Origin of the sequence: Streptomyces hamibioticus (genome assembly GCF_047946815.1) — a bacterium.
GTDB lineage: Bacteria > Actinomycetota > Actinomycetes > Streptomycetales > Streptomycetaceae > Streptomyces.
On the sequence record NZ_JBKKQY010000001.1, the window covers coordinates 1,414,611 to 1,527,720 of the forward strand.

The following is a 113,110-nucleotide window of genomic DNA, read 5'->3' on the forward strand; positions in this document are numbered from 1 at the left end:
GCGGGTGGCGACGGCGACGGCCATGAGCAGGTAGCCGACCTGGCTGATGGTGGAGTAGGCCAGGAGCCGCTTGACGGAACTCTGGAAGAAGGCGGCGAGGTTGCCGAGCGTCATGGCGGCGGCGGCCAGGACGGCCAGCAGCAGGGGCCAGTTGACCGTCTCCGCGGGCAGCGCCCGGTGGACGAGCCGGAAAGCGGCGATGAGCCCGCCGATTTTGGGCAGCGTGGTGACGAAGGCGGCGACCGGGGCCGGGGTCCCGTCGGTGACGTCGGGCACCCAGAAGTGCGCCGGTACCGCGCCGATCTTGAACAGCAGGCCGCCGAGGACGCCGACGAGGCCGAGGGCCACGGCCGCGTACGGGGCGGTGCCCAGGGACAGGTGCAGCCGGCCGTAGACGGTCCCGCCGCCGACGCCGTACAGCACCGCGATCCCGGCCAGCATGGTGGTGCCCAGTACCGCCCCCATCAGGTAGTACTTCAAGGACGCCTCGGTGCCCGGGGCGTCCTTGGCGAATCCGGCGAGTGCGTAGGCGGGGACACTGGCGAGCAGATAGCCGGCGAAGAGCATCAGCAGGTCGCTGGCGCCGATCATGGCGAGGGCGCCCGCGGCGGAGAGCAGGAGCAGCACGTAGTACTCGCTCTCCCGCTTGTGGCCGCGCACGGTCTCGACGGAGGCCGCCAGCACCAGCAGCAGCGCGCCGAGCACGATCAGGCGCCCGGCGCCGGTGGCGGCATCGACGGCGAAGGCGTCGGAGAAGACGGTCTGTTCCCGGTCGGTGGCCATCGTGACGGCGGTGGCCACCAGGCCGGTCAGGCAGGCGACGGCGGCCAGGACGCCTACGGCCCACTGGCGGCGGCGGGGCAGCCAGGACCCGGCGAGGAGACCGGTGACGGCCGCGGCGAGCAGGGCGATCTCGGGCAGCAGGGCGGCGAGGTTCTCGTTCCTCATCGGGTGATCAGTCCCACCAGGGCGCGGCCGGACGGCTCGATCACGTCCAGGAGGAAGCGCGGCAGGACGCCGATGACCAGGCCCAGGGCCAGGAGCGGCACGATGGAGACGGCTTCGACGGGGGCCAGATCACGGAAGCCGCCGGTGCGGACGGACTGCGGCAGCCGTACGGTCCCCAGGAACATCCGCCGCAGGGCCCGCAGGAACAGGGCCGCGGTCAGCAGGATGCCGGTCAGGGCGATGGCGGTGGCCGTGGCCTGGGAGGCCAGGCTGCCGGTGAAGATCTGGAACTCGGCGATGAAGCCGGAGAAACCGGGGATGCCGAGGCTGGCGAACGCGGCGACGGCGGTGGCACCGGCGAACCGGGGCGAGGGGGTGGCGAGTCCCGAGTAGGCGTCCATGTCGTAGGTGCCGCCACGGTCGTGGAGCACTCCGGCCAGCAGGAAGAGAGCGCCGGTGAGCAGACCGTGGCTGACCATCTGGGTGACGGCTCCGGTGACGGCCAGCGCCCGCGCCTGGGCGTCGGTGCCGGCCAGCACGCCCGCGGCGCCGACCGCCAGGACGATGTAGCCCATGTGGTTGACGGACGTGTAGGCGATCATGCGTTTGAAGTTGGCCTGGGCGAGGGCGACCAGCGCTCCGTAGACGACCGAGACGACGCCGACGACGATGAAGACCAGCGCGTAGCGGCGCCAGCTGTCCGGCAGCATCGGCATCGCGATGCGGACGAAGCCGTAGGTGCCCATCTTCAGCAGGACCCCGGCGAGGATGGCGGATCCGGCGGCGGGGGCGTCGGTGTGGGCGGGCGGCAGCCAGGTGTGGAAGGGCACCGTGGGTGTCTTGACGGCGAGGCCGAGGCCGATGGCGAGCAGCACCAGTGCCGCGTAGGTGCCCCGGCCGGCCAGCGGGTTCGCTTCGGTCAGCTCCACCATGTCGAACGTGTGGGGCTCGGCGGCCAGGAACAGGCCGATGAAGCCGAGCAGCAGGGCGAGGGAGCCGATGAAGGTGTAGAGGAAGAACTTCAGCGCCGCCGCGCGGCCTTGTTCGCCGTGTCCCCAGCCGGCGATGACGAAGAACATGCCGACGATGGACAGGTCGAAGAAGACGAAGAACAGGATCAGGTCCAGGGCCACGAACAGGCCCAGGGACACGGATTGCAGGAACAGGAACAGACATGCGTAGGTGCGGACCCGGCGGGTCTCGCGCAGCGAGTAGACGGCGACGGCGAGGAACAGCACGCAGGTGAGGGCGACCAGCGGCAGGGACAGCCCGTCCACGCCGACGTGGTAGCCGACCCCGGCACCGGGGATCCAGGACACCCGCTGCTCGTACTGCATGCCGCCGCGGGTGTCGAACCCGGCCCACAGGGCGACGACCAGGGCGAGATCGGTCACGGCGGTCGCGATCCACACCCCGGTGCACGCGCGGTCGGGCAGGGGGCGCGGCCAGAGCCACAGCACGGCGCACACCAGCAGCGGCAGGAAGGTGACGAGGGTCAGCATGGGTTACCTCACCAACAGCAGGATCAGGACCAGCACCGCGAAGCCGACCGCGGCCTGGGCGTAGTACTGGTGCAGCAGTCCCGTCTGCGGGCGGCGGGCCGCGCGGCCGAGCCGGCGGGCGCCGGCGGCGACCGCGCCGACCAGTGCGTCGATCCCGCCGTCGTCCGTACGGCCGGCGACCCGGGCGGCCGCCAGTCCGCCGCGCGCCACCTGCCGTACCGTCCCGTCGACGATCCGGTCGTCGAACGTGGCCGCAGCCCGGGCGAGCCCCATGACGGGCCGCACGAGCAGTGCGTGCGCGGCCCGCTCCAGCCCCAGCCAGGCGCCGGCCCACCGGCGCACCGCGGGCGGGCCGGGGGCGGGGCGCGGTCCCCGCCACCAGGCGAGCCCCGCCGCGGCGAGCGCGACCGCGGCCGACAGCGCCGGCTCCCAGGCGTGCGGGCGGGGTCCGCCGGGTGTGCCGACCGTCGAGCGCAGGGCCGCGGCGACGTCCGGCAGCGCCAGCACGCCCAGCGTCGCGGCGGCGAACGCGAGCACCATCAGCGGCGGGTGCATCGCCGGGGCGACCCTGCGGGTGCCCTCTTCCTCGGTGTCGTAGCCGTCCGAGGCGTCGTCGGGCACGGGCCGCAGCACGTACCAGAGGGCTTTGACGCTGTAGACGGCGGAGACGGCCGCGGCGGCCAGCCCGACCGCGTACAGGGCGGTGCTGTCCTGGCGGGCGGCGGCCAGGACCTCGTCCTTGGTCGCCCACAGCGACAGCGGCGGCAGGCCGGCCAGCGCGAGCGCGCCGACGGTGAAGGCGGCTCCCACGAGTGGCCAGGAGCGGGCGGCGCCGCGCAGGGCGGGCAGCCGTTTGGTGCCGAGCGCGCTCAGCCAGGCACCGGCGGCCAGGAACAGCAGCGCCTTGGTGGCGGCGTGGGCCACCAGGTGCGCGGTGCCGCCGGCCACGCCGGCCGCACCGGCGGCGAGCACCATGAACCCGACCTGTGCGCAGGTCGAGGCCGCCAGCAGCTGTTTGAGATCGGACTGGGCGACCGCGACGACGCCCAGCAGCAGCGCGGTGGCGGCTCCGGTCCAGGCGACGAGCGGCTCCGCCCACCCGGTGGCGGCCAGCAGCGGGTGCAGCCGCAGCAGCAGGTAGGCGCCGGCGGCCGCCATCGTGGCCGAGTGCAGCAGCGCCGACACCGGGCTGGGGCCTTCCATGGCCCTGGACAGCCAGAAGGAGAACGGCAGTTGTGCGCTCTTGCCGAGCGCCGCCAGCACCACACCGGCGGTCACCACGTCCAGCCACGGCGAGGCGGCACCCGGCAGCGCGTCCAGGTGCAGCGAGCCGGCACCGCCCGCCAGGGCCGCCCCCGCGGCCAGGTACAGGCCCAGGTCGGCGGCCCGGGTGGTGAGGAACGCGGTGTCCGCGGCCCGTACCCGGTGCGGCTCGTGCCACCGGAAACCGATCAGCGCCCAGCTGGTGGCGCCCATCACCTCCCACGCCATGAGCAGCAACGGCAGCGTGGTCGCGGTGACGGTGACCAGCATGGCCCCCGCGAACAGCAGCATCAGACCGAAGAACCGTCCCGGGTGCCGCCCGTGGCCGAGCCGGCCGGCGGAGAAGACGAGCACGGCCGTGGTGACCGCGGCCACGGTGACCACCATCACGGCGGACAGACCGTCCACCCGCAGCCCGGCCTCGATCCCCGCGAACAGCGGCGCGCTCGCCGCGGGGCGGTCCACCGCCGCCACGACGGCCAGGGCGAGCGTCGCCAGTGCGGCGCCCACGCCGATGAGGGGGGCGGCCCGGTCGGCGGCCCGGCCGGCCACGGCCAGCCCGCCGCCGACGACCAGCGGGAGGGCGACCAGCAGCCACAGCAGCGCGCTCATCCCTTGAGGTCCTCGGCCATGTCGGTCATGTCGACCTGGCGGGACCGGAAGATGGCCGTGGTGACGGCGAAGCCCATGGCCATCTCCACGGCCATCGCGACGACCGCGGCCACGATCACCATCTGCCCGCTCGCGGCGGCCGGGGCCAGGAAGTGCCAGAACGCGGCGGCGCCGACGATGATGCCGCCGATCATCAGCTCGATGCCCATCATGATCATGACGATGGACTGCTGGGACAGCGCGCCGTACAGGCCGATCGAGAACAGCCCCGCGGCGAGCAGGAGGAACAGCTCCAGGATCACCGGCCGACACCTCCGCCCGCCGGATCCCGCGGCCGTGGCCGGTCCAGGTCGTCGCCGAACCGGTCGTAGCGGCCGCGGTGGGTGGCCAGCACCGTCGCCGAGACCATCGTGGCCAGCAGCACGAATCCCAGCGTCACCATCGTCAGCATCTGCGGGCCCATCAGGACCTCACCGGCCTGGAAGGTGGTGTCCGACGGCGCCTTCCCCACCCGGTCCGGCCACGGCACCAGAAGGACGCCCGCGGCCAGGGCCAGGAACGTCCCGATACTGATCACCAGCGAGCCGCGTTTGTTGTGGACCATCGCCATCGGCATCAGCCCGGCCGGGTTCATCATGTAGGCGATCATGAACACGGCCATGATGACCATCTCCATGACCATCATCAGGACCACGACGACCCCCAGGTACGGCAGTCCGAGCAGGATCACCAGACCGCCGACGCAGCACAGGGAAGCCAGCAGCGCGAAGGTCACCCGCGCCATGGAGTCGAGGCGGAACACCAGAAAGGCACTGACCAGTGCCAGGACGGCCAGCACCGCGAACAGCGCGGTGGACACGATTGCCCTCCTACCGGTTGAGCACGACAAGCGCCGGAACGAGCGCCTGCACGATGGTGAGCGGAAGCAGTACGAGCCAGGCGAACTCCACGTACCTGTCGGCGCGTACGGTCGGCACCCGCCGCCGCGCCCAGACCAGCAGCCCGAGCACGGCGAGGGTCTTGAGCAGCGACCAGGCCCAGGCCGGCAGTCCCGGCCCGGCGCCGCCGCCCAGGAACAGCGGCACCGCCATGGCAGCGCCCGCGGCCAGCAGCAGCCAGCGGCCCGCCTGCAGCATCAGCCGGTCGGCGCCGCAGACCTCGCCGAGGACGCCGCCCGCGATGTCCCGGCCGGCCGGGTGGCCGAACGGGCCGAGGAAGCTGAACGCCAGCACGCTCGCCAGGTAGACGACGAAGGCGACCGGCATCCACACCGCGAACCACAAGCCGTCCTGCGCGGCGACGATGTCACCGACGCTCAGGGACTCCGCCCCGGTGGCGGCGGAGATCAGGGCGAACATCAGCGGCAGCTCGTAGGCCAGTCCCTGGGCCACGAAGCGATAGCCGCCGATCAGGCCGAAGGCGGCGTTCGGACCCCAGCCGGCCAGCCACAGCCCGCCCCAGGTCAGCACCTCCATGGCGTTGAACCACACCACGCCGACCTCCAGGTCGGCGACCACGTGGTGCCCGAACGGAACCACCAGCACGGCCAGCACCGCCGCCACCGGCACGAGGAGCACGCCCAGGCGCCACAGCAGGACGTCGGAAGCCGGTGTCCGGCGGGGCTGGGCGATCAGCAGCCGGGGCACCTCCAGCAGGGGACGCACGGCCGCGGACGCGCCGACCGGGCGCCCGGCCTCACCGGCGGTCAGCAGGGCGTCGCCCGCGACCGCGAGGACCGCGAGGACCAGCAGCAGCGCGGGGGCGACCAGCAGCGCCCACCAGGGTGCGGCCTCAACCACGGGCCGCCTCCCCCGCACGGGCCGCCAGTTCCTCGGTGTCCGGGTCGAGGCTCGCCACGATGAGCCGCGCGGCCGCCAGCTCCGCGCCCTCCAGCAGCCGCGGCAGCACCTCGACGAGACCGGCCGACGGCGGGCGCGGCCCGTCCAGCCGGCCGCGCGGCCCCTCCTCGCGGCTCGGATCCAGCGTCGAGGTGTCCTCCAGACCGGCCAGGTCGTCCAGCACGCCGTCGAGCCAGAGCCGGTACCGGGCGGGCACGTCCCCGTCTGCGCGTGCCGCGGGTCCGCCCGCACCGGCGGCCGCCGCCTCGGCGGCCGGGAGGCGCCCGATGCCCTGGGTCAGCCAGTACAGGGTGCGCGACCGTCCGACCCGCCGGGCCAGCCGCCGCGCCCGCGGAACAACGGCGTCCGCCGCCGCACCGGCGAGGAGGTCGTCGCGCAGCCGCCGCGCGGCCGTGGCCTGCGCGGGCCATCCGGCCACGGAAAGGAACCGGCCCAGGCTGTCCAGACGGGCCGCCGCGCGCCGCCGGGCCGCCGCGCCGACGGTCACCCGTTCGCCCGCGGCCGCGCGGTCCCACGGCTCCGACCAGAAGGACGTCACAGCCGTCGCGCCGGGGGGCAGCGTCGTCTCGGCGTGTGCCTCCTGGACGACATCGCCCTGCAAGGTGAGGCGGAGCGTCAGGCCGGAGGGCCAGTCGGCGAGGAGCGGTCCGAGCGGGACGTGCAGCTGATCGAGGGTCAGGCCGTCGCGGTCGGGGCCCTGCTCGGCCATCGGCAGCCCGCCCGGCATCTCCATGTCGTCGCCGTGACCGTGACCGCCGTGGTTGCCGTGACCGCCGTGGTCACCGTGGGCGCCGTGACCGTCGTGGTCGGCGTGCTTTTCGTGGTCCTCGGTTTCGTGGCGGTCGCCATCGCCACTGCCACCGCCACCGCCGACGCCGACGGGAGCGGATGCGGCGTCAGCTCGCTGGCGGGCGGGGTCAGCCAGCTCTGCGCACCCCGCCTCGATGGCCCCGGCCACGTCCTCGGCCCGCTGCGCGAGCACTCTGGTCCGCGGCGCCGGCACGTCCCGCCACAGCCGGCCGACCGCCTCATCGAGGCCGGGGCAGGGCGGCCCCACGACGAGCAGGACGTCGGCCTCGGCCGGCGTCAGCGCCGACGGCAGGTCCCGGGCACGCAACTCCCGCTCGACGGCCAGCCGCGCCGCCACACCGCCGGGCATCACCACCGGCAGCACACGCGGGCGGGTGGCCGCCCTGCGCAGCACGGTGGCCGTCAGGTCCATCGGAACGCGCCTTCCCGCCAGGCGTAGACGACCCCGACCAGCAGCACCGCCAGGAAGGTGAACATCTCGATCACGGCACTCGGCCCCATCGCGGAGATGATCCGGGTCCACGGATACATGAAGACCATCTCCATGTCGAAGGCGAGGAAGAGCATCGTCACCGGGTACCAGCGCACATGAAACCGGCTCACGGCGTGCTCGGCCGGTTCGAGTCCGGAGGTGAACGGCCGGGCGTCCAGTGGAGTGGACGTCACCCGGACGAACCAGGCCACGCCGTAGACCGAACCCGCGGCGGCCAGCACGATGCCGAGCAGGGCGAGCGCGGCGGTGAACCCGTTCACGCCACTCCCCCGGCCGAGCGATACGGCAGCGGCAGCATCCCCGGACCTCCGCGCCGCTCAACCATGCCGTGTCCCTTCCTACGACCGCTCCACGGGCCGCCCCGGTACCCCTCTCGGCCCGCCCTCACTCCCCCGCCGGCCGATGAGCAGGCTCACCGCCGCCGACGGCAACACCGGGGAACGCCGTGGCCGCGATCGCTTCGCCGGGCGCCGAGAGCACCGTTGACCTGTATCACCTCGGCCGCACACCGAAACCCCGCAACCGCTCACCGACCCGGAGAGACGTCCGCCGAGCGGTGACGACCGGCGCGGAGTACTGACCGGTCAGACCCCGGCTCCCCTGATGAGGTCGGCCGCCTTCTCCGCGGCCATGATCGTGGGCGCGTTGGTGTTGCCGCGCGGCACCGTCGGGAAGACCGAGGCGTCGACGACCCGCAGGCCCGTCACGTCGAACACGCGCAGCTCGGGGTCGACGACCGACCCGATGGCGCAGGTCGAGGTCGGGTGGTACAGGGTCTGGCCGGACCGCTGCGCCCAGGCGAGCAGGTCCGCGTCGGAGTCGGAGGCCGCCGGCGCGTCGCCGTACGGCCCCGTCACGAGGTCGGCCACCGCCGGCTGCGCCGCGATCTCCAGGGCGATGCGGATGCCGGCGACGATCGCGTCCCGGTCCTCGGGCGCCATCAGGTAGTTGTGCACGATCCGGGGCGCGACGTCCGGGCGTACGGAGCGCAGGGTCACCGCGCCCCGGGCGGCGGGGGCGAGCACGCAGGGGCCGAAGGCGAAGCCGTGCTCGGTGGCGGCGCCGAGGCCCTCCTGGTGGAAGAGCACGGGAGCGGCGTGGAACTGGAGGTCGGGGGCGTCCAGACGGTCGCGGCTGCGGAAGAAGCCGCCCACCTCCCCCAGGTTGGAGGTCAGCGGGCCGCGGCCCTCGCTCTGCAGCAGCGCGGCGTTCTCCGGGCTCGCCGCGCCGATCAGCGACTCGGCGTCGGTACGGAAGTTCAGCAGCGTCATGTAGTGGTCCTGCAGGCCCAGACCGACCGGCAGTTCGCGTACGACGTCGATGCCGAAGGCGGACAGCACGGCGGCGGGCCCGATCCCGGACAGCATCAGCAGCTTCGGTGACTCGTAGGCGCCCGCGGACAGGATCACCTCGCGCTCGGCGCGGACCACCTCGACGGTGCCGCCGTGGTCCACCTCCACTCCCGCCGCCCGGCCCGCCTCGATCACCACACGGTGGGCGCGGGCGGAGGAGAGCACGGTGAGGTTCGGCCGGGCGAGCGCGGGGTGCAGATAGGCGACGGCCGTGCTGCAGCGCATGCCGCCGCGCTGGGTGAGCTGGTAGGGCCCGACGCCGAACTGCGTCTCGCCGTTGAAGTCGTCGTTCGGCTTGTGCCCGGCCTGCACGGCGGCCTGGACGAAGGCCGAGGCGAGCGGGTGGCCGGACCTGCCGTCACTGACCGTCAACGGCCCGCCCGCACCGTGGTGGTCGTCCTCGCCGCGCTCGTTGTCCTCGGAGCGCTTGAAGTACGGCAGCACGTCGGCGTAGCCCCAGCCGGTCGCCCCGGCCGCGGCCCAGCCGTCGTAGTCGGCGCGGTTGCCGCGGATGTAGATCATCGCGTTGATCGAGCTGCAACCGCCGAACACCTTGCCCCGGGGCAGATAGGCCCGCCGCCCGCCGAGCCCCGGCTCCGGGTCGGAGTCGAGGTCCCAGTCGAGGCCGGACTTGAACAACTGGGGGAAGGCGGCCGGAATGTGGATCTCCGGTGCGGTGTCGGGGCCGCCGGCCTCGATCAGCGCCACGCGCGCCGCGGGGTCTTCCGACAGGCGTGCCGCCAGGACGCAGCCTGCGGATCCGGCGCCGACGATGACGGAGTCGTACGTGCTCATTCCCATCCCCTTTGATCGGAGGTGCCTGTAGCGCGGGTTCACCTGACGGACCGACGGACCGATGGATCTGCCTCCGTGCCGCCCCGCACCAGAATCGGGCAGGCCAGGCGTCCGGCCAAGGCGATCGGGCTGGTTCAGGACATGTCCGCAAGATATGTCCGTCGGAGTACCACGCCTCCGCGGCGGGGCGCGGTTGCCGGAGTCGAGTTCGAACTGGTATCCGTTCCAGTCTCGGGCCGAACCTCCGTGCCGGGTGCGAGGGGGCGGGGCCGTGTGGACGGGCGCCGGGCGGAAGGGCGACGGACGGAAGGGCTGGGGAGCCGGGCATATGGGCACCGAGGGGTACACCACAGCACAGTACGGCGGGGTCGGCGTGCTGGTCGGCGCGCGGTCCGGGGCCTACCCGTACAGCAATTCGCTGCTCATCCACGGTTCGGCGGCATCGCTGGTCGTGGATCCGTCGCTGTCTCTCGCCGACGCCGCGCCACCCGCGGACGCGGTCCTCGTGAGTCACGCCCACGAGGACCACATCGCCGGTCTGGGCAGCTACGACGACGTTCCGGTTCACGTCCACGAGGGCGACCTGCACGCGCTGCGGTCCCGCGCGGCGCTGGTCGCCGGGTACGGCCTTCCGCCGGAGACGGTCGGCGAAGTCGACGAGGAGATGCGGGACCACTTCCATGTGCGGGGACGTCCCGACGCGGCGGGCTTCGGGGACGGCGCCGTGTTCGACCTCGGCGGACGCACCGTGACCGTCGTGCACCTCCCCGGCCACACCGCGGGCCACAGCGGCTTCCTGGTGGAGCCGGACGGCTTCCTGTTCGTCGCGGACATCGACCTGACCTCGTTCGGTCCCTACTACGGCGACGTCGGCAGCAGCCTCACGGACTTCGAGGCGTCGATGCGCCGGTGCCGGGACATCGACGCCCGCTGGTACGGCACCGCTCACCAGAAGGGCGTGATCGAGGGCGCCGCGGAGTTCCGGCGGCGACTGGACGCCTTCGCCGGCGTGGTGGAGAAGCGGGAGGCGGCGCTCCTCGAGTTCCTCGGCGAGCCGCACACGGTGGAGGAGATCGTCGAGCACCGGCTGGTCTACCGGCCGCACGTCGAAGGGCCGCACGTCGGACCGGTGGAGCGCAGGACGGCGGTGCAGCACCTCGACCGGTTGAAGAGGGCGGGGCTGGTCGTCGACGAGGAGCGGGGGCGGTTCCGCGCGGCCTAGCAGGCCGGCCGCAGCCGTCCCCCGGCCCCCCGCCGCCCCCGCCCGCCGGTGTGGCGGCCGGTGCCGGACCGTCAGAGGTCGCCCGGTGTGCCGAGGCCGGTGAGGGCGCCGACCGGGTCCAGGTCGGGAGTGCCGCGGGGCCACCAGTCCTCGCGGCCCGGTTCGGACTCGTAGGCGTACCACAGGCCGTCCCGGCCGAGGCGGAGCTGGACGTGGCCCTGGGGGTGGGTGAGGCGGTTGCGCCAGGGGCGGAACGCGGGCAGGTCGGCGGCCAGCAGCAGGGGGCGGGCACGGTCGAACCGGCCGGCCGGCGGGTCCCACGCCTCCTCCAGGACGGCGAGCCCCGCCGGACCTCCCTGGCGCCAGGCGGCCACCGCGCGCGCCAGGTCGGCCGTGCTGCGGCCGGTGGCCGTGGCGAGGGCGGCGTACAGGGCGCGGGAGCCGGCGGTGAGCCCGGAGCCGGGGCGGGCGGCGGCCAGGCGGACGGCGTCCTGCCACAGGGTGAGCCCGCCGACCGGGTCGCGCCCCGTGGTGAGCATCGCGTGGGCGCGGGCGGCGGCGTCGGTGGCCAGCTGGTCCAGCACGAAGGCGTCGGGGCCGCCGGGGGCGCCCGGATGGGCGGGCGGCTGCTCGGGGTGCGGCGGTGCGGGCAACGGCGGCGGCAGGGGCGGGAGCGGGCCGGACTCGGCGGCGGCCAGGGTGTCGCTCGCCCGGACGCCGGGCAACTGCGCCGACGGCCGGTCCTGGGCGGCGGCGCGGGCCGCGCGGGCGGCGCTCAACCGGGAGAGCGCGTCGAGCAGTTCGCGTTCGCCGCGGCCGCGCAGCAGGAGCAGGACGAAGGGGTCGGCGTCGAGCAGGCGTGCCGTCTGGTAGCAGAGGGCGGCGGCGTGCTTGCAGGGGTGACCGGAGTCGGGGCAACTGCACCGGGGAGCGAGGTCACCGGGGCCGGGCAGCAGGGGGACGCCGCAGTGGGCGAGCGAGTGCGGGAGTTCCTTGTCGAGGAGGGCGGCGATGTGTCCGGGCCGCTCGGCGGCGGCGTCCAGGAACCGCTCCCAGTCGGCGTCGTCGAGCGTGCGCAGCCGGACCTGCACGCGGTACGGCCGGGGGCGGCTGCCCTGTACGTAGGCGAGGACCAGGCCGGGGGTCACGGTGATGGCGTCGACGTGTCCCCGCTCGGCGTATCCCCGGCCGCGGGCCAGCCGTTCGGGGTCCAGCGCGCCGTCCTCCAGCGCGGTGACCCAGGCGTTGCCCCACCAGGTCTCGGCGAGTTCCTCGCCGGCCGCCGTCCGGGACGGAAAGGCCGGAAAGGTACGGCGCAGCTCGCCGTCGCGTCCCGGGGCGGCCATGGAACGCGGGGTCCGCGGTGCGGCGGGGGCCCTGCCCTGCTGAGCGGCACCGGCGGTCGCGCCGACGGAGTCCGGTTCATCGCCCCGGCCGGGAGCGGGGTGACTCACGGAGGCCGTGTCCGGGCCATCGCCCCGGTAGGGCGTGCGGTGAGTCGAGGCGGTGTCCGGGGCCCCGTCCCGGTCGGGAGCACGGTGAGTCGTGAAGGCGGTGTCCGGGGCCCCGTCCCGGTCGGGAGCACGGTGAGTCGTGAAGGCGGTGTCCGGGGCCCCGTCCCGGTCAGGAGCACGGTGAGCCGTGGAGGCGGTGTCCGCGCCGTCGCCACGGTCCGCAGCGCGGTGGGGCGGGGCGGTGCGCGGGGCCTCACCCTGGTGCGGAGCGCGATGAGCCGCCGAGCGGGATTCCGGCTCGGCACCTCGGTCCGGAGCACGGTGAGCCGAGGCGGCGTTCGGGGCGTCAGCCCCGTCGGGCGCACGGTGAGTCGTCGGGGCCGCGTCCGGGTCGGGGGGCAGCCGGAACGCGTCCGTGAGCATCTCGCGCAGGGCGCGGGCACGGGCGTCCGGGGTGCGGGGGCCGTCCGTCCGGGGGCGGTGGGCGGGCGCGGGCCGGGAGGCCGGGCCGGTGGAGCGGGCGGCGCGGGCAGGGTGCTCTGTGGCGTCGGTTGCCGGATCCGGGGCGTCCGTGTGCGTCGCGCGCGCCCGGCGGCGAGCCGCCCGCAGCGCCTCCCGCGCCACGTCACCGGGGCGGGCGGCGCGACGGTCGGACTCACCGGGCGGCCCGTCCGCCGAGGGGGTCCGCGTCGTACGGCCGGCGAGGGCGTCGTCCGGCCGGGGTGCGGCGGATCCGGCCGGGGCGCCGCGGTCGCCGGCCGTCGCGGTGCCGGTCGGCGGGGGCGGCACGTCCGTAGTGCCGGAGGCCTCGTTTGTGGTGCCGGAAGCCACGCCCGTCGTGCCGGAAGCCACGCCCGTCGTGCCGGAAGCCACGTCCGCGATGCCGGGGACCTCGTCCGCTGTGCCTCGGCTCTCGTCCTCCCCCGGCTCCCCCGCCGTCCGCCCGGTGGTCAGCCCGCGGCGCAGGGCCGCGCGGACGGCGTCCGCGGGGCGGGGGGCCGGCTGTTCCGTGCGCTCCTCGGCCGGTTCCGTCGGCCGGTCGGCGCCTGCGGGTTCGGCGTCGGCTCGTCCCCGGGCGGCGCGCAGGGCGCGGCGGGCCTCGTCGGCGGGGCGTGGGCTCATGTCGGCCTCCGCAGGGACACCAGGTCGGACAGCTCACGGTCGGTCAGTTCCGTGAGGGCCGACTCGCCGGAGCCGAGGACGGCGTCGGCCAGGGCCCGCTTGGCCTGGAGCATCTCGGCGATGCGGTCCTCGACCGTGCCCTCGGTGATGAGGCGGTGGACCTGCACCGGCTGCGTCTGGCCGATGCGGTAGGCGCGGTCGGTGGCCTGCTCCTCGACGGCCGGGTTCCACCAGCGGTCGAAGTGGACGACATGGCCGGCGCGGGTGAGGTTGAGGCCGGTGCCGGCCGCCTTCAGGGAGAGGATCAGCACCGGCGTCGCACCGCTCTGGAAGCGGTCCACCATGCGCTCGCGCTCCGGCACCGGTGTACCGCCGTGCAGCAGGTCGACCGGGACCGCGCGGGCGGCGAGATGGGCGGCGACGATCCGGGCCATGCCGACGTACTGCGTGAAGACCAGGGCCGAGCCGTCCTCGGCGAGCACCGTGTCCAACAGCTCGTCCAGCAGGGCCAGTTTGCCGGACCGGGCGGTGAGCCGGTCGTCACCGCCCGCACCCCGCGGGAGTCCTGAGTGCTCCTCCTTCAGGAACAGCGCGGGGTGGTCGCAGATCTGCTTCAGGGAGGTCAGGAGCTTGAGGACCAGGCCCCGGCGGGCCATGCCCCCGGACGTCTCGATCGCGAGCATCGACTCGCGCACCACCGCCTCGTACAGCGCGGCCTGTTCCCGGGTGAGCGGCACCGGGTGGTCCGTCTCGGTCTTCGGCGGCAGCTCGGGGACGATGCCCGGGTCGGACTTGCGGCGGCGCAGCAGGAAGGGGCGGACCAGGCGGGACAGCCGCCGCACCGCCTCCTCGTCCTCGCCGTTCTCCACGGCGCGCGCGTGCCGGGCGCGGAAGGACTTCAGGGGGCCGAGGAGGCCCGGGGTCGTCCAGTCCAGCAGCGCCCACAGCTCGGAGAGGTTGTTCTCCACGGGGGTGCCGGTCAGGGCGACGCGTGCGGGGGCGGGGATGGTGCGCAGCGCCTTGGCCGTCGCCGAGTAGGGATTCTTGACGTGCTGGGCCTCGTCGGCGACGACCATGCCCCAGCGCTGCCCGGCCAGTGTCGGCGCCGCCGACCGCATGGTGCCGTATGTGGTGAGGACGAAGCCGCCGGTCAGGTCCTGAAGGGTGCGGTCGGGGCCGTGGAAGCGGCGGACGGGGACGCCGGGCGCGAAGCGGTTGATCTCCCGCTGCCAGTTGCCCAGCAGGGAGGCCGGGCAGACCACGAGGGTGGGTTCGCTGCGCGCCCGCTTCAGGTGCAGCGCGATGACGGTGACGGTCTTGCCGAGGCCCATGTCGTCGGCGAGGCAGCCGCCCAGGCCGAGCGAGGTCATCAGGTCCAGCCAGGCCAGGCCGCGCAGCTGGTAGTCGCGCAGGGTCGCGTGCAGGCCCGGGGGCGGCTCGGCGGTGCCCGGGCCGGCGGTGAGCCGGTCGCGGAGCGCCGCCAGCGCGCCGACCGGCACCGCCTCGACCGTCTCGCCGTCCACCTCGGCGGTGCCGGTGAGGGCGACGCTCAGCGCGTCGACCGGGTCCATGAGGCCGAGGTCCCGTTTGCGGGCCCGGCGCACCAGGGCAGGGTCGACCAGCACCCACCGGTCGCGCAGCCGGACGACGGGGCGGTGGGCCTCGGCGAGCGCGTCCATCTCGGCCTCGGTGAGCGGCTCGCCGCCGAGCGCCAGCTGCCAGTGGAACCGGAGCAGTTCCTCGCCCTCGAAGAAGCCGGTGCCGTCGGTCGCGGAGCCGGGCGCGGGCCGGACCACGGCGCTCGCGGTGAGGTCCTGGGCCAGGTCGCGGGGCCAGTGCACGGCGACGCCGGCGGCGGCGAGCCGGGTTGCCGCCACGCCCAGCAGGTCGGTCAGCTCGTCCTCGGACAGGGCCAGCACATCGGGTGTGTCCTGCGCGGCGAGCCGGTCCAGCGGCGGCCAGACGCGGGCCGCCCGGCGCACCGCGAGGGCGGTGTCGACGCGCGCGCGTGGGCCGAACGCCGGGTCGGCCGCGCCCGACCAGAGGTCCGCGACGTCGGCCACCAGGGTGGGGTCGGCGAGGCTGTGCACCTGGAGGACCGCCGCGCCCGCGCGCCGGCCGCCGCCTTCGGCCTCCGGCCCGCCGTCGAACAGGTCGTGGGCCGCCAGGTCCAGGCGGAGCGAGATCCGCACGCCCGCGTCCATGCCCGCGGCGACCTCGGCGGCCCAGTCGTGTGCCTCCTCGGGCAGGCGCTGGGCCGGGCGGGCGGCGAAGGGGCGGCCGGAGGCGTGGGGCGCCGCCGGGGTGCGGGGCAGGGTGTCCGCGACGGCGTCCAGGAAGGAGCGGATCAGCGCACGTGGTTCGGGGAGCCGGATCGGGCCCGGGCCGTCCAGCGGGACCGCGTGCCCTTCGGGGGGCAGGGCGGCGGCCACCGCCCGCAGGTGGGCCATGTCGTCGGGGTCGAGCGGGCCGGCCCGCCAGGCGTCGTGTCCGCCGGCGGTCACGCCGGGCAGCAGCCGGCCCCGCGCGGCGAGCCGCAGGGCGTGCAGGGCGGCGGCGCCCCAGCAGGCGGTGGCGGGGTGGGCGGCCGGATCATGCCGGGCGCGCACCAGCAGGGGCAGTGCCTCGTCGAGCGGGAGGGTCAGCGCGGGGGCCGTCCGGCGTCGTACGCCCGGACCGTGCCGTCGGACGACGGTGAGGTCGGTGTCGGCGGCGGGCGGCGGGGCGTCCGACTCGGGGTCCCAGAAGGCGAGGCGGCCCTCGCGCGGGAGAGGGGCCGGCAGGAAGACGGCTGCCAGCCGGGCCGGCACCGCCCGCGCGGCCTCCTCCGGCGCCCTGCCGCGCTCCGCCACCGCGGCACCGTCGCTCATACGTCCTGTCACCTCCCGCCCCCTTCGTCGGACCGATCGTCTCCGACTCTACGGGCGGGGTCTGACAACCGGCCCCGGCGGCGGTCCGGGCACCGGTCAGGGAACGGTGCGCGAGACGACGTAGACCATCGGATAGTCGGGGTCGGCCATGTCGACGACGATGTCCCGGCTCGGCGCGGGGTTCTGCTGCTCGTGGGAGACGCCCCACCACACGCCGTCCCCGCCGAAGTGCCAGTCGGTGACGCGCTGGGCCCGGTCGCTGATGGGGATCTCGCCCCGCTTCAGCTCGCCCCGGTCGACGCCGACCCCCGAGAGGAAGGCGTCCAGGCCGACGCGGGAGGTCTCGAACTGGACGTAGAGGCGGCTGGTCTTCCAGTTGTTCGTCTCGTAGTACGCCACGTGCCAGGCGGGGTGCGGGACCGGCACCTCGTACAGGCGGCGTTGCAGCTTCGACGGCCAGCCGGCGGTCATGCCGGTCGCCGAGTACTTCTCCTCCTTGTCCCGGCCGCTGGCGCGGCTCTGCTCGGCGGAGATCACCAGGTAGCCGGCCGGGATGCCGATGAGCAGCACGATGATGAGCAGGGTGAGCGCCCGGCGGCGGACGACGTGGCGGCGGTCCTCGACCGGGCGCCCGGGCTCGTCCGGCGGCTCGGCCTGGTGCGGGAAGGTGGCGGTCACAACGTCTCCCGGGTGGTGCGGAGGACCTCGGCATACCGCTCGTAGCGCTCGTACCGCTCCACCCGGCGGCGCTTGGCGCGGCGGAAGCGGCGGGCGACCAGGCGGGCGAGGTCGGCGGCGCCGACCATGCCGGCCTCGGGGCCCAGCTGAGCGCGGACGACACGGGCCTCGGGGCGGTAGCCGCGGCCGGTGAGATGGCGTCTGAAGGCGTCCCGGGCGGGGCCGATCAGCAGGTCGTCGGCGGCGCTGACGCCGCCGCCGATCACGAAGCAGGACGGGTCGAGGGCAGCGGCGAGGTTGGCGATGCCGACGCCGAGCCACTGGCCGATGTCCTGGAGCAGTTCGACGCACATGGCGTCGCCCTCGCGGGCCAGCTCGGTGATCACCGGGCCGGTGATGTCGGAGATCTGGCCCTTGACGTGCTCGATGAGCCCGTACGCCACCGGCGAGTCCGCGGCGGCCAGTTCGCGCGCCTCCCGGACCAGGGCGTTCCCGGAGCTGTACTGCTCCCAGCAGCCGCGGTTGCCGCACGGGCAGCGGTGGCCGCCGGGCACGACCTGCATGTGGCCGAACTCGCCGGCGACGCCGTACTTGCCCCGCTTGACCTGGCCGTCCTGGAGGATGGCCCCGCCGATGCCGGTGCCGAGGGTGATCATGACGAGGTGGTCCTCGCCGCGGCCGGCGCCGAAGCGCCACTCGGCCCAGGCCGCGGTGTTGGCGTCGTTGTCCACCAGGACGGGCACGGAGAGCCGGCCGGAGATGCGGTCTCTGAGGGGTTCGTTGCGCCAGGACAGGTGGGGGGCGAACAGGACCCGGTTGCGGTCGGCGTCGACCCAGCCGGCGGCGCCGATGCCGACGGCGTGCACGTCGTGCCGGTCGGACAGGTCCAGCACCAGTTCCACGATCGTGTCCTCGACGACCTTGGGGCTCTTGGACTTGTCCGGCGTCTCCGTGCGGACCTTCTCCAGGATGTTGCCGTCGGCGTCGACGACGCCCGCCATCACTTTCGTGCCACCGATGTCGATGCCGACCGTGGGCACGCGGGGTGCCGTCAGGTGGGAGCGGCGTTCCCTCGTGCCGACGGTGCGCAGGACCGTGGCCCGGCGGGAGCCGATGGGGGCGGTGAGGTCGCGGTAGGTGCTCATTGGGTGCGATTCTGCCGCACGGTACCTGCGGGTGCCGAACGGCCGAGCGGCGAGGTGGTGCGGATCATTGCCGGGTGCCGGTCCACCGTGGTTACTCGCGGGGTCCCCCGTGCCCCCGGCGACGCTGCAGTTCGCGGCGTAGATCGTCCAGCTCGTTGCCGCCCGCCATCTGGCGGGTCAGCTCGTCCAGGGTGATCTCGTCCCGTGTGTGGTTCCCCACCATCGTCCCCCTTTTCAGGAGCACGAACTTGTCCCCCACCAGATACGCGTGGTGCGGGTTGTGGGTGATCAAGACAACGCCCAGGCCCTGGTCCCGTGCCGCCGCCACATATTTGAGGACCACGCCGGACTGCTTCACGCCCAGTGCCGCCGTCGGTTCGTCGAGGATCAGCACCTTGGCACCGAAGTACACCGCGCGGGCGATGGCCACGCACTGGCGTTCGCCGCCGGAGAGGGTGCCGATGGGCTGGTCGACGTCGCGCAGGTCGATGCCCATGCGGAGGAGTTCCGCGCGGGTGGTCCGGCGCATGAGGTCGACGTCCATGCGCTGGAAGGGGCCGGTGCCCTTGCGCGGCTCGGAGCCGAGGAAGAAGTTGCGCCAGACCGGCATCAGGGGGACGACGGCCAGGTCCTGGTAGACCGTGGCGATGCCGCGGTCGAGGGCCTCGCGCGGGGAGGCGAGGCGGGTGTCCTCGCCCTCGATGGCCAGGGTGCCGGCGTCGTGCTGGTGCAGGCCCGCGATGATCTTGATGAGGGTGGACTTGCCGGCGCCGTTGTCGCCGAGCACACAGGTGATCTCACCGGCATGGACCTCCAGCGAGACACCGTCGAGGGCGCGGACGTTGCCGTAGCGCTTGCCGACGCCCGACAGTCCGACGAGCGGCGTGCGTGCGGTGGTCCGCGTCCGTGGCTGGATCTGCGTCTGGGTCTGCGTCTGCGTCTGCGCATGCGTCATTTCGTGGCCTCCGCGCGCTTGCGGACCCAGGCGTTGAGCAGGGTCGCCAGGAGCAGCATGGCTCCGAGGAAGAACTTGAACCAGTCGGGGTCCCACTCGGCGAAGACGATGCCCTTGCTGGTCATGCCGAAGATGAGTGCGCCGACCGCCGAGCCGACCGCGCTGCCGTAGCCGCCGGTGATCAGACAGCCGCCGATGACTGCGGCGATGATGTAGATCAGCTCGTTGCCGACGCCCTCGCCGGACTGGACGACCTCGTACGAGAAGAGCAGGTGCTGGCCGGCGATCCAGGCACCGAGGGCCACGCCCATGTACAGGCCGGTCTTGGTCCGGCCGACCGGGACACCGACCGCGCGGGCCGCGTCCTTGTTGCCGCCCACCGCGAAGATCCAGTTGCCGGCACGGGTGCGCAGCAGGATCCAGCTGGCGACGGCGACCAGGGCCAGCCACCACAGGATGGTGACCTTGACGCCGACGCCGCCGACGGTGAGCGTCGAGGCGAAGACGGCGCGGGCGCTCGGGAAGCCCTCCATGTCGGCGATCGTCTTGGTGGAGACGGTGCCGCCGATCAACTTGGTGAAGCCCAGGTTCATGCCGGTCAGCATCAGGAAGGTGCCGAGCGTGATGATGAAGCTCGGCAGCCTGGTGCGGGCCAGCATGAAGCCATTGAACGCGCCGATCGCCAGCGTCACCAGGAGGGAGACGCCCACACCGACCCAGACGTTGGCGGTCATCTGGTAGCTGAACATCGATGACAGCAGGGCCGACGAGGTGACCATGACACCGGCGGACAGGTCGAACTCGCCGCCGATCATCAGCAGCGCCACCGGGACGGCCATGATGCCGATGGTGGAGGCTGCGTACAGGACCGTGCTGAGGCTGGAGGCGCGCAGGAAGCTGTCGGCGGCCAGGGCGAAGAAGAGGAAGACGGCGATCGCGCCGACGACCGAGCCGAGTTCGGGGCGGCCGAGGAGTCTTCGCGGCGTCGACGTCTGCAGAATCCTTTCGTCCGCGGTCTCGGCCTTTGCGTCCGCGTTCTCGGCACGAGGCTCGGCATGCGGCTCGGCGGCCGGGGTGGTGCTCATCGCGTGCCCCGATTCGTGTAGTCCTCGAGCGCGGCGGCGTCGGCCTTCGTGATGATCTGCGGCCCGGTGAGCACCGGGCGGCCGCCGCCGAGGACGTCCGCGTTGTACTTGTAGAGCCACAGCAGGTCGACCGCCTCGTACCCCTGGAGGTAGGGCTGCTGGTCGACGGCGAAGCCGAGGGTGCCGTCCTTGAGGCCGGCGGCCACCTTGGCGTTCAGGTCGAAGGTGTCGATCTCGGCGTCGCTGCCCGCGCTCCGCTTGGCCCTGACGGCGATGTCGGCGTACGGGGCGCCGAGCGTGACCACCGCGTCCACGGACCGGTCGGTCTGCAACTCGGCCTCCAGGGCGGACTGCACGTCCGGCATGCTGGTGCCGTTGACGTAGAGCCGCTCCACCTTGCCGTCGAAGCGGTCCTCGACGCCGTCGCAGCGCTGCTCGTGGCCCACGTTGCCCTGTTCGTGCAGGACGCAGACCGCCTTCTTGCGGCCCCGCTCGTTCAGCTCCTCGCCGACGGCCTGACCGGCGATGGTCTCGTCCTGGCCGATGTGGGTGAGCGCACCGAACTCCTTGGACTCGGCCGAGCCGGAGTTCACCGTGATCACCGGGATGCCGGCCTTCACCGCGCGGGCCACGGCGGACTTCATGGCGTCCGGCTTGGCGAGCGTGACGATGATGCCGTCGACCTTCTTGTCCACGGCCGCGTCCACGAGCTGCGCCTGCTGCTGGGCCTCGTCGTCGTGGGAGTACAGGAAGTTGACGTTGTCCTTGAGGGCGGCCTGCTCGGCGCCGCTCTGGACGATGTCCCAGAAGGTGTCACCGTCGCCCGAGTGGGTGATCATCGCGAAGGTCCAGCGGGGCGTGTCCACCGCCGCCCCGCCTTGGGCCGCCGCCTTGCGGGCGTCCTCGGCGCGTTTGCCGCCGGTGCTGCTGCATGCGGCCAGGGAGAGCGACAACGCCCCTGCCAGCGCGATGCCTACCCAGGTCCGAAACCGTGCCACGAGGCCGTGCCCTTCTTGCCGTGCTCTGTCGTACGCGCGGGCCGGGATGACTCACCGGCCCCAAACGTCACATTCTCCGTCATGACGACGGGACGGCGCACAACCGGTCGGCACATGCCCGTCAGGTTGTCCGGACATGACCGGCCCGGACGCGGGTCCTCGGGGCCGTCCCGCGGGCCGCCGTCAGGACCGGACGAGCAGCTGGAACTCGAAGGAGTAGCGGGACGGCCGGTAGGTGTGCGTGCCGAACTCGACCGCGCGGCCGGTGTCGTCGAAGGTGGTGCGCTGCATGGTCAGCAGCGGGGCGCCCTCCTCCTCGCCGAGCCGCTCGGCCTCCGCCGCGGCGGCGGCGCGGGCACCGATGGACTGACGGGCGCTGTGCAGGGTGATCCCGGCGGTGCGCATCATCCGGTACAGGCCGGTGGCCTGCAGCTGCTCGGTGTCGAGGTCGATCAGACCGGGCGGCAGGAAGTTGCAGAGGTACGCCATCGGCTCCCCGTGCGCGAGCCGCAGCCGCTCCACCCGGTGCACGTCGCTCCCCTCGGCCACGCCCAGTGCGGCGGCGACCTCGGCGCTCGCCGGGACCACGGTGTTGACCAGCACCTTCGTGGCCGGGCGCTGGCCCGCCGCCTCCAGGTCGTCGTAGAGGCTGCTCAGCTCCAGCGGGCGCTTGACCTGGCTGTGCACGACCTGGGTCCCGACACCGCGGCGGCGCACCAGCAGGCCCTTGTCGACCAGCGACTGAATGGCCTGGCGCACGGTGGGACGGGACAGGCCGAGCCGCGCGGCCAGCTCGATCTCGTTGCCCAGCAGGCTGCCGGGGGTCAGCTCGCCGCGCTCGATCGCCGCCTCGAGCTGCTGCGACAGCTGGAAGTACAACGGCACCGGGCTGCTCCGGTCCACACTGAGGTCGAGCGCCACGGTCGGGTCCACGTCTGGTTTCGGCACGGCCCGAGCGTAGCTCCGTGCGCTGTTGACGGGAAGTCGTGTAGTTCGGTTGTCCGGACATACGAATTGACAGGGTGCGGGTGGTGGCTCACCTTGATTCCATGCGCATCGGGGTCATCGGTACGGGCCGGATCGGCGCCGTGCACGCGAACACGCTCAGCCGCCATCGCGACGTCGGGTCCCTGATCCTCACGGACGCCGATGTCGCGCGCGCCCAGGAGCTGGCCCAGCGGCTGGGCGAGACGGCCGCTCCGGGGGTGGACGAGATCTTCCGGTGGGGCGTGGACGCCGTGGTGATCACGACGGCGACGTCGGCGCACGCCGATCTGATCGGCCGGGCCGCCCGCTCGGGGCTGCCGGTGTTCTGCGAGAAGCCCATCGCCCCCGACCTGCCCGGCACGCTCCAGGCGATCGCCGAGGTGGAGGCGGCCGGGACGGTCCTGCAGATGGGTTTCCAGCGCCGCTTCGACCCCGGCTACACGGGGGCGAGGGAGGCGGTACGGTCCGGGCGGCTCGGGCGGCTGCACACCGTGCGGGCGGTGACGAGCGACCAGGAGCCGCCGCCGGCGGAGTACCTCCCCCTGTCCGGCGGGCTGTACCGGGACACGCTGATCCACGACTTCGACGCGCTGCGCTGGGTGACCGGGCACGAGGTCGTCGACGTGTACGCCGCCGGGTCCGATGCCGGGCCGCCGGTGTTCCGGGCGGCGGACGACGTCGACACGGGCGCGGCGCTGCTGACCCTGGACGACTGCACGCTGGCGACGGTGACGGCGACCCGGCTGAACGGGGCGGGGTACGACGTGCGCATGGAACTGGCCGGGGAGCGGGACCAGATCGTCGTCGGCCTGGACGACCGTACGCCGATCGCCTCCACCGAGCCGACCGGGCCGCCGGCCGCGGACAAGCCGTGGACCGGGTTCGTGGAACGCTTCGGCCCCGCCTACGAGGCCGAACTGTCGGCGTTCGTCGAGGTCGTGCGCGGCGAGCGGGCCAACCCGTGCGACGGCCGCGAGGCGCTGCGGGCCCTGCGCATCGCCGAGGCGTGCGAGGTGTCCCGGCGCGAGCGCAGGCCGGTGCGGCTGTCGGAGATCCCGGGGGCGGCGGAGTCCGCCCTCGGGTGAGCGGCGGGCGGACGGAGCCGGCTCCGGGGCGGTGGGTGGGGCCGGGCGGCGCGAGCGCGCCCTTGTGCCCCCCCGGCACCCGGAGACGCGGGCGGCCCGGCTGCGCGGCCGGGCTCCTCGGGTCGCTATCGCATCCCGTCGCCGGCCGTCGGGTTCCTCCAGCAGCCCCGCGTCGTGGACCAGCGAGCGTCGCGCTGCTCGCGCTGGGCGGCGCGCTCTTCGCCGCCGCCGAGAGCCGGAAGCCCGATTGAAGCACCGTCCGGCCGAGCGCCCGCCGGCCGGGCACCGCCGGGTACGGCGCCGGGCTTCCGGCCCCCGGGGTCAGCAGCCGTGGTCGACCAGGTCGAACGAGGCGTAGTGGTCGGCGGTGTAGTAGTCCTCCCGGTGCTCCTCGCCGGTGACGATGCGGCGGGCACCGCGGGTCTCGGAGCCGGGCGTGATCACGGTGTACTCGTGGTAGTAGCCGGTCGGCTGACCGGGCAGCAGCCCCTCCCGGTTCTGGAAGACGGTCCCGTCCTGTTCGAAGGGGTAGGGGCCGCCCTGCTCAATGAGGTCCAGGGTGTCGTGCGCCTGTGCGGGCAGGGCGCTGTAGCAGATGTCGCCGACCGCGGAGACGGCGGCACCTGCCGGGGTCGCGGAGACGGTGCCGCCCACGAGGAGGGCGGACAGGAGTGCGGCTGCGGCGCCGGTCCGGGCGGCGCGTGGGGGGGAATCGCATGAAGTCATGATGACGCGCGTAGAGAATGGCATGTCAATGACAACACCGAGGATTCGCCCGTCAAGCCCCCCGAATTTTCACGGCATTCACCCACCGCGCCCTGCCTCGGATCTCCGTCCGGGGCGGGGCCGTGCGGCCGGGGCCCGGGCTAGGCGTTCTCCGGAAGCTCGAGGGACCCGTACTCGGGGCGGCCGGAGAAGTCGTACGACTGGATGGTCACCCCCGCACCCGTGACGCTGCCGCCCGTGTGCCGGAAGGCGGTCGGTGCGCAGCCCTCGGCGAACAGGCGGCGGCCGGCGCCGAGGACGACCGGGAAGGTCAGCAGATGGAGGGTGTCGACGAGGCCGAGCGCGAACAGGGACCGCGCCAGGGCCCCGCTGCCGTGCACCTGGAGTTCGCCGTCGGTGCGCTCCTTGAGGGCGGTGACCTCCTTGGCGAGGTCGCCGGCGATCACGGTGGTGCCGGCCCAGCCGGGGTCGGTGAGGGTGCTGGAGACGACGTACTTCGGCAGGCCGTTCAGCTTCCCGGCGACCGGGTCGCCGGGGTCGGTCACCTTCGGCCAGTGGGCGGCGAAGATGTCGTACGTCCGGCGGCCGAGGAGGAAGGCGCCCACCCGGGAGAAGACCCCGTCGACGAACCGGCCGAAGTCGTCGTCGATGTGCGGGACGACCCAGCCGCCCTGGTCGAAGCCGTCGCGGGTGTCCTCGTTGGGGCCGCCCGGGGCCTGGTGGACGCCGTCGAGGGAGACGAAGGTGGTGACGACGAGCTTGCCCATGGCGGGTGCCCTGCCTTTCGGTGCCCGGAGGTTCTGCGGTCATCAGCTCAGACCCCTGTGGCGGGCGCAACTCATCGGTCGCGCGCCATACCGCCGCTCAGCGGTCGTGCGCCATGCCGCAGCTCAGCGGTCGCGCTCCAGGTCGACGTCCGTTCGCCGCCGGTGCGCCGGCCGGCGGGCCGCTGGGATGGAGGCACACGACGACGAACGTTTCGGGAAACCTGCACGGCAAGGCGGCCCTGGTGACCGGCGGCAGCCGCGGCATCGGTGCCGCGACGGCGCTGCGGCCGGCGCGGGAGGGCGCGGACGTGGCCGTGACCTATGTGCACGGCAAGGACGGCGCCGAGGACGTCGTAGGGGCGGTGGAGCGGCTCGGGCGCCGGGCGGTGGCACTGCGCGCCGACCTGGCCGACGCGACGGAGGCCACGGGGGCCGTCGAGCGGGCGGGGGACGCGCTCGGCGGACTCGACGTGCTGGTGAACAACGGGGGCGTCGGGCTGCTCGGCCCCATGGACGGCATCTCGGTCGCCGACCTGGACCGGGTGCTGGCCGTCAATGTGCGGGGCGTCTTCCTGACCTCGCAGGCCGCCGCGTCCCGCATGGCCGCGGGCGGGCGGATCATCACCATCGGCAGCTGCATGGCACAGCGGGTGCCGGGCCCCGGCGGAACGCTGTACGCGATGAGCAAGTCGGCGCTGGCCGGGCTGACCAAGGCGCTGGCGAGGAAGCTGGGGCCCCGGGGCATCACGGCGAATCTGGTCCACCCCGGTCCGGTGGACACCGACATGAACCCGGCGGACGGCCCCTGCGCGGACGGCCAGGCGGCACTGACCGCACTGGGCCGCTTCGGCACGGCCGACGAGGTGGCGTCGACGGTCGCGTACCTGGCGTCGGCCACGTACGTCACCGGGGCGGAGTTCGCGGTGGACGGCGGCCACGCGGCGTGATCCGCGGGCCGGGGTGATGCGCGTGGGGCGCGCCGGTGCTGTCCAGGCCGGGCGCGCCCCACGGGTTCAGGGGGTTGTTCAGCCGCCCAGTTCCTGGTGGCGGGCGGACAGGCGGGCCGCTCCGTCCTCCGTCAGGGAACCGAACAGGCGCAGGCGGGAGATGCCGCCGTCGGGGAAGATGTCGATGCGGGCGTGGGTGCCGACGGCCGGCTCCGGCAGGATGAAGCGGTGATTGGTGTCGGGCTGCATCCGGGTGCGCGGCAGCACCTCGCGCCATTCACCGGCTCCCTCCTCGTCGGCATCCTTCACCGACACCGAGGCCCAGCCGGCGCTGTTCCCCTTCAGGTAAGCCGTGTCGATCTCGACGGCGCGGATCTCGGAGCGGTCCACCAGGCGGTAGCGGATCCAGTCGTTGCCCTGGTCACGGCGGCGGCGAGTCTCCCAGCCGTCGTCCATCTTGCGGGAGCGGCCCGGCTGGATGGTGTTGGTGGCGGGCGAGTAGAAGAGGTTGGAGGCGTCCTCGACCTGGCCGCCGTTCTCCAGGGCGACGACGTCGAAGGTGCCGAGGGCCTGAAGCCACTTCGGGTCGGGCAGTACCTCCCCGTGTACGCGCAGGCGGGCGATGCCGCCGTCGGGGTGCTGCTTGACCCGCAGGTGGGTGAAGCACTGCTCGGCCGACACGGCGAAGCCGTTGGCCGCGTGGCCGCCGACCGGCGTGCGCGGGACCAGCGTCGTCCACTTCACGTCGTCCGCGAGCAGCTCCTGCGGCGAGGGCGAGCCCGGCAGGCAGGCGCCCTCGACGGAGACCGCCTGCGGGTAGTTGCCGCGGAAGTGGGCGGTGTCGACGACGATGCCGCGGATCACGCCGGGCGCGCCGAGCCGGACCAGCGCCCAGTCGTGGTCGTCCGCGGTCGGCCAGGGGTGCTCGGCCGAGACGCCGCGGCGCCGGCGGGTCTCCCAGCCGTCCATGACCTTGCCCTTGTGCCCGAAGTGCTCGGGGTCGAACTCGGCGCGCTCGGGCACCAGCAGGTTCTCGCGCTGGGCGAAGAACTCGTCGTTGGCCGCGACGACACCGGCGCCGAGCTGCCGGTCGGCGAGGTTGGCGTAGTGGGTGAAGGGGAGGTCGGCCGTGCGGTAGTCCGCGTACGGGTCGCCGCCTCCGTAGGGGTTCGCGTCGCCGGTGAAGCTGGGTATCGCCGTCACGGTGATCAGGGCCTGCCTTTCGGAATGTCGGGCGCTTGTGAGGTGGTCAGTTGGTCCGGGTGAGGAGCCGACCCTGCGGCTCGGTGAATTCGCCCTCCGCCACGATGCGCCGTCCACGCAGCCAGGTCGACTTCACCACGCCGTACAGGGTCCTGCCCGCGTAGGCCGTGACGCGGTTGCGGTGCTGGAGCGCCGCGGGGTCGACGACGAAGGTCTCGTCGGGGGCGAGTACCGCGAAGTCGGCGTCGCGACCCGCCTCGATGGCGCCCTTGCGGTCCATTCCGACCAGGCCGGCGGTCTTCGCGGACATCCAGCGGACGACGTCCTCCAGGCCGTGGCCGCGCAGGCGGGCCGCGGTCCACACGGCGGGCAGGCTCAGCTGGAGGCCGGAGATGCCGCCCCAGGCGGTGGCGAAGTCGTTGGTCTTCAGGTCGGCGGTGGACGGCGAGTGGTCGGTGACCACGCAGTCGATGGTGCCGTCCGCCAGGGCCTGCCACAGCAGGTCCTGGTTGGCGGACTCACGGATCGGCGGGCAGCACTTGAACTCGCTGGCGCCGTCCGGGACCTCCTCGGCGGTGAGGGTGAGGTAGTGGGGGCAGGTCTCGACGGTGAGCCGGACGCCCTCGGCACGGGCCTCGGCGATCAGCGGCAGCGCGTCGCTGGAGGACAGGTGCAGCACGTGCACGCGGGCGTCGAACCGCTTGGCCTGCGCGATGAGGCTCGCGATGGCGGTGTCCTCGGCGTCGCGCGGGCGGCTGGCGAGGAAGTGCGCGTACTCGGGGCCGCCCTGCTGCGGCGCGGAGGCCAGGTGGTGCGGGTCCTCGGCGTGCACGATCAGCAGGCCGTCGAAGGCGGCGATCTCGGCCATCGAGCGCGCGAGCTGCTCCTGGTCCAGGTGCGGGAACTCGTCCACGCCGGACGGGGACAGGAAGCACTTGAAGCCGAAGACGCCGGCCTCGTGCAGCGGGCGCAGGTCCTTGACGTTGTCGGGCAGGGCGCCGCCCCAGAAACCGACGTCGATGTGCGCCTTGTCGGCGGCGACCTGCTGCTTGGTGCGCAGGTGGTCGACGGTCGTGGTCGGCGGCAGGGAGTTGAGCGGCATGTCGACGAGGGTGGTGATGCCGCCGGCCGCCGCGGCGCGGGTGGCGGTCCAGAAGCCCTCCCACTCGGTGCGGCCGGGGTCGTTGACGTGCACGTGCGTGTCGACCAGTCCGGGCAGGACGACGTGGTCGCCGACGTCCTCGAGCCGGGCACCGTCCGGTACCGGGGCGTCGTACGGCAGGACCGCCGTGATCGTCTCGCCGGTCACCGCGATCGACGCGGCACGCGTCCCCTCGGGAGTGATGACGCGCGTCGAGCGCAGCACCAGTTCAACTTCGGACACCCGAACCCCTCTCTCTGCCGCCGTGTCTCGGCCGGTCCGCGTCCCGCGGTACGGGACATGACGGAGTTGTCCCCATCTAGCGGATTCAACGTTCTGTTGAAGGAGTCTTGCCCCGTCACTTCCACGCCGTCAAGAGGCACACTGCTCATGGGCGTGGTGTACGGGTTCACCCTGGACGTTTCCACAAAGCGGAATTAGAATTCCAGCAAGCAGAACGTAGCTACGTACAAGCGGGGAGTCAACCGGGTCCCGGGTAGGCTTCTGCCCTCCCGTCCGCCTCGAAAGGAACCGCGCCGTGCCGACGTCCAGCGCCAGCACCACCGACTCCGCCAGGCCCACCGCCACCGGCGGCGTCCAGTCCCTGGAGCGCGCCTTCGACCTGCTCGAACGGATGGCGGACGCGGGCGGCGAGGTCGGCCTGAGCGAGCTGTCCGCGAGCAGCGGGCTGCCCCTGCCGACCATCCACCGCCTGATGCGGACACTGGTGGCCTGCGGCTACGTACGTCAGCAGCCCAACCGCCGCTACGCGCTCGGCCCGCGGCTGATCCGGCTCGGCGAGTCCGCCGCCCGGCTGCTCGGCACCTGGGCGCGCCCGCACCTGGCCCGGCTGGTGGAGGAGACCGGCGAGACGGCGAACATGGCGCTGCTCGACGGGGACGAGATCGTCTACGTGGCGCAGGTGCCGTCCAAACACTCGATGCGCATGTTCACCGAGGTCGGCCGGCGCGTCCTGCCGCACTCCACCGGCGTCGGCAAGGCCCTGCTGGCGGACTTCCCGCCGGAGGAGGTGCGCGCCCTGCTCGCCCGGACCGGCATGCCGGCCGCGACGGACAAGACGATCACCACCCCGGACGGCTTCCTCGCGGCGCTGGAGGAGGTGCGGCGCCAGGGGTACGCCATCGACGACAACGAGCAGGAGATCGGCGTGCGCTGCCTGGCCGTCTCCGTGCCCGACTCCCCCACCGCGGCGGCCATCTCCATCTCCGGCCCGGCGGGCCGGGTGACGGAGAACGAGACCGACAAGATCGTGCCGCTGCTGCAGCAGGTGGCCGCGGAGCTGTCGGTGACGCTGCTCAGCTCGGGGGTCAACGGCAACGGGGCGTAGCCGCTCTGCTGATTTCCGCTGATTCCCGTTGCATTCCGTCACAGGCGGGTGACCGGCCGCGCACCACGGAGCCGGGCCACCACGGCCCCGCACCCTTCAAGGGCGCGGGGCTCGCCGCCGGTGGACCAGCGCGCGCAGGCGCGCGTCAACGGCCCGGCGGCTCCCCGAACAGCTCCACGGCGCGGCGCACCTCCGTCAGCCCCGGTCTCAGGGCGCTGACCGAGCCGATGGCGCCGGCGATCAGCAGCAGCGAGCGCCGCAGCCGCACCACCTCCGGGACGCCGTGCAGCGTCATCGCGGCGAGGTCGGCCAGTTCGTCCTCGGCGATGGCCCGGTCGGGGAAGTCGGCCGGCAGCGCGGCGAGCCGGCGGCGCAGCCGGGACACCGCGGTCCGCAGCTCCGTCACCCGCACGTCCTCGTCGCCGACCGTCACGCGCCTCTGCCCCACGCTCCGCAACACAGCCCTCCCCCTCGCACCCCGTTGTGCGCCCCTAGTGGTGAACCTGCCGAGCGCCCCCATGGCGCTCCTCGGGCGCCGGGGGACGCGGGCCAGTAAACGACAACCGGCGCGCGGTGCGCCACCGTGAGGGCCGAAATTCAGTCCCCCGTGCCGCTGCTGTCCGAGGGGGCGTCAGGCCCGCGGTCCGGTATGCAGGACGCATGACGGAGAACGAAGACCAGGTGGCCGGGCTGCTCCTCGCCGCCGGCGGCGGACGACGGCTCGGCGGGCGCCCCAAGGCGCTGCTTCCGTACCGCAGCCGCCCCCTCGTCGAACACGCGGTCGGCGTCCTGCGTGCGGCCGGCTGCGCCCGCGTACACGTGGTGCTGGGGGCGCAGGCCGACGTCGTACGCGACCGCGCGGCGCTGCCGGGGTGCGTTCTGGTGGACAACCCCGGCTGGGAACGGGGCATGGGGTCGTCGCTGCGGGCGGGGCTGGAGTCGCTGGCCGGGACGGGCGCGCGGGCCGCCCTGGTGTCGCTCGTCGACCAGCCCGGGATCGGCGCGGAGGCGGTGGCGCGGGTCCGCGCGGCGTACCGGGACGAGACGTCGCTGGCCGCGGCCGCCTACGCGGGGGTGCGTGGCCATCCCGTGCTGTTCGGCGCGGCCCACTGGGCGGGCATCGCCGCGACTGCGACCGGGGACCGGGGGGCACGCGCCTATCTGAGGGAGCACGAGGCGGCGATCACGCTGGTCGAGTGCGCGGACGTGGCCCGCCCCCACGACATCGACACCGAGGCGGACCTCGTCCACCTGAAGTGAACCTGGAGTGAACGGCGTGGCACCGAGCGCCACCTTGCCTCGACTCAGAGAATCTCGACATCAACAAACCATTGAACTTCCACTATGAGAAAACTACTATCCACTGTTCAGAAGCGCCCGACCGCGCCGCGGGGCGCGATTTGCCCTGTTCGGGCTCCTGACACCCCGTGCCACGAAGAAGCTCGCTGAAGGAAGTGACAGCTCATGTCCGCACCAGCGCCGTCCCCGCTGGCCATCGTCGACGCCGAGCCCCTGCCCCGGCAGGAGGAGGTCCTCACCGATGCGGCGCTCGCCTTCGTGGCCGAGCTGCACCGGCGGTTCACGCCCCGGCGTGACGAGCTCCTCACCCGCCGCGCGGAGCGCCGCGCCGAGATCGCCCGCACCTCCACCCTCGACTTCCTCCCGGAGACCGCCGCCGTCCGCGCGGACGACTCCTGGAAGGTGGCCCCCGCTCCGGACGCGCTCCAGGACCGCCGGGTCGAGATCACCGGTCCCACGGACCGCAAGATGACCATCAACGCGCTCAACTCGGGCGCGAAGGTCTGGCTCGCCGACTTCGAGGACGCCTCCGCCCCGACCTGGGAGAACGTCGTCCTCGGCCAGCTGAACCTGATCGACGCCTACACCCGCAACATCGACTTCACCGACCCGCGGTCCGGCAAGTCCTACGCGCTCAAGGCGAACGAGGAACTCGCCACGGTCGTGATGCGCCCGCGCGGCTGGCACCTGAACGAGCGTCACCTCCAGCTCGACGGCCGCCCGGTGCCCGGCGCCCTGGTCGACTTCGGCCTGTACTTCTTCCACAACGCCCAGCGGCTGCTGGACCTCGGCAAGGGCCCGTACTTCTACCTGCCGAAGACCGAATCGCACCTGGAGGCCCGCCTCTGGAACGACATCTTCGTCTTCGCACAGGACTACGTCGGCATCCCCCAGGGCACCGTCCGGGCCACTGTCCTGATCGAGACGATCACGGCGGCGTACGAGATGGAGGAGATCCTCTACGAGCTGCGCGACCACGCCTCCGGGCTGAACGCCGGCCGCTGGGACTACCTGTTCTCCATCGTCAAGAACTTCCGCGACGGCGGCGAGAAGTTCGTGCTGCCGGACCGCAACGCCGTGACGATGACCGCCCCGTTCATGCGGGCCTACACCGAACTGCTGGTCCGTACCTGCCACAAGCGCGGCGCGCACGCCATCGGCGGCATGGCGGCCTTCATCCCGTCCCGCAAGGACGCCGAGGTCAACAAGGTGGCCTTCGAGAAGGTCCGCGCCGACAAGGACCGCGAGGCTGGCGACGGCTTCGACGGCTCCTGGGTCGCCCACCCCGACCTGGTACCGATCGCCATGGAGTCCTTCGACAAGGTGCTCGGCGACAAGCCCAACCAGAAGGACCGGCTGCGCGAGGACGTCGACGTCAAGGCGGCCGACCTGATCGCCATCGACGCGCTGGACGCCAAGCCGACCTACGCGGGTCTGGTCAACGCCATCCAGGTCGGCATCCGGTACATCGAGGCGTGGCTGCGCGGCCACGGCGCGGTGGCCATCTTCAACCTGATGGAGGACGCGGCCACCGCCGAGATCTCCCGCTCGCAGATCTGGCAGTGGATCAACGCCGGTGTCGTCCTCGACAACGGCGAGCAGGTCACCGCCGACCTGGCCCGCAAGGTCGCCGCCGAGGAGCTGGAGAACATCCGCGCCGAGATCGGCGACGAGGCCTTCGCGGCCGGCAACTGGCAGCAGGCGCACGACCTGCTGCTGACCGTCTCCCTCGACGAGGACTACGCCGACTTCCTCACCCTGCCGGCGTACGAGCGGCTCAAGGGCTGACGCTCACCCCGCACGGTCCGAGTGGCCCAGGGACTTCCCCGGGGCCACTCGGTCGCGTACGGCCCGCTTCACGGCCGTCGGCTCGGGGAAGCCCTGCTCCCGGCGGTCCCAGACGACCTCGCCGGCCACCCGTACGACGAAGACGCCCCCGGTGCCGGGCCTGAGCGCCAGCTCGGTCAGCTCGGCCTCGAAGGTGGTCAGCAGCTCCTGCGCCAGCCAGGCGGCGCGGGGCAGCCAGCGGCATTGCGTGCAGTACTCGATCTCGACGCGTCGCGCGTCCACGGGGCCGTCCGGCATCCGTCCGTCGTCCTCCGTCATCCGTCCGTCATCCCAGGTGCACCGACCAATCCTGTTCCGCCGCCGGTTTGCCGTGCAGGTCGGGGACCCGCTTGAGCCACTCGGGGCGGCCCTGCCGGGTGCGCGCCGCGCGCAGGGCCTCCTCGGCGGCGAGTTCCTCCCGGCTGGGGAAGCCGGTGGGGAGCCAGGCCCCGGACACCCGCACGCGCGCGTGAAGGTGCTCCACGTACCCCCGGCGGACCTCGTCCGGTGTGCCGCGGCCCGGCTCGGGGGCCAGCCACGCGTCCGGTACGGCGGCCGTGACCTCCCGCAGCAGGCCGGGCGTCACCCGCGGCGCCAGCTCGGCGTCGGCCGCGCGGACGTCCGGGGCGTAGTGGCCGAGGGCGTGGTGCCGGAAGTCGTAGGCCCTGGCGGGGTCCGCGCCGTCCCAGCGGTGGTGGAAGACGAGGGCGGCGCCGTGGTCGATCAGCCACAGGCGCGGCGGCACGGTCCCCAGGGTCGGCCAGACCATCAGGTTGGAGCTGTGCACCGTGCGGTCCACGTTCGCCGTGAGCGCGTCCAGCCAGACGATCCGCCCGGCCTCCAGCGGGTCGACGGGGAAGGTCTTCGCCACCTCGGGGGTGAAGTCGCGCGCCCCCGGCAGGAAGTCCATGCCGAGGTTGACACCGGCGCTCGCGCCGTGGAGGTCCCGCACCTCCTGGTGCGGTTCGTGCTCGGCGACCGCCGGATCGAAGTGCACCAGCACCAGCTCGGGGAACCTGAGCCCCAGGGCCCGCGCCAGCTCCCCGACGATCACCTCGGCGACCAGCGCCTTGAGCCCCTGCGCGGAGCCGGTGAACTTCACGACGTAGGTGCCCAGGTCGTCGGCCTCCACGATGCCGGGCACGGAGCCGCCGGAGCGCAAGGGCTCCACATAGCGAGTGGCGGTGACCTCTCTCAGCATTTCCCCAGCCCACCTGCCTCTTCAGCCCTGCCTGCCACGGCCAGCCTACGAGGCGCTCGGCCGGTACGGACGCAGACCGTCGCACAATCCGCCGGGAGTCGTGGATCACCGTGCTTGTGCGATGAGGATCGCGACGTCGTCGTGGTCGTCGGGATGGCGCAGGGAGTGCAGGAGCCACTGGCAGGTCTCTTCCAGGGGACGACGCGGTTGGCCGAGGGTGTGCAGCAGGGCGTCGAGGCGTTCGTCGATGGGGTGGTGGCGGGTTTCGACGAGGCCGTCGGTGTAGAGGACGAACCGGTCGCCGGGGTCCAGGCCGAAGGTGGTGCTGTGGAAGGCGACGCCGCCGACGCCGAGGGGCGCGCCGGTGGGCAGGCCGAGCAGCCGGGGGCGGCGGCCCGCTGCGGCCAGGACGGGCGGGAGGTGGCCGGCGTTGGCGATGTGGCACCGGTGGGCGCGGGGGTCGTAGACGGCGTAGATGCAGGTGGCGATGTAGTGCTCGAGCCCGCAGGTGATCTTGTCGAGGTGCCGGAGTACTTGGTCGGGGGCGAGGTCCAGGTCCGCGAAGGCGCGGGTGGCGGTGCGCAGGCGGCCCATGGTGGCGGCGGCGTCGATGCCGTTGCCCATGACGTCGCCGACCACCAGGGCGGTCCGGTCGCCGTCCAGCGGGATGACGTCGTACCAGTCGCCTCCGATCTCTCTGGATGCCTGGGCCGGCTGGTAGAGGGAGGCGACGTCCAGACCCGGGAGTGGGGGCGGGCGGCCGGGCAGGAGGCTGCGCTGGAGGGTTTCGGCGGTGTTGCGGACGCTCTGGTGCCAGCGGGCGTTGTCGATGGCGACGGCAGCGCGGGCGGCCAGCTCGACGGCGAGGAGTACGTCGTCCTCGTCGAAGGGGAGGGGGTTGCGGGCACGGAGCAGGTCGAGGGCGCCGAGGACTTCGTTGCGGGCGATCAGCGGCACGGCGAGGTAGGAGTGCACGCCGGCCTCGGCAAAGGCGGTGGCGCCGTCGGCGTCGTGGGCGATGTGCTGCAGATCGTTGCCTCCGGCGTGGGCGATGACGATGGGCCGTCCGGTGTGGACGCAGCGGGTGATGAGGCGGTCGGCGCTGTAGGCGGCGAGGTCACCGACGGTCAGGGCGGTGGTGGCGTGGGTGGGGTAGGCGGCGGCGACGGCGAGCGCGCGAAACAGTTCCGGGCCCGGTTCGTGGGTGGGTGTGGTGCGGCGGAAGGCCAGGACGTCGTCGAGGACGTCGACCGCCGCGACGTCGGCCAGGTCGGGCACGGCGGCATCGACCAGTTCCTGGGCGGTGTGCTCCACCTCCAGGGTCGTGCCGACGCGGGCGGAGGCGTCGGCGATCAGGTCCAGGCGGCGCCGGGCCCGGTCCGCCTCCGTAGTGGCCCGGTGGCGCTCGCTGACGTCGACCACCGAGTTCGCGACCCCGATCACCCGGCCGCTGGGGCCGTCGAGCCGGTAGTACGACACCGACCAGGCGTGATCGTGGTCCGGGTCGGCCAGGGTGCGGCCGACGGTGTACTGGTCGATCAGCGGTGTCCCGGTGAGCAGCACCTGGCGCATCGCGGACTCGATGGTCTCGACGTCGAGGAACGGCAGGATGTCGTGGGGACGCTTGCCGAGGTGGTCGGCGGCCGCGATGCCGTTGATGCGTTCCAGGGCCGGATTGACCAGCAGATAGCGCAGTTCGGTGTCCAGCAGGGCGATGCCGATGGGAGCCTGGGACACCAGGCGCTCGGACAGGGCCAGGTCGGTCTCCACCCGCCGCAGCGTGCTCTGGTCGGCGGCGATGCCCAGGGCGTAGACGTCGCCCAGGTCGTCCAGCAGCCGCATGTTGCGGAACTCCACCAGGCGCGTGCTGCCGTCCTTGTGCCGGACGGGGAACGCGCCGGACCACCTCGCCCCGGTGCTCATCACCTCGGCGAACAGCTTGACCACGAGTTCCTTGTGCTCCTCGTGGACCAGCATGACCGCGTAGTGGCCCAGGGCCTCCTCGGCGGTGTAGCCGAACACTTCGTCCGCCTGCGGGCTCCAGAACACGATCCGCCCGCGGGCGTCCAGCACGATCGCGGCCACGCTGAGCAGATCGAGTAGCCCTCCCGGCGGCGACGGAGCCGCCCGGCGGTCCCGCTCCTCCCCCGGGAGCGGCTCGGGGGCACCCATCCTGGACGGCTCCCTCCTCGGCGAAGCCCGCTCGGGGGCGCGCCGGTCGAGGTTCTCTCTTCCATGCTGCTCCTCCAACCCGGTCCGGCACGATCCGGTGACGCCCGCGCAGTGCCGGATGCCCGGCCGGTCGCCGACGCGTGCCGACGGGCCCGGACCCGTATGGTGGAAGGGTGGAGGTGGCGACCACCGCGCAGTGGCGGACGCCGTCGCACCGGATGAATGCCTCCCGCCGCGCTGGGCGGTGAGGGCGAGAGGCGCCCGGCGTACCCGCTCCGCGGCGTCGAAGGCCGGCTGAGGCGAGGAGGCAGTTGTGCGTGCCCGTGACCTGGCCGAGCCGTTCCCGTTCGTCACGACCGACGACGACGCGGTGGCTGCGGCGCGGATGCTCGCGGAGCAGGCGCTGCCGGCCCTGCTCGTGCTCGACGCGGACGGCCGGCCGCACGCGATCGTGCCCGGCTCCCAGGTGCTGCGCCAGGCACTTCCCGAGTACGTGGTCGACCACCCCGCGCTGGCCCCGGCCCTCGGCAGCCTCGCGGATGCGGAGATCGAGGAACGGCTCGACGGGCTCACCGTCGCCGAGTGGCTGCCACGCCGGCTGTTTCCGCCCCCGTACGTCGGCCCGGACGCACTGCCCATGGAGATGGCCGCGCTGATGGCCCGCACGCACAGCCCGCTGATCGCGGTGATCGAGCGCGACGCCGACCAGGTGCGGCTGGTGGGCACGGTGACCGCGGCCCGGCTGATGGGCTGCTTCCTGTCCGGGCCCGGATCCGTCGCCTGACGGCCGTCCGCACCCGCTTGTCACCGCTGCCCGCGCCGCCGGTTAGCGTCACGACGCAAACGCCCAGGTCGTCGGCCCCGACGATGCGGGACACCCCGGGCCGCCGGCGGGCAGGGGTGCGACGCAGCGGGTCGGACCGGTCCCCGGCCCGCCGTCAGCGGGGCGGGGCCGGTCGGACGGCAGCCGTCAGCGGGGCCGGTCGGACGGCAGGGCGCCGGAGGTGGTGCTGTCGGCCTTGGCCGCGTCGGCGAGGGCCGCGGCGGCGGCTTCCGCTGCCTGCGCCGAGTCGTTGGCGGCCTGGGCGGCCATGTCGTCCGACGGCTTCTCGCGCGTGGCCGGCGACTGCGGCAGCGCCTCGGTGAAGGCCCGGGAGACGCCCTGGAGCGCGGCCGTGATCTCACTGGGGATCACCCAGAAGTTGTTGCCCTGGCCCTGCGCGAGCTGCGGCAGCATCTGCAGGTACTGGTAGGCGAGCAGCTTGGGGTCCGGGTCGTTGCGGTGCACGGCCTGGAACACCTCGTCGATGGCCCGGGACTGGCCCTCGGCCTGCAGGATCGCGGCGGTGCGGTTGCCCTCGGCGCGCAGCACGGCGGCCTGCTTGTCGCCCTCGGCGGTGAGGATCTGCGACTGCCGCTGCCCCTCGGCCCCGAGGATCGCGGCGCGCTTGTCCCGCTCCGCCCGCATCTGCTTCTGCATCGCGTCCTTGATGGACTGCGGCGGATCGATGGCCTTGATCTCCACCCGGTTGACCCGCAGCCCCCATTTGCCGGTGGCCTCGTCCAGTACGCCACGGAGCTGGCTGTTGATGGTGTCCCGCGAGGTGAGGGTCTTCTCCAGGTCCATGGACCCCACGACGTTGCGCAGGGTGGTGACGGTGAGCTGCTCGACGGCCTGGAGGAAACTCGCGATCTCGTAGAACGCCGCCCGTGGGTCGGTGACCTGGAAATACAGGACGGTGTCGATCTCGACGACCAGGTTGTCCTCGGTGATGACCGGCTGCGGTTTGAAAGAGACGACCTGCTCGCGCAGGTCGATCATCGGGTGCACCCGGTCGATGTAGGGGATGACGAGGTTCAGGCCGGGATTCAGGGTCCGGTGGTAGCGGCCGAGCCGCTCGACATTGCGAGCGCGCGCTTGGGGCACGATACGCACCGCCCGTATCACGGTGAAGATCGCGAGAAGCGCGACGATCAGTCCGGCAACGAAGAACGCGGATATCTCCATGGTTCAGTCCCGGGGGTAGACGAACGCGGTCGTACCGCTGATCTCTATGATGTCGACGGTCGCTCCAGCTGGGATCACCAGCGTCTCGTCGTAGGCGCGAGCCGTCCACTCCTCGCCGTCGACACGGATCCTGCCGTCCATGCCCGTCACCTCCGAAACGACATGGGCGCCCTTGCCGACCAGCGCGTCCACACCGAAGCGCGCCGCCTGTGGCTGGAGGACGTGACGCAATGCGATGGGGCGCACGAATACGAGAGTGACGGTGGCGACGAGGGCGAACACCAGGAACTGGAATGCCAGCGGCAGCCCCAGTGCGGCGGCCCCGGCCGTGATCAGCGCGGCCGCACTCAGCATCCCGAGCGCGGCGGTGAGGGTGAAGATCTCCGCCACGGCCAGCACCGTCGCGGTGATCAACCAGATCAGCCATGCATCCATTGCGTACCTCTCCTGGCCGGTATGGGTACGGAGGGCCTCTCACCATTGGACCCGACACGAGGCGGCTGCGATATGCCCTGGACGTTATTCCCTGGAAAAGAAAAAGCTGGTGGGCGAGCGAAGCTTGACTGACGCAGCGCCCTGCTCCGAGCCGCTCGGTAAATCTTCCTTTGCTCTCACTTTACCGTTCGGCGGAGTCATTCCGAGAGCGGCCGGGAGATTTCGTCCCCGGCGGCCGTCCCCGGCACCACGGACGCACCGTTGGGCCGGTGAGGTGAACGGCTGGCCGACAGGGCGCCCTGGAGGGCAGGAATGAGCGCATCCACACCCATGACACCGGCGGAAGCACTGGTGCACGGACGCCGGAGAGTGAGAAGGGGGCGCGCATGCCGGGACTGCGACCGACCGCGGCCGGACGGGCCGAACCGGCCGGACCGTCGGGCGTCGCCCCGGGCCGCCGCGGGGAGGGTGCGTGAGGACGGTGGCGGGACCGACCGACCACGTCGTCGTGGTGGGCGCCGGACTGGCCGGCCTGGCCTGTGTCCTCCATCTGCTGGGCGCGGGCCGCCGGGTCACGGTCGTGGAGCGGGACGCCGGTCCGGGCGGCCGGGCCGGCCGGGTGGTGCTGGGCGGGCACCTCGTGGACACGGGCCCCACGGTGCTGACCATGCCGCACCTGGCCGACGAGGCGTTCGCGGCCGTCGGCGACAGCCTCGCCCGGCGCGTGGAGCTGATCGCCCTGCACCCGGCCTACCGGGCGTGCTTCGCGGACGGGACCTCGCTCGACGTGCACACCGACGGCGAGGCGATGGAGGCGGAGGTGCGGCGATTCGCCGGGCCTTCCCAGGCGGCGGGCTACCGCGCGCTGCGGGAGTGGCTGGAGCGGCTCTACCGGGCGCAGATGCGGCGTTTCATCGACACGAACTTCGACTCGCCCCTCCAGCTGCTGCATCCGGACCTGGCTCGGCTCGCGGCGCTGGGCGGGTTCGGGCGGCTGGACCGCCGCATCGGCCGCTTCCTCTCCGACGACCGCCTGCGCCGGGTGTTCTCCTTCCAGGCCCTCTACGCCGGTGTGGCACCCGCGCGGGCCCTCGCCGCCTACGCCGTGATCGCCTACATGGACACCGTGGCCGGCGTCTGGTTCCCCAAGGGCGGCATGCACGCGCTGCCCCGCGCCATGGCCGACGCGGCCGCCGACGCCGGTGCCCGGCTGCGCTGGTCGGCCGAGGTCAGCACGCTGGAGCGGGGACCCGGGCGGGTGCGTGCCGTGCGCCTGGCGTCGGGCGAGCGGATCCCGTGCGACGCGGTGGTGCTGACCTGTGAGCTGTCCGCCGCCCACCGGCTCCTGGGCCGCGCCCCCCGGCGACCGGTACGGCTGCGTCACTCACCGTCCGCGGTGATCCTGCACGCCGGTACGGACCGCACCTGGCCCGGCCTCGCCCACCACACGCTCTCCTTCGGCTCGGCGTGGGAACGCACCTTCGAGGAACTCACCCGGTCGGGGCGGCTGATGAGCGACCCGTCCCTGCTGATCACCCGGCCGACGGCGCACGACCCCGGCCTGGCCCCGCCGGGCGGGCATCTCCACTACGTCCTGGCGCCCTGCCCGAACACCGGTGTCGGGCCCTCCGCCGCGGCCTGGCGGGACCTCGGGCCCCGCTACCGCGACAGCCTGGTCCGCGAGCTGGAACGCCGGGGCCTCGACGGCTTCGCGGCCAGCGTCCGGGAAGAGCTGCTGGTGACCCCGCTGGACTGGACGGCTCTGGGACACGCGGCGGGCAGCCCGTTCTCGGTCTCCCACACCTTCGCCCAGACCGGGCCGTTCCGGCCGCGCAACCTGGTGCGCGGGCTGGACAACGTGGTACTGGCCGGCTGCGGCACCACCCCCGGCGTCGGGGTGCCCACCGTGCTCATCAGCGGCAAGCTCGCCGCCGCCCGCGTCACCGGCGGCCCCGGCCGCCGCGTCCCCCGGGTCGGACCGGCCCCACCCGTCCCACGGGTCGCCCAGCCCTCGACCGCGGCAGGTGCCCATGACCGGTCGTGAACTGGACGCCGCCGGGATCACCGATCCCGCGCTCCGCTCCGCCTACACCCGGTGCCGGCACCTCAACGCGCGGCACGGCAGGACGTACTTCCTGGCCACCCGTCTGCTGCCGGTGGAACGCCGCTTCGCCGTGCACGCGCTGTACGGCTTCGCCCGCTGGGCGGACGACATCGTGGACGACCTCGACCGCCGCCTGACGCCCGGGGAGCGGGACCGGCTGCTGCACGGCCTGGAGGGCGACCTGGCCCGCGGGCTGCGCACCGGCACGGCCGACGAGCCCGTGGTCAGGGCGGTGGCCGACACCGCGGCCCGGTTCGCGATCGAGCACACGCTGTTCACCGACTTCCTCGCCTCCATGCGGGCCGACCTGACCGTCACGGACTACCCGACCTACGCCGACCTGCGCGCGTACATGCACGGCTCGGCCGCGGTGATCGGGCTGCAGATGCTGCCGGTGCTCGGCACGGTCGGGCCGCGCGAGGAAGCGGCACCGCACGCGGCCGCCCTCGGCGTGGCGTTCCAGCTCACCAACTTCCTGCGGGACGTGGGCGAGGACCTGGACCGGGGCCGCGTGTACCTGCCGGCGGACCTGCTCGCCACCCACGGCGTGGACCGGCCCCTGCTGGAGTGGAGCCGCCGCACCGGGCGCCGGGACGCCCGGATCCGCGCCGCGCTCGTCGCCGCCGAGGCGATGACGAGAGAGGTGTACCGGGCGGCGGAACCGGGCATCGCCATGCTCGATCCCCGGGTACGCCCGTGCATCCGTACCGCGTTCGTCCTGTACGGCGGCATCCTCGACGCCATCGCGGACCAGGACTACGCCGTTCTGCACCGCCGCGCGGTCGTGTCCCGGCGGCGGCGCGCGGCCACCGCCGTGGCCGGTGCCGTCCAGGTCATGGGCGCGCGGTGGCGGGCCCGCGGCCCGCGCCCGGCGGCATCGGCGGGCAGCGCGGCGTACCAGGGGAAAGGACCCGGGAAGTGACCGACCGGCCGGACAGGCTCCGCTGGACACCGCCGCTGCGGCGGCGCCGCCGTCCCGACTGGGCGGGGCAGCCGGCCACCTGGCGCGCGGCACGCCCGGCGGTGATCGCCGGCGCGCTCGAGCGCGCCTCGGCGCGGCCCTCCGGCAACTGGTTCGTGGTCGGCGCCTCCCGCGACGTCCGCGCCGACGGCCGTCCGCGCGGCAGGACGGTCGGCGGCGTGGAGGTCGTGCTGTGGCGCACGGAGGCGGGCGGGCTGCACGCGGGCCCGGGTGCCTGCCCGCACCTGGGCGCCCCGCTGCGGGACAGCCGGGTGGTGTGCGGCACGCTGCTGTGCCACTGGCACGGACTGGCCCTGGACGGTGCTCCGTTCGCCGGCTGGCAGCCGTATCCGGTCCATGACGACGGGGTGCTGGTGTGGGTGCGCCTGGACGCGGTCGGCGGCGAGGCACCCACGGAGCGCCCGGTGGTGCCGGAGCGTCCGGCGGCGGGCAGCGCGGTGGACGCCGTGTTCACGACGGTCGGGCGGTGCGAGCCGCAGGACGTGGTCGCCAACCGGCTCGACCCCTGGCACGGCTCCTGGTTCCATCCGCACTCGTTCGTCGACCTCACGGTGGCGCGGTCGCCCGGGAGCGACGACGAGGACGACGACGAGGACGACGCGTTCGTCGTCGACGTCTCCTTCCGGGTGAGCGGCCGTCTGGTGGTGCCGGTGCGCGCGGAGTTCACCGCGCCGGAGCCGCGCACGGTCGTCATGCGGATCACCGAGGGCGAGGGGACCACCTCCGTGGTGGAGACCCATGCCACGCCGCTGACGGGCGCGTCCGGTGCGCGGCCGCGGACCGCCGTGGTCGAGGCGGTCGTCGCCGCCTCGGACCGGCGGGGCTTCGCCCTGGCCCGGGCCGCCGCCCCGGTGCTGCGCCCCCTGATGCGCAGGACGGCCGGCCGCCTGTGGCGCGACGACCTGGCCTACGCCGAACGACGATGGGAACTGCGCGGCACGGGGCGCCTGCCGGGGTGAGCCCCGCGCCGCGGCGCGCACGGCCCGTCGTTCACGGCCGCGCGCGGGCGGCGAGCGCCCGCAGCACCCGGGACCGGCCCGCCCGGGGGACCGTCCACAGCACCTGGCCCCGCACGCCCCGGTCGGCGAGCAGGGCGTTGGCGGCCAGGAAGCCGGTGGTGGCGGCACGCTCCATCAGCGCCACGGGCAGGTCGCAGCGGATGGCGTCACCGGCCAGCGTCAGCCAGGGGTGGGGGGTGCACACGGCCGGACGCCGGTGATGGGAGCCGACGGGGAAGAACGGGCAGTCGGAGCGCCACTCGTGCCGGGCGTCGACGATCCGCGCCGCACGGGTCTCGGGGTAGGCCTGGCGCATCCGCTCGACCACCTCGCCCTGTACCCGCGCCGGTTCCGCACCGGCGTCGACGGCGTAGGCGTGCAGTTCGACCACCGAGCCGCCGGTACGGGCGGCCCAGCGGGCGGCCTCGCCCTCGTAGCGCTCCAGGACGCTGATGTTGTCCAGCCCGCCGTATCCGCTGGTGCCGAGGAACCCCGGGCGGTCGGCGCGGACCGGCCGGTCGAGCCAGAGCCGGGAGACCAGGAACGGCGGTGCGGTGCGCAGGGCGGCGACGTCGTCGCGCCAGGCCGCGGTGCCCAGACCGGGTGAGGCGGCGACGACCTGGCGCAGGGCGCCGGGGTCCAGGGCGAGCACCACCGCCTCGTGGCGGTCCGCCGTCGCGTCGGTCCGTACCTCCGCTCCCCGGCCGTCGCACGGGTGGACGCCGTGCACCGGTGTGCCGGTGCGCACCGTCGCGCCGAGACGCTGGAGGTAGTCGCCGAGCGGCTCCCACAGGGCCTGCGGGAAGGGCTCGTTCGGCACGTCGAAGAGCAGGCCCTCGGCGGAGCCGAGGAAGTAGATGTGGAACATCAGCAGCAGTTCCGCCGCGGACAGTTCGCGCGGGTCGGCGAAGAAGCTGCGCGAGAAGACCTCGAACGCCAGGTGGTGCGCGGCCTCGGGGAAGCGGACCCGTTCCAGGAAGGAGGTGGCGCTGACGCCGTCGAAGCGGTCGTAGACCTCGGGCACCCGGACGTCGAGGAGGGGCAGTGCCGCGCGGGGGTCCATGGCGGCGAGGTCGCGCCAGCCGAAGGTGGGACTCAGCGCGACGAAGCCGAGCGCGCTGAACGGCGGAGTCCGCGGCACGCGCGCGAAGCTGTCGGTGAGGCCGCCGCTGTGCCGCAGCGGGTAGTCGGGCAGCGGGGTGAGCCTCGACAGGGCGGGGTCGGTCCGCCGCAGCAGGCCGCGCAGGTTGTAGTACTGGCGGAAGAAGGCGTGGAACCCGCGGCTCATCGTCACCGCGGAACCGTCGGTCAGGCGGGTGCGGTGGCCGGCGAGACGGCCGCCGAGCGACTCCTGCCGTTCGTAGAGGGTGACGCGTGCGCCGCGTTCGGCCAGCAGGGTGGCCGCGGCGAGACCGGCGATGCCGCCGCCGACGACGGCGGCGTCCGGCCCGTCCGAGCGGTCGAAGCGGGCCCGGCCCGGTGCGGGGGTCAGGATCTCGGCCCTGCGGTCGCGGCCCCGTCGGGCGGCGTCGCGTCCGGCGCTCACCGGGTGTCCTCCGCCGTGGTGGAAGGGTTGCGGGCGAGGAAGGTGTGCACGATGCCCGTCTGCCATCCGGCGACCGGAGCCGCCCGCACCCCCGTGAAGCCCGCGCGCGTCAGCCGGTTCGCGAAGGCGGGGGCGGTGTCGAAGTCGAGGACGCTGCGCCACAGATGCCGGTAGAGCGCGCGGTCGCCGCTCAGTGTGCCCGCGGGGATGATCACGCCGTGGCACACGGCCGTCCACAGGGCACGGTGGGCGGCCGAGCCGGTGAGGGTGTACTCGTGGACGGCGAGCCGGCCGCCCGGCCGCAGCAGCGAGCGGACGGCCGCGAGAACACCGTCCGGGTCGGTGACGTTGCGGAACAGATAGGCGGCGAACACCGCGTCGTACGGCCCCTCCCCCGTCGTCACGACCTCCTCGGCGGTCAGGTGCCGGAAGCACACGCGAGAGGGCCACGGCTTGTGCAGCGCGCGGCGCAGCATGCCCGAGGAGGCGTCGACGGCCGTGATCCGGGCGCGGGGCGCGGCCCGCAGCAGCGCCCGGGTGGAGGCGCCGGTGCCGCAGCCGAGGTCCAGCACGTGCAGGCCGGCCCCGGCCCCGGGCAGCCGGAGGCGGCGCGCCGAGCGGAGCAGGTCGGTGCGGTAGCCGGGGTTGAGGGCCGTGAGCCGGTCGTAGGTGTGGGAGGCGTGGTCGAAGGCGCGGGCCAGGTCGTGGTCGCGCAGCAGCGTCATCGGTGGCGTTCTCCGGTTCCTGGGGCGGGTGGCGGACGACGGGGCAGGAAGGGCAGTTCGAGGGCGGTACGGAGCATGGCGCCGACAGGGGTGCGCAGACCGACGCTCCACTCCTCCCGGAAAGAGGTGCCGCCGTCGAGGAAGCGCAGCAGGCGCTCGGGGGGCACCCGGCGGAACAGGTCCGTGAAGAAGTCGGGGCCGTTGATCCGCCCGGTGTCCAGGGCCCGCAGCAGCACGGCGTCCATGGCCAGCGCCCGCCGTCCGTGCGGCGGGGGCACGACCGCCCGGCCCGCGCGCAGGGCGGCGGCGACGGCCCGGCTCTGACGCTGCACGGCGGCGAAGGTGTAGCCGGTCGCCGGACGGGTGGCACCGCCCGCCGCCCCGATACGGAAGACGGCGGGCCCCACTCGACGCGTGAAGCGAGCGTCGGTCATGGGGATGACACCCTGTTCCACCGACTCGACCGTGAGCGGGCCGAGCTTCAGGACGTCTCGGCTGTAGCGGCCCAGCGCCGCCTCGTACGCCTCGGTGGTCAGCGGGACCCGGGAGAACTCGGTGTACTCGACGAGCGCCCGGTCCGGTGCCAGGGGCAGGATGTAGCCGAAGGCGAGGCCGTGGCGCGGCTGCGGCACCCGGAAGTCCATCAGCTCCACGACCGACGGATCGAACCGGTCCGTATCGGTGCGCACGAACCAGCCTCGGAAGTGCTGCAACAGCAGCGTCCGGGCCGGTGGCAGGGCGGCCAGCGGCCGGGAGTCGAACACGTGGCGGGCGCGCAGGGTCAGTTCCCGGCCGTCGGCGGCAAGGCAGCGGACTTCCGCGCCGTCGGCCGTGTCGCGCACCATGTCCGCCGTCGCGCGCAGCACGCGCGCGCGGGGGGACCGGGCCAGTCGCGCGTGCGCCCACCGCTCGAACGAGGCGGACCGCAGCATGTGGTAGCGCATCGGGGACGGGTCGACGGTGACCTCGTCGCCGTCCGCACCGTGCACCCGCAGCCTGGACCACGAGGCGCTGACCGCTTCGTCGAGGTCGTCCGTCCCCCGGGCCCAGTAGCACCAGGTCCGCTCGGGAGGACGTGCCGGTCCGTCCGGTGGCTCCACCACGGTGACGGTGTGGGTGCCGGGGCGCGTCAGCCGGAGCGCGAGACTGAGTCCGGCCGCGCCGCCGCCCAGGATGACCACCTCGGACGTCTCGTCCGGGGCTGTGGCGGCGACGGTGTCCGGTGCCCCGCGGGGCCGAGCGGTCATGGTCCTCCTCCTTCGGCCTCCCTGGGCCCCCTTCGGCCTCCCTCTGGCCTCCCTCGCCCTCCTCCGGCCTCTTGGATGCGATCACCTGTACCTCGACGGCCGGGAGCGGGTCCTCCGGCTCGCCGGTCGGCCGGGCGTGGCCCACCCGACTCGCCGCAGGGCCGGGCGCGCGGCCCCGCCCGGAGCGGCCCGTCCGGGTCTCCGTCACGCCCTACGCGGGGCCGCGCCCGCTCAGGGGGTTGGGCAGCGGCCGGTAGCGGGCGGCGGCGCCGTCCGCGTTGGTCCAGCGCAGCAGTAGGTTGGTCTTGCCGGGCAGGGTGGGCGAGGCGAGCAGCGCGGGGATCTCCGGCAGGTCGTGGCGGGCCAGTTCCCGGCGGACGGCGGGCCAGGGATCGAGACCGGGGTGGTGTTCGGCCAGGGCGGCGGCGATCTCGCACAGGTGGTTGACCACCAGGCAGTACACCAGCCGCTCCCAGCCGGCGGCCCGGTCCACGTCCGGCAGCAGCTTGACGCCCTCGGCGTCCCGGAACAGCGCCTGCACCGGGGTGCCGGCCGCGTCCACGGCGATCAGCGTGTTCTGCAGATGGGCCTCCAGGACGACGCCGTGGCCGTGGAAGGCCGTCAGGGCGGGCGGGACGACGGCGGCGAGGTACGCCTCCCACCAGGCCGCCGGGTCCGGCGCCGCGGCCAGCGGGTTGCCGGGGAAGCCCTCCGCCAGGGCGGCGGCGAGCAGCGGCGTCGCTCCGGGCGGCACCCGGTCCCACAGGCCGTCGCGGACGAGGACGGCCAGCTCCTCGAAGGCGAAGTCCGCGGTGCGGTAGCCGCGGTCGGCGAGCCAGGCGGCCGGGGGGCCGATCGCGGCGAAGGCGTCCGTGGCCGCCGTGTCCGTCCGGCGCAGCCTGAGCAGGTCGTGGCGCCACAGCCGCCGGATGTCGTTGGTGATGCGCACGTCGAGGCTGAACTTCAGGAACAGGTCGCGGTCGGGGGCGTACACCGTGCGGATCGCGGCCGTCGGCCAGACGGGGAACGCGGTGGTGCCGAGCCGGATGAGCCGGCCGTCGCCGAAGGCCGGGGCCAGGGCACGGCCGGTCAGGTCGAGCTGCCAGGGGTGCGCGGGCAGCAGGCGGTAGCCGGGCGGGGCCTGGCCGAGGGTGTCCAGGGCGGAGGTGTCGCCCTCCTCCACGACCGTGTCCTCGCGCACGCCGAGCAGCGCCGCCGGGAAACTGGTGTGCGCCTCCGGCGCGTACGGCAGCCACCCGGCGTGCGGGCCGCCGCCGCGCGCCTTCGGGGCGGGGTGGTACGGGTGCCCGGTGATCAGGGACTGCTCCGAGCGCAGGTAGGGGTCGCCGGGCGGGGCGGCACCCGCGCGGGCGGTCAGCAGGGCGGCGACCGCGTCCCGGCTGTCGAGCATCTCGGCGGGCAGTTCGTGGTTGGGCAGGCCGGTGTGCCGGCGCAGCTCCTCGGTGACGAGTTTGACCAGTTCGGCGTGGCCGATGCGGTGCCAGCCGCCCGCCGCGTACACCTCGGGCTCGGCCGGCCGCCGGCCGCCGCGCACCCGCAGCAGCCGGCCGCCGCCGGGCAGCCGGTACACCGGCCGGTCGCCGGGTCCGGGCACGGATCGCGCCACCTCCCGCAGCAGGCAGTTCAGCAGCGGGGTCGCCGCGTAGGCGTCGGCGCGGGCCGCGATGTCGGCGGCGGGCGGGGGCAGGCGGTCCACGCGGTCCACTCGTTCCTTACGGTCTGTCAGAGGGCGGAGACGATCAGTATGTCTGTCGTCGTCCGCCGTGCCGTCCTACTCGTACCCGAGGAGCCCGACCGTGCACCGTCCCTCCACCGCCGAGGCCGAGGTCACCGACGAGCTGGCCGCCCTGCGCCCCGGTCTCGTCCCCCGGTTCGCGGCCGAACTGCCCGGCGCCCGCGCGGCCGTGCTGACCCGGCTGTGGCGCGCCCTCGCCCATGAGCCGCTGCCCTGGATCGGGCGCCGCGAGCCGGACGGTGACGGGCTCGTCGTCAGCCTGCGGGACGGCCGCCTGCTGCGCGGCCCGGTCAGCGACCCCTACGGCACCTCCGGACATGTCGGCGTCGTACGTCTGGACGACGTGGCCTACGACGATCCGGCGCGCCTGACGATGGACCTCGCCGTACCGCACGCGGCGGGCTTCGCCGCCGAACTCGGGCACGGCGTCGCGTCGTTGGCGCTGTCCCGGGCGCCGGGCGGGCCCGGCCCGGACGAGTGGCCCGGTACCGACTGGGAGTGGGAGCGGCGGGTGGTCGACGGGCACCCGTTCCACCCCAACTGCCGTTCGCGGCCCGGTTTCTCGGTGGCCGAGCAGCTTGCCTACGGCCCCGAGCACGGCCCGCTGGTGCGGCTGGGGCTGGTGCCGGTCCCGGCGGCGGAGTGCCTGGTCAGCGGGGTCTGGCCGGGGGAGCTGCGGGACGCGGGCCGGCTGCTGCTGCCGGTGCACCCGTGGCAGGCGGCCCATGTGCTGAAACGGCCGTACGAGCCGGACGCGGTGGAGGGCCCGGCCGCGTACCCGCTGATGTCGCTGCGCACCCTCGCCGTGCCCGGCGGGCCGCATGTGAAGACCGCGCTGAGCGCCCGGCTGACCTCCTCGGTGCGGGACATCTCGGTCGCCTCGGTGGCGGCCTCGGCGACCCTGTCGGCGTTCGGCGAGACGCTGGCGGCGCGTTCGGAGGGGCTGCTGCACATGACCCGCACGCTCGGCGCGGCCACCGCGTACTCGCCCGACCTCGCGGCCGTGCTGCGCGAGTCCCCGCAGGGGTACGCGGCGCCCGGCGAGTACGTCGTCCCGGTGGCCGCGCTGCCCACGACCCGGCTGCCGGACTCCCCGGCCTGGCTGTCCCGCTTCGCCCGGCTCGCGCTCTCGGTGGGCCTGCGGATGCTGGAGCTGGGGGTGGCCCTGGAGGCGCACGGGCAGAACCTGCTGGTGGTGCTCTCCGCCGACGGTGATCCGCTGCGGCTGGTCTACCGGGACCTGGCCGACATCCGGGTCAGCCCGGCCCGGCTGGCCCGGCACGGCGTCCCGGCCCCCGGCCTGCCCGCCCGGATGGTCACGGACGACGTGACGACGCTGCGCCGCAAGCTGTTCGGCTCGCTGGTGGCCGGGGCGCTGGCCGGGACGGCCGGGTCGGAGGCGGCGCTGCGGGCCGCGCTGGAGCCGGCCGTACGGGATCTGCCGCGTACGCCGGACCTGGCGGCGCTGTGCGAGGAGCCGCTGCCGGCGAAGGCCCTGACGCTGATGCGGCTGACGCCGGACCGGCCCGGGGATCTGTGGGCGGCGCTGCCGAATCCCCTGCGCTGAGCGACGGGTCGGGGCGGGGCCGCGGCCTCGTTTTTGATCACACCACGGGTGATCAATAAGATCCGCCGATGATCACAAGAAGACGGCTGGCGACGGGCGTGTGCGCCCTGGTCGCCGCGCTGACGGCCGGGCTCGCCCTCCCGGCCGCGGCGAGCGCCGACGAACCCACGGACGACGACGCGCCGAAGGTGAACCTGGTACTCGACGTCAGCGGCTCGATGCGGACCCGGGACATCGACGGCGGGACGCGGATGGCCGCGGCGAAGCAGGCGTTCAACGAGGTGCTGGACGCGACGCCCGGGGAGGTGCGGCTCGGCATCCGCACCCTCGGCGCCGACTACGCGGGCGACGACCGCAAGCGGGGATGCAAGGACACCGCGCAGCTCTACCCGGTCGGCCCGCTGGACCGCACCGAGGCCAAGACGGCGGTGGCGACGCTGGCGCCGACGGGCTGGACGCCGATCGGGCCCGCGCTGCTGGAGGCCGCCGACGACCTCGACGGCGGCACCGGCTCCAAGCGGATCGTGCTGATCAGTGACGGCGAGGACACCTGCGCGCCGCTCGATCCGTGCGAGGTGGCCCGGGAGATCGCCGCCAAGGGCATCGGCCTGACCATCGACACCCTCGGCCTGGTCCCCAACGCCAAGATGCGGCAGCAGCTCAGTTGCATCGCCGAGGCGACCGGCGGCAGCTATACCTCCGTGGAGCACACCGACGAACTCACCGAGCGGGTCAACCAGTTGGTGGACCGGGCGGCCGACCCGGTGGTGACGCCGACGCCCGCCGAGGGCGCGGACGGCTGCGCGAAGGCGCCGACGCTGGCGTCCGGTCTCTACACCGACCGCGAGGGGTTCGGTCAGCAGCGCTGGTACCGCGTCGACGTGCGGCCGGGCCAGGAGTTGCGCGCCTCGGTGAGCGTCGCCGCCGACCGGGCCGTGGCACCCTCCTACGGGGTGCTGCTGCGGGCGGTCACGGTGCACGGCCGGGAGATCGTGCGCGGTGAGGCGGCGGGCAACGGCCGTACGGACGCGATCTCGACGGGTCTGCGGTATCCGAAGGCGGAGGAGGACGGTTCCGGTGAGGAGGTGCCGGCCGAGACCGTGTGCCTCCAGGTCACCCACTCCTTCGCGGCGGCCTCCGGGGAGAAGTCGACGCCCGGTCTGCCGCTGGAGCTGACGGTCGACGTCGTGGACGGGCCGAGCGAGGCGGGTGACGTGGCCTCCTTCGGCCTCGGACGCGGCTGGTGGCTGCTCGGCGCGCTGATCCTCGCCGGTTTCGTCGCCGGTCTGCTGTGGGGCTGGCTGTCACGCCGGCGGGTCGCGGTCTGGAGGACCAACTGATGCGTATCGCACGGACACTGGGCGCGGCCCTGCTGGTGCTCGGGGCGGCCGCGGCGCCCGCCGCCGCCTCGGAGGACGACTCCGCCCCCACGGAGGCGGGCACGTCGTTCCGTACGGCGGCCGAGATCCCGCAGGGGCGGACGGCCACGGCGAACGGCTCCGCGGGCGACTATCTGTACTGGTCGTTCCCGGCGGACGCCGGTCAGCGCCCCACGGTGCGGGCGAAGGTGACGCTGCCCGAGGCGCACGCCGCCGAGACCTGGCGGATCGACGTGTACGACGGTCTGCGCCGCCGGCAGGCCTGCCGGCACGGCGCGCAGATCCGCACCGCGGCGGCGGAGGCGGCCTCCGTGGAGCTGACCTGCGTCCTGCGCACGGTCCGCGCGTGGTCGGAGCCGTGGGCGAACGACCCGCTGCCGGGCACCTACTACGTCCGGCTGACGGTGGTGGAGCTGCCCACCTCCGACCTGGGTCTGCGGGTCGGCGCCGAGGTCCGGGTGGACTCCCGGGACATGGGCGGGGCGGCTGCGGTGGACGGCTCGCTGGCCGAACCGCTGGTGCCGGGCGTCGCGATGCGGACGCAGGAGGACGAGCGGGAGTCGGGCGGCGGCGCCGTGCTGTCCTCGGTCGAGCCCGAGGACGGCTGGTCGTCGGGCCGGTGGTCGGACCGGTGGGTGTGGACGGCGGTGGGCGGCGCACTGGCCGCGCTGGCCGGCGCCGGCGGTCACGCACTGACCCGCGGAGCCGGCCGACCACCGCGGGTCCCGCCACGGGGCGCCTGACCCACGAGGCAGGCCCGGCGGTCACACCAGGCCTACGGCCGGGAGGCCGGGCGGGGCGCCTGGCCTACGGCCGGGGGCCTGGCGGGCGCGTCTGCCCCACCGGCCGGGGCATACGGGGGCGCGTCTGCCCCACGGGCCGGGAGGCACGCGGGGGGGGCGGCCGGCGCGCGGGCGGGAGGTCTGCGGGGTGTCTGCTCCACGACCGGAGGCACGCCGAGCCGCCTGCCCCACGGCCGGGTTGCCCTACGAATGCCCGCCTGCGGTCGGGCCGCCCCGGGGGTGTGTCGAGCGGCCAGGAAGTTTGGGGGGGGCCTGCTCCACGACCGGAGGCGCACCGAGCGCGTCTGCCCCACCGCCGGCGGCTCTCCGCATGCCTGGCCCACGGCCGGGAGCCATGTGGGATGCGGCCGACGGGCGGTCGGGAGGAGGGGCGCCGGGTGCGCCGCCGTTGGCGCTACGCCTCCCGCAGCCTCTTGGCGAGCGGACCCTCGCCGCCCACCTCCACGCGCCCGGCGCGCACGGCGCCGGTCAGGCTCAGCTCCCCCCGGCCGACGGCGGCGCAGGTGGCGGCGTCCAGGACCAGCCGGGCGTCCGGCTCGCCGGGCGCCGGGCCGTCACCGTGCACAGGTCCGTCCTCGGCACCGACGTACAGATGGAAGACGCCCTCCTCCAGGCGGACTTCGACCGACCCGGTCTCACCGGCGAGGCACCTCAGCAGGGGCAGCGCGAACCAGTGCGCCCGTACGGCGTCCGTGGGCCGCCGCTCCCCCAGTTCACCCGCGCCCCACTCCCCCAGCGCCTGAAGCACCGGCAGCAACGCGCGCCCCCGGCCGGTGAGTTCGTAGACGCTGGCCGCTCCGGGCGGGGGCAGCCGGCGGCGCGTCGCCAGCCCGTCGCGCTCCATGTCCTTCAGCCGCGAGGCGAGGACGTCCGTGCTGACGCCCGGCAGATCCGCGTGCAGGTCGGTGTAGCGCCGCGGCCCGGCGAGCAACTCCCGGACGATCAGCAGAGTCCAGCGGTCCCCGACGAGGTCGAGGGCGCGGGCGACGGAGCAGTACTGGTCATAGCTTCGGCGAACGCGGGGTGACATGCGAGGCAGTCTAGACAAGTTGTTGGACTTTCCAAGCTTCCACTTGGTAAAACCAAGCAACACCAGATACCGGAGGGGAAGCGGCACATGGAGTTCCGGCAGTCGAACAAGCTCAGCGAGGTCTGCTACGAGATCCGCGGCCCGGTGATCGAGCACGCCGACGCCCTGGAGGAAGCGGGCCACAGCGTGCTCCGCCTGAACACCGGCAACCCGGCACTGTTCGGCTTCGAGGCGCCGGAGGAGATCCTCCAGGACATGATCCGGATGCTGCCGCGGGCGCACGGCTACACCGACTCGCGCGGCGTCCTCTCCGCCCGCCGGGCCGTCGCCCAGCGCTACCAGACCCTCGGCCTGGAGGTGGACGTCGACGACGTCTTCCTCGGCAACGGCGTCTCCGAGCTGGCCTCCATGGCCGTGCAGGCCCTGGTCGAGGACGGTGACGAGATCCTGATCCCCGCCCCCGACTTCCCCCTCTGGACGGCGGTGACCACTCTCGCGGGCGGCAAGGCGGTCCACTACCTGTGCGACGAACAGGCCGAGTGGTACCCGGACCTGGCCGACCTGGAGTCGAAGATCACCGACCGCACCAAGGCGGTGGTGATCATCAATCCCAACAACCCCACCGGCGCGGTCTATCCGAAGGAGATCATCGAGGGCATCCTCGACCTCGCCCGCCGCCACGGCCTGATGGTCTTCGCCGACGAGGTCTACGACCAGATCCTCTACGACGACGCGGTCCACCACACGGCCGCGTCGCTCGCCCCCGACCTCGTCGTCCTGACCTTCTGCGGCCTGTCGAAGACGTACCGGGTGGCGGGCTTCCGTTCCGGCTGGCTGGTCGTCACCGGCCCCAGGCAGCACGCCAGGGACTACCTGGAGGGCCTGACCATGCTGGCCTCCATGCGGCTGTGCGCCAACGCGCCCGCCCAGTACGCCATCCAGGCCGCGCTCGGCGGCCGGCAGTCCATCCGCGAGCTGACCCGGCCGGGCGGTCGGCTGCGCGAACAGCGGGACGTGGCCTGGGAGAAGCTGAACGAGATCCCGGGCGTGTCCTGTGTCAAGCCCAAGGGCGCGCTGTACGCGTTCCCGCGCATCGACCCCGAGGTGCACGCGATCCACGACGACGAGCGGTTCGTCCTGGACCTGCTGCTCCGCGAGAAGATCCAGGTCGTCCAGGGCACCGGGTTCAACTGGCCGTCCCCCGACCACTTCCGCATCCTGACGCTGCCGTACGCGGAGGACCTGGAGGCGGCGATCGGACGGATCGGGCGGTTCCTGAGCGGGTACCGGCAGTAGCGGGCCCCCCGGGGGACGGCGGGCCTCACCTGTAGTAGGTGTCGAACGTGCCGATCCACGACGCCGCCGCCGGCAGGACGGCCGGCTGCACGCCGGCGGTGATCCAGCAGCGGCACAGGACCGCGGTCCCGAAGCTCCACCACGCCGTGGCGGACAGGGTGCTCACGGCCGACGCCTGGTAGCCCTGACCGGTGGGGTCCATCATGCCGGGGTGGCCCATCCAGTCCTCGGTGAAGACGCCGTCACCGCCGAACACGAGGACCGCCGACACCAGCCACAGGTCGGCCAGGAGGGCGAACAGGGCGAGCGTCCGGTCGAAGCGCAGGTACGCGGGCGCCGGCAGCAGCAGCCGTTGCGCCGGGTGCCCGTCGCGCCGCATCCAGTCCTCGCCCCGAATGCGCACCAGCGTGGCCACGGAGTACCCCAGCGCGCCGCCGGCCGGCGCCCATCCGGCCATGAAGAACAGCGCCAGGAACACCGTCGCGAGACCCATGCCCGTCCAGATGCCGCATCGGGGGCACGGTTCCGCACGGCGGGCGAGGGCCGACGTAGCCTGTGGGGCATGGGTGATCTCTTCCTCGTGCGGCACGGTGAGACCGAGTGGTCGAGGTCCGGGCGGCACACCGGGCGGACGGACGTGCCGCTGACCGACCGCGGGCGGGACGAGGCGCGGCGGCTGGTGCCGCTGATCCGGTCGCACCGGATCGGCGCCGCGTTCGTCAGCCCGTTGCAGCGGGCGCGCGAGACGGCCGAGCTGATCGGGCTGCACGACCCGCGGGTCGACGCGGACCTGCGGGAGTGGGACTACGGCGGCTACGAGGGGATCACCACCGTCGAGATCCACCGGTCCCGGCCGGACTGGTTCCTGTTCACGGACGGGGTCCCGCCCGGGCCTCCGGACCACCCGGGGGAGACGCCCGAGCAGGTCGGCGAGCGGGCCGACCGGGTGCTGGCCAGGGCGGAGGCCGCGTTCGCCAACACCGAGGGGTGCGTGGTGCTGGTGGCGCACGGGCACTTCCTGCGGGTGCTGACCGCGCGGCACCTGGGGCTCGCACCGTCGCAGGGGGCCCTGTTCCAGCTGGGCACGGGGACGGTGTGCCGGCTGGGCACGGAACACGGGCGCCCGGTCATCGCCGCGTGGAATGTCAGACCGCCGTCGTAGTCTTCCCGGTCATCGAAGACTGGGAAGACCACGAAGGTCGCGGAGGCCGCGAAGGCCGCGAAGGCCGCGAAGGCCGCGAAGGCCGCGAAGGCCGCGAACGGATCCGCCGTTCGGGCCGGAGCCGGGGAGGGGGACGCGTGACACGACCGCCGACCGCCGCGCAGCGCCGGGTCATCGACGCCGCCGACCCCGTCACCGGGCGGCTGAAGGGAACACCGGCGCAGCTGGCGGCACTGGTGCGGCGGGGGCTCGCCTTCCGGCACCCCAGACCGCCGCACGACCACTTCCTGACGCCGGCCGGGCACCGGCTGCGGGAGGCGGACCGGCGCCCGGCGGCACCCGGACCCGCCGAGCAGCCGGACGGCGGGGTGTTCGCCGCCCGGACCGGCGGTGAGCGGGCGGCGCCCGCCGGGCCGGCCCGGGCGCGAGAGGTGCGCAGTGCCTGGCAGGGGCTGCTGGAGCTGCGCCGGATGACCAGTGCCGACGGTGACACCGAGCGGCCCTGCGGCTGGGAGCGCGGCCACCTGGTGCAGGCCGCCGCGCTCGCCCTGGAGGCGGCCGGGCACCCTCCGGCGGGTCCGGACGCCGACGCCGGCGGCTACCGGGTGCGGGCGACCCCGCAGCCGGAGGCGGTGGCCGTGTACGAGCCCTCGGCCGAGGCGCTGCGGGCCTGCGCGCTCACCCTGGAGCGGGCCGGCTGGCAGGTCGGGGAGTACACCGAGCCGCGGAGCCGGACCCGGTACCTGCTGGCCTCTCCGCGGCGGGTGTGAGGGGCGTGTCAGGATCGTCCGGCAGCAGGGACTCACGACGGCAGTCGTGACCACGACGAGAGGGGGCCATCCGTGAGCGAGCCGTTCTCCGTTCCCGTGACCGTCCGCGGGTACGAGACCGACACCCAGGGCCATCTGAACCAGGCCGTCTACCTCAACTACGCCGAGCACGCCCGCTGGTCGCTGCTCCAGGCGGCCGGGATCCGGCAGGCGGACCTCGTCGCCCAGGGGGTCGGGCCGGTGGCGCTGGAGACGACCATCCGCTACCGGCGTGAGCTGCTCGCCGGTGACGAGGCCGAGGTGACCTGCGAGTTCGAGTGGGGCGAGGGCAAGACCTTCCGGATCCGGCAGACCATCCGCAAGGCGGACGGCACGGTCGCCGCCGAGATCGACGGGGTCGGCGGACTGATGGACCTGCGCGAGCGCCGGCTCCTCGCCCAACCGCAGCAGCGCTTCAAGGAACTGGCCGCCCGCCCCGACCTGTTCGGGCTGTAGGACCGGCGGGTCCCTCGCCGTCGCGGCCACCGCAGAGGGGGGGTCGGTCAGTCTTCCGGAGACCGTGGTGATCGGCGCCGTGGCGCTCGCGCCGGCCGCGGTCACCCGGCGGGAGCGCGTCGCGCGGCCCCCGAAGCGGTGCTGCCGGTGCCTTCGACGCCGTGACGCCGGCGCCTCCGTGGGGAGGCGCCGGCGTACACATCGCTTTCCGCCGAGGGCGGTCCGGGTAACCGGGTCACGAGGTGGCCGGTTCCCGGGCCGGTCCGCTGATCTCCTCCCCCGACTCCATCGGGTGGGTCACGTCATGTGCTTCCTTGCCCTTGCCGATGTGGTTGAAGACCAGGTTGAGCAGGACCGCGGCGACGCAGCCGGTGGAGATGCCCGAGTCCAGGACGATCTTCGCGGTCTCGGGGAAGGCGTGGTAGAACTCCGGTGCCGCGATCGGGATGATGCCGACGGCCAGGGAGACCGCCACGATCAGGACGTTGTTGTCCCGGTCGAGGCCGGCCCGGGCCAGGGTCTGGATGCCGCTGGCCGCCACCGACCCGAACAGCACCACGCCGGCGCCGCCCAGCACCGGGCGCGGTACCACGGCGATGAGGGAGGCGGCCACGGGGCACAGGCCCATCAGGATCAGGAAGCCGCCACCGGTCGCGACGACATAGCGGCTGCGGATCTTGGTCATCGCCACGAGGCCGATGTTCTGGGCGAAGGCGCTGCACATGAAGCCGTTGAAGAGCGGGCTGACCGCCGAGCCGAGGGTGTCGGCGCGCAGGCCGGCGGCGATGGTCTTCTCGTCGGCCTTGCGGTCGACGATCTCGCCCAGGGCCAGCATGTCGGCGGTGGACTCGGTCATCGAGACCACCATCACCACGCACAGCGAGATGATCGCGGCGATCTGGAACTGGGGCGCGCCGAAGTGGAACGGGGTCGGGAAGCCGACGATGTCGGCCTCGCCGATCGGCGAGAAGTCGGTGACGCCGAACGGGATCGCGATGAGCGTGCCGACGACCAGGCCCAGCAGCACGGCGATCTGCTTGACGAAGCCCCGGGTGAACCGGCGCAGCAGCAGGACGATGACCAGGGTGACGGCCGCGAGACCGAGGTTGGTGGCCGAGCCGAAGTCGTCGGCGTCGGGGCTGGAGCCCTGGGCCCAGCCGAAGGCGACGGGCAGCAGCGAGACACCGATCAGGGTGATCACGGTGCCGGTGACGACCGGCGGGAAGAAGCGGATCGCCTTGCTGAAGAACGGGGCGGCGATGAAGCCGAGGAGACCGGCGACGATGACCGCGCCGAAGATGATCGGCAGTGCGTCGTCCTTGTCCGCGGTGGCGGCGACGATGGCGGTCATGGGAGCGACACCGGCGAAGGTGACGCCGTTGACGAAGGGCAGGCGGGCACCGATCTTCCAGATGCCCAGGGTCTGCAGGAGGGTGGCGAGGCCCGCGGTGAACAGGCAGGCGCCGGTGAGGAAGGTCAGGTCGGTGGCGGACAGGCCTATGGCCGCGCCGACGATCAGGGGCGGGGCGACGACCCCCGCGTACATGGCGGCCACGTGCTGCAGGCCGGTGGTCGCCATCTTGAGTGGTGGAAGCTTTTCGTCAACTGGGTGGTCGGCCACGGCGGCTCTCCTCCGGTCGGTTACACGTCGGCTCCGACGTGGGTGTCAGGGAGGTGGTGCAGGGGGTCGTGCGGGACCGGGACGGACCGCTTCCGGGGAAACGGGGAGCACCGTTCCGGGGCGCGCGCACTGACGCGCGCCCCGGAGACGGGCCGCCATGGACCCCGCTCGGGTCCATGGCTGCCGGCCGGGAGCCGTCCCTCCCGGCCGGAGATCGAGTGCCGTACGCCGGCCGAGGCCTGCGGTACGGGTTCGTGCGTCGGCCGAGGCCTTCGCACGGGTTCAGCCCTGTGCCGCGATCCGGGCCAGCCGCTGGGCCTCGTCGCGCGTGGAGCGGGCGATGGCGTCCTCGTCGACCGTGACCAGCCGGCCGTCCTCGACGATCTGACGGCCGTTCACGAACGAGGCCGTGACCGGGGCGGCGGCGCCGAAGACCAGGGCGGTCACCGGGTCGGCGATGGAGGCGTGGGCGAGGGTGTCCATCTTCCACAGCACGACGTCGGCGAGCTTGCCCGCCTCCAGCGAGCCGGTCTCGGCCGCCCGGCCCAGTACCCGGGCACCGCCGAAGGTGCCCAGCCGCAGTGCCTGGCGGGCGTTGAGCGCGGCCTCGCGATGGGCGCCGAGTCGGTTGATGAGCAGGGCGTTGCGCAGTTCGGTGTGGAGTTCGCCGGACTCGTTGGAGGCGGTGCCGTCGACGCCGAGACCGACCGGCACACCGGCGGCCAGCATGTCGGGGACCCGGGCGATGCCGGCGGCCAGCCGGGCGTTGGAGGACGGGCAGTGGGCGACACCGGTCCCGGTGCGGGCGAACGCGGCGATGTCGGAGTCGTTCATGTGGACGCAGTGCGCCATCCACACGTCCTCACCGAGCCAGCCGGTGGACTCGAAGTAGTCGGTCGGGCCCATGCCGAACAGTTCGTGGCAGAACTTCTCCTCCTCCACGGTCTCCGAGCCGTGGGTGTGCAGCCGTACGCCGAGCCGGCGGGCCAGCTCCGCGCCCTGCCTGAGCAGTTCGGTGGAGACCGAGAAGGGGGAGCAGGGGGCGACGGCGACCTGGGTCATCGCGCCGAAGGAGGCGTCGTGGTGCTCCTTGACGGTGGCCTCGGTGGCGGCCAGCGCGCCGTCGAGGGTCTCCACGGCGAAGTCCGGCGGCAGGCCGCCGTCCTTCTCGCTGCGGTCCATGGAGCCGCGGGCGAGGGTGAAGCGGACGCCCGTCTCACGGGCGGCGCGGATGATCGCCCCGGACAGGTCGCCCGAGCCCTGCGGGAAGACGTAGTGGTGGTCCATGGCGGTGGTGACGCCACCGCGGGCCATCATGGCGAGGGAGCCCTGCGCGGCGGCGTAGGTCATCCGCTCGTCGATCCGCGCCCAGACCGGGTAGAGCGCGACCAGCCAGTTGAACAGGTTGTGGTCGGTGGCCAGGCCCCGGGTGATCCACTGGTAGTAGTGGTGGTGGGTGTTGACCAGTCCGGGCGTGGCCAGGTGGCCGGTCGCGTCGATCCGGCGTACGACGTTCTCCAGTCCCTCGGGTGCCCGCCCCGCCCCGACCGACTCGATCCTGTTGTCCGCGAGGACCAGGTGCCCCGAGGCGTACTCGGTGTCGCCCGCGTCCACGGTGGCGATCGCGCAGTTCTCGATCACCACGCGCTGGGCTGCCGATGGTGCCATGATGCTTCCTCAGTCTTTCTGTGGCGGCCCGTGGGCGGGGAGTACCCACGGGAGGGTGCGGCAGGACCCTACGGGGATCTGAGTGCCGGAACCGTGCCGCGGCTCCGGGTGCCGAGATGGTGGAAGAACAGGTTCAGGGTGACCGCGGCGAGTGCTCCGGCGCTGATGCCGGAGCCGAGCAGGGTCTGGGCCCAGGCCGGGAAGCCGGCGTAGAAGGTGGGGGCGGCCAGCGGGATGATGCCCGCGCCGAGCGCCACCGCCACCAGGATGATGTTGGAGCTGTCGTCCAGTCCCGCCTCGGACAGTGTCCGGATGCCGCTGACGGCGATCGAGCCGAAGAGCACGATGCCCGCACCGCCCAGCACGGGCATGGGCACCAGGGAGACGACCGCGCCGAGGACCGGGAAGGCGCCGAGGACCAGCAGGGTGGCGCCGGCGACGGCGACGACGTAGCGGCTGCGCACCCGGGTGAGGGAGACGACGCCGACGTTCTGGGCGAAGGCGGAGGTGGGGAAGCCGCCGAAGACCGGGCCGACGAGGGTGGCGATGCCGTCGGTACGCAGACCGCGGGTGATCGTCCTGCCGTCGGCGCGGCGGTCGCAGATCTCGCCGAGGGCGAGCATGCCGGCGGAGGACTCGGTCATCAGCACCAGCATCACGATGCACAGCGACAGGATGGCCGCGGGCTGGAAGACGGGGGCGCCGAAGGAGAAGGGGGTGGGCAGCGCGGCGACGGGGGCGGAGGTCAGGGCGCTGAAGTCGGCCATGCCGAAGGGGACGGCGGCGAGGGTGCCGATGAGCAGACCGAACAGCAGGGCGACCTGCTTGACGAAGCCCTTGCCGAAGCGCTGGATCAGCAGGATGACGGCGAGGGTGAAGCCGGCGAGCGCGAGGTTGTGCATGGCGCCGAAGTCGGCGGCGGCCTTGTCGCCGCCCTGTGCCCAGGCGACGGGGACCGGCATCAGGGTGACGCCGATGAGCGTGATCACGACGCCGGTGACCAGCGGCGGGAAGAAGCGGAGCAGCCGCCCGAAGAACGGGCCGACCGCGAGGCAGAAGACACCGGCGACCATCACCGCGCCGTAGACGGCGGGGAGTTGCTGTCCCTTGCCGTTGGTCTCGGCGATGGCGAGGATCGGGGCGATGCCGGCCGAGGAGGCGGCGTTGACGAAGGGCAGGCGGTTGCCGACGAAGCCCTTGACCCCGATGGTCTGGATCAGGGTCGCGACACCCGCGATGAGCAGGCTGGCGGCGATCAGCCGGGTGCGGGCCGCGAGGTCGAGTCCGCAGGCCTGGCCGATGATGAGCGGAGGTGTGACCACGCCTGCGTACATGGCGGCGATGTGCTGGAGCGCGGCGGGGACGAGCCGCGAGGGGTGGAGCTTCTCGTCCACCGGGTGCACGGCCGTGACGGTGTCCTCGGTGTGCACCGGCGGGGTGGAACAGGGGGGTTCTGCCGGCCCCTTTGCAGGCTGTGCCATGGTGTTCCCTCCGGTGTGGCGCGCCCCCGGCCGCAGTGGGCCGGGGGCGCGCATCCCGCGTCAGAGGTTGGTCATGTCGACCGGGATACGGGCCTCGCAGCCGTCCCGCAGGATGGTGGCCTCGATCAGGCCGTAGGGGCGGTCCGCGGCGTAGTAGACCTCGTTGTCGTTCTTCAGCCCGAACGGCTCCAGGTCCACCAGGAAGTGGTGCTTGTTCGGGAGGGAGAAGCGGACCTCGTCGATCTCGCTGCGGTTGTTGATGATGCGCGCGCCCATCTGGTACAGCGTCTGCTGGAGCGACAGCGAGTAGGTCTCGGCGAAGGCCTGGAGCATGTGCTTCTTCACCTGCTCGTAGGACTTCTCCCAGTTGGGCATCCGCTGCTCGTCGTCGGTCCAGTTGAACCGCCACTTGCCGGAGACCTGCGTGGCCAGGATGCGGTCGTAGGCCTCCTGGAGCGTCGTGTACTTGTCCTTGACGTAACCCCAGAACTCGGAGTTGGTCGAGTTCATCACGACCAGGTCCTTCAGGCCGGAGACGACCTCCCACCGCTCACCGTCGTAGGTGATCTGGGTGGTGCGGATCTCCTGGCCCTGGCGGACGAAGGAGTGCTTGACCTCGTCGGCGCCGATGAACTTGGAGTTGGCGTCGGAGGTGGCGATGCGCTCCCAGGCGTACTCCTCGATGCGGATCCGGGCGCGGTGGATCGGCTCCTGCGAGGTGACGAAGTGGCGGGCGAGGTGGATGCCGAACTGCTCGGCGGACTCGATGCCGTACTCCTTGGCGAACGCGAACACCGTGTTCTTGGTGGTGTCGGTCGGCAGGCAGTTGGCGTTCGAGCCCGAGTAGTGGACCTCGTCCATGTCGCCGGACAGGGCGACCGAGACGTTCAGGTCCTTGATGTGGTGGGTGGCGCCGTCCCGCGTGATCTTGACGACTCGGTTCTCGGCCTTGCCGTACTGGTTCTGTCCCAGGATGGTGGGCATTTAGCTAGCTCCCTCGGTAAACGGAGTAGCCGAACGGGTTGAGCAGCAGCGGTACGTGGTAGTGCTCGCCGGGCGTGACCGCGAACGTGATCACTACCTCGGGAAAGAACGCACCGCTGTCCCGAGTCGCGGGGGCGTCCTGCTGCGCATCGGCTTGCTTCTTCTCGGAATTCCCGAAGTACGGCTCCACCGCGAAGTCGAGCCGTACGTGGGTGGTGCCCTCCGGCAGCGCCGGGAGGTCCTTGCACCGCCCGTCCGCGTCGGTCGCGGAGCCGCCGAGCGGCTGCCAGTCCGCGTCCCGGCCGCTGCGGGCGGAGAGCTGGACGGCGACGCCCTCGGCGGGGCGGCCGACGCTGGTGTCCAGGATGTGCGTGGACACGGAGGCGGTGGTGCTGGTGCTCATGGTTCAGGCGTCCTCTTCGACGAGTCGGGAGAGCCGGATTCGGTTGATCTTGCCCAGTTCGGTGCGGACGATCTCCCGCTCCTGTTCCGGGGCGTTGCCGATCCGTTCCTTGACCGCGTCCCGCATCTGCTCGCCGGTCCGGCCGGTGGCGCAGATCAGGAACACGTGGCCGAACTTCTCCTGGTAGGCCAGGTTCAGTTCCAGCATCTCCGCCTTGAGCGCGTCGGACGCGCCGGCCATGCCCGCCTGCTCGCGGGAGGAGGTCGGGTCGCCCGGCTTGGGGCGGCCGATCGGCGGGTGCCCGGCCATCGCCTCCTGAAGGTCCGCCGCGGTCAGCTCGGCCATGGCGGCGTCGCTGGCGGCGTACAGTGCCTCGGTCGTGGCGTAGGGGCGGGCGGCGAGCAGTTGCCGGGCCCACGCCGTGGAGGCACACGCCTCGTGGAGGGCGGCGAAGGCCGCGTGCTCCTCGAGGGCGTTGAAGCGGGCCAGGCCCGGCGGCGTGGAAGTGGACGTCACGGGAGCCTCCGTGGCCTTGTGCTGAACGGGCGTGCCGATAGCTAACGCCCTCGGAAACACGGCGTCAACAGTTTGTTGAAAATTCGGGGTAACAAATACGAGAGCCGCACCGCCCGGCTCCCGGGCCCTGGGCGACACCGCGCCCGCGGCCCCAACCCCCAGGTCACGGGGCCGGACCCGGGCGAGTACGGCTACCCCCGACACCGGCCACCACACCGGACGGAAACCCCGCCCGAACGTCCACGCCAGGCCCGCACCCGGCCGGCACCCTGGACGCCGCAGCCCTGGGAGCCGACTCCCCTGGGACCCCGGCCCACGCCGGACCAGCGGGGCTCGGCTCACGCCGGAGCGGCCGAGAAATCCGCCGGCGCCGGTGGCCTCGGGGCGCGCGCTCGGTCCCGCCGACGGCGTCGGGGTCCCCGCCGGCACCGGTGGCGCCAAGGAACCGGAGGCATGGGGGACGGGTCTCCCCCGCCGGGTCCGGGCGCCGTCCGACCATGGCGTCGCGCCCCCTCACCCCGGAAGGGGTCGGGCGCCGGTCAGGCGCCCCTCTCGCGGTTGAGGTAGTTGTAGACCGTGAAGCGGCTCACGCCGAGCGCGCTTGCCACGGTTTCCACGCCGTGCCGCACGGCGAAGGCTCCGCGCGCCTCCAGGGTGCGTACGACCTCCTGCTTGGCCTTGCGGTCCAGGTCGGCCAGCGGCCGGCCCTGCCGGCGCTCCATGGCGGCCAGGATGTGGTCCAGGGAGTCGGCGAGCTGCGGCAGGCGCACGGCGACCACGTCGGCGCCCTCCCAGGCCAGCACCACATCGTCCTGACCGGCCTCGTCGGGCGGGAGCAGCTCACCGCCGATGGCGTCGACCAAGGGCTTGACGGCCGCGATGAAGGGCTCCTCCGTGCCGCCGGTCACCGCTCGCCCTCCGTGACCACGTTGACCTGGAGCGAGACCCGGGTGGCACCGGCCCGCAGGGTCCGGCGCAGCAGGGCGTCCACGGCAGTGAGCACCGCGTCGGCGTCCCCCTCGGCGGTGTTGCCGAACGGGCCGACGTCCACCGCTTCCAGCTCCGCGGCCTGGATGACGTCCCGGGCGACCAGCGCGTGGGCGGGCGCCTCGTCGAGGTCGAAGGGTTCGGTCGTGAACTCCACTTTCAATCGCACCCGGTCAACCTAACGCGCGGTGACCGTTTCCGCCGACCCCTCTTGACAAGCCGCACACTGCCCCGGCAATCTTCCATTACGCAGAAACGAACTTCCGTAATACGGAAACAGTAGCGACACGGAAGGGAGCGCGGCACCCCATGGGATTCGCAGACCAGCGCTTCAACGTCAACCTGTCGATCCTCTTCACGGAACTCCCGCTCCTGGAGCGTCCCGCGGCCGCCGCCGCGGCCGGCTTCACCGCGGTCGAGCTGTGGTGGCCCTGGGTCGACTCACCCACCCCCGAGCAGTCCGAGCTCGACGCCCTGAAGAAGGCGATCGAGGACGCGGGCGTCCAGCTCACGGGGCTGAACTTCTACGCCGGACAGCTCCCCGGCCCCGACCGCGGCGCCCTGTCGGTGCCCGGCGAGGAGTCGGAGAAGTTCCGCGCCAACATCGACGTGGCCGCCGACTTCGCCCAGTCCCTGGGCTGCAAGGCGCTCAATGCGCTGTACGGCAACCGCGTCGAGGGCGTGGACCCGGCCGAGCAGGACAAGCTCGCCCTGGAGAACCTGATCCTGGCCGCCCGCGCGGCCGACCGGATCGGCGCGACCCTGCTGATCGAGACCCTCAACAAGCCCGAGTCGCCGCTGTACCCGCTGGTGTCGGCGCCGGCCGCGATCGAGGTCGTCGACAGGGTCAACGCGGCCACGGGCCTGAACAACGCCACCTTCCTCATGGACCTGTACCACCTGTCCATGAACGGCGAGGACCTGCCGCAGGTGATCGAGCGGTACGCCGCGAAGACCGGCCACGTCCAGATCGCCGACAACCCCGGCCGCGGCGCCCCGGGCACCGGCTCGCTGCCGCTGGAGGAGCTGCTCGACCAGCTGAGGAAGGCCGGTTACGAGGGCTTCGTCGGCCTGGAGTACAAGCCGGGCGACCGTCCCAGCGCGGAGGCCTTCGACTGGCTGCCCCGCGAGGCCCGCGCCGCCCGCTGATCACCCCCTGCACTGAGAGGCACCCACACCATGAGCAACCTCCCCAAGATCGCCTGGATCGGCCTCGGCATCATGGGCTCCCCCATGTCCGAGAACCTGATCAAGGCGGGTTACCAGGTCACCGGCTACACCCTGGAGCAGGAGAAGCTGGACCGCCTGTCCGCCGCCGGCGGCACCGCGGCCGGCTCCATCGCCGAGGCGGTGCGCGACGCCGACGTGGTCATCACCATGGTGCCCGCGTCCCCGCACGTCGAGGCCATCGCCTACGGCCCCGAGGGCATCCTGGAGAACGCCAAGTCCGGCGCCCTGCTGATCGACATGTCCTCGATCACCCCGCAGACCTCCGTGGACCTGGCGAAGACCGCCAAGGACAAGGGCATCCGCGTGCTGGACGCCCCGGTGTCCGGCGGCGAGGCCGGCGCCATCGAGGCCGTGCTGTCCATCATGGTCGGCGGCGAGCAGGCCGACTTCGACCAGGCCAAGCCGATCTTCGAGTCGCTGGGCAAGACCATCGTGCTGTGCGGTCCGCACGGCTCGGGCCAGACCGTGAAGGCCGCCAACCAGCTGATCGTCGCCGTGAACATCCAGGCGTGCGCCGAGGCCGTGGTCTTCCTGGAGAAGTCCGGCGTGGACCTCAAGGCCGCGCTCGACGTGCTCAACGGCGGCCTGGCCGGCTCCACCGTGCTGACGCGGAAGAAGGACAACTTCCTCAACCGCGACTTCAAGCCGGGCTTCCGCATCGACCTGCACCACAAGGACATGGGCATCGTCACCGACGCCGCCCGCAACGTCGGCGCGGCCCTGCCGGTCGGCGCCACCGTCGCCCAGCTGGTCGCGTCGCTGCGCGCCCAGGGCGACGGCGGCCTGGACCACTCCGCGCTGCTGCGGGCCGTGGAGCGCCTGTCCGGCGCCCAGCTCTGACGCAGCCCCGCAAAGCTTCCGGGCGGCGCCGTCCGCTGACACCTGTCCTGTCGCGCCCGAGCGTGCGGCGCCGCCCGGAACCAGATTCAACAAACTGTTGACGTCCCGAACAGCTCGAACTTAGGCTCCAACTAGGCTCCACAAAGCGGAAACAGTTTTCCGCTGACCCCTCGCACGGAAGGTCCACGATGTCGCAGCGCGTGCTCACGACAGAGTCCGGCGCCCCGGTCGCCGACAACCAGAACTCCGCCTCCGCCGGCATCGGCGGCCCGCTCCTGCTCCAGGACCAGCACCTCCTGGAGAAGCTCGCCCGGTTCAACCGCGAGCGCATCCCGGAGCGCGTCGTGCACGCGCGGGGTTCCGGCGCCTACGGCCACTTCGAGGTGACGGACGACGTCACCGACTACACGTTCGCCGAATTCCTGGACACCGTCGGCAAGCGCACCGAGGTCTTCGTGCGCTTCTCGACCGTGGCCGACTCGCTCGGCGGCGCGGACGCGGTCCGCGACCCGCGCGGTTTCGCGGTGAAGTTCTACACCCAGGAAGGCAACTACGACCTGGTCGGGAACAACACCCCGGTGTTCTTCATCAAGGACCCGATCAAGTTCCCCGACTTCATCCACTCGCAGAAGCGCGACCCGTTCACCGGCAAGCAGGAGCCGGACAACGTCTGGGACTTCTGGGCCCACGCCCCCGAGGCCACCCACCAGGTGACCTGGCTGATGGGCGACCGCGGCATCCCGGCGTCGTACCGCCACATGAACGGCTACGGCTCGCACACCTACCAGTGGACGAACAGCAAGGGCGAGGCCTTCTTCGTCAAGTACCACTTCAAGACGAACCAGGGCATCCGCTGCCTGTCCACCGAGCAGGCCCAGGAAGTCGTCGGCAAGGACGCCAACTCGCACCAGACGGACCTGCTCCAGGCCATCGAGCGCGGCGTGCTCCCGTCCTGGACGCTGTACGTCCAGCTGATGCCCGCCGAGGAAGCGGCCGACTACCGCTTCAACCCGTTCGACCTGACCAAGGTGTGGCCGCACAAGGACTACCCGCTCAAGCGCGTGGGCCGCCTGGTGCTGGACCGCAACCCGGACAACGTGTTCGCCGAGGTCGAGCAGGCCGCGTTCTCCCCGAACAACTTCGTGCCGGGCATCGGTCCCTCGCCGGACAAGATGCTCCAGGGCCGGCTGTTCGCCTACGCCGACGCGCACCGCTACCGGCTGGGCGTCAACCACACCCAGCTCGCGGTCAACGCCCCCAAGGGCGTGCCCGGCGGCGCCAACAACTACGGCCGCGACGGCTTCATGGCCGTCAACGGCCAGGGCCGCGGCGCCAAGAACTACGAGCCGAACTCCTACGACGGCCCCGTGGAGACCGGCCGCGCGCTGTCGGCGCCGCTCGCCGTGTCCGGCCACACCGGCACCCACGAGGCTCCGCTGCACACCAAGGACGACGACTTCTTCCAGGCGGGCGAGCTGTACCGGCTGATGTCCGCGGAGGAGAAGCAGCGTCTGGTCGCGAACATCGCCGGCGGCCTGTCCCAGGTCTCCCGCGACGACGTGATCGAGAAGAACCTCGCGCACTTCCACGCCGCCGACCCGGAGTACGGCAAGCGGGTGGAGGAGGCGGTCCGCGCCCTGCGCGAGGACTGATCCCCCGGCTCGCGTAGGGACTTGACGGGGAGGTCAAGACCGTACGCGCGGCCCGCGGGGGCACGGGGCGGCCCGGATGAGGGGTGGCCTCCCGTGCACCGCGGGCAGGAACGAGGACCGCGGCGGCGTGCGAGCCAGTGCGGTGGTGAAGGGCCCGGAGTCTTCTCCTACGACCTGAGGGGAGAAGCCCCGGACCCATCGCACCCGCCGCGGTCCCGGCCAACAGCCGCTCCCAGGACTCCGTCCGGCGGCGCGAACGTCCTGTCGCGCCCAGCCTCGCACCGTCGGGCGGCCACAACTTCACAGAACCTCACCGGCCGGAGAGCGCCGGATGCGGACGGTCCCGCATCCGGCGCTCTCCGGCGTTTCCGCACGGCGCCCGCAAGTCCCCAGTCCAGTCCCGAGTCACTCGCCGTGGCGGCACCGCGTCCGCGGGGTGTCGTCGAAGCGGCGTCGCGAGCGGGCCGCCCGGGCGGTCGTGCGCAGGACGGCGGTGACGGGCACGGCGGGCGTCGCGTCCCCCGCCGATCGACCGGAGAAGGCCGTACGTGCCGGGCTCCGCCGGCCCACCGGCCCACCGGCCCACCGGCCTCGGGGAGTTGCTCGCCCTGACGGTCATGCGCCGGGCGTCGGCACGGATGCGGGACGAGCTGTCGACGGCCGGGCTGCCGCGCACGCTGCACCCGGCCCCGCCTCCAGGCGGGCGGCCCGGCACGGGCAGGCGGCCCTGTGGGAGCGGGATGCCTCGCCCGCGGGCCCGGAGGGACCCACGGACACCGACCGACGGCACCGACCGACGGACTCCGACTGCCGGGTGACGAGGCACTGACGGATACCGAGCTACTGCCGGACGACGACGGAGAACGGCTCACCGTCGCGCTGTGCGGCGACCGTGCGCTGCCGGCCCTGCTGCCCCGGTTCTCCCGCGACACCGGCCCGACCGGCCGGGGTGCGCTCGCGGGCCAGGGCCGCCTCCCGTTCGGCCGGGGAGGCGGCGGTCGGCCGGGGATGCGGCGGCCTGCACCGGGTCGTCGGCGACGAGGGCGGGGTCAGTGACGAGAACGGCCCCGCCTCCCCCGGCGGGGACGGCGGTGGCGACCGCCCGGACGTCCGGACACGACGAAGGGCGGCCCGGTCCACAGGGACCGGGCCGCCCTCGGCGGTGGGAGCGTCAGACCTTCAGGGTCTTGATGGCGGTCGGGGCGTGCCCCGGCTCGGTGGCGAGCTCCTCGAACTCCACGACGTTGCTGATGTCGTTGGTGCCCGACATGGAGATGTTGGTGACGCGCTCCAGGATGGCCTCGACGATGACGGGGACCTGGAACTCGGCGGCGAGCTTCTTGGCCTGCTCCAGGGCCGCGCCCAGCTCGTTCGGGTCGGTGACCCGGATCGCCTTGCAGCCGAGGCCCTCGGCGACCTTGACGTGGTCGACGCCGTAGACGCCCAGCTCGGGCGAGTTGATGTTCTCGAACTCCAGGTTGACCTGGAAGTCGATCTCGAACGCCCGCTGCGCCTGGCGGATCAGGCCCAGGTAGGAGTTGTTGACCAGGACGTGGACGTAGGGGATCTTGTGCTGCGCGCCGACGGCCAGTTCCTCGATCATGAACTGGAAGTCGTAGTCGCCGGAGAGCGCGACGACCTGCGCCTCGGGGTCGGCCTTGGCCACGCCGAGCGCCGCCGGGACGGTCCAGCCGAGCGGACCGGCCTGGCCGCAGTTGATCCAGTGCCGCGGGCGGTAGACGTGCAGCATCTGGGCGCCGGCGATCTGGGAGAGGCCGATGGTGGAGACGTACCGGGTCTCCGGGCCGAAGGCCTTGTTCATCTCCTCGTAGACGCGCTGCGGCTTGATCGGGATGTTGTCGAAGTGCGTACGGCGCTGGAGCGTGGCCTTCTTCTCCTGCGCGGCGGCGACCCACTCGGAGCGGTCGGGCAGCTTCCCGGCCGCCTTCAGCTCGCGCGCGACCTCGACGAACAGCTCCAGCGCGGCCTTGGCGTCGGAGGCGATGCCGTAGTCCGGGGCGAAGATCTTGCCGATCTGGGTCGGCTCGACGTCGACGTGGACGAACTTCCGTCCGGCCGTGTAGACGTCGATCTTGCCGGTGTGGCGGTTGGCCCAGCGGTTGCCGATGCCGAGGACGAAGTCGGACTCCAGGAAGGTCGCGTTGCCGTAGCGGTGCGAGGTCTGCAGGCCGACCATGCCGGCGTTCAGCTCGTGGTCGTCCGGGACGATGCCCCAGCCCATCAGGGTCGGCACCACCGGGGTGCCGGTCAGCTCGGCGAACTCCACCAGCAGGTCGCACGCGTCGGCGTTGATGATGCCGCCGCCGGCGACGATCAGCGGGCGCTCGGCGGCGTTGAGCATGCCGATCGCCTTCTCGATCTGGGCCCGGGTCGCGGCCGGCTTGTAGACGGGCAGCGGCTCGTAGGTCTCCGGGTCGAACTCGATCTCCGTCAGCTGGACGTCGATCGGCAGGTCGATCAGGACCGGGCCGGGACGGCCGGAGCGCATGAGGTGGAAGGCCTGCTGGAAGACGCCGGGGACCTGCGCGGCCTCCAGGACGGTCACCGCCATCTTGGTGACCGGCTTGGCGATGGAGGCGATGTCGACGGCCTGGAAGTCCTCTTTGTGGATCACGGCGGTCGGCGCCTGGCCGGTGATGCACAGGATCGGGATCGAGTCGCCGATCGCCGAGTACAGACCGGTGATCATGTCGGTGCCGGCCGGACCGGAGGTGCCGATGCAGACGCCGATGTTGCCCGGGTGGGTCCGGGTGTAGCCCTCGGCCATGTGCGAGGCGCCCTCGACATGGCGGGCGAGGGTGTGGTTGATGCCGCCGGAGGCCTTGAGCGCCGCGTAGAAGGGGTTGATCGCCGCGCCCGGCACACCGAACGCGTCCGAGACGCCCTCGCGCTTGAGGATCTCAACTGCCGCGCGGGCAGCGGTCATACGAGCCATCGAGTACTCCTGCTTCGGCTGTCGGATTCGCACTCCCGTCGCGCCCTGCGGTCGGCAATTCCGTATAGCGAAATTTAGTTTCTACTATCTGGAAGCAATGTAGAGCGACCGCACCGGGCCGTCAAGAGACGCCCAACCGCCGGACAGACGGGTGCGGCCGGAGGAGGATGAGGGGCATGTCCGAGAGCATCGCGGTGCGCTGCCCGGCGTGCGGGCGCCGGCACCGCTGCACGTCGCCGTCGTATCCGTGCGCGTGCGGGGCGCCCGTCGCCCCGCGGCTCGACCCGGACGGCACCGCGGCGCCGGTCACCCGCCGGGTGTGGGAGGAGGAGTGGATCGCGGTGCGCTGCGCGGCCTGCGGCGGTGAGGGCGAGTGGCCCCGCCCCGAGCTGGGCTGCCCCTGCGGGACGACGCTGCGGCTGCCCGTGTCGCGGTCGGCCGACGGACGGACCGTCCGGCCCGCTCCCCCGATGCGCACGGTCCTGGACACGGTCATCGCCGCGGTGCTCTATCTGCACGGTTTCGGCCACCGCGACATCCGCCGCGCCGATCAGCGGCCGCCGTCCGGCATCGGGCTCGCCGCGCCGGGACTCGTCGTCCAGGTGGACCCGGCGGAGGACCCGGTCCCGGTCCGGGACGTGGAGTGCCTGTGGCTGACGGCCATGACCGAGGCCGCCGACTGCGTCTACTTCGCCCTCGCCGGCTACGCCGAGGAGGCCCGCGGGCGCGCCGAGCAGCTGGGCGTCCCGCTGTTCGTGCTGGGCGAGACGGGACCGCCGCGTCCCGTGAACGCGCCGGCCGTGGCGCTGGACGCCACGGCCGGCTGAGCCCTGCGGTCCTCCCGTCCTGCCAGCCCTTCCAGCCCTTCCGGTCTACGTCCCGTACCGCTCCCGCAGCTCGATCTTGCGCACCTTCCCGGAGACGGTCATCGGGAAGGCGCCGAGGAGCTGGAGCCGGCTCGGCACCTTGTAGTGGGCCAGCTGCCCGTCGCAGAAGGCGCGCAGCTCCTCCAGGGTGAGCGGGTCGGCCGGGTCGGCGGGAATGACACAGGCGAGGACCTCCTCGCCGTAGCGCTCGTGCGGCACTCCGACGACCTGGACGTCCGCGATCTTCGGGTGAGCGTGCAGGAACTCCTCGACCTCGCGCGGGTAGATGTTCTCGCCGCCCCGGATGATCATGTCCTTGATCCGGCCGACGATCTCGACGTACCCGTCCTCGCGCATCACCGCGAGGTCCCCGGTGTGCATCCAGCGGCCGGCGTCGATCGCCTCGGCGGTCTTCTCCGGCTCCTCCCAGTAGCCGAGCATCACGCTGTACCCGCGGGTGCGCAGCTCGCCCGCGCTGCCGCGGGGCAGCGTCACCCCGGTCACCGGGTCGACGACCTTCACCTCGATGTGCGGCAGGACCCGGCCGACGGTGCCGGTGCGGTGCTCCAGGTCGTCGTCCATGCGGGTCTGCAACGACACCGGGGAGGTCTCGGTCATGCCGTAGCAGATGGAGACCTGCTCCATGTGCATCTCGGCGACCACCCGCTTCATCACCTCCACCGGGCACGGTGAGCCCGCCATGATGCCGGTGCGCAGGGAGGACAGGTCGTACGTCGCGAAGTCCGGCAGGTTCAGCTCGGCGATGAACATGGTCGGGACGCCGTACAGCGACGTGCACCGTTCCCGCTGCACCGCCTCCAGGGTCGCCTTCGGGTCGAAGGACGGCGCCGGGATGACGACGCAGGCGCCGTGGGAGGTGGCGCCCAGGTTGCCCATGACCATGCCGAAGCAGTGGTAGAACGGGACGGGCAGGCAGACGCGGTCCTGTTCCGTGTAGCCGATCGTGCGGCCCACCCAGTAGCCGTTGTTGAGGATGTTGTGGTGGGAGAGGGTGGCGCCCTTCGGGAAGCCGGTCGTCCCGGACGTGTACTGGATGTTGACCGGGTCGTCGCAGCTCAGCTCCGCCTGCGCGGCCACGAGATCCTGGTGCGGCACCGAGGCCGCGCCCGCCGTCAGCGCCTCCCAGGACGGGTCGCCGATGTAGACGGTCTCGCGCAGCGCCGGGCACCGGCCGCGGACCTGCTCCACCAGCGCGCGGTAGTCGCTGCTCCTGTGGGTGAGCGAGGCGATCAGCAGCGAGATGCCCGCCTGCTTCAGCACGTACTCCAGCTCGTGCGCGCGGTAGGCCGGGTTGACGTTGACCATGATCGCGCCGATGCGGGCGGTGGCGTACTGCACGAGCACCCACTCGGGGCAGTTGACCGCCCAGATGCCGACCCGGTCGCCCTTGGTGACGCCCTTGGCGAGCAGTCCGCGCGCCACCTCGTCGACCGACGCGCCGAACTCGGCGTACGTCCAGCGCCGCCCGGAGGGGACGTCGACCAGGGCCTCGCGGTCGGGGTGGGCGGCGACCGCCCGGTCCAGGTCGGCGCCGATGGTGTCGCCGAGCAGCGGCGTGCCGCTGGTGCCGTGGGCGTAGGAGAGGGGTGCGTCGGCGTGGGTCGGGGCGCTCACCGGAAGTCCTCCTCGCGGTACTCCGCCTCTGAGCCGGCGGCGGTGGCCTCGCGCAGCTCGATGCGGCGGATCTTGCCGGAGACGGTCTTGGGCAGGTCGCCGAACTCCAGGCGGCGGATGCGCTTGTACGGTGCGAGCACCTCGCGGGAGTGCTCGAACAGCACCTTCGCCGTGTCCGGCCCCGGCTCCCAGCCCGCGGCGAGCACGACGTACGCCTTGGGCACCGCCAGCCGCAGCGGGTCCGGCGCCGGGACGACGGCCGCCTCGGCCACCGCCTCGTGCTCCAGCAGCGCGCTCTCCAGCTCGAACGGGGAGATCTTGTAGTCGGAGGCCTTGAACACGTCGTCGGCGCGGCCGACGTAGGTGAGGTAACCGTCGGCGTCGCGGGAGCCGATGTCGCCGGTGCGGTAGTAGCCGCCGGCCATCGCCTCGGCGGTGCGCTCGGCGTCGCCGTGGTAGCCGGTCATCAGGCCGACGGGACGCTCCGAGAGGTCCAGGGCGATCTCGCCCTCGGTGGCGCCGGGTGCGCCGGTGACCGGGTCGAGGAGCTCGACGCGGTAGCCGGGGCTCGGGCGGCCCATGGAACCGGTCTTGAGCACCTGGCCGGGGCTGTTGGCGACCTGCACGGCCGTCTCGGTCTGTCCGAAGCCGTCCCGGATGGTCCGGCCCCAGGCCCGGCGGACCTGCTCGATCACCTCGGGGTTGAGCGGCTCGCCGGCCGCGACGGCCTCGCGCGGCGGGGTGGCCAGCTGGGCGAGGTCGGCCTGGATGAGCATGCGCCACACGGTCGGCGGGGCGCAGAAGGTGGTGACGCCCGCCCGCTCCATCTCCCGCATCAGCCGGGCCGCGTCGAAGCGGGTGTAGTTGTGCAGGAACACGGTCGCCTCCGCGTTCCACGGCGCGAAGAGGTTCGACCAGGCGTGCTTGGCCCAGCCGGGCGAGGAGATGTTGAGGTGCACGTCGCCGGGGACCAGCCCGATCCAGTACATGGTCGCCAGGTGCCCGACCGGGTAGGAGATGTGGGTGTGCTCCACCAGCTTGGGGCGGGCGGTCGTGCCCGAGGTGAAGTACAGCATCAGCGGGTCGTCGGCGCGGGTGGGGCCGTCGGGCCGGAAACCGGCCTCGGCGCCGTACATGTCGTCGAACGGCAGCCAGGCCCCGCGCGCGTCGCCCCCGGCGACGATCCGCGTGTAGTCGCCGGGCACCTCGTCGAACTTGCCGGCGTCCTCGGCGCGTGCGATCACGTGGCGCACCCGGCCGCGGTCGACGCGGTCGCGCAGATCGGCGGGGCCGAGCAGCGGGGTGGCGGGGATGACGACGGCGCGCAGCTTCATGGCGGCGAGCGCGGTCACCCACAGCTCCTGCTGGTTGCCGAGCATGACGAGGATCCGGTCCCCGGCGCCGACGCCGCGCCCGCGCAGCCAGTTCGCGGCCTGGTCGGAGCGCACGGACAGCTCCCCGAAGGAGAGCGCGGCCTCGCGGCCGTCCTCCTCGACGATGTGCAGGGCGGTGCGGGCGTTGCCGTCGGCGATGGCGTCGAACCAGTCCAGCGCCCAGTTGAAGTACTCGGGCCGGGGCCACCGGAAGCCCTCGTAGGCGGTGGCGTAGTCCTCACGGTGCTCCAGCAGGAAGTCCCGCGCGCTGCGGAACAGCTCCGTCGCCGTCGTCATCTGTCCTCCTTCGTGCCGGACCATTGCCGGGCGGCTGTCCGCCATCGTGTAATCCGTGATGCAGGTCTCACTACCCCCGAACGGGGGTGTGCGGTACGTGACGGCAGAGGCGGGCTGGTGGCGATGGAGGCGGCTGGGGTGGTGGAGGTCCGCAGCGCGCTGGCCGGGCTCCGGCGCGCGACGGGGCTGCCGGTCGCCTTCGGCGGGCTGGTGGAGTCCGGGCGGAGGCAGGTCCGCATCAGCGAGCTGAGCGGCACGGCCACGGCCGCGCTGAGCGCCCTCGCGGTGTCCTCGGGCAGCGGTCTGGGCGGCAAGGCGGTGGCCCTGGCCCGGCCGTGCGCGGTGACGGACTACTCCTCCTCACGGCAGATCAGCCACGAGTACGACGCCCCCGTGGCCGCCGAGGGACTGCGCTCGGTGGTGGCGGTGCCGGTGGTGGTACGGCGGCGGGTGCGTGGTGTGCTGTACGGCGCCCTGCGCACCGCCCAGCCGCTCGGCGACCGCACGCTGAGCGCCGCGGTGGCGGCTGCACGGGACGTGGAGCAGGCACTGCTGCTTCGGGAGGAGGCGCGGGAGCTGGCGGCGGCGGCACGGCCGGAACCCGTACCGGACGCCGACGCGGGTGCGGCGTGGGAGCAGGTGCGGGAGGCCCACTCGGCGCTGCGCGCCCTGGCCCCGCGGATCGCCGACCCCGCGCTCCGGGAGGAACTGCTGCGGGCGTGCGGGCTGCTGGCGGCGGGCGGCGGCCGGGCACCGGTGGTGCGGCTCGCGCCACGCGAGGTCGACGTGCTGGCGTGCGTCGCCGCGGGCGCCACGAACGCGGTGGCCGCCGAGCGGCTGGGGGTGGGCGCCGAGACGGTCAAGGGTTACCTCCGCTCGGCGATGCGCAAGCTCGGCGCCCGCACCCGGGGCGAGGCGGTCGTCGCGGCCCGCCGGGCGGGGTGGTTGCCGTAGCCGGGCGGGGCGGGGGCCATGGGGCTGGGCGGAGGCCACGGGGCGGGCGGGTGCCACGGGGCCGGGTCGAGCGGGCGTTGCAGGCCGGGCCGGGGCGGAGCTGCCGGGCTGGGCCCGGCGGGCGCCATGGGGCCGGGCCGGGCGGGCATCACGGCGCCGGATCCGGTGGGCACGAGGGCGCCGGACCCGGCAGGCACCACGGCGCCAAACCCGGCAGGCACCACGGCGCCGGGCCCGGTGGGGGCTGGGGGTGCCGGGCGGGAGCGAAGGGCTTGCGGGAGATTGCGGGTTTGTTGCGGCGGCTTTGCGGGTTTTCTCGGAAGCCCGGTCTGGCATTTCGGCACGGCCCCTGTTATTTCCCTCACCCCACCGTCCGTCCGAAATTCAATGCCTCGTTGCCTAACATTGGCCCGGACACGACACTCGGAGGGAGCGGTGACCGTGCGACGGGACTTCAAGGAGCCTGCCCCGAGCCGCCCCGCCCTGGTCGTCGGCCGGGAGGAGCTGTTCGGCGCTGCGCGTGAGCAGCTCGGCCGCGGTGGCAGCGTGCTGCTGCACGGGCCCGCCGGAATCGGAAAGTCGACGGTGCTGCGCGCCCTGGCCGCGGAATACGCCGAGACGGCACGGACCGTACTGCGCTGCTCGGCGACCGAGTCCGAATCCCACCTCCCCTTCCTCGCCCTCGCCGACCTCCTGGGCCTGGTGCTGGACGACGTGGCCGGCGCGCTGCCCGCCGCCCAGCGCACCGCGCTCGAGTCGGCGCTCACCGGCCGCGAGTCCACGCTCCAGCGCGACGGACTCGCCCTGCGCCTGGCGGTGCTGTCCGCGCTGCGCGCGCTCGCCGCCGAGGGCCCGGTCCTGGTGGTCGCCGACGACCTCCAGTGGCTGGACGCGGCCAGCTCCGAGATCCTCGGCTTCGCCGCCCGCCGCCTGGGCGACACCCCGGTGCGGATGCTGTGCGCCGTGCGCACCGAGGGCCAGGAGTACGACCGTCAGCTGCGTGCCTGCCCCCCGGACACCCTCGCCGTGCGGCTGGGCCCGCTGACCCGGGACCAGACCTCCGCGCTGCTCGACCACCGCGGCTACACCGGACTGCCCCGCTCCACGGTCCGCGAGATCCACCGCACCAGCGGCGGCAACCCGCTGTTCGCCCTGGAGCTGGGCCGAGCCCTGGCCGAGAACCCCACCCCGCCCCGGCCGGGCGAGCCGCTGCCGGTGCCGACCTCGCTGCGCGACCTGGTACTGAGCCGTCTGGAGATGCTCTCCGACGAGGCCCGCCGCACCCTGCTCGTGGCCAGCGCGGGCGCCCGCCCGACACCCGCCCTGCTGCACGCGGCCGGCCGGGCCCACGCCGAGGCCGAGACGGCCCAGGCCGCGCAACTCGGTCTGCTGGCGGCGGACCCGGAGGGCCCCACCGTACGGTTCGCGCATCCGCTGATCTCCGCCGCGCTGTACGCGGAGGCCCCGGCGCAGGAGCGGCGGGCCGCGCACGCGGCGCTGTCCACGGCGGCGTCCGACCCGATCGAACGCGCCCGCCATCTGGCCCTGGCCACCACCGGTACCGACCCGGAGGTCGCGGCCCGGCTGGCCGAGGCCGCCGCACTGGCCCGGGACCGGGGAGCGCCGTCGGTGGCCGCCTCGCTCGGGCTGCTGGCCGCCCGGCACACGCCTGCGGACGGCGAGCCCGGGCCGGACGAGCACCGGCTCCAGGCCGCCGAGGACGCGATCACGGCCGGCGAGGCCGACCTCGCGCGGGACGTGGCCCGCGAGGTGCTGACCCGGGCCACCGCGCCGGCCGAGCGGGTGCGGGCGTGGATGGTGGTGATCGAGGCGGCGGGGCAGGCGATCGGCGAGGTCGACGCGGCCTTCCCGCAGGCGCTGGCCGACGCGGGCGACGACCCCCGGCTGCTGGCCCAGGTCCACTACCAGCTGGCTTGGCGGGGCCTGGTCGTACAGGGCGACTTCGCCCAGGGCCGGGAGGAGGCCGCGCACGCCGCGGCCCTGGCGGCGCGGGCCGGGGACCGGCGCACCGAGCTGCTCGCACTCGCCTTCCAGGCCCAGGCCGAGATCCTGATGGGGCACCCGGACGCCCCGGCGACCATCCAGCGGGCGCTCAAGGAGCCGCAGGACCCTCGGGTGGCCTGCCATCACAACGGGGCGGGGTCCGCCCGCTTCCGCTGGCTGATCATGAGCGACCGGCTGGCCGAGGCGCGGTCCACGGTCACGGCGCTGCTGCGGGAGGTGCGGCGGCGCGGGATGGCCGAGAGCGAGGTCCACTACCTGCGGTTCCTCGCCGAGACCGAGCTGCGCTCCGGGCAGTGCGGCCGGGCGCTGTCGCTGGCCCGGGAGAGCCTGACCCTGGCCCGGGACGCGGGCATCGGGGAGGGCGCCGGCGCGATGCAGGCCTCGCTGGCCGAGGCGGCCGGCGGTGATGTGCAGCGGGCGCTGGACCTGGCGCGGGAGGCGGTGGACCGGGCCGAGGAGGACGGCGACGCCGTCTACCTGTCGCGCGCCCTGGCCGCGCTCGGGCACGCCCACCTGGTGGCGGGCGACGCGCGGGCGGCCGTGGACACGCTGCGCCGGGTACGGCGGCTGGAGGCCGGGGCGGGCATCACCGACCCGGCGCGCGGCCGGTGGCAGGGCGACCTGGCGGAGGCCCTGGTGCGGATCGGGGAGCCGGGCGAGGCGCAGGAGGTCGTCGACGTCACGCGCGCCCACGCGCTGCGGCTGGGCCGGGAGAGCGTGCTGGCCGACCTGGACCGGGCCGAGGCGCTGGTGCGGGCCGCACGCGGTGAACACGACGCGGCCGTCGCCCAGTTGACGTCGGTACGGGACCGGCTGGCGAAGCTGGGGCACGGCCTGGAGGAGGCGCGGACCGTGTTCGCGCTGGCGTCCCTGCCGGTGCGGCGGCCGGGTGCGGCGTCGTACGACGAGGCGGCGCAGGCGTTCCGGCGCTGCCGGGCGCTGCCCTGGCTGCAACGGGTGGAGGAGGCGGCCGCGGCGGGCCCGGCCGGGGCGGACGACACGGCCGGCGGTCTGCCCGCCGCCTGCCTGGAGGCGCTGGCGTCGATGGAGCGTCAGGTGGCGGCGCTGGTGATGGAGGGCGCGACCAACCGGGAGATCGCCAAGCGGCTGTTCGTGAGTGTCAAGACGGTCGAGGCGACCCTGACCCGCGTCTACCGCAAACTGGGCATCCGTTCCCGCGTGGACATCGTCCGACTGGCGGCGGGGCAACGCAGACGCTGAGCCCGGGGGCCTGGATCGCGAACGCCGAGCCGGGGGCTCCGGAGCGCAGCGGGGGTTGCACGCATGGCCCCGGTGGGCGAGCGGGGCCGGCCACCCGGAACACGGCGACCTGCGCGGGAACGGCCGGCGAAGGACGACCGGACGGGGCGGAACCAGGGCGCGGCGCCCCGTGCGTGGCGGCCGGTACGCAAGCCGGAGCACGACCGACGCACACGCGAACCGGAGCACGGCGGTGGGACGCGCGAGCCGGGGCGCGGCCGGCGGGGCGGAGCTTGGCGGCCGCGGTGGGTGAGCCGGGTGCGGGCAGCGGGGCGGGTGAGCCGGTGTGCGGTGGGTGGGGCGGAGTGGGCGATCGAGGGTTTTCCCTGGCCAACTCGCTTAGGGGGTTCCCTCATTGGGCGGTCATGGGGCCGGTTCTAGCGTAAGGAGCGTGCCGCTCGCCGGGCACACGGGGGCCGGTCCCGAGGCCCCCGTGCTTCACCCCCCACCCCGCGCGCCCCCCCACCGGCAACCTCCCGAGGAGACTCATGTCCGGGCTCACCCGCGCCAGACGGACCGCCGCCGCGCTCATAGCCACCGCCGCCGCCGCGACCGGACTGTTGGCGGCCCCCACCGCCGTCGCCGCGCCCCAGCCGATCGTCGGCGGCACGACCACCACGACCGCCGCGTACCCGTTCGTCATGCAGATCACGGACGCCTCCGAGGACCAGTTCTGCGGCGGCACCCTGGTCTCCCCCACCAAGGTGGTCACCGCCGCGCACTGCATGGCCGGCGAGACCGCCCGCAGCGTCCGCGTGGTCGGCGGCCGCACCCACCTCGACGGCACCGACGGCACCGTCGCCCAGGTCAGCGGGATCTGGATCCACCCGGACTACAAGCGGGTCACCAGGGGCGAGGACGTGGCCGTCCTGACGCTGTCGAAGCCGATGCCGTACCAGCCCGCCGCGTACGTCTCCTCCTCGGACACGGGCGTCTACGCTCCCGGCACCACCGCCCGCGTCCTGGGCTGGGGCACCACCAGCGAGAACGGCAGTTCCTCCCGGCAACTGCGGACCGCGACCGTGCCGGTCGTGTCCGACGCGGGCTGCGGCGACGCCTACGGCCGCAACTACGTCGCGAGCGAGATGGTGTGCGCCGGATACACCGAGGGCGGTGTGGACACCTGCCAGGGCGACAGCGGCGGCCCGCTGCTCGTCGGCGGCGTCCTGGCGGGCATCACGTCCTGGGGCCAGGGCTGCGCCCGGGCCGGGTACCCGGGCGTGTACACGAGGCTGACCACCTTCTCGGACCTGGTGACGGCGCAGGTGAAGCCGTAGACCGCACAGACTCCTGAGCATCCCTCAGGTGAAATGCCAGGGGGCGTTGCGAGCCACCACGAGCGGCCCGCAACGCCCCCTTTCCACGCCCCTGGCACGTCCCGTCGCACTCATCCCCGGCACGTCCCGTCGCACTCATCCCCGTACGGTCCCGAACGCGATGTCGTACGACCGTTCCGGGTGCACGACGCTCAGCATCCGCAATCCCTCGGCCGTCACCTCGTCCCGCTGCGCCTCGGTGAGCCGGTCGAACGGCTCGATCACGAGGGCGTCGTCGTCGAGCCTCCAGACCCCGGCCAGGAAACCGTCGACGAGGAGGGCGCGGTGGGCCTGGTTGCCCCGCCAGTTCCGGCCCCGGTGCTCCGGCGGCACCACGCGCGTGCGGTCGGCGTGGGACAGCAGCAGGTTGTCGAACTCGGGCAGGAAGCGCGGCGGGGCCGGGGTGTCCGGGTCGGGGCGGGGCGCGTCGGGGAGGTCGAACAGTTCGGTGCCGGCGGGGTCCTGGAAGGTGACGAGCCGGGGCCGGAGGCGTTCGAAGGCGTCCCGCAGCCGGGTCAGGCCCGACCAGGTCTGCATGTCCTTGACGGATGCCGGGCCGAAGGCGGCGAGGTAGCGCAGCACGGTCGCGTCGGGGGACGGAGCCGGTTCGGCGGGGCGGCCGAGCCACTGCTCGGCGGTGCTGAGCGTGACCTGGCCGCTCCTGCCCCACAGTCCGCGCGGGGTGACCTGGACGAGCGGGAGGCGGCAGCGGGCGGCGACGGACAGCGCCTGCGGGTCGGCGTCGGGCCACTCGGCGCACAGGGCCTCGCGGAGCTGCTTCGGTGTGCGGGGTTCGGTCTCGACCAGTTCCCGGGCGAGCGCGGCGAGCCGGACCAGGTCGACGCCCACGAGCCCCCGGCGGAACTGCGTCAACTCCCGGTCCCGGGCGGGCTGCACCAGCGGTCGCAGGGTGAGGCAGTCGTCGGCGGTGTGGGTGTGGATGGTCGAGCGCAGGGTGACGAGGCGGGCGACCCGGCGATCGGCCATGAGGGCGGAGAGCGCTGCGGGCGTGAAGCCGTCGAGGCGGGCGGCGAGCGCGTAGTACGGGGGCTTGACGTTCTGCGCCTGCAGCCCGACGAGGTGCGCGACGGCCGCCTCGGCGGACAGCGGGGCACGGCTGAGCAGCAACTGCCGGGCGAGCGTGGCGCGGTTGAGGGCGCGGGTGCCGAGCACGGGGGCCGTCGTGGATGCCTTGGGCTTCATGTCCTGCACGGTAGCGGCGGTTGCGTACAGCTGCTGTCCGCAACCGCCGCTCGTGCCTTTCCCGTCGGCTGTCCCGCGACCACGTGTGCTCGGTGAACAGGCCGCGGGGGCCGGTTCACCGGGCCCCCGCGCACACGGGCCGGGGGGCGAGCTCCGGCAGGAGGTCGCGCCAGGCCGCGCGGGTCAGTTCGCCTCCCGTGCGGGCGCAGATCCGCTGGACGGCGTCGTCCGGGTCGAGCATCCAGATGCGGGCGGTGAGGTCCTGGCCGGCGGAGACGAGGGTGCCGCCGCGGGGGCCGAACGCGACCGAGGCGACCGTTTCGAGGTGGCCGGTGAGTTCCCGGCCGTGCGGTTCGGCGTCGGTGACGTTCCACAGGCGGACGGTGTGGTCCCCGCTGCCGCTGGCCAGCAGACGGCCGTCCGGGGAGAACGCCACCGAGGTGACCCCGCCGCGGTGTCCGGTCAGTTCCCCGCCCCGCGCCCGGGCCCGGCCGGGCGCGGTGACCTCCCACAGCCGCACGGCGCGGTCCCGGCCGCCGCTGGCGAGGGTGTGGCCGTCGGGGGCGAACGCGACGGACGTGACCGCGTCCGAGTGCCCCGTCAGCGGTGCCCCGGCGGGCCGGGGCCGGGACGGGTCCCTGACGTCCCACAGCCGGACCGTCTTGTCCTGGCCACCGCTGGCGAGGGCGCGGCCGTCGGGAGTGAACGCGACGGACGTGACCGCGTCCGAGTGCCCCGTCAGCGGTGCCCCGGCGGGCCGCGCCCGGGACGGGTCCCCGACGTCCCACAGCCGCGCCGTGCCGTCCTCGCCACCCGTGGCCAGGGTGCCGCCCCCCGGCGCGAAGGCGACGGTGAGCGTGCCGCCCGGGTGGGCCTTGGCGAGGGTGCCGGACCGGGCGGGGTGCGCCGGGTCGGAGAGGTCCCACAGCCGTACGGCCCCGTCGTCGGTCGCGGTGGCGGCCGTCCGGCCGTCCGGTGCGAAGGCCACGGCCAGGACGGCGGCGTCGTGGGCGAGCGGCCGCTCCAGCCGGCGGGGGCGGTCCGGGTGCCGGAGGTCCCAGAGCCGGACCAGCCCGTCGTCGGTGCTGGCGACGGCGAGCAGCCGGCCGTCGGGGCGGTGGGCGACGGAGGTGAGGGGGTTGCGGAAGTCGGTGAGCAGCGTCTGCGGCAGGTGCCAGAGGCGGACGCTGCGATCGGCTCCGGTGCTGGCGAGGGTGCGGCCGTCCGGGGCGAACGCCACCTCCCACAGGCCCTCCGTGTGACCGGTCAGCGGTTCGCCGATCTGCTGGGGGTAGTTGGGGTCGGCCACGTTCCACAGCACCACGGTGTCGTCCTGCCCCGCGGTGGCGAGCGTGTGGCCGTCGGGGGCGAACGCCACCGACCACACCGCGGCGGAGTGCGTGGTCAGCGGCTCGCCCGCCGGTTCGATCCGGCCCGCACCGGAGACCTCCCACAGCCGAACCGTCTCGTCGAATCCGGCGCTGGCCAGGGTGCGGCCGTCCGGGGAGAAGGCGACCGCCCACACCGAGGCAGCGTGTTCGCGCCGCGGCGCGCCCAGCGGGGTGAGCCCGTCGGTGCCGCGCACCCGCCACGTCCGTACGGCACCGGTGTAGCCGGCGGTGGCCAGGGTGCGGCCGTCGGGTGTGAAGGCGACGGCCCGTACGCTGCGGTCGTCGGCGCGGGCCGGGGCGCCGAGCGGCACGGGCCGGGCCGGGTCCGCGAGGTCCCACAGCCGTACGGTGCCGTCGTCGCCGGCGGTGGCCAGGGCGCCGCCGTCCGGAGCGAAGGCCAGCGCGACGACGGTCTCCTCGTCGTGGCTCACCAGCGGCCGGCCGAGCGGGCGGGGGCGCGCGCGGTCGCGTACGTCCCACAGCCGGATGCCGCCTCCGTCGCCGGACACGGCCAGTACGGCGCCGTCGGGTGAGAACGCGACGGCGCCGACGGTGCCGGCCGGGAACCGCAGCGGCTCACCGAGCGGTGCGCCCGGGCGTGGTCCCGCCGTGTCCCACAGGCGCACCGTGCCGTCGTGGCCGCCGCTGGCGAGGGTGCGGCCGTCGGGTGCGAAGGACACGGAGCTGCCGAGTGCCTCGTGGCCGGGCAGCCGGGTGGAGAGCACCCGGACCGCGTCCGCGGTCAGCCGGGTCCGCAGGTCGGGGGTGTCGCGCATGCCGTGCGCGGCGACGTCGAGCCGGGCGGACAGGGAGGCACTGGTGGTGCGCAGCCGGTCGGCCTCCGCGGTGATCCGGCCGAACACGGCGTCGTCCCGCTCCGCCTGTGCGGTGCCCCGCAGGTGCAGGGCGACCACGGCGGTGCCCGAGGCGAGCAGCACCAGCAGGACGAGGGCCGCGGAGATGCCTCGCCGCAGCCACCGGGCCCGGCCGCGGCGCCGCAGCGAGGCGGTGAGGAACTCCCGCTCGTCCGCCGTCAGTTCCCGGTCGCGCCGTTGTTCCGGGAAGGCGTCGCGTGCGGCGGCCAGGCGCGAGCCCGCGTACAGGGCGGCGCTCTCCCGGCCCAGTTCCCGCCAGGTACGGGCCGCCTCGGAGAGCGCGCGGTGCACCCGGAGCCGGTCGCGTTCGGCGTCGATCCAGGCCCTCAGCCGCGGCCAGGCCGTGATGAGGGCCTCGTGGGCCAGTTCGACGGTGCCGTCGTCCAGGGTGAGGAGCCGGGCGCGGACCAGGCGGTCCAGCACCGCGCCGGTGTCGGCCGGGTCGCCGACGTCCAGTTCCGCCCGCTCGGCCGGCCGCCGGGTGTCGGGGGTGCCGTCGCCGGGTGCGACGAGCCGCAGCAGGATGCGCCGCGCCAGGTCGGCCCGGGACGCGGTGAGTTCGCCGTACGCCTGCTCGGCGGTGCGTACGACGGCGCCGCGCAGTCCACCGGCGGCCTCGTACGCGGCCCGGGTCAGGGTGCGTCCGGTGCGGTGCCGCCAGGTCTCCAGCAGGGCGTGCGACATCAGGGGCAGGGCGCCGGGGGCGTCCGCCACCTCGTCCACCAGTTGGGCGGCGAGGGCGCGTTCGACGGTCAGTCCGGCCGCGGCGGCGGGCTTGACGACGGCCTCGCGCAGTTCCGTCCGGCTCATCGGCCCGGCGAGCAGGGTCGCGTCCTGCAACGCGGCGGTGAGGCCGGGGTGTTCGGCGCACCGGCCGAGGAAGTCGGCGCGTACGGCGATCACGACGCGCAGCCGGCCGCCGGGTGCGGTGGCGGCCAGGAGGCGGTCGACGAAGGCGGTGCGGCGGGCCGGGTCCGGGCAGAGCGTGTACAGCTCCTCGAACTGGTCGACGATCAGCCAGGTGTCGGCCTCGGTGTCCGGCACGGGGACCAGCCGCTCGGCGTGGGTGCCCAGCGGGTCGGCGCCCGGGGTGAGGACGCGTACCGCGGCGGGGGGCGCCTCGCCGTCGCCGGGCGCGCGCAGCCGTGGGATCAGTCCGGCGCGCAGCAGGGAGGACTTGCCGCTGCCGGAGGGGCCGAAGACCGCGGTGAACCGGTGCCGCCGGGTCAGTCCGGTGAGCCGGTCCACCAGGTCGTCCCGGCCGAAGAACCAGGCGACGTCGTCGGGCTCGTAGCGGGCCAGGCCCCGGTAGGGCGGGCGGGTGTCGCCGTCGTCGGCCGTGCGCTCGGCGATCTCGGCGGCGGCCTGTCGCCAGCGCCGCTCCCACTCCCGCCGGTCGCCGCCGCACACGTCGACGTAGGCGAGGGTCACCGCGAGGCTGGGCAGTTGCCGGCTGGCCGCCGCCTGGGACAGGGCGGTCACCGAGAAGGGCACCTTCTGCGCCATGGTCCGGTAGGTCGGGCGCCCCACGGACTCGCGCAGGGCGCGCAGTTCCGCGGCGAACCGTTCGACCGGTCCGGCGTCCGGGTCCAGGCTGCGTTCCCGGCGTCCCGCCCCGCGTCCCGTCACGTGCCCGCCCCCGTCGTCGCGCTCGGCAGTCGTCCGGGCGCCCACGGTAGGGACCGGCCGGTCGGGGCGGCAAGCGGAAGGGAGGCAACCATGCCGTGCCGCACGGGGAGTTCACGACTTCTTCACGCGGCCGCGGGGACTGTGGCGGCCGAACGGGCCGGTCGCGGGCGGCCCGCGCCGACTTCGGCGCGGCCCCGCATTGTTCAGTGACGCATCCGGATTGTTCAGTGCCGCTTCCGGGCTGCTGAACAACGGGGTACGGCGGTGAGATGGCTGCTCGGGGGAGCCCGGGGCGGCGCGCACCTCGCGCCGCCCCGCCGGCCCGGCGTCCTCCCCGGCGGAGACCGGAGACACCCAGAGGGAGCCTCATGCACACGGAAGGAAACCGCCGCACGGCCGCGGACCCGGCCCGCCGGCCGCGGAGCGTGACACTGGCGGTGGTACTGATCGTCCTCGGCGCGCTGACGGCGGCCACGGCGGCCGCCGGACCGCAGCAGGCCGGACAGCTGATGATCCTGCTCGTGGTGGCCTGCGTCTGGTTCGCGGTGCGTGCCGGGCGCGGCCGGCGGGCCGCCCGGACCACGGTCACCTGTCTGCTGGCGGTGATCTTCGTGTTCGCCGGGACGTTCGCCTTCGACGACCCGGTGTACGGCGGCGCCACCCTGGTCCTCGCCCTCGTACTGGCGGTGCCCGGGGCGGCCCTGCTGTACCGGCCGGCCGCCGAGGCGTACGTCCGCGCCCGCGGTGAGGGGGAGACGCCGTGAGCTGCACGCCGCACCTGCCGCCGTCCGCCCCGCCGGAGCCGCCGGGGCCGCCCGGGGCCGATCCGGTGGCGGTCGCCGTCGGCAACGCCTCGCTGCTCGGCGTGGGCTACCTGCTGCTGGGGCGGCTCGGGCTGTTCTGGGCCGCCGCGGCGGTGACCGTCTCCCTGGTCTGGACGACGGCCTCGGTCGCCGAGGCCTGGTGCGAGGTGGTGGTGCTGCTGTGGTGGGCGGCCGTCGTCTCGCACGGGTGGCGGCTGGCGCGCAGGAGCCCTGCCGCGCCGCGCCACGGACAGCGCCTGCGCGCCGTCGCCCTCACCCTCACGGTGCTGGTCACCGTCGGGGCGCTGCGGTTCGAGGCCCACCTGATCGAGAACGAGGTGGCCGAGGCGCGGGCGGACGGGGACTGCACGGCGGTGACGGAGGCGCAGGACCGGGTGCTGGGCTTCAGCCACCGGCTCGTCGCGGCGCCCCTGGCCGCCCGCGGCGACAGGGTGGTCGAGGTGTGCGACCGGCTGCAGATGGCCACCGGTGAGCTGAGCCGGGGCCTGGACGCCGACCTCGACGCGCTGGACGCGGGTTTCCGGCGGCTCGGCTCGGTGCTGGCGGACCCCGCCAACGACAAGCTGGCCGACGTCATCCTGAAGGACTTCCTCCGGCGGCTCCCCACCACGGACGCCTGCGAGACCGTACGGATCGCGGACTGGCTGCGCGACCGGGAGACGGACCACAGGACCCTGGCCGCGGCGCCCGCCACCGCGGCCCGGATCACCCCCGAGGCCCTGATGGAGTGCGGCGACGACCTCTTCGACGAGGGCAGGTGGCCGGACGCGCGGGCCCGCTACCAGCGGCTGGTCGACGACCATCCCGACGACGACCGCGTGGGCACGGCCCGCAAGGGGATCAGGAAGACCGTCCTCGCCGTCCAGCTCGACCATGTCAAGGGCCTGCTCGGCGGTCCGGCCGGCACGGACGGCGGCTACTGCGCCCGGCCCGCGAAGTACGAGGGGGCGCCCGCGCGCCGCGAGGGCGCGAACCCCGCGGTCTTCGTGGGCACGCCGGACTACACGGAGAAGCTGCCCGGCGGGTGGCGCACGACCGACCCGGCCAAGGCGTCGCTGATCGTGTGCGCGGAGGAGACCGGACGCGGCGCCGCCGTCGAGACCTGCGCCTACCGGGACCACGAGCAGCGCATCCGGAACATCACGTTCTACAAGATCGGAGTGCGGGTGAAGGCGTACGAGCTGCGGACCGGCAAGCGGGTGACCGACCGCACGGTGCAGCTGGGCGGTGCGAGCTGCCCGGGGATCATCACCTACTACGGCTCTCCGCCGTCGTACGAGTACGTCGAGCCCGCCGCGTCCGACATCCGCAGGGCGTTCGGGCCGGTCGTCGGCCGGTGACCGCCTCCCGGGGGACGGCCGGGATTGACCGGCCGGCGTCAGGGCACCCGGGTGCACTGTGCACGGACGACACAGGATCCTGGTGACCGGCTGGTTCAGCTTCCTGCACGGGGAGGCGACGGCCGGGGACGTGCTGGCGCTGCACCGCGTGGAGGACGTCCTGCGCGGTGCGCGGCTGCCGTACGACGTGGTGTGGAGCCCCGGCTTCCGCGCGAACGGCCTGCACTTCGAGGACCTGGACCCGGCGGAGTACTCGCATCTGGTGTTCGTGTGCGGCCCGGTGCACGGGCCGCAGCTCGAGGAGTTGCACCGCCGGTTCGCGCACTGCGTCCGGATCGCCGTCGGCACCTCGGTCGTCGACCCCGCCTCGGCGGCCGTCACCGGCTTCCACCGGGTGCTGGCCCGCGACGCCCCCGGCGCCGAGCCGACCCCCGACCTCGCCGCCCGCGCCCCGGAGCTGCCCGCCCGGCCCGTGGCCGGCGTGATCCTCACCCACGGGCAGGGCGAGTACGGGCGGCAGCGGCGGCACGAGGAGGTCGCGGAGGCGGTGACCGGCTGGCTGGCCGGGCGGGACTGCGCGCGCCTGGAGCTGGACACCCGGCTGGACGCCCACGACTGGCGGCTGTGTGCCACACCGGGCCAGCTGGAGGCGGTGCTGGCCCGGCTGGACCTGGTGGTCACCGACCGGCTGCACGGGCTGGTGCTGGCGCTGCGGGCCGGTACCCCGGCGCTGGCGGTGGACCCGGTGGCGGGCGGCGCCAAGGTCACCGCCCAGGCCCGGGCCTGCGGGTGGCCCGCGCTGATCGCCGCGGAGCGGCTGGAGGCGGGGGTGCTGGAGCGGTGGTGGGACTGGTGCCTGACCACCGGCCGGGAGGAGGCCCGGCGGATCGGCGCCGCCTTCCGCGCGGACGGTGCGGCGGACACTGCGGACGGCCTCGTCGAGGCGCTCGGGCTGCGGCCGGTCGGTTAAGGGCCGCAGCCGCGCGGGCACCCGGCGGGGCGTCGGTCCGCCCCCCTGGAGGACACCGTGAGCATCCGCCGGCTTCCCGATCACGAGCAGCGCATCCTGGACGAGGTGGAGCGGGAGCTGCGCCGCGACCGCCGGCTCGAACGGCGCCTGCGCACGTTCCGCCCGCGGCGCGGCCCGGTTCCTTCCCGGCTGGTGGCGTACCGGCCGCGCACCCGGACGGTGCTCCTGCTGCTCGCCCTGTCCGTCACCCTCATGGTGACCGGGATCGTCACCTCTGATCCCCGCGTGATCTGGGCCTTCGCCGTCGTCTGGCCGGTGACGCTGTTCGCCGTGTTCCGGCTGTTGTGCCGCTGGACGGAGGGGTAGCGCCGGCGCGGCGTCGGGCCGTCAGCCCGTGTGCTGCGGGCCGTCAGCCCGTATAGCTGCGGGCCGTCGAGGCGCGCTGCTCCGGCTCCAGCAGGCGCAGGCGGGCCTCGACCTCCGGCGGCAGCACCCGGCGCTCCCGCAGCACCCACGGCAGGGCGGCCGTCGCCTCGGCGAAGGCACGCAGGGACGCGGTGTCGCGCGGGACGGTGCGGGCCAGCTGAAGGGTGCGGCGCAGGGCGGGCCCGGCCGGCCGCCGCAGCCAGGTGAACCACAGGGTGTTGCGGATGCCGTGCGCCCGCCGCAGCGTCGAGTCCCGGACCGTCGAGGGGTGGTGGTGGATCGTCAGGTGGTCGGCGTACGTCAGCCACCAGCCGTTGGCCGCGAGGTCGGCGGCGAGCAGTTCCTCCTCTCCGCCCAGCCACAGCCTGGGGTGGAAGCCGCCCGCGGCGCGGAAGGCGTCGGTGCGCAGCACGGTCGCGGCGGCCAGGAAGGAGCCGAGCGCCGGGCCGGGCAGCCAGTCCGGGCCGGGGACGGGCGAGTCGCGCAGTTCCTTGACGATGGGGTCCTCGGTGCCGTCCGGTTCGACGAGGATGCGGGCCGTCACCGTGCCGACGGCGGGGTGCGCGTCGAGCAGGTCGGCGGCCCCGGACAGCGAGCCCGGCGCCCACCAGGAGTCGTCGTCGCAGAAGGCGACGTAGGGCGTGCGGACCTGGCGGATGGCCAGGTTGCGGCCGACGGCGCCGAGGTTGCGGCCGGGGCGCAGCAGCTTGACCTGCGGGTGGTGGCGGGCGACGGCGGAGGCGGTGCCGTCGGTGGAGCCGTTGTCGGTGACGATCACCGGTGGCCGCTCGGGGAGTTCGGCGAGGCGGTCCAGGGTGCGCAGGAGTTCGGGACGCCGGTTGTGGGTGATGACGACGACGGTGGTCCGGGGGTCGGTCATGGGGTCGCTCCGTCCAGGAGTCGGGCGGCCCGCTCCACGTGCGGGGGCAGCGGCCTGCGGGCGCGCAGGGCGGCGGGCAGGCGGGTGAGCGCCTCGCGCAGCGCGCGCCGGGCGTGCGGGTCGTGGCGGGCCTCGGCGGCGAGCGCCCGGGTACGGGCGAGGGCGTACGGCAGGGGGCGGCGCAGCCAGGCGGTGAGGAGTTCGTTGCGGCGCACGACGACCGGGCGGCCGGTGCGCGGGCCGGGGTCGGGGTGGTGGTGGGCGGTCACCTCGGGGCAGTGGGTGACGCCCCAGCCGCGGGCGGCCAGGTCGTAGGCGAGCAGGGTCTCCTCGGCGCCGAAGAACAGCAGCGGGTGGTATCCGCCCGCGTCGAGGTACGCCTCCCGTCGGGTCATGGCGGCGCAGCCGAGGAAGCCGAGCACCTGGGTGCCGGGCAGGTCGGTGGCGGAGCCGAGCGGGGAGGCCGCGAGCACGTCGTTGAGCGGGTCGGGCGTGTCGTCGGGGCCGACCAGGGTGCGGGCGGAGAGCAGGCCGAGCCTCGGGTGCTCGTCGAAGAGACGGGCGGCGGTGGCCAGCGCGCCCGGCGCCCACCAGGAGTCGTCGTCGCTGAACGCCACGTACGGGGTGCCGAGGGCGCGGACGCCGTGGGTGCGGGCGAGAGCGCCGCGGTTGAAGGGCAGGGACAGCACCCGCACCTGCGGGAAGTCGCGGGCCACCATGGCGCGGGTGTCGTCGGTGGAGGCGTTGTCGGCGACGACGATCTCCGGCCGCTCGGGGAGGGCCTGGAGGTGGCGCAGGGTGACGGCAAGGCGTGCGGAGCGGTTGCGGGTGGCGATGACGATGCCGACGGGGGCGTGGCCGGCCCGGTCGGCGGTCCGCTGCTCGCGGGTGGTCGACGGGGTGTCGTTCATGGTGTCTCGCTCAGGGCGTCGAGGGCGTCCAGGACCTCGTCGGCGGTGATCCGCAGCAGTGCGGGGTCGGTCTCCCGGCCGTGCGGGTCGCCGTCCGGGCCGGGGTGCCACAGGGCGCGGTGCCTGGGGTGCGGGGGCGGGCCCCAGCGGCTGGGCGGCACCGGGCCGAACAGGGTGACGGAGGGCGCGGCGTGGGCCACCGCGAGGTGCGCGATGCCGGTGTCGCCGCTGACCACGGCGCGGGCGTCGGCGACCAGTGCGGAGAGCCGCCGGTAGGGCAGGCCGCCGCCGAAGACGTCGGTGTCGGGCAGTCCGGCGGCCTTGGCGAGCCGGGCCACCAGGTCGCCCTCGTCCGCTCCGCCGGTCACCACGACCCTCAGGCCCCGGGCGCGCAGCGCCTCGGCGACGGCCGCGTACCGCTCGACGGGCCAGCAGCGGGAGGGGGCGCCGGCGCCGGGGTGCAGGACGACGGCACCGGGCGCCGGGGACGGCCCCGGCGGGCGGGGCAGCAGCAGGTCGGCGGGGTCGGCGTCGATGCCGTACGCGGTGAGCAGCCGGCACCAGCGGTCGCGTTCGTGTTCCTCGGCGTACCAGGGCGGGCCGTCGATCCCGGGCGTCTCGGGGTGCGCGAAGGCCAGCAGCTTCAGTGGGCGCAACCGCGCCAGCAGGCGGTGGCTGGGCGGTCCGTTGCCGTGCAGGTCGACGGCGACGTCGGGGGGCGGGCCGGTCCAGTCGAGAGTGCGCGGCACCGCCCGGCCGGGCGCGGCGGCGGGCAGCAGCCGGTCGACGGCGCCGGTCGCGGCCACGACCGGCGCCAGTTCGGCGGGCGTGGCCAGCACCAGTTCGTGCCCCGGATACGCCCGCCGCAGCGCGCGGAGCGCGGGCACCCCGGCGAGCAGGTCGCCGAGCCCGAGGGCGCGCAGCACGAGGACACGGGGGCGCGGGGCCGCCCCGTCGTCACCGCCCGTCGCGGTGGAGACCTCACCGCCGGGCACACCGCCGGTCACGGCGGACACCTCACCACCAGTCACGGCGGACACCTGACCACCGGCCACACCACCGACCCCGGGAGACACCTCACCGCCGCCCGCGCCACCAACCCCGGCAGACACCACACCACCGGCCACACCAGCGGGCACGGCGGACACCTCACCACCGGCCACACCACCGGCTCCGGGAGACACCTCACCGCCGCCCGCGCCACCAACCCCGGCAGACACCACACCACCGGCCACACCAGCGGGCACGGCGGACACCTCACCACCGGCCACACCACCGGCTCCGGGAGACACCTCACCGCCGCCCGCGCCACCAACGCCGGCGGACACCTCACCACCGGCCGCGCTCCCCCGGTCGCCGCCGGCCGCCGTATCGCGTTCGGCGTCGGCGGGCGGGAGCGTCGCGCGCGAGGGCCGGTGCTGCGTCCGTGGGTCCCGGGCGGACGCCCGGACCGCGTCGGTGAGGAGGCCCGCGCCCCGCGTCATCGCACCCCCTCGGCCGCCCGTGCCATCAGGGCCGTGGAGGAGCGGCCGTCGAGGTAGGGCAGCAGCACGGCCTGGCCGCCCCACTCCTGGAGGAGCGCGGCCTCGGGGAGGTCGGCGCCCGCGTAGTCGCCGCCCTTGACCCAGACGTCGGGGCGCAGATCGCCCAGGAGCCGTTCGGGGGTGTCCTCGTCGAAGACGGCGACGGCGTCCACGCAGGCCAGGGCGCGCAGGACGCGGACCCGGTCCGCGAGCGGGTTGACGGGGCGGCCGTCGCCCTTGCGGCGGCGCACCGAGGCGTCGGAGTTGACGCAGACGACCAGGCAGTCGCCGAGCCGCCGGGCGGCCTGGAGCAGGCCGACGTGTCCGGCGTGCAGCAGGTCGAAGCAGCCGCCCGCGGCGACCACGGTGCCGTGCTGCGCGCGGACCCGGGCGGCCAGGGCGTGCGGGTCGTCGGTGTCCGGCGGCAGCGCCTCGGCCGACGGCGAGTCGGCGGGTGGCAGGGCGCCCGCGCCGCCCGCCGCCACGAACGCGGTGGCGGCGCTCACCGCGCCCTCGACGGCCTCGCCGACCAGCGCGCCGTCGGCGAGCAGCCCGGCCGCGGTCGCGGCGAACCGGTCTCCGGCCCCGCAGGAGTCGCCGTGGTGGGAGGCGGGCGCGGGGACCAGGAGCGGGTGTTCGCCGTAGGAGAGGAGGGCGCCGCGCGAGCCCAGGGTGACCGCGACCGCGGCGACGCGCCAGTCCCGCACCAGGGCGGCGGCGCTGTGCGCGGCGGCGCGCAGGCTGCCACCCGGCCGGCCGTCCTGCGGGGCGAAGCCGTGCGCCTCCTTCTCGGCGGGGGTGACCAGCCGGGTGCCCGGCACCGGCGGGGCGCCGCGCGGATGCGGGTCCCAGACCAGCGGCGGGCGGGCGGCCAGCTCCTCGCGGAGGGCGTCGGCGGTGCCGCGGCCGTAGTCGGAGACGAACACGGCCGGGGCGGAGCGCAGCGCGGCGCGGGCCTCGTCGGTGGCCGCGCGGGCGCGTCCGCCGCCGCGGTCCAGGCGGACGACGGGCCGGTCCTGGGCCAGGACGCGGGTCTTCTCGGGCAGTGTCCCGGTCGGGGGGAGCGGGATCACCGTCAGCCACGGTTCGAGCAGTTGACGCAGCTCGCGTGCGGCCGGGTCGTCGCCCAGGCCGGTGATCAGCGTGACGTCGCGGCCGTCGCGGGCGGCGAGGTAGGCGGCGAGCGCGGCGCCGCCGGGCCGTACCCGCTCGGCGCACCCCGAGACCACCGGTACGGGCGCGTCCGGTGCGAGCCGGTCGGCGGAGCCGGTCAGGTCCCGGTCGAGCAGGGCGTCGCCGACCACGACCAGCGGGGTCCTGTCAGCCATGCGTGCCCTCACCTTCGTACTCCGTCGGCCCCCTTGGCCCCCTTGACACTCTTGGCCCCCTTCACCCCGTTGGCCCGCTTGCCCCGGGCCCCCCGTTCCAGGGCGGCGTCGAAGGCCGCGCACACCATGTGCACGGCGACCAGGTGGATCTCCTGCACGGTCGCCGTGGTCGGTGCCTCCACGCACAGGGACTCGTCGCTGCCGGCCATGAGCGGGTTGGGGGCCGGTCCGGTCAGCGCCCACACCCGGACCCCGGCGGCGCGGGCCGCGTCGGCGGCGGAGAGCAGGTTGGCGCTGGCGCCGGAGGTGGACAGCAGCATCAGGACGTCGCCCGCCCGGCCGTGGGCGCGGACCTGACGGGCGAACACCTCGTCCACGCCGTAGTCGTTGGCGATGGCGGTGGTCGAGGAGGTGTCGGCGTGCAGGGCGATCGCGGAGAACGGCGGCCGGTCGTCGCGGTAGCGGCCGACCAGTTCGGCGGTCAGGTGCTGGGCCTGGGCGGCGCTGCCGCCGTTGCCCGCGGCCAGCAGCCGGCCGCCGCCGGACAGGACGGACGCGAGCCGCTCACCCCAGCGTTCGGTGATGTGCGCGGAGGCCCGGAAGGCCCCCAGCGCGTCCTGGAGTTCGTCGCAGTGCCCGACGACGGGCGGGTACACGGTCATCACGCCACCTCCTTCGACAGTGCGTGGTCGGCGAGGGTGAGGCGGTACACCTGTTCCGCCCCGTCGGCCACCCGCCGCCAGGTGTAGTGCTTCATCACGCGGGCGCGGCCCGCGCTGCCGTACTCGCGGCGCAGCGGCTCGTCGGCGAGGAGTGCGCGGGCGGCGTCCGCGATCGCCTCGGGGTTCTGCGGTTCGACGAGGCGGCCGGTGACGCCGTCGGCCACGGAGTCGCGGTGCCCGCCGACGTCGGTGGCGAGGACCGGCACGCCGCACGCCATGGCCTCCAGCGGCACGATGCCGAAGGGTTCGTAGAGCGGGGTGCACAGGACGAGGTCGGCGCTGCGGATGAGCCCCGGCATGCCGGCCGGGTCGACCGCGCCGAGCAGCCGTACCCGGTCGGCGACGCCGGCCCGCCGCGCGACGCCGGCCAGGCGCTGCGCCTCGGGGTCGGCGTCCACGGCATCGGCCGGCGGGCCGCCGGCGACCACGAGTTCGGTGTCGGGGATGTGGGCGAGCGCTCGGATGGCCTGGTCGTAGCCCTTGCGGGGAACGAGCCGGCCGCAGGCGAGCAGCCGGTGCCGCTGCCGGCGCGCGGGGGCGCGGCCGGGGTCGGCGCCGGGGTGGAAGTGGCCGGCGTCCACGCCGCACGGCACGATGGAGACCTGGCGCGGGGGCACGCCCATGTCGCCGAGTTCCATCACCTCGTCGGTGCAGGTGGCCAGGACGCGTTCGCAGGTGCGGCCGATCTGCCGTTCGATGCCGATGCGTTCGTACGGGCTGGTGTCCCGCATGCCCTGGTGGCGCCGCTTGACGGTGCCGAGGGCGTGGAAGGTCTGCACGAGCGGGATCCCGTGCGGGCGGACGCCGATCTGGGAGGCCAGGCCGGACATCCAGAAGTGGGCGTGGACGACGTCGGGCCGCTCCTCGGCGAAGGCGCGCGCCAGGTAGGCGCCGAAGGCGGGCATGTGCGGGAACAGGTCGTCCTTGGCCAGGACCTCGGCCGGTCCGGCCGGCACGTGCTCGACGACCGCGCCGCCGGGCAGCGGCACCCGGTCGGGCAGGTCGAGCGAGTCGCGGCGGGTGTAGACGGTCACGTCGTGGCCGCGCCGCGCCAGCTCCTCGGTGAGGCGGGCCACGTAGACGTTCTGTCCTCCGGCGTCGACGCCGCCGAGCGCGGCGAGCGGGCTCGCGTGCTCGGACACCATGGCGATCCTCATCGGGTCACCTCCTTCAGCAGCCGCTCCCAGTCGTCCAGGAAGCGGGGCAGCCCGTAGCGGGCCAGGGCCGCCGCACGGGCTCCCTCGCCGACCGTGCGTGCGTGCAGCGGGTCGGCCAGGAAGTCGCGTACGGCGTCGGTCAGTACGTCGATGCGGTTGGAGACCACGCCGGCGCCGGGCGGCACCGCCTCGGTCACCTCGGTGGTGGCGAGCGCGACCACGGGCATGCCCAGGTGCATGGCCTCCAGCAGGGACAGGCCCAGGGAGGTCCAGCGGACGGGGTGGACGTACACACGCCGTCGGGCCAGCTCCGTGTGGAGGTCGCTCTGGACGACGTCCTGGGTGCGGCAGCGGCCGGGGGTGACGCCGATGTGCTCGGCGAGCCCTTCGGTGCGCATGCCGAACACGTCGAGCGGGGCGGCGCGGGCGAACTCGGGCAGCAGGTCGGTGCCGGTGGTCCGGCCGCGCCGGACGGGCTCGTTGACGACGACGGCGGCCCGCTCCAGCTCGCCGGTCCAGCGGTGGCCGGGGTCGACGATGCCGTGCTCGATGACGGTGGCCGGCGTGCCGCCGGCGTCCCACATCAGCCGGTTGAAGTGGGTGACGTGGACGAGGGTGACGCCGGGGATGTCCGCGGCGGGGTGGCGGGTGTCGGGCACGTCTCCGTGGGGGGCGTTGTGCTCCAGGTACACCAGCGGCGGACGGCGGCCCAGCCACCGGTCGACCAGGTCGAGTTCGTGCGGCCGTTGCAGCACCACCAGGTCGATCTCCTCGTCCCGCAGCCGCTCGGGCGGGACCTCGATCACCGATTCCGGCCAGTCCCAGGTGCGGGCGCGGCCGAGGCCGTCGGGTCCGCGGTCCGGGGTGACCGGGACGAGGTAGGTGTGCGGGCCCTGCACGAAGGCCGTGGTCCACGACCCGTGCACGTGCCAGATGAGGATCCTCATGCCTCCCCCACGAGTTTCTCGACGGCGGCGACGACGTCGTTGGCGGTGACCGTGTTCAGGCACGGGTGGCCGGGGACGGGGCACTCCCGGGCCCTGCTGTCGGCGCAGGGCGCGTCCTGGTCGCCGAGCAGGACGTACGGGACGCCGTACGGCCGCCAGCGCCCGGCCGGTACGACCGGGGCGAACAGGGAGACGACCGGGGTGCCGACGGCGGCGGCGAGGTGCGCGGGGGCGGTGTTGCCGGTGACGACGGCGCTCGCGCCCGCGAGGACGCCGGAGAGTTCCGGGGCCTCGGTGCGCCCGCCCAGGTCGGTGCCGTGCGCGCCCGCCACGTAGGCGGTCAGGTCCCGTTCGTCGGGTCCGCCGGTGACCAGCACCCGGTGCCCGGCCGCGGCGAGTTCACCGACCGCCTCGGCGCTGCGCTCGGGGCTCCAGGCGCGGGCGGGGACGCTGGCGCCTGGGTGCAGGACGACGTACGGACCGCTCCCGGTGAGGCGGGCGGTGTCCGGCGGTTCGTGCACCCGCAGCCGGCCGTCGTCGGGCCGCGGGAACCCGGCGGCCTCGGCGAGGTCGAGCGCGGCCTCGGCCTCGTGGGCGTGCGGGGCGCGCTGGTGGCGCAGGTCGAGCAGGGCGCCGGGGTAGTCCACGCTGTCGGCCGCGAGGTACCGGACGCCGGCCAGGCGCAGCAGCAGCGCGGTGGGCAGCGGCGACTGGTGGAAGGAGGTCAGGATCAGTCCGGTGTCGATGCCGGCCCGGTCGATCCGGTCGACGAGCGCGTCGGTCTCGCCCCGGTCGACCGGCGGCGGCCTGAACCCGGCCCACGGCGCGTCCCACACCAGCACCTCGTCCACGCCGGGCAGCAGCCTGGCGGCGGGGGCGCCGCGCGGGCCGCACAGCAGGGTGACGTGGTCGGCCCGGGCGGCGACGGCCCGGACGGCGGGCCCGGCGAGCAGTACGTCGCCGAAGCTGTCGAGTCGGGTGACCAGGGCTTTCATCGCGGCCTCCCACCGGTGTCCACGGGTGCGGCTCTCCCCCGGGTGGTGTGGGCGCCGGTGCAGGGGGCGCCCGTGTCGTCGGCGTCCTCGGCCCGGCGGCCGGCCGCCGGGCGTCCGGGCGGCAGGTCGCCGTCGAGCACCGCGCGCACGGCGGTCAGCAGGTCGGGGGCGACGTGCTCGGCCGCGGCCGTCTCCTCCGGGCGGGTGCGGTCGTTCGGGACGAGGATGCCGCTCGCGCCCGCGCGCCCGGCGGCCTCGATGTCGGCGCCGATGTCGCCGATCACGACGCAGTTCGCGGGGTGGGTGCAGATCCGGCCGGCCGCCCACAGCACCAGGCCGGGCTGCGGCTTGCGGCAGTGGCAGCCGTCGTCGGGGCCGTGCGGGCACACGGCCCACACGTCGAACGGGCCGAGCAGTTCGTCGATGCGCCGGTTGACGTGGCGGACGTCGGCGTCGGTGAGCAGTCCGCGGGCGACGCCGGACTGGTTGGTGACCACGCCGGTCGCCACGCCGTGCTCGCGCAGCAGGGCGACCGCTTCGCGGGCACCGTCGACCGGCCGCACCCGTTCGGGGTCGCCGTTGTACGGGACGTCGTGCACAAGGGTGCCGTCGCGGTCGAAGAGGACGGCCTTGACGCGGTTCATGCCGCCACCTCCCGCCAGGCGGGGGCGGACCGGTGCCGCCACTGCCCGCTCAGCCGGTGCCAGGTGGCGGCGGGCGGTATGAGCGCGCTGGTCAGGAGCATGGTCGTCACCTCGTCGCGGGTGCGCGGCCCGGGGGCGATGCGGGCCCAGGCGAACTCCGCGGTGCCCGCGGCCCAGCCGAGCCCGGCGATCGCGGCGGCGCGGGGCCGGCCCGCGGCGGCGAGGGCGAGCGCGGCGGCGCCGGCGGCGGTGATGGCGGCGTGCCGGCGGATGCGGCCGCGCGGCGCCACCGCCTTGGCCCACCAGTCGGGCCCGTGCAGGCGCCGCATCAGGGCGTCGTCGGCGTTGCCGCGCTGCTGCTTGAGCGACACCCAGCGGGAGGCGGGGCGCACCGGGTGCCGGGTGGTGCGGCGGCCCTGCCGGATGCGCCACCCGGCGTCGAGGACGCGCAGCGCGAGGTCGGCGTCCTCGCGGAAGGCACGGGTGAAGCGCTCGTCGAAGCCGCCGACCTGCTTGAGCGCGTCGGTGCGGTAGGCCATGTCGGCGGTGATCCAGCGGGCAGTGGCCAGGCCGGCGGTGCCGCGTTCCCAGTCGGTGGGGCGGCGCTCGCCGGGCAGGGGGACGGCGATCACGCCCTGGACGCCGGCGGTGTCGGGGGCGGCCTCGGTGAGGTCCTGCACGAGCTGGTCGCACCAGTGCGGGCCGACCTGGACGTCGTCGTCGAGGAAGGCCGTCCAGGGCGCGGTCACCGCGCGCAGGCCGGTGTTGCGGGCGGCGGCCGGTCCGCGTCCGCCGCTGCGCCGGACCACCGTGCGTTCCCGCAGGTCGCCGAGGACGCCGAGCGGGTGCTCCAGCGTGCCCGGGTCGGCCTCGGGCTCGGGCCGGTCGTCGACGAGCACGATCTCGTCGGGCCGGGGCCCGGTCGCGGCGGCGAGCGCGGCCAGGCAGTCGGCCAGGGTCTCGCGGGCCAGGGTGGGGATCACGACGGCGTAGCCGGTCATGCGAACGCCTTCCCGCGACGGACCGCGAAGGGACCGATCGCCAGCAGGTCCACGGGCGCGGATCCGAAGCACTCCAGGGCGTCGCGCGGGTCGTCGACCATGGGCCGCCCGGCGGTGTTGAGGCTGGTGTTGACCACGACCGGCACCCCGGTGCGCCGTTCGAAAGCGTTCAGCATGCGGGCGACGAGCGGTTCGCGGCGCTCCTCGACGGTCTGGATGCGGGCGGTGCCGTCGACGTGGACGACGGCCGGGATGCGGTCGCGCCAGGCGGCGGCGACGTCGTGCACGAAGAGCATGTACGGGCTCGGGACCGGCCCGTCGAAGATCTCGGCGGCCCGGTCGGCGAGCACCATCGGCGCGACCGGCCGGAACTCCTCGCGGCCCTTGACGTGGTTGAGGCGTTCCAGGTTCTCCGCGCGGCCGGGGTGGGCGAGCAGGGAGCGGTGCCCGAGGGCGCGCGGCCCGTACTCGCTGCGGCCCTGGAACCAGGCGACGATGCCGTCCCGGGCGAGTTCCTCGGCGACGGTCTCGGCGATGTCGTCCGGCTCCTCGTAGGGGATCGCGGCGGTCTCCAGCCAGGCGCGGATCTCCTCGTCGCTCCAGCCGCGGCCGAGGTCGGCGCCGGGCATCGGCTCGGGGGCGGTGCCCTCCTGGGCGGCGGCCACGTGCAGGGCGCCGCCGAGGGCGGTTCCGGCGTCGCCGGCGGCGGGCTGCACCCACACGTGCCGGTACGGGCCGCGCCGGGCGATCGCGGAATTGGCGACGCAGTTCAGGGCGACGCCGCCGGCCATGGTGAGCGCCTGGCCCCCGGCCTCGCGGTGCAGCCAGTGGACGAGGTCCAGGAGGAGTTCCTCCAGGACGGCCTGGGTGCTGGCGGCCAGGTCGGCGTGGTCGCGCGTCCAGTCCTCGCCCTTGGCGCGCGGCGGGGCGAGAGCGGCCCAGTCGACACCGTGGGCGCGGAAACCGCCGTCGCCGGTGGCGTGCACCTGCTCGCGCAGCCGGTCCAGGAAGCGGGGGGTGCCGTAGGAGGCGAGCGCCATCACCTTGTACTCGTCGCTGCTGCGCAGGAAGCCGAGGTGTTCGGTCAGCTCCTCGTAGACCAGGCCGAGGGAGTGCGGCAGGGCCTGGGTGGCGAGGGTGTCGAGCTTGCCGTCGCGGTAGCGGCCGGCCAGGTGGGAGGCGGACTCCCCGCGGCCGTCCAGAACGAGCACGTCGTTGTCGGGGTGCGGGGAGGCGGGGCCGGCGGAGGCGGCGTGCGCCACGTGGTGCGGGACGAAGACGACCTGGTCGGGGTCGAGCCCGGGCAGCGCCTCGGCGAGGAACTCGGGGGCGCGGCGGGCGTACTCCAGGCGCAGCGGGTCCCAGGGGTCGTTCAGGCCCATGTCCCGGGCGGGCCGGGCGAGCTTGGGGTCGAAGGAGTAGGCGACCGCGTCCAGCTCCTGGGGGCGTACACCGGCGTGCTCCAGGCACCACCGGGCCGACAGCTCCGGCACCTCCCACGCGGAGAAGGGCACCGGCCGCTTGCCGTGCTTGCGGCGGCTGAAGCGCTCCTCCTCGGCGGCCGCGACGGTCCTGCCGTCGACGACGAGGGCCGCGGCGGGGTCGTGGAACAGGGCGTTGATACCAAGGATGCGCATGGGGGGTGCTCCGTCCCGGAGGCTGGTGGTCTTCCTGAAGTCAGGTCTCTGGGACCTCTCTGGTGCCTTGGGCCTCTCTGGTCGTCTTGCGTCTCTCGTCTACGGACTCGCGGGTCCCGCACCGCAGCTGCCTCAAACACTTGGAGACAACTCAATTCCGCAAATGACAGGAAAAATCACTGTCCGTAGCGAAGCGCGGACCTGGTACCACGCGGCGCCGGATCAGGCGGCGACGGCGTGCGCGAACCAGCCGATGGTCCGCTCCAGTCCCTCGCTCCAGCCGACGCGCGGCTGCCAGCCGAGCCGCTCCCGGGCCAGGGTGGTGTCCGGCCGGCGGCGACCGGGGTCGTCCACGGGGCGCTCGACGAACCGGATGCGGGAGCCGGAGCCGGTGAGATCGACGATCCGCCGGGCCAGCTCCAGCATGGTGATCTCGTCGCTGCCGCCGATGTTCACCGGGCCGGTCTCCCGGGAGGCGGCCAGGGCGAGGACGCCGTCGACGGTGTCGTCGACGTAGCACAGGGAGCGGGTCTGGCCGCCGTCGCCGGCGACGGTGAGGGGCATGCCGTCCAGGGCCTGGGCGATGAACGTGGGCACGGCGCGGCCGTCGCCGGTGCGCATGCGCGGGCCGTACGTGTTGAAGATGCGGACGATGGCGGTGTCGGTGCCGTGCACCTGGCGGTGGGCGGTGACCAGAGCCTCGGCGAACCGCTTGGACTCGTCGTAGACGCTGCGCGGTCCGATCGGGTTGACGTTGCCCCAGTAGGTCTCGCGCTGCGGGTGCTCCAGCGGGTCGCCGTACACCTCGGAGGTGGAGGCGAGCAGGAAGCGGGCCCCGTCGGCCTGGGCCCGCTCCAGGGCGTTGCGGGTACCGGCGCTGCCGACGTCGAGCGTCTCCAGGGGCAGCCGCAGGTAGTCGGCGGGCGAGGCCGGGCAGGCGAAGTGCAGGACGAGGTCGAAGCGTCCGGGCAGCGCGCGCAGGGCCGTCGGGTCGGTGGCGTCGGCCCGGACGAAGCGGAAGCCGCGGTGCCGCTCCAGGTCGGTGATGTTGCGGCGGGAGCCGGTCGCCAGGTTGTCGAGGCACACGACGTCGGCACCGGCGTCGAGCAGCCGGCCGCACAGGTGGGATCCCACGAATCCGGCTCCGCCGGTCACCAGGACCCTGCCCCAGGGGTGTCCGTCCACGGGACTCTCCTCGCTCTCGTCACTCTCACCGTCACTTCGGTGACGGCGCGAGTAACCCGGTGACGACTCCCATACCTCGAACGGCCATTCGACACGCCTTCCCCTGCCCGGGAAGGTGACATGCCCGGACGGCGGCGTGAGGGGCCGCGGCCGACTCCTTACGATCGTGCGGTGGTCACCTTCTCCCTCGAACGCACGGCACCGCTCCCCCTGGAGGAGACGTGGCGCCGGCTCACCGAGTGGCACCGCCACGGCGCCACCGTCCCGCTGACCCGGGTCAGCGTCACCACTCCCCCGCCCACCGGGCGGGGCACGGTGATCGTGGCCCGCACGGGGCTGGGTCCGCTCGCCTTCGACGACCCGATGGAGGTGACGGTCTGGCAGCCCCCGCAGGAGGACGGCCCCGGACTGTGCCGCCTGGAGAAGCGCGGCCGGGTGATCCGGGGCTGGGCGGAGTTCGAGGTCCACCCCGGCCCCGGCGGCCGGACCCGCGTGCGGTGGCGCGAGGAGGTCGACGTCCGGGCACTCCCCTCACTCTTCGACGGCGTCGTGCGCCGCTCGGGGCGGTACGCCTTCGGCCGCGAGGTCAATCACCTGCTCAGACAGCCGTGAGGGACGGGGCCCCGACGGGACGGCGCCCCTAGGCCACCGACCCGATCCGCCGTGCCGGCGCCGTGGGGCCGTCGTGGTGGATCGGGGTGTGTGCGCCCGTCAGGGACGCGCCGCTGCCGCCGCGCCGGGCCGCGACGATCTCCGCGGCGATCGACAGGGCCGTCTCCTCGGGCGTGCGGGCACCGAGGTCGAGGCCGATCGGGGACCGGAGCCGGGCCAGTTCCAGATCGGTCACACCGGCCTCGCGCAGGCGCTCGTTGCGTTCCAGGTGCGTGCGGCGCGAGCCCATCGCGCCGACGTAGGCGACCGGCAGCCGCAGCGCCAGCTTCAGCAGCGGCACGTCGAACTTGGTGTCGTGGGTGAGGACGCACAGCACCGTCCGGCCGTCGACGTCCGTGCGTTCCAGGTATTCGTGCGGCCACTCGACAACGACCTCGTCGGCGTCCGGGAAGCGGGCCGGTGTGGCGAACACCGGGCGGGCGTCGCACACCGTGACGTGGTGGCCGAGGAACTTCCCGACACGGACCAGCGCCGAGGCGAAGTCGACGGCACCGAAGACGATCATGCGGGGCGGCGGGACGGAGGACTCCACCAGGAGCGTCAGCGGCGAGCCGCACCGCGAGCCCCGCTCTCCGATCTCCAGCACACCCGTGCGCCCCGTGTCCAGGAAGGCGCCCGCCTCGGCGGCAACCGTCCGGTCGAGTTCCGGGTGGGAGCCGAAGCCACCCTCGCCGGACCCGTCCGGCCGCACCACCAGGGCGCGGCCCAGCAGCCCGGCCGGGCCGCTGACGATCCGCGCCACCGCCGCCGCCTCCCCTCGGGCGGCGGCGGCCAGCGCGGACGCGAGCGCCGGACGGGCGGGGGCGCCCGCCCGTACCGGCGTGACGAGGATGTCGATGACGCCGCCACAGGTCAGGCCGACGGCGAAGGCATCCTCGTCGCTGTAGCCGAAGCGCTCCACGACGGACTCCCCGTCCCGCAGCGCCTGCCGGCACAGCTCGTACACAGCCCCCTCCACGCACCCCCCGGAGACCGACCCGATCACCGTGCCGTCGGCGTCCACCGCGAGTGCGGCGCCGGGCTGGCGCGGGGCGCTGCCGCCGACGGCCACCACGGTGGCCACGGCGAAGTCACGCCCCTGCTCGACCCACCGGTTCAGCTCTTCGGCAATGTCCAGCATCTGTCGGTCTCCTCGGACAACGGGGTACGGGAAGGGTTCCCGAACCGGCGCCTAGTGCACGCCCAGCCAGCTCTCGATCGGGTTGAGGGCGAAGAAGACGATGAAGATCACCGTCAGCGCCCACATGAACACGCCGATCTCCCGCGCCTTGCCCTGCGCGACCTTGATGGCGACGTAGGAGATGACGCCGGCGGCGACGCCCGCCGTGATGGAGTAGGTGAACGGCATCAGGACGACGGTCAGGAAGACCGGGATCGCGGTGCCCCGGTCGGCCCAGTCCACGTGCCGGGCGTTCATCATCATCATCGCTCCGATGACCACCAGCGCGGCCGAGGCGACCTCCTGCGGCACGATCGCGGTGATCGGCGTGAAGAACAGGCAGGCCGCGAAGAACAGGCCGGTGACGACGGAGGCCAGTCCGGTGCGGGCACCTTCTCCGACACCGGTCGCGGACTCGACGAAGACGGTCTGGCCGGAGCCGCCCGCCACACCGCCGACGGCCCCGCCCGCGCCGTCGATGAACAGTGCCTTGGACAGGCCCGGCATACGGCCCTTGTCGTCGGCGAGCTTGGCCTCGGTGCCGACGCCGATGATGGTGGCCATCGCGTCGAAGAAGCCGGCCAGCACGAGCGTGAAGACGATCATGCCGACGGCCATCGCGCCGACCCTGTCCCAGCCGCCGAACTCCAGCTCGCCGAAGAGCGAGAAGTCGGGCATGGAGACGGCGCTGCCGTGCAGTTCGGGGGCTCCGTTGGCCCACTGCTTGGGGTCGATGACCCCGGCGGCGTTCAGGACGGCCGCGACGATCGTCCCGGTGACGATGCCGATCAGGATCGCGCCCGGGGTGTGGCGCGCCTGGAGCATGAAGATCAGCAGCAGGGTGCCCGCGAAGAGCAGGACCGGCCAGCCGGCGAGTTCACCGGTGGGACCGAGGGAGAGCGGGGTGGCCTTGCCCTGGTGGACGAAGCCGCCCTTGACCAGTCCGATGATGGCGATGAACAGGCCGATGCCCATGGTGATGCCGTGCTTGAGGGCGAGCGGGATCGAGTTCATGATCATCTCGCGCAGCCCGGTGACCACGAGCAGCATGATGACCACGCCGTACATCACACACATGCCCATGGCCTGCGGCCAGGTCATCTGGGGAACGACCTGTCCGGCGATCACCCCGGACACCGAGAGTCCGGCGGCCAGGGCGAGCGGCACCTTGCCGACGAAACCCATCAGGAGCGTGGTGGCCGCGGCGGCGAGCGCCGTGGCGGTGATCAGGGCTTTCTGGCCCAGGGTGTTGCCCGCGGCGTCCTCGCCGGAGAGGATCACGGGGTTGAGCAGGACGATGTAGGCCATCGCCATGAAGGTGGTGATGCCGCCGCGCACTTCCCGCGCGACCGTGGATCCTCTGTTCGATATGTGGAAGTACCGGTCGAGCCAAGACCGGCCGGCCGGAACGCGGCTGCCTGTGCCCGCGTCCTCCGCGGTGGTCTTGGGCTCCACTGATTGCTGGGCCATGGTGCCTTCTCCCAAGGTTCATAGGGGCACCCGCTGTCGACCGCCGTGACCGCGGTTGCGGGATTTGGGATGCGCGACCCGGGGGACGGCCCGAGACGAACGATGTGGGTACTTCAAGGACCGCGAGCGGAGCGGAACTTGGGGAGTGCTCCGGGCGGCGCGGAGTGTGTGACGTTCCGTTGCGCCGCCCGGAGGGTCAGCTCACGCCGTGCCGGTGAGGTGCTCCGGGCGGACCGGCGTGCGGTCGAGCTCCAGCCCGGTCGCGTCCCGGATGGCCGCGAGGACCGCCGGTGTCGACGACAGGGTGGGAGCCTCGCCGACGCCGCGCAGCCCGTACGGCGCGTGGTCGTCGGCGAGTTCGAGCACGTCGACCGGGATGGTCGGCGTGTCGAGAATCGTGGGGATCAGGTAGTCCGTGAACGAGGGGTTCCTGACCTTGGCCGTCCTGGGGTCGACGACGATCTCCTCCATCACCGCCACGCCCAGGCCCTGGGTGGTGCCCCCCTGGATCTGGCCGATGACGGAGAGCGGGTTGAGCGCCTTGCCGACGTCCTGGGCGCAGGCCAGTTCGATCACCTTGACCAGGCCGAGTTCGGTGTCGACCTCGACGACGGCGCGGTGCGCGGCGAAGGAGTACTGCACATGGCCGTTGCCCTGGCCGGTGCGCAGGTCGAAGGGCTGGGTGGGCCGGTGGCGCCACTCCTGCTCGATCTCGACGGCCTCGTCCTCCAGCACGTCGACCAGGTTCGCGAGGACCTCGCCGCCGTCGGTGACGACCTTGCCGCCCTCCAGCAGGAGTTCGGCGGTCGCCCACGCCGGGTGGTAGGTGCCCAGCTTGCGGCGGCCGATCTCGAGGACCTTCTCGCGCACCAGTTCACAGGCGTTCTTGACGGCGCCGCCGGTGACGTACGTCTGACGCGACGCGGACGTCGAACCGGCCGAGCCCACCTGCGTGTCGGCGGGGCGGATGGTCACCTGCGCGACACCCAGCTCGGTGCGGGCGATCTGCGCGTGGACGGTGACACCGCCCTGGCCGACCTCCGCCATGGCCGTGTGGACCGTGGCGACGGGCTCGCCGCCCACCACCTCCATGCGCACCTTGGCGGTGGAGTAGTCGTCGAAGCCCTCGGAGAACCCGACGTTCTTGATGCCGACCGCGTAGCCGACACCGCGGACGACGCCCTCGCCGTGCGTGGTGTTGGACAGGCCGCCGGGCAGCTGGCGTACGTCGGCGCCCTCGCTGGACTCCCACTGGCGCACCGGAGGCATCGGCATCGCCTTGACGCGGCGCAGCAGTTCGGCGACCGGCGCCGGGGAGTCGACCGGCTGACCGGTGGGCATCAGGGTGCCCTGCTCCATGGCGTTGATCCGGCGGAACTCCACCGGGTCCATGCCCAGCCTGCCGGCCAGCTTGTCCATCTGCGCCTCGTAGGCGAAGCACGCCTGGACCGCGCCGAAGCCGCGCATGGCGCCGCAGGGCGGGTTGTTGGTGTAGAGGGCGAGGGCCTCGATGTCGACGTCGTCGATCACGTAGGGGCCGGCCGACAGCGAGGAGGCGTTGCCGACGACCGCCGGGGAGGCGGAGGCGTAGGCGCCGCCGTCCAGGACGATCCGGCACTTCATGTGCGTGAGCTTGCCGTCCCTGGTGGCGCCGTGCTCGTAGCGGAGCTTCGCCGGGTGGCGGTGGACGTGCCCGAAGAACGACTCGAACCGGTTGTAGACGATCTTGACCGGTTTGCCGGTGCGCAGCGCCAGGAGGCAGGCGTGGATCTGCATCGAGAGGTCCTCGCGACCGCCGAAGGCGCCGCCGACGCCGGAGAGCGTCATGCGGATCTTCTCCTCGGGCAGGCCGAGGACCGGGGCGATCTGAGCGAGGTCCTTGTGCAGCCACTGGGTGGCGACGTAGAGGTCGACTCCGCCGTCCTCGGCCGGCACGGCGAGTCCGGACTCCGGGCCGAGGAAGGCCTGGTCCTGCATGCCGAAGGTGTACTCGCCCTCGACGATCACGTCGGCCCTCCTGCGGGCCTGCGCCACGTCGCCGCGGATGATCGGCTGGCGGTGCACGATGTTCTGGTGCGGGACGGTCCCGGCGTACTCGTCGTCGCGGCCCTCGTGGAGGAGGACGGCGTCCGGCGCCAGCGCGCTCGCCTCGTCGGTGACGACGGGCAGTTCGCGGTACTCGACCTTGATCTTGGCGGCGGCGCGGCGCGCGGTCTCCGGGTGGTCGGCGGCGACCAGGGCGACGGGCTCGCCGTGGTGGCGGACCCTGCCGTTCGCGAGCACCGGGGTGTCCCGGAGCTCCAGGCCGTAGTTCTTCACCTCGGTGGGCAGGTCGTCGTACGTCATGACGGCGTACACGCCGGCCGTGGCGAGCGCCTCGCCCGTGTCGATCGAGACGATCTCGGCGTGCGCGACGGTGGAGCGCAGGATCTGGCCCCAGAGCATGTCCTCGTGCCACATGTCGGACGAGTACGCGAACTCGCCGGTGACCTTGAGGGTGCCGTCCGGGCGCAGCGTCGACTCCCCGATGCCGCCCTTGGTCCGGGAGCCCTGCGTGATCTTGGTGGGTGCGCCGTTGGCGGTCATGCTCAGACCCCCTCGGACTGCCGGGCGGCCGCCAGCCGGACCGCGTCCATGATCTTCTCGTAGCCCGTGCAGCGGCACAGGTTGCCCGAGAGCGCCTCGCGGATGTCCGCGTCGGTCGGGTTCGGGTTGCGTTCCAGCATCTCGTCGGCGGCGACCAGCAGGCCCGGCGTGCAGAAGCCGCACTGCACGGCGCCGGCGTCGATGAAGGCCTGCTGGACCGGGGCGAGCTCCTCGCCCTCACCGGTCTGCGAGTCGGTGCTCCTGGCCTGCCACCGCCTGGCCTCGTCGAGCGGGGTGCCGCCGCAGGCGCCCGTGGCGCAGCCGCCCTCGGCGCGCTGCTTGGCGTAGTCCGCCAGGCCCTCGACGGTGACGACCTCGCGGCCCTGTGCCTGACCGGCGGCGACCAGACAGGCGCAGACCGGCACGCCGTCCAGGCGGACCGTGCAGGAGCCGCACTCGCCCTGCTCGCAGGCGTTCTTGGAGCCGGGCAGGCCGAGGCGCTCGCGCAGCACGTACAGGAGGGACTCGCCCTCCCAGACGTCGTCGGCCTCCTGCGGGCGTCCGTTGACGGTGAAGTTGACGCGCATTACGCAGCTCCCTCCGTGGCGCGACGGGCGCCGCGGTACGACTCCCAGGTCCAGGTGAGGGTCCGGCGGGCCATCACACCGACCGCGTGGCGGCGGTAGCTCGCGGTGCCCCGGACGTCGTCGATCGGGTTGCAGGCGGCCGAGCACAGGTCCGCGAACTGCTTGGCGACCGAGGGAGTGATGATCCTGCCGTCGTCCCAGAAGCCGCCCTCTTCCAGGGCCGCGTTCAGGAACTGCTCGGCCGCGGTGGCCCGGACCGGGGTCGGGGCGGCCGAGCCGATGCCGGTGCGGACCGTACGGGTGCGGGGGTGCAGGGCGAGACCGAAGGCGCACACGGCGATGACCATGGCGTTGCGGGTGCCGACCTTGGAGAACTGCTGCGGGCCGTCCGCCCTGTCCACGTGCACGGCTCGGATCAGCTCGTCGGGCTCCAGCGCGTTGCGCTTGACGCCCGTGTAGAAGTCGTCGATCGGGATCATGCGCTTGCCGCGCACCGACTCGGCCTCGACCCGGGCCCCGGCGGCGAGCAGCGCCGGGTGCGCGTCGCCGGCCGGGGAGGCGGTGCCGAGGTTGCCGCCCACGCCGCCGCGGTTACGGATCTGCGGGGAGGCGACCGTGTGCGAGGCGAGGGCGAGTCCGGGGAGTTCGGAGCGGAGGTGCTCCATGATCTTCGTGTACGGCACCGAGGCTCCTACCCGCACGGTGTCCTCGCCGACCTCCCACTCGGACAGATCGCCGATGCGGTTCAGGTCCATGAGGTACTCGGGCCGGCGGTGGTCGAAGTTGATCTCGACCATCACGTCGGTACCACCCGCGATCGGCACAGCGGTGGGGTGTTCGGCCTTCGCGGCGAGCGCCTCCTCCCAGCTGGCGGGGCGAATGAACTCCATGACCGGCTCTCTTCTTCGTGATCGTGCGTCGTACAGCTCGTGCGTCGTACAGATTGAGCCAATCCGTGTGCAGCGAGCCCGGCTCGTTCATGTGCTGTTCACGTGGACTGCAGCCAGTACACCGCCGTGTGCTCCACCGGGGTCAGTCGCAGAAACGCCGAAGGAGTTGGCTGGCCATCGTGGTCATCTTGTAGATTCGTATGAACGGAGGCCCTCAGTAACCTCTTCGTCTTCCTGTGGAAACGCGCGACACAGCCGCGTGACCAGTACCACAGCCCGGACGCGGACAGACCCTGCTCGCCGACCCGCCGCGCGGGGCGCCCGGCCGAAGGAGTCCTCCGCAGCAAGAGCACGATTCGAGACAAAGAACGGCGGCGACGAGAATGCGGCTGCGCGCACTGCTGGACACCGACGCGCTGGGCCTCAAGCTGCTCGGCGGCGAGGAGGAACTGGACCGCTCGGTCCGGGGCGTGATGACCACCGACCTGCGGGACCCCAGCCGCTACCTGTCGGGCGGCGAGCTGGTGCTCAGCGGCCTGGCCTGGCGCCGGGACGCCGCCGACTCCGAACCGTTCGTACGCGTCCTGGTGCAGGCCGGGGTGGCGGGGCTCGCCGCCGGTGAGGCCGAGCTGGGGAGCGTGCCGGACGACCTGGTCGAGGCGTGCGCGCGGCACCGGCTGCCGCTGTTCGCGGTGCACGAGTCGGTGGCGTTCGCGACCATCACCGAGCACGTGGTGCGGCAGGTCTCCGGCGAACGCGCCGGGGACCTCGCGGCGGTCGTGGACCGGCACCGGCGGATGATGACCTCCGGCCCGGCCGGTGGCGGCCCCGACGTGGTCCTGGACCTGCTCGGCTCGGACCTGGACCTGCGGGCGTGGGTGCTCTCGCCGACCGGCAGGCCGATCGCGGGCTCCGAGGCGGCCGGCCCCGCGCTGCCCGGCGACGTGTGCGCGCGGCTGGCGGCGGAGCACCTGGCGGCCAGCCGCACCGGCCGGCGGGCGCCGCACCGGGTGACGCTGGGCCCGACGACGTACAGCCTCTTCCCGGTGCGCAGCACCGGCCGTGCCCCGCAGCCCGCGCGGGACGTGCGCGAGACGGTGCTGTCCGACTGGCTGCTGGCCGTCGAGGCGGACGCCGGGGACTGGGCCGAGGAGCGGCTGGACCTGCTGCACGGCGTCACCCAGCTGATCGCGGTCGAGCGGGACCGCCGGGACGCGGCCCGCACGGTCCGGCGTCGGCTGGCGCAGGAGGTCCTGGAGCTGGTGCAGACGGGCGCGGCGCCCGCCGAGATCGCCGCCCGGCTCCGGGTCGCGGCGCCGGTCCTGCTGCCCGGGCTCGGGGCGGCTCCGCACTGGCAGGTCGTGGTGGCCCGCGTCGAGTGGGAGGACGGGGAGCCGGACAGCGGCCGGAGCGCCCAGACGCTGCTGGAGGAGATCCTCGTCGACCCGGGGGCGGCGGGGCCCGAGTACTCCGACCGGATCGCCGTCGCCCAGGCGGGCGAGGAGGCCATCGCGCTGGTGCCGCTCCCGGCGGTCACCGGGGAGCACGACGGCCCGGAGACGGGCATCCTCGCCGATGCGCTGCTGGAGGCCGTGCGGGACCCGCTGACGGCCGGACTGGACGGGGACGGGCGGGTCACGCTCGGGGTGAGCGCGGCCGTGCACTCGGCGGAGGGGCTGCGCGGGGCGCTGGAGGAGGCGCGGCACGCCCGCCGGGTCGCCGCCGCCCGGCAGGGCCGGGTGTGTGCCGCCGGGCACCAGGAGCTCGCCTCGCACGTCCTGCTGCTGCCCTTCGTCCCCGACGACGTCCGCCGCGCCTTCACGGCCCGGCTGCTGGACCCGCTGCGGGACTACGACCGCCGGCACCGCGCCGAGCTGATCCCGACGCTGGAGGCGTTCCTGGACTCCGACGGCTCCTGGACACGCTGCGCCGCCCGGCTCCACCTCCACGTCAACACGTTGCGCTACCGGGTCGGGCGGATCGAGCAGTTGACGGGACGTGATCTGTCGCGGCTGGAGGACAAGCTCGATTTCTTCCTGGCACTGCGGATGAGCTGAGCCGACGGCCGAACGTCGGGGGCCGACAGTCCCACGACTTTGTGAAATCCTTCACCCACCCTCTTGGCCGGGCCGGTCGTTCCGTGCTGAGATGCCGCCACCACTCAACGGCTCGCTGGTGTGCTTGGGGAGGGCAACGTGGCGCATCCCGCCATGTCTGGTTCTGGTACGGGAACGACCGCAGGTGACGATCCGCTCCAGACCGCGGTATGGCGGCTGCGCTCACGCGCGTGCTGGGCCGACGCCGCGGCGCTGCTGCGGCCGGACACCGCGGCCACGGCGCTGCAGCGGGCCGCGCTGCTGGTGGAGCGGTGTCTGTACACCGAGCAGGGCTGGGAGGAGGCCGAGGACGCGCTGCGCACCGCCGAGGCGCTGGCCCACGGCGACGAGGAGCGCGGCGCCGCCGCCTGCGAACGCGGCCAGCTCGCCTACGCGGCCACGCTGCACGGCGTGCGGGACCGGGCCGACGAGGCGCGGGCGGCGCTGGGGCGGGCGGCGGCCCTGATCGCGCCCGGGGCTCCCGGGCGGGCGCTGCTGGACTTCCGGCGCGGCCTGCTGGCGGAGAACCTGACGGGGTCGCCGCAGGCGGCGCGGGCGGCGTACCGGCGCGCCCATGCCTCGGCCACCGCGCACGCCGACCCGCTGCTGCTGTCCTTCACCTGGCGCCATCTGGCCGGACTGGCGCTCAGGGACGGCGAGCTGGCCGAGGCCCGGCACGGCTTCACCGAGTCGCTGCGGCTCCGCGAGGAGCTGGGGTACCTCGTCGGCACGGCGCCGGCGCTGGCGTCCCTCGCGGACACGGAGACGGAACCGGAGGCGTCCCGGCTGCGCGAGGAGGCCCGCCGGCTGTTCCGGCTGCTCGGCGGTGTGCCGACGTGGCTGTCCCGCCAGCTGGCCCCGCCGGCGACGGGCGCGGCAACGGCATGAGCCCGGCCTCGCCCCGGCCCGCCGGGCCACGCGGCCGGAGCAGCACCCCGGCCGCGCCCCACAGGCGGCCACTCCGGCGACCACTCCGGCGGCCCGTCGCCCGCGGCGGACTCGCCACCGGTCACCGCCCACGCGGCGCGAGACCGGCCCGAGCGAGGTGACCCAGCGCGGCACGGCCCCCGCATGGCTGCGCCCCGGGCGGCCGGGCCAGGCCGCCCCCGGGGGGGACGGCCACGGCGGTGAGGGCGTCGGGCCCATGACGCGGGTGAGGATCCGCTCGTCGGCCGGCGGCGGGCTGGTGAGCGGGCCGTACGTGCGTCGGTCGGGGCTCGCGGTGGGGCTGTCCGGCCGGTCCGGAGCCCCGGCCGCCGGACTCGCGGTCGGGCGGCGGGCTCGTGATCGGCCGCCGAACTCCCGGTCGGGCGCCGGACTCCCGGTCGACCGCCGGACTCCCGGTCGGGCGGCGGGCTCCCGGTCAGCCACCGAACCCGCGGCCAGCCACCGGACTCCCGGTCAGCCACCGGACTCCCGGTCGACCGCCGGACTCCCGGTCGGGCGGCGGGCTCCCGGTCGGGCGCCGGACTCGCGGTCAGCCGCCGAACCCTCGGTCAGCCGCCGGACTCCCGGTCGGGCGGCGGGCTCGTGCCGGAAGGGGGCGTCCGCGGCCCGAGGGAACCGGCGGGGCCGGCGCTCAGCCCCGGGTGGCGAAGTGTTCCTCCGCCAGCGCCCGGACCGCGTCCAGGTCCCCGGCGATCAGCGCGTCCAGCAGGGCGGTGTGCTCGTGGGCGTCGGCGACCAGGTCGGCCCGTCCGCGCGAGACGGGCACGGCGGCCGGCGGCCACTGCGCGCGGCGGTGCAGGTCCTCGGCGAGCCGGACGAGCTGCTCGTTGCCCGACAGCGACAGCACCGCCCGGTGGAAGGCCCGGTCGGCCTCGGCGTAG

General features: G+C 74.0%; 96 protein-coding genes (2 of these 96 only partly in view). 32 read left to right on the forward strand and 64 right to left on the reverse strand.

Going from position 1 to position 113,110, the window contains the following annotated elements; translation table 11 throughout:
• The 9 genes from ACLGIH_RS06425 to ACLGIH_RS06465 form a co-directional block, all read right to left on the reverse strand.
• Positions 1–948, reverse strand: partial view of an NADH-quinone oxidoreductase subunit N gene (locus ACLGIH_RS06425; RefSeq protein ID WP_416524235.1) — the 5' portion only. Its footprint begins 480 nt before the window's first position; 948 of the gene's 1,428 nt are visible here — the first part of the coding sequence; the start codon lies at positions 946–948; the stop codon falls past the left edge of the window.
• A complete protein-coding gene (locus ACLGIH_RS06430; RefSeq protein WP_416524236.1) occupies positions 945–2,450 on the reverse strand; it encodes a complex I subunit 4 family protein in 1,506 nt (501 codons plus the stop codon). Before ACLGIH_RS06430 ends, ACLGIH_RS06425 begins: the two co-directional genes overlap by 4 nt.
• Positions 2,451–2,453: 3 nt before the next feature.
• A complete protein-coding gene (locus ACLGIH_RS06435) occupies positions 2,454–4,325 on the reverse strand; it encodes a proton-conducting transporter transmembrane domain-containing protein (RefSeq protein WP_416524237.1) in 1,872 nt (623 codons plus the stop codon).
• The gene (locus tag ACLGIH_RS06440; RefSeq protein ID WP_416524238.1) at positions 4,322–4,627 is read right to left on the reverse strand and encodes an NADH-quinone oxidoreductase subunit NuoK; all 306 of its coding nucleotides are present in this window, start codon (positions 4,625–4,627) and stop codon (positions 4,322–4,324) included. Before ACLGIH_RS06440 ends, ACLGIH_RS06435 begins: the two co-directional genes overlap by 4 nt.
• A complete protein-coding gene (locus tag ACLGIH_RS06445; RefSeq protein ID WP_416529306.1) occupies positions 4,624–5,187 on the reverse strand; it encodes an NADH-quinone oxidoreductase subunit J in 564 nt (187 codons plus the stop codon). Before ACLGIH_RS06445 ends, ACLGIH_RS06440 begins: the two co-directional genes overlap by 4 nt.
• A 7-nt stretch (positions 5,188–5,194) precedes the next feature.
• Positions 5,195–6,124 (reverse strand): NADH-quinone oxidoreductase subunit H, encoded by a 930-nt coding sequence (locus ACLGIH_RS06450; protein ID WP_416524239.1) that lies wholly within the window; start codon positions 6,122–6,124, stop codon positions 5,195–5,197.
• A complete protein-coding gene (locus ACLGIH_RS06455; RefSeq protein ID WP_416524240.1) occupies positions 6,117–7,406 on the reverse strand; it encodes a hypothetical protein in 1,290 nt (429 codons plus the stop codon). The genes ACLGIH_RS06450 and ACLGIH_RS06455 overlap by 8 nt, the downstream gene beginning before the upstream one ends.
• Positions 7,397–7,747, reverse strand: a complete 351-nt coding sequence (locus ACLGIH_RS06460; RefSeq protein WP_416524241.1) for an NADH-quinone oxidoreductase subunit A — start codon at positions 7,745–7,747, stop codon at positions 7,397–7,399. The genes ACLGIH_RS06455 and ACLGIH_RS06460 overlap by 10 nt, the downstream gene beginning before the upstream one ends.
• A gap of 324 nt (positions 7,748–8,071) precedes the next feature.
• Positions 8,072–9,634 (reverse strand): GMC family oxidoreductase, encoded by a 1,563-nt coding sequence (locus tag ACLGIH_RS06465; RefSeq protein ID WP_416524242.1) that lies wholly within the window; start codon positions 9,632–9,634, stop codon positions 8,072–8,074.
• A 328-nt stretch (positions 9,635–9,962) separates the two neighbouring features.
• Between ACLGIH_RS06465 and ACLGIH_RS06470 the strand changes: the two genes are divergently transcribed.
• On the forward strand, positions 9,963–10,856 hold the full coding sequence (locus ACLGIH_RS06470) for an MBL fold metallo-hydrolase (RefSeq protein WP_416524243.1): 894 nt from the start codon (positions 9,963–9,965) through the stop codon (positions 10,854–10,856).
• Between the two features lie 71 nt (positions 10,857–10,927).
• Here ACLGIH_RS06470 and ACLGIH_RS06475 read toward each other — a convergent pair whose 3' ends face one another.
• The 8 genes from ACLGIH_RS06475 to ACLGIH_RS06510 form a co-directional block, all read right to left on the reverse strand.
• Positions 10,928–13,099, reverse strand: a complete 2,172-nt coding sequence (locus tag ACLGIH_RS06475; RefSeq protein WP_416529307.1) for an SWIM zinc finger family protein — start codon at positions 13,097–13,099, stop codon at positions 10,928–10,930.
• A gap of 329 nt (positions 13,100–13,428) precedes the next feature.
• The gene (locus ACLGIH_RS06480; RefSeq protein ID WP_416524244.1) at positions 13,429–16,302 is read right to left on the reverse strand and encodes a DEAD/DEAH box helicase; all 2,874 of its coding nucleotides are present in this window, start codon (positions 16,300–16,302) and stop codon (positions 13,429–13,431) included.
• A 96-nt stretch (positions 16,303–16,398) separates the two neighbouring features.
• Positions 16,399–16,980, reverse strand: coding sequence for a sugar kinase (locus ACLGIH_RS06485; protein WP_416524245.1), 582 nt, complete (start codon positions 16,978–16,980; stop codon positions 16,399–16,401).
• Positions 16,977–18,125, reverse strand: coding sequence for an ROK family glucokinase (locus tag ACLGIH_RS06490; RefSeq protein WP_416524246.1), 1,149 nt, complete (start codon positions 18,123–18,125; stop codon positions 16,977–16,979). The genes ACLGIH_RS06485 and ACLGIH_RS06490 overlap by 4 nt, the downstream gene beginning before the upstream one ends.
• A 91-nt stretch (positions 18,126–18,216) precedes the next feature.
• Positions 18,217–19,080: an ATP-binding cassette domain-containing protein gene (locus ACLGIH_RS06495; protein ID WP_416524247.1), complete on the reverse strand. Its 864-nt coding sequence runs from the start codon at positions 19,078–19,080 to the stop codon at positions 18,217–18,219.
• On the reverse strand, positions 19,077–20,165 hold the full coding sequence (locus ACLGIH_RS06500; RefSeq protein ID WP_416524248.1) for an ABC transporter permease: 1,089 nt from the start codon (positions 20,163–20,165) through the stop codon (positions 19,077–19,079). Before ACLGIH_RS06500 ends, ACLGIH_RS06495 begins: the two co-directional genes overlap by 4 nt.
• Positions 20,162–21,163, reverse strand: coding sequence for a sugar ABC transporter substrate-binding protein (locus ACLGIH_RS06505; RefSeq protein ID WP_416524249.1), 1,002 nt, complete (start codon positions 21,161–21,163; stop codon positions 20,162–20,164). The genes ACLGIH_RS06500 and ACLGIH_RS06505 overlap by 4 nt, the downstream gene beginning before the upstream one ends.
• A 183-nt stretch (positions 21,164–21,346) precedes the next feature.
• Positions 21,347–22,084: a GntR family transcriptional regulator gene (locus ACLGIH_RS06510; RefSeq protein ID WP_416529308.1), complete on the reverse strand. Its 738-nt coding sequence runs from the start codon at positions 22,082–22,084 to the stop codon at positions 21,347–21,349.
• 128 nt (positions 22,085–22,212) lie between these two features.
• Here ACLGIH_RS06510 and ACLGIH_RS06515 point away from each other — a divergent pair, with 128 nt between their 5' ends.
• The gene (locus ACLGIH_RS06515; RefSeq protein ID WP_416524250.1) at positions 22,213–23,235 is read left to right on the forward strand and encodes a Gfo/Idh/MocA family protein; all 1,023 of its coding nucleotides are present in this window, start codon (positions 22,213–22,215) and stop codon (positions 23,233–23,235) included.
• A 321-nt stretch (positions 23,236–23,556) separates the two neighbouring features.
• Here the strand turns inward: ACLGIH_RS06515 and ACLGIH_RS06520 are convergent, their stop codons facing one another.
• Both ACLGIH_RS06520 and ACLGIH_RS06525 read right to left on the reverse strand, forming a co-directional pair.
• A complete protein-coding gene (locus ACLGIH_RS06520) occupies positions 23,557–23,961 on the reverse strand; it encodes a guanyl-specific ribonuclease (protein WP_416524251.1) in 405 nt (134 codons plus the stop codon).
• A gap of 140 nt (positions 23,962–24,101) precedes the next feature.
• Entirely contained in the window at positions 24,102–24,728 is a 627-nt protein-coding gene (locus ACLGIH_RS06525) for a dihydrofolate reductase family protein (RefSeq protein ID WP_416524252.1), read from the reverse strand.
• Between the two features lie 242 nt (positions 24,729–24,970).
• Between ACLGIH_RS06525 and ACLGIH_RS06530 the strand changes: the two genes are divergently transcribed.
• Positions 24,971–25,675, forward strand: a complete 705-nt coding sequence (locus tag ACLGIH_RS06530; protein WP_416524253.1) for an SDR family oxidoreductase — start codon at positions 24,971–24,973, stop codon at positions 25,673–25,675.
• 78 nt (positions 25,676–25,753) lie between these two features.
• Here ACLGIH_RS06530 and alc read toward each other — a convergent pair whose 3' ends face one another.
• A complete protein-coding gene (gene alc, locus ACLGIH_RS06535; RefSeq protein WP_416524254.1) occupies positions 25,754–26,878 on the reverse strand; it encodes an allantoicase in 1,125 nt (374 codons plus the stop codon).
• A gap of 46 nt (positions 26,879–26,924) precedes the next feature.
• Positions 26,925–28,262, reverse strand: a complete 1,338-nt coding sequence (gene allB, locus ACLGIH_RS06540; protein ID WP_416524255.1) for an allantoinase AllB — start codon at positions 28,260–28,262, stop codon at positions 26,925–26,927.
• 295 nt (positions 28,263–28,557) lie between these two features.
• On the opposite strand from allB, the gene ACLGIH_RS06545 reads away from it, so the two are divergent.
• Complete coding sequence (locus tag ACLGIH_RS06545) at positions 28,558–29,367, forward strand: IclR family transcriptional regulator (protein ID WP_416524256.1); 810 nt, start codon at positions 28,558–28,560, stop codon at positions 29,365–29,367.
• 145 nt (positions 29,368–29,512) lie between these two features.
• Here ACLGIH_RS06545 and ACLGIH_RS06550 read toward each other — a convergent pair whose 3' ends face one another.
• On the reverse strand, positions 29,513–29,827 hold the full coding sequence (locus ACLGIH_RS06550) for a DUF5955 family protein (RefSeq protein ID WP_416524257.1): 315 nt from the start codon (positions 29,825–29,827) through the stop codon (positions 29,513–29,515).
• A 200-nt stretch (positions 29,828–30,027) separates the two neighbouring features.
• Between ACLGIH_RS06550 and ACLGIH_RS06555 the strand changes: the two genes are divergently transcribed.
• A complete protein-coding gene (locus ACLGIH_RS06555; RefSeq protein WP_416524258.1) occupies positions 30,028–30,627 on the forward strand; it encodes a nucleotidyltransferase family protein in 600 nt (199 codons plus the stop codon).
• Between the two features lie 204 nt (positions 30,628–30,831).
• The gene (gene aceB, locus ACLGIH_RS06560) at positions 30,832–32,454 is read left to right on the forward strand and encodes a malate synthase A (protein WP_416524259.1); all 1,623 of its coding nucleotides are present in this window, start codon (positions 30,832–30,834) and stop codon (positions 32,452–32,454) included.
• A gap of 3 nt (positions 32,455–32,457) precedes the next feature.
• Here aceB and ACLGIH_RS06565 read toward each other — a convergent pair whose 3' ends face one another.
• The 3 genes from ACLGIH_RS06565 to ACLGIH_RS06575 all read right to left on the reverse strand — a co-directional run bounded on the left by ACLGIH_RS06565 (position 32,458) and on the right by ACLGIH_RS06575 (position 35,866).
• Entirely contained in the window at positions 32,458–32,772 is a 315-nt protein-coding gene (locus ACLGIH_RS06565; protein ID WP_416524260.1) for an Rdx family protein, read from the reverse strand.
• A gap of 7 nt (positions 32,773–32,779) precedes the next feature.
• Complete coding sequence (locus tag ACLGIH_RS06570) at positions 32,780–33,694, reverse strand: HipA family kinase (RefSeq protein WP_416524261.1); 915 nt, start codon at positions 33,692–33,694, stop codon at positions 32,780–32,782.
• Between the two features lie 105 nt (positions 33,695–33,799).
• Positions 33,800–35,866, reverse strand: coding sequence for a SpoIIE family protein phosphatase (locus ACLGIH_RS06575; RefSeq protein ID WP_416524262.1), 2,067 nt, complete (start codon positions 35,864–35,866; stop codon positions 33,800–33,802).
• Positions 35,867–36,179: 313 nt separating this feature from the next.
• Here ACLGIH_RS06575 and ACLGIH_RS06580 point away from each other — a divergent pair, with 313 nt between their 5' ends.
• A complete protein-coding gene (locus tag ACLGIH_RS06580; RefSeq protein ID WP_416524263.1) occupies positions 36,180–36,650 on the forward strand; it encodes a CBS domain-containing protein in 471 nt (156 codons plus the stop codon).
• Between the two features lie 186 nt (positions 36,651–36,836).
• Here ACLGIH_RS06580 and ACLGIH_RS06585 read toward each other — a convergent pair whose 3' ends face one another.
• Positions 36,837–37,874, reverse strand: coding sequence for an SPFH domain-containing protein (locus ACLGIH_RS06585; protein WP_416524264.1), 1,038 nt, complete (start codon positions 37,872–37,874; stop codon positions 36,837–36,839).
• A 3-nt stretch (positions 37,875–37,877) separates the two neighbouring features.
• Positions 37,878–38,309, reverse strand: a complete 432-nt coding sequence (locus tag ACLGIH_RS06590) for an NfeD family protein (protein WP_416524265.1) — start codon at positions 38,307–38,309, stop codon at positions 37,878–37,880.
• A gap of 472 nt (positions 38,310–38,781) precedes the next feature.
• On the opposite strand from ACLGIH_RS06590, the gene crtI reads away from it, so the two are divergent.
• Genes crtI through ACLGIH_RS06605 form a run of 3 tightly spaced genes read left to right on the forward strand, consistent with a single transcriptional unit; the run spans position 38,782 to position 42,354 of the window.
• Positions 38,782–40,353: a phytoene desaturase family protein gene (gene crtI / locus ACLGIH_RS06595; protein ID WP_416524266.1), complete on the forward strand. Its 1,572-nt coding sequence runs from the start codon at positions 38,782–38,784 to the stop codon at positions 40,351–40,353.
• On the forward strand, positions 40,340–41,335 hold the full coding sequence (locus ACLGIH_RS06600) for a phytoene/squalene synthase family protein (protein ID WP_416524267.1): 996 nt from the start codon (positions 40,340–40,342) through the stop codon (positions 41,333–41,335). The genes crtI and ACLGIH_RS06600 overlap by 14 nt, the downstream gene beginning before the upstream one ends.
• Complete coding sequence (locus ACLGIH_RS06605) at positions 41,332–42,354, forward strand: DUF5914 domain-containing protein (RefSeq protein WP_416524268.1); 1,023 nt, start codon at positions 41,332–41,334, stop codon at positions 42,352–42,354. Before ACLGIH_RS06600 ends, ACLGIH_RS06605 begins: the two co-directional genes overlap by 4 nt.
• Positions 42,355–42,385: 31 nt before the next feature.
• Here ACLGIH_RS06605 and ACLGIH_RS06610 read toward each other — a convergent pair whose 3' ends face one another.
• The 4 genes from ACLGIH_RS06610 to ACLGIH_RS06625 form a co-directional block, all read right to left on the reverse strand.
• Positions 42,386–43,939, reverse strand: a complete 1,554-nt coding sequence (locus ACLGIH_RS06610) for an FAD-dependent oxidoreductase (protein WP_416524269.1) — start codon at positions 43,937–43,939, stop codon at positions 42,386–42,388.
• Positions 43,936–44,664: a methyltransferase domain-containing protein gene (locus ACLGIH_RS06615; protein ID WP_416524270.1), complete on the reverse strand. Its 729-nt coding sequence runs from the start codon at positions 44,662–44,664 to the stop codon at positions 43,936–43,938. Before ACLGIH_RS06615 ends, ACLGIH_RS06610 begins: the two co-directional genes overlap by 4 nt.
• Complete coding sequence (locus ACLGIH_RS06620; protein ID WP_416524271.1) at positions 44,661–45,911, reverse strand: lycopene cyclase family protein; 1,251 nt, start codon at positions 45,909–45,911, stop codon at positions 44,661–44,663. Before ACLGIH_RS06620 ends, ACLGIH_RS06615 begins: the two co-directional genes overlap by 4 nt.
• Before the next feature lie 211 nt (positions 45,912–46,122).
• A complete protein-coding gene (locus ACLGIH_RS06625) occupies positions 46,123–47,637 on the reverse strand; it encodes an IucA/IucC family protein (RefSeq protein WP_416524272.1) in 1,515 nt (504 codons plus the stop codon).
• A 91-nt stretch (positions 47,638–47,728) separates the two neighbouring features.
• Here ACLGIH_RS06625 and ACLGIH_RS06630 point away from each other — a divergent pair, with 91 nt between their 5' ends.
• From ACLGIH_RS06630 to ACLGIH_RS06640, 3 genes are all read left to right on the forward strand, one after another.
• Positions 47,729–49,234, forward strand: coding sequence for an IucA/IucC family protein (locus ACLGIH_RS06630; RefSeq protein ID WP_416524273.1), 1,506 nt, complete (start codon positions 47,729–47,731; stop codon positions 49,232–49,234).
• A 68-nt stretch (positions 49,235–49,302) separates the two neighbouring features.
• Complete coding sequence (locus ACLGIH_RS06635) at positions 49,303–50,574, forward strand: VWA domain-containing protein (protein ID WP_416524274.1); 1,272 nt, start codon at positions 49,303–49,305, stop codon at positions 50,572–50,574.
• Complete coding sequence (locus ACLGIH_RS06640) at positions 50,574–51,356, forward strand: hypothetical protein (RefSeq protein ID WP_416524275.1); 783 nt, start codon at positions 50,574–50,576, stop codon at positions 51,354–51,356. Before ACLGIH_RS06635 ends, ACLGIH_RS06640 begins: the two co-directional genes overlap by 1 nt.
• Positions 51,357–51,810: 454 nt before the next feature.
• Here the strand turns inward: ACLGIH_RS06640 and ACLGIH_RS06645 are convergent, their stop codons facing one another.
• Entirely contained in the window at positions 51,811–52,446 is a 636-nt protein-coding gene (locus ACLGIH_RS06645; protein WP_416524276.1) for a winged helix-turn-helix transcriptional regulator, read from the reverse strand.
• Positions 52,447–52,533: 87 nt separating this feature from the next.
• Here ACLGIH_RS06645 and ACLGIH_RS06650 point away from each other — a divergent pair, with 87 nt between their 5' ends.
• A complete protein-coding gene (locus tag ACLGIH_RS06650; RefSeq protein ID WP_416524277.1) occupies positions 52,534–53,742 on the forward strand; it encodes a pyridoxal phosphate-dependent aminotransferase in 1,209 nt (402 codons plus the stop codon).
• Between the two features lie 25 nt (positions 53,743–53,767).
• Here ACLGIH_RS06650 and ACLGIH_RS06655 read toward each other — a convergent pair whose 3' ends face one another.
• Positions 53,768–54,235 (reverse strand): hypothetical protein, encoded by a 468-nt coding sequence (locus tag ACLGIH_RS06655; protein ID WP_416524278.1) that lies wholly within the window; start codon positions 54,233–54,235, stop codon positions 53,768–53,770.
• Between the two features lie 69 nt (positions 54,236–54,304).
• On the opposite strand from ACLGIH_RS06655, the gene ACLGIH_RS06660 reads away from it, so the two are divergent.
• The 3 genes from ACLGIH_RS06660 (at position 54,305) to ACLGIH_RS06670 (ending at position 56,169) form a co-directional block, all read left to right on the forward strand.
• Positions 54,305–54,904 carry a histidine phosphatase family protein gene (locus tag ACLGIH_RS06660; protein WP_416524279.1) on the forward strand — a complete coding sequence of 200 codons (600 nt, stop codon included), beginning with the start codon at positions 54,305–54,307 and terminating at the stop codon, positions 54,902–54,904.
• Positions 54,905–55,041: 137 nt separating this feature from the next.
• Entirely contained in the window at positions 55,042–55,674 is a 633-nt protein-coding gene (locus ACLGIH_RS06665; protein ID WP_416524280.1) for a hypothetical protein, read from the forward strand.
• Between the two features lie 72 nt (positions 55,675–55,746).
• Positions 55,747–56,169 carry an acyl-CoA thioesterase gene (locus ACLGIH_RS06670; protein WP_416524281.1) on the forward strand — a complete coding sequence of 141 codons (423 nt, stop codon included), beginning with the start codon at positions 55,747–55,749 and terminating at the stop codon, positions 56,167–56,169.
• 235 nt (positions 56,170–56,404) lie between these two features.
• Here the strand turns inward: ACLGIH_RS06670 and ACLGIH_RS06675 are convergent, their stop codons facing one another.
• From ACLGIH_RS06675 to ACLGIH_RS06710, 8 genes are all read right to left on the reverse strand, one after another.
• Positions 56,405–57,790 carry a nucleobase:cation symporter-2 family protein gene (locus ACLGIH_RS06675; RefSeq protein ID WP_416524282.1) on the reverse strand — a complete coding sequence of 462 codons (1,386 nt, stop codon included), beginning with the start codon at positions 57,788–57,790 and terminating at the stop codon, positions 56,405–56,407.
• A 282-nt stretch (positions 57,791–58,072) separates the two neighbouring features.
• Positions 58,073–59,458, reverse strand: a complete 1,386-nt coding sequence (locus tag ACLGIH_RS06680) for an 8-oxoguanine deaminase (protein ID WP_416524283.1) — start codon at positions 59,456–59,458, stop codon at positions 58,073–58,075.
• Between the two features lie 68 nt (positions 59,459–59,526).
• Positions 59,527–60,939: a nucleobase:cation symporter-2 family protein gene (locus ACLGIH_RS06685; protein ID WP_416524284.1), complete on the reverse strand. Its 1,413-nt coding sequence runs from the start codon at positions 60,937–60,939 to the stop codon at positions 59,527–59,529.
• A 60-nt stretch (positions 60,940–60,999) separates the two neighbouring features.
• Positions 61,000–61,923: a factor-independent urate hydroxylase gene (gene pucL / locus ACLGIH_RS06690; RefSeq protein WP_416524285.1), complete on the reverse strand. Its 924-nt coding sequence runs from the start codon at positions 61,921–61,923 to the stop codon at positions 61,000–61,002.
• Positions 61,924–61,927: 4 nt separating this feature from the next.
• Positions 61,928–62,326: a hydroxyisourate hydrolase gene (gene uraH / locus ACLGIH_RS06695; RefSeq protein ID WP_416524286.1), complete on the reverse strand. Its 399-nt coding sequence runs from the start codon at positions 62,324–62,326 to the stop codon at positions 61,928–61,930.
• Between the two features lie 3 nt (positions 62,327–62,329).
• Positions 62,330–62,842 carry a 2-oxo-4-hydroxy-4-carboxy-5-ureidoimidazoline decarboxylase gene (uraD, locus tag ACLGIH_RS06700; RefSeq protein ID WP_416524287.1) on the reverse strand — a complete coding sequence of 171 codons (513 nt, stop codon included), beginning with the start codon at positions 62,840–62,842 and terminating at the stop codon, positions 62,330–62,332.
• 539 nt (positions 62,843–63,381) lie between these two features.
• The gene (locus tag ACLGIH_RS06705) at positions 63,382–63,750 is read right to left on the reverse strand and encodes a helix-turn-helix domain-containing protein (RefSeq protein ID WP_416524288.1); all 369 of its coding nucleotides are present in this window, start codon (positions 63,748–63,750) and stop codon (positions 63,382–63,384) included.
• On the reverse strand, positions 63,747–63,998 hold the full coding sequence (locus tag ACLGIH_RS06710) for a thiamine-binding protein (protein WP_416524289.1): 252 nt from the start codon (positions 63,996–63,998) through the stop codon (positions 63,747–63,749). The genes ACLGIH_RS06705 and ACLGIH_RS06710 overlap by 4 nt, the downstream gene beginning before the upstream one ends.
• 140 nt (positions 63,999–64,138) lie before the next feature.
• On the opposite strand from ACLGIH_RS06710, the gene ACLGIH_RS06715 reads away from it, so the two are divergent.
• From ACLGIH_RS06715 to ACLGIH_RS06725, 3 genes are all read left to right on the forward strand, one after another.
• A complete protein-coding gene (locus tag ACLGIH_RS06715) occupies positions 64,139–64,978 on the forward strand; it encodes a TIM barrel protein (protein ID WP_416524290.1) in 840 nt (279 codons plus the stop codon).
• 30 nt (positions 64,979–65,008) lie between these two features.
• On the forward strand, positions 65,009–65,899 hold the full coding sequence (locus tag ACLGIH_RS06720; protein WP_416524291.1) for a 2-hydroxy-3-oxopropionate reductase: 891 nt from the start codon (positions 65,009–65,011) through the stop codon (positions 65,897–65,899).
• Positions 65,900–66,087: 188 nt separating this feature from the next.
• Positions 66,088–67,551 carry a catalase gene (locus ACLGIH_RS06725; RefSeq protein WP_416524292.1) on the forward strand — a complete coding sequence of 488 codons (1,464 nt, stop codon included), beginning with the start codon at positions 66,088–66,090 and terminating at the stop codon, positions 67,549–67,551.
• A gap of 1,171 nt (positions 67,552–68,722) precedes the next feature.
• On the opposite strand, the gene gcl is transcribed toward ACLGIH_RS06725, so the two are convergent.
• Positions 68,723–70,507 (reverse strand): glyoxylate carboligase, encoded by a 1,785-nt coding sequence (gcl, locus tag ACLGIH_RS06730; protein ID WP_416524293.1) that lies wholly within the window; start codon positions 70,505–70,507, stop codon positions 68,723–68,725.
• Positions 70,508–70,683: 176 nt separating this feature from the next.
• On the opposite strand from gcl, the gene ACLGIH_RS06735 reads away from it, so the two are divergent.
• Complete coding sequence (locus ACLGIH_RS06735; protein WP_416524294.1) at positions 70,684–71,334, forward strand: hypothetical protein; 651 nt, start codon at positions 70,684–70,686, stop codon at positions 71,332–71,334.
• Positions 71,335–71,379: 45 nt separating this feature from the next.
• Here ACLGIH_RS06735 and ACLGIH_RS06740 read toward each other — a convergent pair whose 3' ends face one another.
• Both ACLGIH_RS06740 and ACLGIH_RS06745 read right to left on the reverse strand, forming a co-directional pair.
• The gene (locus ACLGIH_RS06740; RefSeq protein WP_416524295.1) at positions 71,380–73,008 is read right to left on the reverse strand and encodes an AMP-binding protein; all 1,629 of its coding nucleotides are present in this window, start codon (positions 73,006–73,008) and stop codon (positions 71,380–71,382) included.
• Positions 73,005–74,678 (reverse strand): AMP-binding protein, encoded by a 1,674-nt coding sequence (locus ACLGIH_RS06745; protein ID WP_416524296.1) that lies wholly within the window; start codon positions 74,676–74,678, stop codon positions 73,005–73,007. The genes ACLGIH_RS06740 and ACLGIH_RS06745 overlap by 4 nt, the downstream gene beginning before the upstream one ends.
• A gap of 123 nt (positions 74,679–74,801) precedes the next feature.
• On the opposite strand from ACLGIH_RS06745, the gene ACLGIH_RS06750 reads away from it, so the two are divergent.
• The 3 genes from ACLGIH_RS06750 (at position 74,802) to ACLGIH_RS06760 (ending at position 80,194) form a co-directional block, all read left to right on the forward strand.
• Positions 74,802–75,632: a helix-turn-helix transcriptional regulator gene (locus ACLGIH_RS06750; protein ID WP_416524297.1), complete on the forward strand. Its 831-nt coding sequence runs from the start codon at positions 74,802–74,804 to the stop codon at positions 75,630–75,632.
• Between the two features lie 435 nt (positions 75,633–76,067).
• Positions 76,068–78,878, forward strand: coding sequence for a helix-turn-helix transcriptional regulator (locus ACLGIH_RS06755; RefSeq protein WP_416524298.1), 2,811 nt, complete (start codon positions 76,068–76,070; stop codon positions 78,876–78,878).
• Between the two features lie 527 nt (positions 78,879–79,405).
• Positions 79,406–80,194, forward strand: a complete 789-nt coding sequence (locus ACLGIH_RS06760; protein WP_416524299.1) for a S1 family peptidase — start codon at positions 79,406–79,408, stop codon at positions 80,192–80,194.
• Positions 80,195–80,329: 135 nt separating this feature from the next.
• On the opposite strand, the gene ACLGIH_RS06765 is transcribed toward ACLGIH_RS06760, so the two are convergent.
• Positions 80,330–81,436 carry a winged helix DNA-binding domain-containing protein gene (locus ACLGIH_RS06765; RefSeq protein ID WP_416524300.1) on the reverse strand — a complete coding sequence of 369 codons (1,107 nt, stop codon included), beginning with the start codon at positions 81,434–81,436 and terminating at the stop codon, positions 80,330–80,332.
• A gap of 115 nt (positions 81,437–81,551) precedes the next feature.
• Complete coding sequence (locus ACLGIH_RS06770) at positions 81,552–85,331, reverse strand: nSTAND1 domain-containing NTPase (protein ID WP_416524301.1); 3,780 nt, start codon at positions 85,329–85,331, stop codon at positions 81,552–81,554.
• Positions 85,332–85,699: 368 nt separating this feature from the next.
• Between ACLGIH_RS06770 and ACLGIH_RS06775 the strand changes: the two genes are divergently transcribed.
• The 4 genes from ACLGIH_RS06775 to ACLGIH_RS06790 all read left to right on the forward strand — a co-directional run bounded on the left by ACLGIH_RS06775 (position 85,700) and on the right by ACLGIH_RS06790 (position 88,831).
• Positions 85,700–86,095: a hypothetical protein gene (locus ACLGIH_RS06775; RefSeq protein ID WP_416524302.1), complete on the forward strand. Its 396-nt coding sequence runs from the start codon at positions 85,700–85,702 to the stop codon at positions 86,093–86,095.
• A complete protein-coding gene (locus ACLGIH_RS06780; RefSeq protein WP_416524303.1) occupies positions 86,092–87,495 on the forward strand; it encodes a tetratricopeptide repeat protein in 1,404 nt (467 codons plus the stop codon). The genes ACLGIH_RS06775 and ACLGIH_RS06780 overlap by 4 nt, the downstream gene beginning before the upstream one ends.
• An 82-nt stretch (positions 87,496–87,577) precedes the next feature.
• Positions 87,578–88,465, forward strand: a complete 888-nt coding sequence (locus ACLGIH_RS06785) for a polysaccharide pyruvyl transferase family protein (protein WP_416524304.1) — start codon at positions 87,578–87,580, stop codon at positions 88,463–88,465.
• Between the two features lie 57 nt (positions 88,466–88,522).
• Positions 88,523–88,831, forward strand: coding sequence for a DUF3040 domain-containing protein (locus ACLGIH_RS06790; protein ID WP_416524305.1), 309 nt, complete (start codon positions 88,523–88,525; stop codon positions 88,829–88,831).
• Positions 88,832–88,874: 43 nt separating this feature from the next.
• Here the strand turns inward: ACLGIH_RS06790 and ACLGIH_RS06795 are convergent, their stop codons facing one another.
• The 3 genes from ACLGIH_RS06795 to ACLGIH_RS06805 are packed head-to-tail and all read right to left on the reverse strand — an operon-like array spanning position 88,875 to position 91,608.
• Entirely contained in the window at positions 88,875–89,771 is an 897-nt protein-coding gene (locus ACLGIH_RS06795) for a glycosyltransferase family 2 protein (RefSeq protein ID WP_416524306.1), read from the reverse strand.
• On the reverse strand, positions 89,768–90,682 hold the full coding sequence (locus tag ACLGIH_RS06800; protein WP_416524307.1) for a glycosyltransferase family 2 protein: 915 nt from the start codon (positions 90,680–90,682) through the stop codon (positions 89,768–89,770). Before ACLGIH_RS06800 ends, ACLGIH_RS06795 begins: the two co-directional genes overlap by 4 nt.
• Positions 90,679–91,608, reverse strand: coding sequence for a glycosyltransferase family 9 protein (locus ACLGIH_RS06805; protein WP_416524308.1), 930 nt, complete (start codon positions 91,606–91,608; stop codon positions 90,679–90,681). Before ACLGIH_RS06805 ends, ACLGIH_RS06800 begins: the two co-directional genes overlap by 4 nt.
• Here ACLGIH_RS06805 and ACLGIH_RS06810 point away from each other — a divergent pair.
• Positions 91,528–92,223, forward strand: a complete 696-nt coding sequence (locus ACLGIH_RS06810) for a hypothetical protein (RefSeq protein WP_416524309.1) — start codon at positions 91,528–91,530, stop codon at positions 92,221–92,223. The genes ACLGIH_RS06805 and ACLGIH_RS06810 overlap by 81 nt on opposite strands.
• Here ACLGIH_RS06810 and rfaE2 read toward each other — a convergent pair.
• The 9 genes from rfaE2 to ACLGIH_RS06855 all read right to left on the reverse strand — a co-directional run bounded on the left by rfaE2 (position 92,163) and on the right by ACLGIH_RS06855 (position 101,821).
• On the reverse strand, positions 92,163–93,533 hold the full coding sequence (gene rfaE2, locus ACLGIH_RS06815; protein ID WP_416524310.1) for a D-glycero-beta-D-manno-heptose 1-phosphate adenylyltransferase: 1,371 nt from the start codon (positions 93,531–93,533) through the stop codon (positions 92,163–92,165). The two genes, ACLGIH_RS06810 and rfaE2, sit on opposite strands and share 61 nt — an antisense overlap.
• Before the next feature lie 8 nt (positions 93,534–93,541).
• The gene (locus ACLGIH_RS06820; RefSeq protein ID WP_416524311.1) at positions 93,542–94,195 is read right to left on the reverse strand and encodes a D-sedoheptulose-7-phosphate isomerase; all 654 of its coding nucleotides are present in this window, start codon (positions 94,193–94,195) and stop codon (positions 93,542–93,544) included.
• Positions 94,195–95,412, reverse strand: a complete 1,218-nt coding sequence (locus tag ACLGIH_RS06825) for a glycosyltransferase (protein WP_416524312.1) — start codon at positions 95,410–95,412, stop codon at positions 94,195–94,197. The genes ACLGIH_RS06820 and ACLGIH_RS06825 overlap by 1 nt, the downstream gene beginning before the upstream one ends.
• A complete protein-coding gene (locus ACLGIH_RS06830; protein ID WP_416524313.1) occupies positions 95,409–96,359 on the reverse strand; it encodes a glycosyltransferase in 951 nt (316 codons plus the stop codon). Before ACLGIH_RS06830 ends, ACLGIH_RS06825 begins: the two co-directional genes overlap by 4 nt.
• Positions 96,356–97,354: a glycosyltransferase family 9 protein gene (locus ACLGIH_RS06835; RefSeq protein WP_416524314.1), complete on the reverse strand. Its 999-nt coding sequence runs from the start codon at positions 97,352–97,354 to the stop codon at positions 96,356–96,358. Before ACLGIH_RS06835 ends, ACLGIH_RS06830 begins: the two co-directional genes overlap by 4 nt.
• Complete coding sequence (locus tag ACLGIH_RS06840) at positions 97,351–97,998, reverse strand: D-glycero-alpha-D-manno-heptose-1,7-bisphosphate 7-phosphatase (protein ID WP_416524315.1); 648 nt, start codon at positions 97,996–97,998, stop codon at positions 97,351–97,353. The genes ACLGIH_RS06835 and ACLGIH_RS06840 overlap by 4 nt, the downstream gene beginning before the upstream one ends.
• A complete protein-coding gene (locus ACLGIH_RS06845) occupies positions 97,995–98,999 on the reverse strand; it encodes a glycosyltransferase family 2 protein (RefSeq protein ID WP_416524316.1) in 1,005 nt (334 codons plus the stop codon). Before ACLGIH_RS06845 ends, ACLGIH_RS06840 begins: the two co-directional genes overlap by 4 nt.
• Positions 98,996–100,636, reverse strand: coding sequence for a carbamoyltransferase family protein (locus ACLGIH_RS06850; RefSeq protein WP_416524317.1), 1,641 nt, complete (start codon positions 100,634–100,636; stop codon positions 98,996–98,998). Before ACLGIH_RS06850 ends, ACLGIH_RS06845 begins: the two co-directional genes overlap by 4 nt.
• Positions 100,637–100,858: 222 nt before the next feature.
• Complete coding sequence (locus tag ACLGIH_RS06855; RefSeq protein WP_416524318.1) at positions 100,859–101,821, reverse strand: UDP-glucuronic acid decarboxylase family protein; 963 nt, start codon at positions 101,819–101,821, stop codon at positions 100,859–100,861.
• Between the two features lie 171 nt (positions 101,822–101,992).
• Here ACLGIH_RS06855 and ACLGIH_RS06860 point away from each other — a divergent pair, with 171 nt between their 5' ends.
• Positions 101,993–102,433, forward strand: a complete 441-nt coding sequence (locus tag ACLGIH_RS06860; protein WP_416524319.1) for an SRPBCC family protein — start codon at positions 101,993–101,995, stop codon at positions 102,431–102,433.
• A 28-nt stretch (positions 102,434–102,461) separates the two neighbouring features.
• On the opposite strand, the gene ACLGIH_RS06865 is transcribed toward ACLGIH_RS06860, so the two are convergent.
• From ACLGIH_RS06865 to ACLGIH_RS06885, 5 genes are all read right to left on the reverse strand, one after another.
• Positions 102,462–103,613, reverse strand: coding sequence for an XdhC family protein (locus tag ACLGIH_RS06865; RefSeq protein ID WP_416524320.1), 1,152 nt, complete (start codon positions 103,611–103,613; stop codon positions 102,462–102,464).
• Between the two features lie 51 nt (positions 103,614–103,664).
• Positions 103,665–105,122, reverse strand: a complete 1,458-nt coding sequence (locus tag ACLGIH_RS06870; protein ID WP_416524321.1) for an NCS2 family permease — start codon at positions 105,120–105,122, stop codon at positions 103,665–103,667.
• Positions 105,123–105,323: 201 nt separating this feature from the next.
• The gene (locus tag ACLGIH_RS06875; protein ID WP_416524322.1) at positions 105,324–107,708 is read right to left on the reverse strand and encodes a xanthine dehydrogenase family protein molybdopterin-binding subunit; all 2,385 of its coding nucleotides are present in this window, start codon (positions 107,706–107,708) and stop codon (positions 105,324–105,326) included.
• 2 nt (positions 107,709–107,710) lie between these two features.
• Positions 107,711–108,295, reverse strand: a complete 585-nt coding sequence (locus ACLGIH_RS06880; RefSeq protein ID WP_416524323.1) for a (2Fe-2S)-binding protein — start codon at positions 108,293–108,295, stop codon at positions 107,711–107,713.
• Positions 108,295–109,185, reverse strand: coding sequence for an FAD binding domain-containing protein (locus tag ACLGIH_RS06885; RefSeq protein ID WP_416524324.1), 891 nt, complete (start codon positions 109,183–109,185; stop codon positions 108,295–108,297). Before ACLGIH_RS06885 ends, ACLGIH_RS06880 begins: the two co-directional genes overlap by 1 nt.
• 383 nt (positions 109,186–109,568) lie before the next feature.
• Between ACLGIH_RS06885 and ACLGIH_RS06890 the strand changes: the two genes are divergently transcribed.
• Together ACLGIH_RS06890 and ACLGIH_RS06895 are read left to right on the forward strand one after the other, a co-directional pair.
• Positions 109,569–111,242: a PucR family transcriptional regulator gene (locus tag ACLGIH_RS06890; RefSeq protein WP_416524325.1), complete on the forward strand. Its 1,674-nt coding sequence runs from the start codon at positions 109,569–109,571 to the stop codon at positions 111,240–111,242.
• A gap of 138 nt (positions 111,243–111,380) precedes the next feature.
• The gene (locus ACLGIH_RS06895; RefSeq protein ID WP_416524326.1) at positions 111,381–112,169 is read left to right on the forward strand and encodes a hypothetical protein; all 789 of its coding nucleotides are present in this window, start codon (positions 111,381–111,383) and stop codon (positions 112,167–112,169) included.
• A gap of 691 nt (positions 112,170–112,860) precedes the next feature.
• On the opposite strand, the gene ACLGIH_RS06900 is transcribed toward ACLGIH_RS06895, so the two are convergent.
• A protein-coding gene (locus ACLGIH_RS06900; protein ID WP_416524327.1) for a GntR family transcriptional regulator crosses the window boundary here: on the reverse strand, positions 112,861–113,110 show its 3' end. It continues 650 nt past the right edge of the window; 250 of the gene's 900 nt are visible here — the last part of the coding sequence; its start codon lies beyond the right edge, outside the window — the gene reads right to left on this strand; the stop codon is at positions 112,861–112,863.

Excerpts from the sequence above, each read along its gene's own strand:
- ACLGIH_RS06430 (WP_416524236.1), bottom strand. The coding sequence starts at position 2,450 with ATGCTGACCCTCGTCACCTTCCTGCCGCTGCTGGTGTGCGCCGTGCTG.
- ACLGIH_RS06435 (WP_416524237.1), bottom strand. The coding sequence starts at position 4,325 with ATGAGCGCGCTGCTGTGGCTGCTGGTCGCCCTCCCGCTGGTCGTCGGC.
- ACLGIH_RS06455 (WP_416524240.1), bottom strand. The coding sequence starts at position 7,406 with ATGGACCTGACGGCCACCGTGCTGCGCAGGGCGGCCACCCGCCCGCGT.
- ACLGIH_RS06465 (WP_416524242.1), bottom strand. The coding sequence starts at position 9,634 with ATGAGCACGTACGACTCCGTCATCGTCGGCGCCGGATCCGCAGGCTGC.
- ACLGIH_RS06470 (WP_416524243.1), top strand. The coding sequence starts at position 9,963 with ATGGGCACCGAGGGGTACACCACAGCACAGTACGGCGGGGTCGGCGTG.
- ACLGIH_RS06480 (WP_416524244.1), bottom strand. The coding sequence starts at position 16,302 with ATGAGCGACGGTGCCGCGGTGGCGGAGCGCGGCAGGGCGCCGGAGGAG.
- ACLGIH_RS06490 (WP_416524246.1), bottom strand. The coding sequence starts at position 18,125 with ATGAGCACCTACCGCGACCTCACCGCCCCCATCGGCTCCCGCCGGGCC.
- ACLGIH_RS06495 (WP_416524247.1), bottom strand. The coding sequence starts at position 19,080 with ATGACGCATGCGCAGACGCAGACGCAGACCCAGACGCAGATCCAGCCA.
- ACLGIH_RS06500 (WP_416524248.1), bottom strand. The coding sequence starts at position 20,165 with ATGAGCACCACCCCGGCCGCCGAGCCGCATGCCGAGCCTCGTGCCGAG.
- ACLGIH_RS06515 (WP_416524250.1), top strand. The coding sequence starts at position 22,213 with ATGCGCATCGGGGTCATCGGTACGGGCCGGATCGGCGCCGTGCACGCG.
- ACLGIH_RS06520 (WP_416524251.1), bottom strand. The coding sequence starts at position 23,961 with ATGACTTCATGCGATTCCCCCCCACGCGCCGCCCGGACCGGCGCCGCA.
- ACLGIH_RS06525 (WP_416524252.1), bottom strand. The coding sequence starts at position 24,728 with ATGGGCAAGCTCGTCGTCACCACCTTCGTCTCCCTCGACGGCGTCCAC.
- ACLGIH_RS06555 (WP_416524258.1), top strand. The coding sequence starts at position 30,028 with ATGACGGAGAACGAAGACCAGGTGGCCGGGCTGCTCCTCGCCGCCGGC.
- aceB (WP_416524259.1), top strand. The coding sequence starts at position 30,832 with ATGTCCGCACCAGCGCCGTCCCCGCTGGCCATCGTCGACGCCGAGCCC.
- ACLGIH_RS06565 (WP_416524260.1), bottom strand. The coding sequence starts at position 32,772 with ATGACGGAGGACGACGGACGGATGCCGGACGGCCCCGTGGACGCGCGA.
- ACLGIH_RS06570 (WP_416524261.1), bottom strand. The coding sequence starts at position 33,694 with ATGCTGAGAGAGGTCACCGCCACTCGCTATGTGGAGCCCTTGCGCTCC.
- ACLGIH_RS06575 (WP_416524262.1), bottom strand. The coding sequence starts at position 35,866 with ATGGGTGCCCCCGAGCCGCTCCCGGGGGAGGAGCGGGACCGCCGGGCG.
- ACLGIH_RS06585 (WP_416524264.1), bottom strand. The coding sequence starts at position 37,874 with ATGGAGATATCCGCGTTCTTCGTTGCCGGACTGATCGTCGCGCTTCTC.
- ACLGIH_RS06590 (WP_416524265.1), bottom strand. The coding sequence starts at position 38,309 with ATGGATGCATGGCTGATCTGGTTGATCACCGCGACGGTGCTGGCCGTG.
- ACLGIH_RS06600 (WP_416524267.1), top strand. The coding sequence starts at position 40,340 with ATGACCGGTCGTGAACTGGACGCCGCCGGGATCACCGATCCCGCGCTC.
- ACLGIH_RS06615 (WP_416524270.1), bottom strand. The coding sequence starts at position 44,664 with ATGACGCTGCTGCGCGACCACGACCTGGCCCGCGCCTTCGACCACGCC.
- ACLGIH_RS06620 (WP_416524271.1), bottom strand. The coding sequence starts at position 45,911 with ATGACCGCTCGGCCCCGCGGGGCACCGGACACCGTCGCCGCCACAGCC.
- ACLGIH_RS06635 (WP_416524274.1), top strand. The coding sequence starts at position 49,303 with ATGATCACAAGAAGACGGCTGGCGACGGGCGTGTGCGCCCTGGTCGCC.
- ACLGIH_RS06640 (WP_416524275.1), top strand. The coding sequence starts at position 50,574 with ATGCGTATCGCACGGACACTGGGCGCGGCCCTGCTGGTGCTCGGGGCG.
- ACLGIH_RS06645 (WP_416524276.1), bottom strand. The coding sequence starts at position 52,446 with ATGTCACCCCGCGTTCGCCGAAGCTATGACCAGTACTGCTCCGTCGCC.
- ACLGIH_RS06650 (WP_416524277.1), top strand. The coding sequence starts at position 52,534 with ATGGAGTTCCGGCAGTCGAACAAGCTCAGCGAGGTCTGCTACGAGATC.
- ACLGIH_RS06655 (WP_416524278.1), bottom strand. The coding sequence starts at position 54,235 with ATGGGTCTCGCGACGGTGTTCCTGGCGCTGTTCTTCATGGCCGGATGG.
- ACLGIH_RS06660 (WP_416524279.1), top strand. The coding sequence starts at position 54,305 with ATGGGTGATCTCTTCCTCGTGCGGCACGGTGAGACCGAGTGGTCGAGG.
- ACLGIH_RS06680 (WP_416524283.1), bottom strand. The coding sequence starts at position 59,458 with ATGGCACCATCGGCAGCCCAGCGCGTGGTGATCGAGAACTGCGCGATC.
- ACLGIH_RS06685 (WP_416524284.1), bottom strand. The coding sequence starts at position 60,939 with ATGGCACAGCCTGCAAAGGGGCCGGCAGAACCCCCCTGTTCCACCCCG.
- pucL (WP_416524285.1), bottom strand. The coding sequence starts at position 61,923 with ATGCCCACCATCCTGGGACAGAACCAGTACGGCAAGGCCGAGAACCGA.
- uraH (WP_416524286.1), bottom strand. The coding sequence starts at position 62,326 with ATGAGCACCAGCACCACCGCCTCCGTGTCCACGCACATCCTGGACACC.
- ACLGIH_RS06715 (WP_416524290.1), top strand. The coding sequence starts at position 64,139 with ATGGGATTCGCAGACCAGCGCTTCAACGTCAACCTGTCGATCCTCTTC.
- ACLGIH_RS06720 (WP_416524291.1), top strand. The coding sequence starts at position 65,009 with ATGAGCAACCTCCCCAAGATCGCCTGGATCGGCCTCGGCATCATGGGC.
- ACLGIH_RS06725 (WP_416524292.1), top strand. The coding sequence starts at position 66,088 with ATGTCGCAGCGCGTGCTCACGACAGAGTCCGGCGCCCCGGTCGCCGAC.
- gcl (WP_416524293.1), bottom strand. The coding sequence starts at position 70,507 with ATGGCTCGTATGACCGCTGCCCGCGCGGCAGTTGAGATCCTCAAGCGC.
- ACLGIH_RS06735 (WP_416524294.1), top strand. The coding sequence starts at position 70,684 with ATGTCCGAGAGCATCGCGGTGCGCTGCCCGGCGTGCGGGCGCCGGCAC.
- ACLGIH_RS06745 (WP_416524296.1), bottom strand. The coding sequence starts at position 74,678 with ATGACGACGGCGACGGAGCTGTTCCGCAGCGCGCGGGACTTCCTGCTG.
- ACLGIH_RS06750 (WP_416524297.1), top strand. The coding sequence starts at position 74,802 with ATGGAGGCGGCTGGGGTGGTGGAGGTCCGCAGCGCGCTGGCCGGGCTC.
- ACLGIH_RS06760 (WP_416524299.1), top strand. The coding sequence starts at position 79,406 with ATGTCCGGGCTCACCCGCGCCAGACGGACCGCCGCCGCGCTCATAGCC.
- ACLGIH_RS06765 (WP_416524300.1), bottom strand. The coding sequence starts at position 81,436 with ATGAAGCCCAAGGCATCCACGACGGCCCCCGTGCTCGGCACCCGCGCC.
- ACLGIH_RS06775 (WP_416524302.1), top strand. The coding sequence starts at position 85,700 with ATGCACACGGAAGGAAACCGCCGCACGGCCGCGGACCCGGCCCGCCGG.
- ACLGIH_RS06795 (WP_416524306.1), bottom strand. The coding sequence starts at position 89,771 with ATGACCGACCCCCGGACCACCGTCGTCGTCATCACCCACAACCGGCGT.
- ACLGIH_RS06800 (WP_416524307.1), bottom strand. The coding sequence starts at position 90,682 with ATGAACGACACCCCGTCGACCACCCGCGAGCAGCGGACCGCCGACCGG.
- rfaE2 (WP_416524310.1), bottom strand. The coding sequence starts at position 93,533 with ATGGCTGACAGGACCCCGCTGGTCGTGGTCGGCGACGCCCTGCTCGAC.
- ACLGIH_RS06820 (WP_416524311.1), bottom strand. The coding sequence starts at position 94,195 with ATGACCGTGTACCCGCCCGTCGTCGGGCACTGCGACGAACTCCAGGAC.
- ACLGIH_RS06825 (WP_416524312.1), bottom strand. The coding sequence starts at position 95,412 with ATGAGGATCGCCATGGTGTCCGAGCACGCGAGCCCGCTCGCCGCGCTC.
- ACLGIH_RS06830 (WP_416524313.1), bottom strand. The coding sequence starts at position 96,359 with ATGAGGATCCTCATCTGGCACGTGCACGGGTCGTGGACCACGGCCTTC.
- ACLGIH_RS06835 (WP_416524314.1), bottom strand. The coding sequence starts at position 97,354 with ATGAAAGCCCTGGTCACCCGACTCGACAGCTTCGGCGACGTACTGCTC.
- ACLGIH_RS06840 (WP_416524315.1), bottom strand. The coding sequence starts at position 97,998 with ATGAACCGCGTCAAGGCCGTCCTCTTCGACCGCGACGGCACCCTTGTG.
- ACLGIH_RS06845 (WP_416524316.1), bottom strand. The coding sequence starts at position 98,999 with ATGACCGGCTACGCCGTCGTGATCCCCACCCTGGCCCGCGAGACCCTG.
- ACLGIH_RS06850 (WP_416524317.1), bottom strand. The coding sequence starts at position 100,636 with ATGCGCATCCTTGGTATCAACGCCCTGTTCCACGACCCCGCCGCGGCC.
- ACLGIH_RS06865 (WP_416524320.1), bottom strand. The coding sequence starts at position 103,613 with ATGCTGGACATTGCCGAAGAGCTGAACCGGTGGGTCGAGCAGGGGCGT.
- ACLGIH_RS06870 (WP_416524321.1), bottom strand. The coding sequence starts at position 105,122 with ATGGCCCAGCAATCAGTGGAGCCCAAGACCACCGCGGAGGACGCGGGC.
- ACLGIH_RS06875 (WP_416524322.1), bottom strand. The coding sequence starts at position 107,708 with ATGACCGCCAACGGCGCACCCACCAAGATCACGCAGGGCTCCCGGACC.
- ACLGIH_RS06880 (WP_416524323.1), bottom strand. The coding sequence starts at position 108,295 with ATGCGCGTCAACTTCACCGTCAACGGACGCCCGCAGGAGGCCGACGAC.
- ACLGIH_RS06885 (WP_416524324.1), bottom strand. The coding sequence starts at position 109,185 with ATGGAGTTCATTCGCCCCGCCAGCTGGGAGGAGGCGCTCGCCGCGAAG.
- ACLGIH_RS06890 (WP_416524325.1), top strand. The coding sequence starts at position 109,569 with ATGCGGCTGCGCGCACTGCTGGACACCGACGCGCTGGGCCTCAAGCTG.